Genomic DNA, 115,343 nt, shown 5'->3' with positions numbered 1-115,343 from the left:
ACCAATAAAGACCTTATCAACGATAGATTCGGGCGGCTTTATCATTTGCCCATGCAGTTAGCGCAACAGGGAAACAAGGTACTCGTAGACGCCTTTGATTACCGAAATCGGATAAGCACTTCGATTCAGGACAATGGCGTCTTATTTCGAACCATACCCGCAACGTCCACCAAAATACCCGGATTCCTCTGGCATGCATACCGCAATATATACAAGGCAAACCCCGACATTTTAATTGCCAGTGGTGATATCTACATCGGTTATGTCGGTTTAAATATTGCGCGCAGGCTCGGCATACGCTTTGTATTTGATGTATATGATTATTACCCGGTGTTTCGGATTAACCGCTTTCCGGGATTAACTTCACTCTTTAATCATACGGTTAAGAACGCGGATTTAGTGATGTGCGCGAGTAAACCGCTATTACAAGCTGTCTTAGCCGGACTCAATGAAAATGCTTTGTTAATTGAGAATGGCGTCGATCGAACTGCATTTACGACAGGTGATAGCGTGCAGGCTAGGCAAACCTTAAAATTGCCGGCAGATATACCTTTGGTCGGTTATTTTGGCTCAATCATTCCAACGAGAGGGCCGCTTCTGATCGAAGCCTGTAGAAAGATTAGAGAAAAGACACCGACATTGCGTCTTGTATTGGCGGGAAGGCTAACCGATATCTGTATCAACGAATCTTGGATCGACTATTTTGGTGAATTGCCGCAATCATCGATACCCACCTTGATACAGGCCTGTGATGTGGTGTGTCTACCCTATGCTGACGATACTTTTAACTGCATGTCAGGTGCATGCAAAATCGCCGAATACCTCGCTTGCGGCAAGCCGGTTGTCGCCACCAATGTTTCCAACCACGCACAAATATTTAAAGATGCGCCCTCGTCCTTGTGCGATCCAACCGTTGAGGACATGGCACGTGCAATCGAGTCGCAACTCAAACACCCAGAAATCGCGCCGTATCCTAACGATTTGGATTGGCAATCAATCGGACGAAAACTTCACAAAGAATTGACTAAGCTTGTACGATGAACAAGCTTTACATTGTCATCACCGATTTCAACGGCTACGCCCAAACCCGCCAATGCCTGGAAGCCTTACGTGCCAGTCAATACAACCAGTTTACTGTTCTAGTCGTGGATCATGGTACGACGGATGAAACACGGATTGGATTGACAGAAGAATACCCAGAAGTCACCCGCTTGGCGGGTTCTTCTGAACTTTGGTGGGCTGGCGCAAACAATTTGGGCATTCGCTTCTCGCTTGAGCGCGGTGCGGATGCGATCATGCTACTGAATAATGATTGCTATGTGACGTCTGATGCAATCGCTATCCTGGCCGATTTAATAGATAAATGCCCTGACGCCATTATTGCGCCAGTGCAGCGCGATTGTCGAACTGAGCGCCTCATCTCCATTAGTCCGCACAGCTGTTTTCTGCTTGGTTTTCCTAGCCTATCCGGTCCCAAGGAAATGACACCCGACATGGCTATGCGTGAATTACTTCCCGTTAAGCTTATCGTGGGTGGCCGGGGTGTTGTCATACCGGCCGGAGTATTTAATCAAATCGGATTGTTCGATGAAAAGCGATTACCTCATTATGGCGCCGATCACGATTTCTATTTACGTGCCCGTAAACAGGGCATCCTACTTTATGTAGCGTCTAGGGCCTTGGTCGAAATTGATAACATGCGCACAACGCTCGCGGATAATCCAGGTACACTCAATTTCGCTGAATTCTTGCAGTCATTGAGAAACATCCGCTCACATCGCAACTTACGCGATGTAACAACCTTATTTAAAGCGCATTATCCCATTCCCCATCTATATCTGTTAGGTGTCGCTTTGTATACCGTACGATATCTATTGGTTTACTGGGGTAGGCGCTGGATATTTTTATTACGTTCATGGTAACTAAAAAAGCATCCTGATTACCCACGACCCTCAGCAACTTACGAGCATCCTGCTAGTCCAATGAAAGCTATGAACTGACAGGAGATCGTGGCATGAAAAAGAATCCGATCCAATTTCAAAAAGGCTTTAGCCTGACGGATTTCATGAATCGCTACGGTACTGAAAGCCAGTGTGCCGCAGGGCTATTTCAGGCGCGATGGCCATCCGGGTTTCAATGCCCAGGCTGCGGTCGCCGCCGCTATAGCGTGATCAAGACTCGCAATTTGTATCAGTGCACGACGTGCCATCACCAAACCTCGTTGATCAGCGGTACGCTGTTCGAACAAACCAAGTTGCCGCTCACCGTGTGGTTTCTGGCGATTCATCTGCTGACTCAAGCCAAAACCAGTTTGTCGGCTTTAGCCTTGAAGCGGCAAATCGGCGTTTCCTACAACACCGCCTGGAGCCTCAAGCACAAGATCATGCAGGCAATGAAAGAGCGCGATGATCGCAAACCGCTGACCGGCATTATTCAACTCGATGACGTTTACTGGGGCGGCGAGCATCGGGGTGGCAAACGCGGGCGAGGTTCGGAAAACAAGACGCCTTTTGTCGCGGCGGTGGCGCTGAACAAGGAACACCATCCTATCGCGATGAACTTGAATGTCGTCAAAGGCTTCCGCAACAGCGAAATCAAGCGCTGGGCCGGCCATCATCTTCAGCCGGGTAGTCTGGTGTACTCGGACGGCTTAGCTTGCTTTTCCGCCGTGCTCGATCACGGTTGTCACCATTACTCCATTGTCACCGGCGGTGGTCCTGACAGCGTGACGAAAGAAGAATTCGCCTGGGTCAATACCATGATCGGTAACGTGAAGCGCGCCATCAATGGCACTTACCATGCCATTCAGTCCAAACATTTACCCCGCTATCTGGCCGAGTTTTGTTATCGTTTTAATCGCAGATTCGATCTGCAAACCATAATGCCGCGGTTTCTCATCGCTGCGGCTAATTCTCCACCCATGCCGGGCCGTTTGCTCAAATTAGCTGAGGCTTATGGGTAATCAGGAAAAGCATTAAGTAGCAATTTTGATAATGTAAGTCAATTTCCAATAACAAAATATCGTGAGCATATTGTCAAAGCTAAAGAATAGGTTAAGTCACTTGGCACAGCATCAAGGATTTAAACGTTATTTTAAAAATACGTTATGGATGATGATTGAGCAAGTGCTGCGCATCATCGCTGGGCTTTTGGTCGGTATCTGGGTGGCGCGTTATTTGGGGCCAGAACAATTCGGTTTATTTAGTTACATATTGGCGTTTACCTCTATCTTTAGCGGCATGGCTAGACTAGGGCTTGATGGTATTATGGTGCGTGAATTGGTCAATCAGCGTGATCAACGAGATATTTACTTGGGAACCGCATTTTGGTTAGAATTAATTGGGGCATTTATTGTTATCGCGATAATCATCATCATCGTCCCTTTTACATCAAATGATGCCACCACTAATTTTTTTATTTTTATAATTACGGCTGGCTTAGTTTTCCAAAGCTTTGAAGTGGTTGAATATTATTTTCAATCACAAGTTCTTGCGAAAGTTGTGTCAATTTGTAAAGTTATACAGCTTACACTGTCTTCATTAATCAAAGTCTATTTGGTGATGACCAATGCGGAGTTATTTTTGTTTGTACTAGTAACATTATTTGACTCACTCACTCTAGCTACGTGTTACTTTATTGCTTATTCTTTTCATGAGAAACCAAGCTTCTTTAAGTGTTTTGATATAACCATAGTAAAAAAGCTTATTAAAGATTCCTGGCCGCTTACCTTGTCGTCAATTGTGGTGATGATCTATATGCGAATCAACCAAATAATGATTAAAGACATGCTCGGTGAGTACGAGGTTGGTATTTATTCAGCCGCTGTTCGCCTAAGCGAAGCATGGTATTTTATACCTGTCATGATTACGAGTTCTATTTTTCCAGCGATACTTAATGCTAAAAAGTCTAATGAGGAACTGTATAATCAGTACTTGCAGAGACTATACACTTTTATGGTATGGCTAGCTATTGGCATTGCCATTCCTATGACATTTTTGAGTGATTGGTTAATTGCCTTTTTATACGGTGAAGCCTATAAAGACGCTGGACCTATATTTATGATTTTGATATGGGTGGGGGTTTTTGTAAATCTAGGGGTTGCTTCGTCTAAGTGGGTTATTACTGAAAATCTGGTTAAAAATGCATTATTCAGAACTTCTTCAGGGGCTATTGTAAGTATTTTGTTAAATTATTTTCTTATAGAAAATGCGGGTGTTTATGGAGCGGCTTATGCTACTTTTGTTTCATATTTTTATGTGAATTTTTTTAGCTTGTGTCTTTTTAGAAAAACAAGGGTGTGTTTTTTTCAGCAGTGCAAAGCGTTTAATATATTTTCAATCAGGATTTGATGTGTTTTTTAAGATTAAGATAAAATATAGGTTTATTTTACTAAAATATATTTTGTATTCTTTGTTAAAAAAATCATCAGGTGTTGAATGTAATGACAAAAAAATTATCGTAAGTTTAACGACATATCCAAAAAGATTAAACGTTGTTCATTTAGCAATAGAATCTTTGCTAAACCAAACCATTAAGCCCTGTAAAATCATTCTATGGCTATCTGGAGATGAAATTAGTGAGTTCAGTGTGCCATTGTCCATAAAAAAATTAGTGCGGAGAGGGCTGGAAATAAGATTTATGAATGGTAATTTGAAATCGTATAAAAAGCTTATATATTCAATAGAAGAGTTTCCTGATTATAATATTATTACTTGTGATGATGATGCTATATATCCTAGCTGGTTTATAGATGGATTGTATGCCAAGCACAATGAGTTTCCTCATTGCGTGGTGGCATACAGATGTGCGCTAATGAAAAAGAAAAATAAAAGTCTTTTAACTCCATATTTGAATTGGAAGGCTGCATCGGGCGGCGTTCCATCTTATAATCTATTTCCAACTGGTGTGGGTGGTATTTTTTATCCTTGTGGCTCTTTAAACTCTAGTGTTTTTCAAAGAGATTTATTTATTAAGTTGGCGCCGTCTGCTGACGATGTCTGGTTTAAGGCGATGGCGTTGATTAATAATACTAAAACTGTTATGGCAAAAGATTCGTGTATCGAATTCTTAACCATTGAAGGCACGCAAGACTGCGGGCTGTGGCATAAAAATGTTATAGAAAAACAAAATGACAAACAATTAAAGAATGTTTTCGATTATTTTGACTTGTATGGGCTTATTGAATAAATCTAAATTATATTTTTTCTTTTAAAAGAGTGTTAATATAATTTGCACTTGTTGATAAGTTTTTTTGTTGAGGAAGCATAGAGTGAATTTGTCTCCTGTGGTTTTGTTTGTATATAATCGTCCATGGCACACTAGGCAAACTATTGAGGCTTTACAAAAAAATGAACTGGCATTTGAAAGCGAGTTAATTATATACAGTGATGCACCAAAAAATGATGACTCTAGGCAAACCGTTATGGATGTCAGGTCGTACATTAAATCTATTCAAGGATTTAAAAAAATCACGATCATTGAAAGAGAAAAAAACTGGGGGTTATCTAAGTCTATTATTGATGGCGTAACTACTATTGTCAATCAATATGGAAAAATTATCGTTTTGGAAGATGATTTAGTGACTAGTCGTTTTTTTTTGAAATTCATGAACGAGGCTTTAAATTTTTATCAAAATGAAAAGAAGGTATTTCATATTTCAGGTTATGTTTATCCTATTAATACAAAAAATATCGATAGTACTTTTTTTTTGAAGCCAACAACGTGTTGGGGTTGGGGGACTTGGGATAGGGCATGGAAATATTTTGTTAAGGACTCGGATTTGTATTTGTGCTTATTCAATAAAAAAATGATCTATGACTACAATCTAAGTGGGGCTTATAGATATTTTGATCAAATAAGGTTAAATAAGAAAGGTCGTATTGATACTTGGGCTGTTTTCTGGTACGCGTCATCCTTTTTAAATAGCGCCTTATCTCTTCATCCAAAAGATTCTTTTGTGCGCAATATTGGGCATGATGGGTTTGGGGTTAATTGTACAAAATCAAGTGTATTTGATGTAGAGGTTGTTGATTATTATGACGTGATTTTCACAACAAACATTTGCGAAAATATAAAAGCAAGGAAGTCTTTTGAGTGTTTTTTTAATGGATTAAAAAAAACTTTATTTAAGAGGATCTATAATAAAGCAAGGAATATTCTTAGGTGAAAAAAATGTTGCTCAGGATAATCAATAAACCAAATTGGTTCAACCTTCGTATTACAAAGCCTATTTCAAAAGTATTTGGCCTAGATAGAGGGCTTCCTATTGATCGTTTTTTTATCGAGAAATTTTTAGATTCAAATAAAGGCGTTATAAATGGGACAATTATGGAAGTTTCTGATGATGTCTACAGTAAAAAATTTGGCGTCATCGGGAGTATTTTTGAAGTGCTCCACTATGCAAACGATAATCCAAAAGCTACTATCGTAGGCGATTTAGTCAATGTAGAAACTCTTCCATACGGCAAAATAGACTGTTTTATTTGCACTCAAACACTTAATTTTATATATGATGTTAAAGGCGCAATTAAGGGTATTCATTATGTTCTCAAGGAAAATGGTATTGCCCTTGTTACGGTTGCAGGAATTTGTCAAATTTCTCGTTACGATATGGATAGGTGGGGGGATTATTGGCGATTCACAGATCTTTCTATACGAAAATTATTTGAAGAAGTATTTGGCGTTGGAAATGTACAGGTTGATTTTTATGGGAACGTTCTTGCCGCAATTTCGTTTCTTCATGGCTTAGCCGCTGATGAATTAACACTAGAAGAATTGTTGTTTAAGGATCAAGACTATCAAATTCTAATTACTGTGATGGCAAAAAAATGCTCCGCTTAATTAATGACTCATTTCGACCGTTATATAGATGTTTTACACAGCCTAATTTATATACATTTTATAAATTATCTTATCTTTATGAAAAGAGCCACCGGTACTACCCATTTTATAATATAAATTTTAATGGCTTCAATGTTGACATAGTCGATGGCCCAAGTTTCGTTTGGCAATATAAGGATATTTTTGTTGATGAATCCTATAGCTTTCCGGCCATAACATCTTCGCCTGTTATTTATGACTGTGGAGCAAACATAGGTATGAGTATATTGTTTTTTAAAAAACAATATAAAAATTCTAAGATAGTCGCATTTGAGCCGGATAAAAAAATATTTAGTTTTTTGCAGAAAAATGTAGAAAGTAATCACCTAGAAGATGTTTGTCTCGTTAATAAGGCAGTATGGATTAATAATAATGGGGTGTGTTTTTTATCTGATGGGGCGGATGGCGGTACTATTTTAAAAGAAGGGGTTTTAAATGTAGAAAGTGTTAGGCTTAAAGAATATCTTCTTCTGGAAGAAAGAATCGATTTGCTTAAAATAGATATAGAAGGAGCAGAAGTTGAGGTTTTGGCAGATTGTGCAAGCCAGCTTGATCGAGTTCAAAATATTTTTATTGAGTATCATTCATTAGAAAATAAGCCTCAAACTCTTTCCAATATGTTAAGAATTTTAGAGCAGCAGGGATTTCGATACTTCTTAGAAACTGTGTCAAAAATAAATAAGCCGTTTCTACAAAACTTCGCTCCAATGTCCATGGATTTGCAGCTTAATATTTATGGATATCGGCTTTAATGTTAAGTCTATATAAGGGTATAGCAACTATTATTATGCTTCATCGTGTTTTTCCACTTGAGCCTAATAAATTGCCGCCTAATGAGAATCTGAAAGTTTCCCCAGAATTCTTGGAAACATTCATTGTTGGCGCTCTACATAGAGGGTATGCCTTCGTCAGTCTCGATGATTTGCACAATATCCTTTCTATGGATACAAAAGCATCAAAGTTGATTGTTATGACCCTAGATGACGGATACGCTGATAACTTTACCTACGCGTATCCTATTTTCAAAAAATTTAATATTCCGTTTGTTATTTACGTAACCACATCTTTTCCTGACAAGTCTGTAATTTTATGGTGGCATGTATTGGAAGACATGATTGCTCAATCTGATTCGATATCTTTGACTAACGGACTAAATTTCAAGTGTGAGACGAAAAAACAAAAAATTGACGCATTTATGACTCTTAGAAAAATAATCATTGATTTGCCTAATGAATGCTTTCTCCATTCACTTAATAAATTGTTTAAATCGGGTCCATTTGACTGGAGCGGGCAGTTCTTTGATTTAGTAATTTCATGGAAGCAACTTAAAGAAATTAGTGAAAGCCCCTTAGCCACCATAGGCGCGCACACTGTAAATCATCATGCGCTATCTGGGCTTTCAAATAAGAATTTAACTAAAGAAATAATTGATAGTAAAGTAATTATTGAGTCCCATATCGGCACACAAGTTGAGCATTTTTGTTATCCTTTTGGAGGGCGAATTGAAGCTGGAGAACGAGAGTTCAGGATAGTTAAAGAGTTAGGATTTAGAACCGCAGTAACTACAAGATTTGGAAATATATTCTCCGAACATTCTGATCATTTATTATCACTTCCAAGGGTGATGCTAACAAATCAATTTTTATGGTCGAATTTTAATTTTCGCTCAATGAAACAGTTTTTAAAATGTCGTGTGGTGACGGCTTGAAAGTTTTGATAGTTAATGCTTCTGATAATATTGGCGGTGCAGCAAAGGCAGCGCGTCGTTTGCATAATGCATTAATAGGATCTGGAATAAATAGTCAAATGTTAGTACTAACAAAAGTGACTGACGACTACACTGTTCTAAGTGATGAATCTAAAATTAAATACGCGTTTTCTAAACTTTTACCTACTTTTGATCTATTGCCGGTTAAGCTCTATAAAAAACGTAGCGGAACTTTGTTTTCAGCTGCTTGGTTCCCCTTTACCGGCGTATCTGAAAGAATTAATGCCTTGAAGCCTGATATTGTCCATTTACACTGGGTTTGTGGTGGGATGATACGCATTGAAGATATTGCCAATATCAAAGTTCCAATTGTTTGGAGTTTGCATGATAACTGGGCGTTTACAGGTGGTTGCCATGTTATGTGGGATTGCGATCGTTATAAGGAAAAGTGCGGGCGTTGTCCTCGATTAGGTTCTGATTTCGGAATGGATTTAAGTCGTATACTATTTTTTAAAAAAGATAAGACTTATTCAAAGATTTCGAACTTAACATTAGTTGGACTAAGTCGTTGGATTGCAAGTTGTGCAACAGAAAGTAAATTGCTTGCTAGCAAACGGATTGTTCATTTACCTAATTTGATTGATAGTACGACGTTTTCACCGATTGATAAAACGTCTGCTAGAGAATTATTGAATTTGCCATTAAATAAGAAGTTGGTTGTTTTTGGAGCCGTGAAAGCGGTCAGCGATATTAATAAAGGCTATAAGGAACTATGTAGTGCATTACACCTTTTAGAAAACAGAAATATTGAAGTTGTCGTTTTTGGCAGTGGTCTGCCGAAAGATGCGCCTAAGTTCGGATTTAATACTCATTACGTTGGATATTTGTCAGATGATTTAAGTCTACGGGTACTTTATAACGCTGCCGATGTAGTGGTTGTACCGAGCCTTCAGGAAAATTTATCCAATACCATCATGGAAAGCCTGGCATGCGGCACACCTGTTGTTGCGTTTGATATTGGCGGAAATGGCGACATGATAGAACACCAAATTAACGGTTATTTGGCTAGACCTTTTGAAAGTAAAGATTTAGCCCAAGGAATCGAATGGGTGTTGAACGCAACTAATTATTCCGAATTAGCATTAAATGCCCGAGCCAAGATTCTTCGTGAGTTTGATAGCAATGTTGTCGTAACTAAGTATATTGCTTTATACCAAAATATCTTAAATACGCATGGTCATGACAAGCAAATAGTCGCTATTTAGCCTTAATTCATAAGGCTTATCCCTACCTACTTTTATTCCGTTTACGCTTTCCGCCTGCTCCATCAAATCCGGTGTGTTTGGTTTTAAAAGTCTGATTTTTGCTTATCTTAGTCGTATGGAGACCATCAGTTTTCGGCTGAAAACTCGGCACCAAATGCTGCTTACCATTCCCAATCAAATCCGCGCGGCCCATGTCTTTCAGGGCTTCGCGCAATAACGGCCAGTTTTTGGGGTCGTGGTAGCGTAAAAATGCCTTGTGCAAGCGACGTTGTTTGATGCTTTTCGGGATGGCGATGTCCGGGCTGTTGCGGGCCACTTTGTGCAGCGTATCCTTGCCGGAATGATACATCGCGGTGGCGATCGACATCGGCGACGGCAAAAAGGCTTGGACCTGATCGGCGCGGAAGCCATTGCGTTTCAGCCATAGGGCCAGATTCAGCATGTCTTTGTCTTCGGTGCCGGGGTGGGCGGCGATGAAGTAGGGAATCAGGTACTGCTCCTTGCCGGCCTCTTTGGAATATTTGTCGAACATCTGCTTGAAGCGGTCGTAAGTGCCCATCCCCGGTTTCATCATCTTCGACAGCGGGCCTTGCTCGGTGTGTTCCGGGGCAATTTTCAGGTAACCGCCGACATGATGCGTGACCAGTTCCTTCACGTATTCCGGGGTTTCCACCGCAATGTCGTAGCGCAATCCCGAAGCGATGAAGATTTTCTTGATACCGGGCAGATTGCGGGCGCGCCGGTACAGCTTGATCAGCGGCGTCTGATCGGTGTTCAGATTATGACAGATGCCGGGGTAGACGCAGGAAGGTTTACGGCAGGATTCTTCGATTTTCGGGTCCTTGCAAGCCAACCGCCACATGTTGGCGGTCGGTCCGCCCAGATCGGAAATATGGCCGGTGAAGTTCGGCGAAGTATCCCGGATGGCTTCGATTTCGCGAATGATCGAATCTTCCGAACGGTTCTGGATGATGCGGCCTTCGTGTTCGGTAATCGAGCAAAAACTGCAACCGCCGAAGCAACCGCGCATGATCAGCACCGAATGCTGAATCATCTCAAAGGCTGGGATATTGGCTTTGCCGTAAGCGGTGTGCGGTAAGCGGGAATAGGGCAGGTCGAACACGCCGTCCATTTCCGGCGTGGTCAGCGGCAGTGGCGGCGGATTAATCCACACTTCTCGGTTGCCGTGGCGCTGAATCAGGGCGCGAGCGTTGCCGGGGTTGGTTTCGCCGTGCATTACCCGTGAAGCGTGGGCGTATAGAATCGGATCGTCTTTTACTGCCTCGTAATCCGGCAAACGGATCACGGTTTGCATGCGCTGCTTGTTAGCGATGGGTTTGAATTGGATGATGTGTTCGCCAGGCGATTGGCCGAATGAATTCGGCCCTACAGCGGGCTTATCTTCGGCAGCACGGGTTCCCGACCCGTCGCCGCACTCCGATCGTCCCTGCTCGTCGCACGCGGGTTGTTCCTGGTAGGGATTCACGTGAGAAATCACCGCGCCCGGCTTGTCGATGTCGGTAGAGTCCTTCTCCATCCAGCCCTGCGGAATCTGTTTAACAAAATGCACGGTGCCGCGGATGCCTTTCAAATCGGCAATGGTTTCGCCTTTTGCCAAGCGCTGGGCGATTTCCACCACTTGCCGCTCGGCATTGCCGTAAACCAGCAAATCGGCCTTGGAATCCAGCAAGATGGATTTACGCACCGTGTCCGACCAATAATCGTAATGGGCAATCCGACGCAGGCTGGCCTCGATGCCACCGATGACGATGGGCACGTTTTTATAGGCTTCCCGGCAGCGGTGGGCGTAGACGTTCACGGCTCTATCCGGACGCTTGCCGGCCGCGCCGTCAGCGGTATAGGCATCGTTGGAGCGGATTTTCTTGTCCGAGGTATAGCGGTTGACCATCGAGTCCATATTGCCGCCAGTCACACCGAAAAACAATTTAGGCTGACCAAGCTTTTTAAAGTCTTCGGCGCTTTGCCAATCAGGCTGGGAAATAATGCCGACCCGGAAACCTTGAGCTTCCAATACCCGGCCGATCACCGCCATGCCAAAGCTGGGATGGTCGACATAAGCGTCGCCGGTTACCAGAATAACGTCGCAGGCATCCCAACCCAGCTGTTGCATCTCTTCCAGGCTCATGGGAAGTTCCGGCGCGGGGCCGAAACGGTGAGCCCAATATTTTTTGTAGCCGAAGATGTTGGGGGCGTTGTGAATCACGATTTGATTATCCGGTTGAATACGTTGGCGTTGTGGCGCTTAAGGTCCAGCAAATAGGTGGGAAATTCCAGTTGATATTGCAGTTCCAGGCGTTTGGCATGGTCTATCAACTGCTTTAAAGTTGGCTTGGGTCTTGTTTCGCCAAACGCGAAGCCGATGATGTTGCCGCGTCCACGCACCGGTAGAAACAGCATGCGCCGATCAAACACCCGGCCCATATTCCAGACCACTTGTTGGAACAGATCCTTGTCGGTGCCCCACAAATTGATCACCAGCAGACCGTCCTTAGTCAACAAGGTTCGGCAATTGTCGAAAAAAGTTTCGCTGCTGACTTCCGGGGCCATGCCGGCATGATCGTAAGCGTCGATGACGATTAAATCGTGTTGCTCGCTTTGAGTTTGGCTAGCCTGGTGGACGTGTTGGGCGCCGCAACCAATCTTGATTTTCAGGCGCTGATCGAAGGGCAGGCCGAAATGGCTGCGGGCAACTTTTAAGACGCTGCTGCGAAACTCGACCACTTTCAGCCGGCAATCGGCAAACTGATGCAGCAAAAACTTGGCGATAGTGCCGCCGCCCAAGCCTATCATCAACACTTCACGGGGCGTGTCATGGAACAGCAGACCAGCCATCATTGCTCTTGCATACAAGGAGTGCAGGCGGTCGGGTTCGGCCAGCAGCATGCTGCTTTGCCGAGCATGGGAACCAAAATGCAAGGCTCTGACGCCTTCCTTATCAACGATTTCTATGATGCCTTCGTCATCGTGGCTTTGGTGCACCACCAGGCCTTCATATTTGTACATGCGGTGTAGCGAACGGAAAAGAGTCGACTATTCTCCTTGAAAATCCGGCGCTTGTCTTGTTAATCCTTAACTCGGCATAAATATTTTGGCGGCCGCTTGCTCTACTGGCGTCGACGAAGGCTGGCAGCGCAAATGAATTTCGTAAACACGCCCTTCAAGTTTTCCGGGTCAGGTAAATCAACTAATTCATAGTTCAATTGTGAATAAGTCGATAGGATCGGCGTGATCATCTGGCTATATTGAATCCCGCACGATGGTTTAGTCGATCAATGCTCTCTGTATCAGCATTTGTTTGGAATGGGCAGAGAGCATGATACTTCTAATAGGGGTTAATCAGATTTGGAGAGAAAAATGAATCAGCAACACTATATTGCAATAACTGGCGTTACCGTGGTAGGAAATACAGGTGCGGCACTAATGTCCGGCACCATCGGAGTGGAACTCTCGGCCGAGGAAATTGGGCAGGTGCATGGCGGGGCTATCGCTAATGTGTCGGAATATATTCCCTTGTCGAAAAGCCATCCCAAGGTAGAGCGGGATATGCCAAGAGTGCCGTATCGGTAAAGTAACGAGGTGTTAAATCTCCCCTCGGCAACGCCGGGGGGGGCTTGTCTAGGCTACCTCCGCTAAGTTATCGATAGGCAAGTCTTCGTGGATTTGTTATCAATGATGGTCCTTACTCCACGCGATAACCTTCTTCCATCAACACGCGTCTAACGACCGGGCGAGACAGCATCAAACGGTAGTGTTTTAAGCAATTATCCGGTAGCGGGATACCGATCTTGTCCGCCCAAAACTCGACATAGAACAAAGCCGCGTCAGCGATGCTGAACAAGCCAAGCGCATAGCCTTCTGTCGGTAATAGTTGGTCAAGGACAGCAAAACCTTGGGTGACGATGTCCCGACCATGCGCTTTGACCGCTTCATGATCGGCTGGGTTGGGTGTGAATTTATCGGTGGTGAAAATCCGGGCAAAACCCTGGCCATGCAGCGTGCCGACCGCATAATCCATCATTTCGATGGCACGGGCATCGCCGTCCGGGTCGCCGGGTAATAATTTAGCCTTGGGATAGCTGCGCGCCAGCCAATAGGCGATCGCTTGGAACTCGGTCAATGCGCTGCCGTCGTTACGTACCAGTGTCGGTATGGTGGCTTTGGGATTGACTGCCAGATAGGCGGGAGCGTTTTGATCGCCGGCCAGCAAATTGACCAGCTGAACTTCGAAAACCAGGTCCAGCTCTTCCAGCAGGATATGGATACCGGTCGTGCAGGAGCCGGGCGTCATATAAAATTTCATCATCTGTCCTTTAGGGTAAATATCGGATTAGCGCCTTTCCAAAAAATAAGCGTTAACGTCTAATGCAAAGTCTTGCCAGCGTGCCGCTATCTCGCGTCTAACTTCGTTGACGTAAGTGTTATCGGGCTTATGTTCGTCTGGAAAATTGGATAGCGCACAAGACGTGCGATGTTTATCGACGACAAACAATAAAAACTCGTCGACGTAACCGTCGAAAGCCGCTAACGCTTGCTTGGTCAATTCGGATAATCCGCGCTCGACCGACGTGGCGGCGCTATCGAACGGTAGTGCGGACAGCCGTGCCAGCGCTTCTTGATATGCCTGTTCCAACACTGCCACCACGTTGCGTTGAAAACAGCCGTCCCATTGTTGGCGGGATAAGTCCCCGGCCAGAAGCCGCTCGTAGTGTTTTTTCAATAGCGGTTTTTGCTCGGCGATATAACGATGAAATTGTCCGAGGCTGTCGATATTTTGTTGTTCGCGGGTCACGGGGAATCTCCTTCGATTACAGGGTTAAGGCGTTGAATACCCGGTCGGCGGCCACCAAGGCCCCTTCCAGATAGCCGCCGTCGCTGGCGGCCGTTTCGGTACCGCAAAAATACAGTTTGTCCTGCCAATGATCCAATTGCAGCCAGAGATGGCCGTAGCTGGGATGGGCGGGCGGCGCGATTCTATCGTCCGCGGTCGCGGTAAACGCTTCCTGGCTCCAATCTTGAATCAGCACTTGCTGGGGATTAGCGGCGGCCTCGCCAAATAAACGGGTCATTTGTTGCACTACCAAATCTTCCAGCGTGTCTCGGTAATAGTCCCGAATCGCCGCCGGCAAGCCAAAGAAGCCGAACAAGGCGGCCGACTCGCCCGCCGCTGGGCTGGCATCGTAAACCTCTGCCAATACCGCGCCCGGATAATGCAGCAAGGCATTGCCGGAATAGCCTTGCTGCCGCCAGAATGCCTGTTGATAAACCAACAGCGCTTTGGCATGGCCGGCCATCCAAGTCGGCGTATCCTGCATCATCCGCATCAATTTCGGCGCCAAGGCCGGCTCGAAAGCTATGTTTTCGGCCAGTAAACGCGGCGGGGCAGCCAGTACCAGCTGGCGTGCTTGATAATACTCGCGGCCGGCGGCGGTGGAAAACTCCAGTTCGACATGAGTGCCGCGGTTGGCGACTCGCAGCAAACGATGTTGCAGATGCAGCACGGTATCTGGCAGCGCTTGCAGCAAGCCGGTCACCAATTGCTGGCAGCCGCCTTCGATTCGCCGCGCCGAACGATGGGTTTCGCTATCGGTATATTGCGCCGGCTCGCTGCCTGCGTTGATTTGATAAAGGCTGTGACCGCTATCCCACTGCTTGAACAGTTGTAAGCCCAGTTTTTCCGCCAAGGCTCGGATAAGCGGTTGTTGGTCGGGCCATAGCCAGGTCGGCCCAAGATCGACGTTTAAATTAGGGGCGGAGGGAATTGCTTGCGATAAAATCCGGCCGCCACAGCGGTCGCGGGCTTCGAATATCGCCAAATTCGGCTTGCTGGCAAACAAGCGTTCGGCCAAGGCCAGTCCGGAAAGTCCAGCGCCGACTATCGCTACGTCCAGCATCGGCTTCACATGACCGCCAAGCTCAGGCAGCGCAGCGAATTGCTTTGCCAGAGCGGCAAGGCTGGTGCTTCGGTCGAAGGCATCGGCATGATCAATTTCTTGCGAAAAATATCCCATACGCCGTCGTAGCGCTGTTGCACCCGGATGCTCCAGCCCCAAACCACCGGCAAATGTACCGGCACCCAGATATAGCGGTCAGGCTGGTCCGGCGCGGCATTTTGCATGAAATAAACCGTATATTTTTCCAGCACGCTGACCGACGAGACGGCTTTGCCGGCTAATTCGGCCGGAATGAGCTGCGTCACCGCACTGCCGTATTCAATGCATTGTTGTTGGGCTTGCGCTTGAAACGCGCATATGGGGATCACCGCTTGCTGGTCGACTGCCTGGCTTAGATACAACACCGGACCAACGCCAGCGGCTTCAGTATCGAGTAATACCGTAGATTCGCCGTCCTCGAAGTGTACGACCCGTAACGATTCCACCAACCGCACCACACCCAATTGACTGGCGTAAGCCTCAGTATCCCATTCCAGTTCGAAGCGCGGCGTAACCGTCAACGTGGGCGTGTTATGCTCCATCTCAACCGATGGTACATCGAGACGGGCGTCGATCAATGTCAAACGATTGTTCGGCGCCGAACACGGCCGCTCTTGATCGGGCACTAGCAAACGACGCAGCGGCGGGGTGAGCAAGGCGGTATCCCAAACAAAGCCTTGAGACGGCTGCGCGTTTAAATCCAGCGCTTCGACTTCGGCCTTATCCTGGCTAATGCGATAGGCGCCCACCAGGCCGTTTTGAAACGCGTGCGCTAATTCCGGTGTGCCGTTTGCTATCGCTTCGGGGCGCAGCGGGTAACGGTGACCTGGAAAAATGGCTGTCTCGTTGCCGGATTGCTTGGGGCGAACGGGCTGCGGCAGCGGGAAAATATAATTCATGGTTAGTACTTTATCGATTGGCAGATAGGATTAAACCCAATCTGCCATTCAATAATGAGGCCAACCCTAAATTAGCGACACGGATAGCCGTTTTTTCGCGGGTATTCGCCTCGGATCGAGAGCATAACAGTCGGTTTCGATGTAGCAGAAGCTACAAATTGATTAATTTTGTCTGGATTAATCAACGTAACTCGATTCCCCATTACCAGTCGCAAGACATTGATGAGTGTGTCGTGGCGCTAATTCACTAAATGCTGGTCCAGCGCTTCGCGCAGTTGGTTAATCCGTTGCTCGGCTTCAGTTGGGACATATGGCACACTGGCAAATTTCCCCCATATGGGTGCCGGCCAAGCTTTATCGGTTTGGTAACGTGCCACATGATGCAGATGCAGTTGCGGTACCAGGTTGCCGATAGCCGCAATATTGAGTTTGTCTGGCCGATAAATTTCGGCAAGCGCTTCCGCCAACAGGCACGACTCGGCTTGCAGGGTTTGACGATCCGCCGGATTAAGCTGATAGATTTCTTTGATATGGTTGCGCCTGGGTACCAGGATGAACCACGGATACTGACTGTCGTTCATCATCAATATTTCCGATAGTGCAAATTGGCCAACCTTGAAACAATCTTCGATTAGCTGGGGATGGAGTTGGAAGTTGGACATCGGCACCTCGACTGGCGGGCTAAATGGAATGAAATGAATCGCGGCTTGGATAGGCTATGCGTCTATGTTCTGCGGGAAAGCCGCGATATGCCTGTTTTTCGGGGCTTGGCTGTCTATTCCAAAGCCAAAATAAACGCCCATTGTTCAGCGTTGACAGGCATGATGGACAAGCGGTTGCCGCGACGCAGCAAGGCTAAATCGGTCAGTTCGGTTTTCAGTTTTAATTCCCGGAGGCTGATGTTACGCGATAGTTTTCTGACGAATTGCACATCGACCATATACCAGGTGGGCTTTTCCGGATTGCTTTTCGGGTCGAAATGCTTGTCGTCGGGATCGAAAGCGGTAAAGTCCGGATAAGATTCGCGCGCCACTTGCATGATGCCGACGATGCCGGGCTCGTCGCAGTTGGAATGATAGAAAAACACCTGATCGCCGATTTTCATATCGTCCCGCATCATGTTGCGGGCCTGATAATTGCGCACGCCATCCCAATGTTCGGTTTGATTGGGTCGGTTAAACAGATCGTCGATGCCGAATGTTTCGGGTTCGGATTTCATTAGCCAGTAGTTCATATCAATTTCAATAATTAGTTTGGTTGCAATATGTTGTCATCAAGTTGAGATATTATCGTTCAGGCGCTGGGAATATTTAAAGGCAGCTGAATCGTAAAGCGCGTGCCTTGATCCTGAGACGATTCAACTTCGATGACGCCGTCCAATAAGCTGTAAATCAGATTATGGACAATGCTCATACCCAGACCGCTACCGCCTTGTCCCAGCCGGGTGGTGAAAAAAGGATCGAAAATGCGTTTTAGTGTTTCCGGCGGCATGCCTATCCCATCATCGCTGAAGGTCAGTTGCACGTGCCGATTGTCCAGCAGCGCCGCGGATAGGGTCATCAGACCGCAATCTCGACTTTCAAAGGCATGCAGCAACGCGTTGTTCACTAGATTGGTGACAATTTGCCCCAAAGCGCCGGGGTAGCTGTTCAACACAATGCCTGACGGGATATCCAGAATCAGCCGATAGGGCGTTTTTTTCAGCGTGGGCAACAGCGTGGCGACGATTTCCTCCAAAGTGGTGCGCAATTCGAAATCGCGGCGATTCTCGCTGGTCTGATCGACCGCGACGTGTTTAAAGCTGGTAATTAAATCCGCCGCTCGATGTAAGTTGCGGGCGATCAGTTCTCCGGCCGTTCTCGTTTCCGCCAGAAAGTCATCCAGGCTGGCGCGGCGCAAGCCGGTCTGGAATTCCTGAGTAATGGTCCGGGTATGATCCTGCAACGTCGTCGCGACGGTCAATGCATTGCCGATTGGGGTGTTTAGCTCATGCGCCACACCCGCCACCAACGCCCCCAGTCCGGCCAGTTTTTCCGAACGGATCAGGTTTTCTTGCGTCCATTTCAGGTCGTCGATCGTTTGTTTCAGGGTGGAATTCAGTGTTACAAGATCCTGAGTGCGGGCCGCCACGCGCGATTCCAGTTCTTGATTTAGCAGGGTGATCTCGTGTACGCGCTGCTGGATGGCATCGGCCATCTGGTTGAAATTGGTCGCCAGCAGGCCGATTTCATCGTGTGCCTGGTCCGGCGCGCGGTGCGAATAATCGCCGTGGGCAATCGCCAGGCTGGCCTTGGCCAGCACATTGATGCGCTGGACGATTTTCAGCATGATCAATAGCAAAACACCGGAGACAATCGCCAAGCCGGCGATGGCCAGCAAGGCCGCCTGCCGATTCAAACGTTCGTTGGCTTCCAACATCAGCTTGAAGGACAGGCCGTATTGCAGAAAACCGACCGAATTGTTTCCCAGTAGCAAAGGACGGCGGATATGCACGACACCTCGCTCGATCGCCACCGGATACATGTCCGGTTGATCGGGGGAGGGAAGTGGTCCATCGACGCCGCCGGACTGCATCAGGATAGAACCGTCCTCGCGTCCGACGGCCAGATAAATCAATCCGGATTGCACGCTTTCCTGCCGCAGCAATTCATCCAGAAAGGCCTTTAGCGTGGTGTAATCCCCTGAGACTGCGTAAGGTGCTGCCGCTAAATTGAGTATTTCCGAGGTCTGCTGTTCCGATACCCGGATATTTTCCAGCATTGCGCTTTTGATGACCCGGCCGCTATTAAACACCACGGCCCCGGTCATCAGGCCAAATACCAGGATGCTGGCCAACAGAATACGGGTATGCAGCGACACTCGCCAGCTTTTTGCCGGGCGAATAGCTTCCGGGTTAATCACTGCACTGCGTTTCATGCATCGACGCCGCGGAATCCAGGCCGCTCGATCAACCACTGCAATAGCGCTTCCAATACCATGGGCCGGCCGGTGTAATAGCCTTGAATTTCATCGCAACCCAGCTGCCGCAAGCGTTCGAGCTGTTCAACGTTTTCCACGCCTTCCGCCAGCACTTTCATGCCTAGTTGCTGTCCCAACGGCACCACCATTTCCGTGATGCGCACGCCCGGCTGATCGGTGCCGATCAAGGTGATAAAGGATCGATCGATTTTCAGGCGGTCAGCTTGGAAGCGATCCAGGTAGGACAGCGAGGAAAAACCGGTACCGAAATCGTCGATGGCAATGGATATCCGCCGCGTTTTAAGTTCCGACAGAATATTTTGCATGATCTCCATGCTGAGGATGCCCACCGATTCGGTAATTTCCAATTCCAGGTGCTCGCCGGCGATGCCGCTGTCGAACAGGCTGTCGTCGATGCTGGACAGAAAATCCGGATGGCGGAATTGCACCGCCGAAACGTTCACCGCCATGCAAATGCTCTTGAAACCCGCCGTCCTCATGCGTTGCAGATCGGCCAGCGCCGTTCGTAATATCCAATTACCTAACGGTACGATCAGGCCGGATTGTTCGGCGATGGGAATGAAACGGTCAGGAGGGACGATAGTGCCGTCTTGATTTTTCCAGCGTATCAGTGCTTCCAGGCCGACCACCCTATCGCTTGCTAGATCGATTTGCGGTTGATAAACCAGAAAAAATGGCGACTGGTCGCCTTGCATTGCTAATCGCAAATCATGCAATAGCCGCGAACTGTCGCGAATTTCATTGCGGGTTTCCAAGGTGTAATAAGCCGATTTGCCGATTTGCCCTTCCGCCTTGGCGCGCTTCTGAGCCACGCTGGCGCATTGGAATAACTCGGAGCCGTTAGATGGAAAATCTCTGGTTCGCACCATACCCATGGAAAACGATACCAAGGATTCGATACCGTCGATGACTAATGGCGTTCGGAACAGATTGTGAAGCACTTGCGGATTGACATATTCATCCGCGCCGAGCAGACCGAAGCCAGCGCCGCCAACCCGTGCCACCAATACCGAGGCGGGCAGTTGTTGCCGCAGGTTATTGGAAATTTCCCGAAGTAATAGGTCGCCATAGCGGGAATCGAGCACATCGTTGAATTCCGCAAAGCCATCGATATTCAGCAGGGCCACGACATGATCGTTGTTCGCGTCATCTTCCAGTTGCTGGTCGATGATGTCGATAAACGCCAGACGGTTAGGTAGTTTGACCAAGGAATCGACGGTTGCCGCGTCGCGCAAGCGGCTGATCAGCGAGATGTTGTCGCCGCATAATCCGATGTTGGCGCAAAACAGATCGATCAGATTGCGGTCTTTATTGCCTAAGGGATGATAGGAATCGATAAAGGCGGCAAAATCGTTGCCGCTGCGTCCTGGACAGAACAGTACAATCGCATGATCGTCTATGAGGGTATCGCGCTCATGCAGGCAACGCTTGATCAGATCTTGAATGCCGGCGTCTTCCAGCAAGGCCAGCGGTTGATTAATCAGATGCGCATAACGCCCTGCGGCGCCGATAATCTCGTAAGGACCGGGATCGTCCTTTTGTCCTAAAGCGCGGGCACACACTAAACCTTCCGGCTGAATGCCTATAAAACCGGCTATCTGCATGATGACGCCCGCCGCAAAATCGCACAGGCCTTCGGCTGTAATAAAGGCATGACTGGCATCGAGAATTTGCCGCAAACCGGCCCGACTGGCATTGAGCCGCTGCAACTGGTCGTAGGAGCGTATGGCCGTGGTTAGCGACGTGTATAGCTTGATGCGGGTCAGTTCGTTTTTGGTTTTGTAGTCATTGATTTCGTATTGGCCGATGGCTTCCATTTCCGGGGCGTAACCGGGTTGTCCGGTTCGTAAAATGATGCGCACTTCGGCCAGACCCAGTTCCTGGCGGATCGTTTTTACGATCCTTAAACCGGCATCCTCGGTTTCCATCACCACATCCAGCAAGATCACCGCTACATTGGTATTCTGGCGTAAAAGTTCTACGGATTCAGCCGCCGAATAGGCATGCAGAAACTCCAGCGGACGATTAAGAATATTCAGGCTGCGTAATGCGAATACCGTGGAATCGTGTACATCGTCGTCGTCGTCGGCGATCAGAATCCGCCAGTTGGAATGGTTTTGTGAGCTTGTCGAGGATATGGCGTCATCATCGGCAAATGAAAACAGCTCGTCCTGGGTATTCATAATTGACTCCGTCAATGTTTGGGTAGCATCCCTTTCGGCGTGCTGAAAACGATCTTCATATTTGGCGTGACCTGGTCTTCCGGCAGATAAATTAGCGCATCGGCTTCGTTAGTCAATTTAGCGTGGGCTTCGGAAGTCGAGATTTCCTGAGGCGGTCGGCCCTGTCCGGAGAACACAATCCGCGACCAATAAGCCTTGACACGCATGCCGCTCATCTCCGCGACTTCCTGATAAAAGCGGTCACGCAGGTCGTTATCCTTACTATCGAAAGGCATGAGCGGAATATCATTGCTGTGACGGATTTTGCCCAAAAACAAGGCGGCGACTTCGTTACGCGACAATTGCAACAATGGGCTGTCCTGCCGTACGACCACGACGATCGCAGGTTCGGCCGCGACCGGCGACAATGCCAGTATCAAGCCCAGGATCAACCAAGCTTGTTGAAAAAAACGTCTACCGATTAGAATGGATTCGGAATTCATATCGATACCCATCAGTAAACGAAATCCACCGACAACGAAATCAGGGTATCAATGCCTGGATCGTTGAACTGGTAATGCGAGTCGGTTTTTAAATAAGGCCCAAGACTATTGCCCATCGGTTCGATCAGATCCACCTGGCCGCGGATCATCACCGAATCGGTGGCGGCGTAGTTGAGTCCCAGCGCCAGCGTACGGTAATCGGTACGCTGCCCTTGGTGCGTGTGGGCCACTACCTGATCGATTAAAGGATGCGTGGCATGAATTCTGCGGTCGGTGGTGGCCTGATAGCCCACGGTGATTTGCGGCGTCCAGCGGTCCAGATGATAACCAACCGTCAGATAGCCGCCGTGAGAGTCATTTAAGATGATAGCCTGATCGGAGCGCGCCATGCCCCATTCGCTCATCACCAGCCAATCTTTGCCGTCATAACTAAAACCGACTGTATACAGGCCGATGCCTCGACGATCCAAACCGAGTGCATCAGCGGCCACCGGATCGAAAAGCCGAATAACGCCAAGATCTTCATCGAGATCGGGAAAATGTAAGCTGGCACGGGTATGCAACCATGACAGCTTAAAGCGCCAGGGGCCGTTGTCCAGCTTCAAATTGGCGTAAATGACATCATTCAGCTCCAACGCTGGTGTTCCCGCCGTGCCAAAGTTCGCCGGGAACGGATACGACACCCAGCCATAACCGGCATTCAGGCTGAATCGGCCTATATCCGAGTCGAGACGGTAGGTGAATTCCCCGCTGTCCAGATGAGTGATCGGGTAAATGTTGTACAGCACGCCGGGTGTTCGCGCCCAGGGATTGGAAAAATTAGCCAGCCGGTAGTCGGAAGCCAGGAACAGCGGACTTTGAATGCGTCCTATCCTGACGGCAAGGTCATCGGTGATTTCCTGGCGGAGATTGGCCTGGGTCAGGCGCGGCATGAATTGATTGTCCGCCAGGCGTTCCACGACAGTTTGCGCGGTAATCAAGGTGCTGGGCGTAACGGCAACATTGAGTTGTGCGCCCAGCCGCGAGTCCATACCCAGATCGATATCATGCGTGAGCCCCGGCCCGACCGGTTGGCTGCCCTGCTGGTAGTTCGCGTGTTCGTTGCTGAACCAGGCGCCGCCCAGTGTGCCAAAGGCGCTAAGGCTGACCGAATCGTAAACGGCTTGGGGTAACGCATAAGCCTCGGAAACGTATAAGGCAGATAGAACTATTAGATAGCGTCGAAAATGCTTCATGGAAAGATCCGGCAAAGCGAGCGCAGCCTTATAATCCGCCCGAACATAGAAAATTTAGACAAAGTATAACGGTGTTTTTAACATTCAACCAGGGTGGCCAGTTTGACCCGCTTGGCCCAATCGCCGGTATCCAATTGTGACGGTGTTTAAACAACGCGGCCAGCAGCAGCCGTTTTAGCACAAGTTGCGCTAACGCGTTTTCAGACTCTGCTAATCTTGTACCTCCAAATCACGATAGCTTTTAAATGGGCTGACACTATGAGCGCTAAAACCTCTTCATTCTGGCCTACGCTGTGCAGTGTGCTAGCGGCGATCATTTTCGGTTTTCCGATCATTTATACCATTTTGTATCATCCGGTCAGCCGAATGGCATCGGCCAATCCCTTATACAAAGAATTGTCCAAGGATGCTTTCATGGTGATGTCCAGCAAAGTCGATTTGGCGGCCGGTCGCTTGGTCCGCTTTAACGATGCGACGGGTAAGCTACAGATCAGCAGAATAGTCGGCATGCCGGGCGACGAAATCCGCTTCGAGGCGGGCGTCATGTCGGTTAACGGCAAACCGACCGGCGAATACAGCCATCTTGTCTTGCCCGATTCGTCGCTAAGCGTGCCGCAACAAGCGGTTTTTTATTTTCCGGACTTTATGTCCGGCGCTAACAACTCGACGAACCCTCGGACATTAGCCGGCCACTTACTGGCGGATAGTTCGATTAACGGGACGGTGCTTTACGTATTTAACAATGCCACGTCTATATCCACGCACCCGGAGTTGTCCGTCTACGGCACGGCATTGATCGTTGTGTATGGCTTGGTGTTTTTCGGATTGCGCAAACGCAAGGACGATATTGTTAAACCGGTTTATTACCTGGCGCGGATAAATGTGGGATTGAATTTTGTTATCTGGTTGTTGCTCGGAATACTAGGTTTATCGCTCGGCTATCAAGCCATCATGCCGGCTATCTATTATGTGTTTGTCTCCTGGCTGACGTTTTTTGGTTTAACTATCGGCGAGGCCGGCGGCACGCTGATGGCGATTGTATTGTTTGCGGTGTTAGCGATATTTTCGGATACCGAGTTTGCCGCCAGACGTTTCAAACCATCGCGTTGAGCGTCTGACAAGCGCTCAAGCTCTGCTAAGCTTCTGCAACCGTCTTCACTTACTCATTTCGCCAGAAGGTCAGTTTCAAATCATGGATAGCATGCTTCCTCTCATCGAAAACGTCGAAAAAGTCATCATTGGCAAACGGCCAATTATCGAACTGGCCGTGGTCGCCATGCTCTGCCGTGGCCACGTGCTACTGGAGGATGTGCCGGGCACCGGCAAAACCATGTTGGTCAGGGCGCTGGCCCGTTCGGTGGCGGTGGACATGAAGCGCCTGCAATGCACCTCGGACTTATTACCGTCGGACATCACCGGCGTAGCCGTCTACAATCAAAAAACCGCCGATTTCGAATTTCGGCCCGGTCCGGTATTTACCCATCTATTGCTGGCCGACGAAATCAACCGGGCCACGCCCCGCGCCCAGTCGGCATTGCTGGAGTGCATGGAAGAGTTTCATGTCAGCGTGGACGGCCATACGCATGAACTACCCAAACTGTTCATGGTGTTGGCTACCCAAAACCCGATCGACATGGCCGGCACCCACGCCTTGCCGGAAGCCCAGTTGGACCGATTCTTCATGCGCTTGCGCATGGACTATCCCAGCCTCGAACAGGAAATGCGGATACTGGCGGCCCAAGCGCAAGCTCATCCTATCGACAGCCTGCAAGCGGTCGCTTCGGAAGCCGATATTCTGGCGGCGCGGGCTCAGGTCAAAGCCGTGCATATCAATATGGACGTGGCTAAATATATGGCCGGTATCAGTGCCGCCAGCCGCCAACATAGCGATTTGCGGCTGGGTATCAGTCCGCGCGGCACACTGGCGCTGGCGCGCGGTGCGCAAGGTTTGGCCTATTTGCGCGGTCGGGAGTTCGTGTCGCCCGACCTGGTGAAAAGCATCGCCCCGGCGATTCTGGAACATCGTTTGATCGTCAAGCCGCAAGCGGCGGTGTTGGGACGCAATGCCGCGGACATCCTTGCGGAAATTCTCGATCGCTTGCCGCCTCCGGTGGTTTGAGCGTTAGATCGGCATGGCGCTACGACTTAAATTTTTAATTTTGTGCGGTTTTACGCTGGCCGCATACTCGGCGGCGATCAGCCGCGAACAGAGCTTGCCGTGGCTGATAGCGGCGCTGCTCAGCGCCGCATTGTTGACCGGCATGCTCTGGCCGCGTTGGTTGATTCAGCGCTTGTCAGTGCGCCGGGTCGGTCCGCAACGGGCGCTGGAAGGCGAAACAATCGTGTTTCGGGTCGATGTGCAAAATCGCGGCTGGCTGCCGCGCTTCATGGTGGAATTGGTCGACCGGCTGCCTTTCGTCGATGCCGCCGAACGGGGCGCTAACGATGGCGATAAATTACTGGGCAGTATCGCTTATCTGCCGGGCCGGGGCGCCCGCAGTTTCGATGTGCCATTGCTGTGCGAAAAGCGCGGCTTTTATAAGCTGGGCCCTATGGGTTTGGCGTCCAGTTTCCCGCTGGGCTTGGCGGAGGCGCGCAGCCGCGCAGACCATTCCCGGCAAACCCTGACCATTTACCCGAAAGTATTTCCTATCCTGTCGCTGCCGTTGTTCGGCGCGCCCAGTCAGATTCACCGGGGCGGCTATTGCTTGCCGGAAGGCGCCGGTGCGGCGGAGTTCTCCGGTTTGCGCGAATACCGGCGCGGCGACAACCCTCGTCATATCCATTGGCCGACCACGGCGCGCTTGAATGAGTTGATGGTCAAGGAATTTGAGCCTTTGGCGTCGGCTTGCATCTGTATCGCCCTGGATTTGGCCAAAGACGCCAATATCGGCCGCGGCAAGCACAGTACCCTGGAATACGCGATACGCATTGCCGCCTCGGTGGCGGGTTATGCCTGTAGTCAGAACATGCACAACCGGGTGTTGGCCGACGCCGCGCAACCGTTGCGGATTTTGCCAGGCAAGGGCGATTTTCATTATCAAGCCATCCTGGATGCGCTGGCGGTCGCGGATGCCGACGGCAACACGCCGTACGCGCGATTGTTGACCGAAATCGCCATGAACTGCGTGCGCGGGGAAACGGTGTTGCTATTATTGGCCGAACCGCCGCACCGTCATGCCGAAACCTTGCAGGCCCTGGCGCTGCTGCGCGCCAAGGGCGTGTATTTGTTCGCGGTATTGTTCGAGCGCGACAGTTTTTTCAACGCTGCCAGTTGGGCGCGTAACGACAACGGCGACCGGACCTTGAACGCCGGTTTGTTGGAATTAGGCGCGCATTGCGTGACGGTAAGACGGGGCGACGAATTGACGGAATTGTTTAACCGATGAGCGCATCGCCTTTGCATTTTTCGCTTTATCTGGGTTTATTGGCTGCGCAATGGCTGGCGATTGCCTGCAATGCCTTTCTGGATATCGAATACGGCAGCTTTGCGCGGGAGATGCTGTTTTGGGCGGTCGCGTTCGGCGGCACCTTAATCGTCGGCTGGCGGCAAAGCCGCCGGGCCACGGCGGCGGGCAAGGCGTGGCAGAAGGGGGTGTTGTTTTTCGGCTTGTTGTTGTTCGTGTTCGTATTTATACCGATGTGGGGCATGCCGCGCGCCGGACTGTATCTGCTGGCGATGTTACAGGCTTCCTACAATTGCGTCACGGTCGGCCGGCGCGAGCTTAATCTCAGTTTGTTGATATCGCTGGCCGCCGTACTGTTTGCCACGGCGCACTACCGGGCGGATTGGACCATGTTGTTTTATTTGGCGCCGTTTATCGTGGCGGTGGTGTTTTGCCTGGTCGCCGAACAAATTCAGCGGCGTGGCGACGACTTGCGCCGATTGAGTCTCGGCCGGCCCAGTAGTCAAGGGCAGGGGGCGGCGATATTGGCGGCCACCGTGGTGCTGGTACTGGCGGGCAGCAGTCTTTATCTGTTGACGCCGCAAATTAACTGGCCTTATCTGGAATGGCGTTTCGGCCAGGTCAGCTTGGGCCTTCCCGGCGGCGATATCGAACAAGCCGGCAGCGGCGGCCAAACCGATGCCGGCCGGCCGACCGAAAAAACCGGTGGCGAGCAACAAGCTGGGTCGGGCGGAAGCGGGGGCGAGCAATTGCTGCCCGGCAGCCGTTGGCCGAGTCCGGTCGAAATGCGCGCCGCCGGCAAGCGGGTCAATATGCCGGCTTGGCAAGCAGCGGCGATCAACGACATCGCCGACCTCAGTGAATCTATGCAACAAACCTTGACGCCGGTGGCGATGCGGGTAATCGATTGGTGGGAATGGTTGAAGCAGTGGCTGCGAGAGCATTGGCTGGCAGCCCTGCTGGGTTTATTGGCTTTGATCCTGTTGGCGATTTTGCTGGCTTTCGCGGCCTTATTGCGGGAAATTCCTTGGGTCATTTGGTTGCTGAGCCGGTGGGATTATCTGTGCTTGGGCGCGATCGGCCGTCATGCCGGCGGCGAACCCGCTGCTCGCCAGTATTATCGGGCCATGGCGCGGCTGTTTGCGCTACACGACATGCCGCGCGCCGATACCGTCAATACCCGCGAATACCTGTCGCAAATTGGCCGCCGGCATCGAGACGTTCGGCAAATCGCGGCGGAAATGACCGTTCTGTTCGAGCAAGCCCGTTACGGTGCAGAGCCGGTCTCCACCCCTCATATCCAGCGGATGCGGCAATTGTATCGCGGTATTTACCAGCGGCTTTAGCGGCCGTTTGCGCTTACTCAGTAGTTAGCGAGCGGGTTTGCCTATCCCCAGTTTCTGCATCCGGTAACGCAAGGTACTGGGCTTGAGATTGAGCAATTGCGCCGCGCCGCGCGGGCCTTCGACGATCCAGCCTTCGGAAATGGCGGCATGGCTAGGCACCGCCGTGGAACTGAGCTGTCCGCTATTGCTTGCCTTGGGTTTGTTCGGCTGCGGCGTGGCGGCGATCTTGTTCTTATTTAACCTGGTGGCGGTCAGTTCTTACCCAAGCTTGGGTGCTGCCGGTATCGAACAGCACCAGGTTTGGGGCATCATGTTGCTGGTCATCTTGTTGCATGGCCCCGGCAAGTGGTCGGCGGACGCCTGGTTGAAACCGCGCTTTTTTCCAGAACCGGCGGCGCGGCGCAAGCGATGAGCAATGGCGTCGTGCTGGATGACGAATTCAATATTCGCTGTTATCGGAAATTAATTGAACTTGAAAAACAAACGGACATCCTGCTTAAAAAACCGAATCAAGGAGACGATAAATGAAACCTTATAAAGTACCGCCAATTAAATCCTCGGAAATTACGCCCAAGGAATTGTTTGATGCCCGGCGCAAGTTTATGCAAATGGCCGGCGGCGCCGGCTTGGCGGCCTTATTGCCGGCGGCGGTGTGGGCGGGCGACAAACTGCCGGACATAAAAAGGTCGGCCTATAACGTCGCGGAAGCATTGACGCCGTTCAAGGATGTGACCCAATACAATAACTTTTACGAATTCGGTACCGGCAAGGACGATCCCGCCGCCAAGGCCGGTCGCCTGAAAACCCGGCCCTGGACTGTAACGGTGGACGGAGCGGTGAACAAGCCCAAGGTATTCGACATCGACGAATTGTTGAAACTGGCGCCGTTGGAAGAGCGAATTTATCGGCTACGTTGCGTGGAGGCCTGGTCGATGGTGGTGCCGTGGGTCGGCTTTTCGCTGGCCGAATTGATCAAACGCGTAGAGCCGACCGGCAACGCCAAATTCGTGGAATTAGTCAGCTTGCATGATCCCGCGCAAATGCCCGGTCAAAAATCGGCTGTGCTGGAATGGCCGTACCGGGAAGGGCTGCGAATAGACGAAGCCATGCATCCCTTAACCTTGTTGACGGTGGGTTTGTACGGCGAAGTACTGCCCAATCAAAACGGTGCACCGATCCGCATCGTGGTGCCCTGGAAGTATGGCTTTAAAAGCGCTAAATCCATCGTCGGCATTCGCTTTGTGGAAAAACAGCCGGTTTCCAGCTGGATGAAGGCGGGGCCCGCCGAATATGGCTTTTATGCCAACGTCAATCCGGATGTGGACCACCCGCGCTGGAGTCAGGCCAAGGAACGCCGTATCGGTGAGTTTTTAAAGCGCAAGACCTTGATGTTCAACGGCTACGCCGATCAGGTCGGGCAACTGTACGCAGGCATGGATCTACAGGCTAATTTTTAAAATGGCGACTTTGAAAAATCTGCCTAATAAAACGCTCGCTGGCGTCAAAGCGGCCTTGTTCGTGCTGGGCTTGATACCGGTATTTAAGCTCGCTTATGGGGCCTATGCGGATAGCCTGGGTGCCAACCCCATCGAAAAGATTACTCATGTGACGGGCTACTGGACCTTGACGTTTTTGCTGATCACGCTCAGCGCTACACCGCTTAGACGGCTGACCGATTGGTCGTGGTGGATACGCTTGCGGCGGATGCTGGGCTTGTTCGCTTTCTTCTACGGCTGTCTGCACTTTTTGGCCTATCTGGTGCTGGATCAATTTTTCGATTGGGACAGTATCGCCAAGGACATCCTGAAACGGCCTTATATCACGGTGGGTTTTCCGGCATTTTTGTTGATGATCCCGCTGGCGATCACCTCCAGCGATGCAATGATGCGTCGCTTGGGCGGCAAACGCTGGCGGTTGCTGCATAAACTGGTATACCCGTGCGCGATAGGCGGAGTCGTGCATTATTGGTGGCTAGTCAAAAAAGACCTGACCAATCCCATTGCCTTCGCGGTGTTGCTGGCGTTGTTGCTGAGCGTCCGCGCCGGGCATTGGCTGGTCAATGCACATTAACAATGCTTAACATTGAGCCACGGATTTTCTGAAGGCTGCTGATCAAGGTCATGTCGATGCGCAACTAAGGCCGAAGAGGAGTGCGAGTTAGCTGGAGGCTGCCAAACATAACCAAGTACAGCCGGTTTAATCGCCGGCTTCTTATGGCTGGACAAATCCCCTTGCACCAAGGCATTGCTCCAGTAAAAGTTACCATCACATCGCAAGTATTGGCCGCGCTCAAAACATTCAGAGCGGCGATGGCGGTTTTATGATTTTAACGACTCAGAATGGCCAACTTTTGGGCCTGATCGTGTTGGACTTTTTGAAGGGGATTTTTTAAGCGATTGGTACAAATTTGGTATATGTGACCATCCAACCCTTGAAAACACTGAGTTGAATGGTGCCGAGGAGAGGACTTGACGCTCCACATATTGCACTAATTTTTCTAAGCTATTGATTTCTCTTAAAATTCTTTAAGGTTAGTTAAAGGAAAGTTAGAGGCTGCAATACAAAATGCAGCACAAATCATAGCACAAAATATTCTTCGCACAGAGCTTGAAATTTGAAAATTTTTCACCAGAGAGAATTTCATCAAAATTCACTCTCGGCATTGAAGTTTCAACGTTAAACTAAAGGCATAATGCTGATTGTTGATCAGAAAAGTCTTCTTGGGATAACTCGATAAGAAGCTTCGCTTTTTCCTTTTTTGCATCAAAATAGCGCTCTGAGAAGTTGAACAAAGCCCTATCGGTTAACACCATGCAATCCAGGTACCTCATGTGTATTAGATAAAAATCATAATCCAGCTTTATAAACCAATCCATTAATTGCCCTATATAAACTGGTTCGAAGATTGTATATATTGTGTCTGTAATAGTACTGTGGGCTTTGGTTTTGCTAGGCTTGATAGTTCCAAACTTGTTTGCTTGACCAACTCTGATTAGTCCTACCGCCTGTAAAAAGGTATGGTAATTAGAGTCTGCTCAGTAAATCAGCTGTGGCAATGACGAGCAAATCGGATCGGCCAAGTTAGAATGGGTGCGCAGATTCCAAATCTTTTGTTTCCAGGCGCGCACGATCATTTGCAGTAACCCGACCAGGCGGCATTGACCGAGGGCAAAAAAGATCCCTTGCAGGACCAGCAGGTTCATCACCAAGAAGATGGTGTTGATCCAGGCGAACGAGGTGTTGGCGCGCTTGGCGCGGATGTCGGTGAGACGATAGCCGTTTTTACCTTGGCCGAATTTGCCTTCGATGGGGATGCGCTGCAGGTATTCCTGCCGGCGCTGTTCTTTGTCGTGTTTGAGTTGCTCCCGGTTGGCCTCGGTTTCGCGTTTGGGGCGGCCGAGCGGTTTGCCGGCAAAGCGGATACCGTGTTGCTTCAGGTAGTCGCGGTTGGCGCGCGTGCCGTAGATCGGATCGGCGAGCACCCGTTCCGGATAGTGGCCGTAGCGCGCCAAGTACGCTTCGACTTGCGAGACCAGATCCAGTCCTTCGTGAAAGGCATCCCATCGCAGGTGATCGACATGAGCTAGGCCTTCGCCGCTCAGGCTGACGCTGAGTTTGGCGCCGAATTCGACCGGCTTGTCCAACTTGCCGCGCACCATCGGCCGCACATAGGGTTGACTGATACTGACGATGCGGCGGTCGCAGCGGCGGGTCTGGTTTCGATACATGTCCCATTGTTGCTGGTACAGATGCTGAATCACCCAGTAGCGATGCAGCAGCCAACCCGGCAACGGCAGCGGCGAACCCTGAGGGATGGGCGCCAAGAGTTGTTCGATGTGGCTCAGGTTGCGGCGCAGATATTGCCACTGTTGCTTGATGCCTCGGCGTAGCACTTTCCGGCCGGGGCGCTTTTGTTTGGCGACGGCCAGATACGCACTGCGGGCTTTGTGGCGATAAGTCCTGGGTTTGTCCGTGACCTTCAGGCGCTTGCACAGGGTGTCGATGATCCGTTCCGTTAATTCCCGCGCTTCGTTCAACAGGCTCAAATCGGTGGGAAAGCGGATGGCTTGTTCGACCACGGTGGCATCCAGAATCAATTGGCCGCGCGGGGCGGCCGGTGCTTCCGGCTCCGGTGCCGATGGGACACCGTCTTTATCGGCAAAATCCAAGGCCGCTTCGGCCGCCTCGGGCTGAACCTCAGCTTCAGGCGCGGTCACGCTAGCCGCGGCCTTCGGCTCAGACGCAGCGGGCGTTGCCGCGGCCGGCGGCGTTTCCAGTTTGGTCGGGGTCGGCTTTTGCCCCTCGTGCGCCTCGATGATGGCGCGGTGAAAGCCTTCGAACACGGCTTCGCCCATGCGCTTGCGCACTTCGACCAATAACGACGGCGCAAACGGCGCCGCCGCTTGGTAGCCGGGCAAGCCGACGAAGTATTGCAGGTACGGGTTTTCCTGGATTTGCTGGACGGTTTCCACGTCTGACAAACACAGTTTGTGCTTGATGATCACCGCGCCGATTACGCGCCGCGCGTCTTTCAACGGCCGGCCCCGGTCCGCCCTCATCCCTTGGTAATAGCATTCCGCCAGTTCGTCCCACGGGATGCACTCACTCAGTTTTACCCAGCGATTGTGTTTATCCAGGGCTGTCTCGAACGGCCAGTCGAATTCAGCTATCGTCAGTTGTTTTGAGCTCGTGGTTCGAATCATGGCTGCACGGTTTTTGAGGCTAATGGCATGTTTTTCGTGCAGCAATTATACCAAAATTCCTCAATAACTACGCTTAATCAATGGGTTATATTTTCTGAGCAGACTCTAATTAAGTTTGCAGTAAACACGTTTTTTCATTGCTTCATTTGTTTGCATGGCGGCAATTCTTTAGTTTTCTGGAAATTGGATAACGAACAGGCGCGTATTTTTGCCTTTAATTTTGACTTGAGTCGTCAAAGAACCTTGCTCTGTTAAAAGCCATCCGGCGTTCTTTAATGCTTGAAGGCTACGCTTGAAATTCAACCCATTCAATGCTTCCTGCAACCCTGGGCGGTTGAACTGGTAGTGAGTGACACCGTCTTTTTGACGTATATAACCAGCGCGGTTTGCACAATAATCCCCAGGCGCCATAAATCGACTTTCTCGCCATTTGTCGACAAAATCAGATACGGATAGTAAGGCTCTGTCACTTTCGAAGCTTTCATGATGAAAACCTTCCCGCCAAAGCTCAAAACAAGCAATTGCGGCAGAAGTGGCATCACCAGTTGTCCAACCGGTTATGTCAAATTTTGTAGCTAATTCACCTGCATGCGCGATAACTGCGAATCGTTTTAATGCCTGTTATCTATCAAATGTCCGGCACATTGAACGATTGGCAGAAAGCAATGGCACGTTTTTGCACTAACAATGCATCAATGATGCTGTTTGTTAGTGCTGCATTTGCTGGACCGTTACTGGAAAAAGTTAATGCCGCCGGTGGCGGCATTCATCTCTACGGTGATTCAAGCAGTGGCAAAACCACGCTTTTGTCGGTGGCTAGAAGCGTCTGGGGTGGCGATAATTTCACACGCTCATGGAAAGCAACGGCCAATGGCATGGAAGGTGCAGCGATGATTTACAACGATACATTATTGCCACTCGACGAAATTTCAGAAGCTGACCCTAAAGAAATCAGCTGCATCACCTATTCATTGTTCAATGGTCAAGGCAAGCAGCGTGCTTTGATCTCTGGCAAAGCAAAAGAAGTTCAACGTTGGCGAACAATGGTCCTGTCAACGGGCGAAGAAAGCCTCGAAGACTATCTCTCGACCCACAATTTATCTATTAATGCTGGTCAGGAGTTGCGGTTAGTTGGTATTCCGGTTGCTGGCAGATATGGTGTCTTTAATGATCTACACGGCTTCCGAAATGGAAGAGAATTTTCTGATGCATTAGTTGCAGCCAGCAAAAAAAATTATGGTGTCGCAGGTCAAGAATTTCTCTCTAAATTAGTTGCTTGCAAACATGATTTCTTACAAGAACAGATCCAGATCGAACAACACTTTTCAATTAACTCGCTAAGTAGCCAAGTTGCTAGGGTGGCAACCCCTCAGCTTGATAATAGAGTTCGCTGTTGCCAAATGTTTTGTCTGTCAGCACAAACGCCCCCTCATGCCAGCCTGTTTTCATAATTGTTTCAACATGCATTTGAGGTGTATGAGTATGAACATACTGTAGCAATAAATTTTTATGCCTTGGATCAATCAGCAATCCTTTATCGAGTAATTGATCGAACAGCTTTTCGCAACTTTGCGACGCGAGAAAACTCATTGGCAGAATCAACGAGCACCATTGCTTTTTTGCATTGATAAAGCGAATAAGTCGACCGAAGCTATTGCCTTTATTATCTGATGAAATTGCATCGACATAAAATGGACTACAGATCCAAGTTTCGACAAGCTCTATTGCAGTTTTTTCTTTCCCAACCATTTTGGTATCGAAATAATACAGTCCTGGCTTTTTATTTTTATCATCGATGCAAAAAAATTCCTCAGAGACAAAAAAACAAGGCCTGTCCTTTAGTTCGGGAATTTTTGATTTATTTTTTTCTTGGGGTAGAGGTTCTTGAACGTGTTCTCGTATCACCAGATCAATGGCTTTCTTAACAGCCACCAAACCATAAAGATTATGATAATCATTAAAGTCGGAAGGGATTTGGATTTTGTGTTCTTCGAGAAACGTAGGCAAAGCAACATTGCAATTAAATTTTTTGGCGGCGATTTTTGCCTTGTTAAATCCAACATTAGTCTCTAAATGCTCATCATTATCAGCGCAAATTATAAAATTATGGCTTGGAAAAAGTTCTCTATATGCCTCAACAACAGGGTACAAGTTGCCGGCATCAAAGCAAACAATTGTGGTGTAGCCAGTTGCTTCAAAAATGCTTGCAGCCGTTGCATAACCCTCTGCAAATAACAGCGGCTCATTCGCGGATCTATCAGGGGGTGCTCCGATGATAAAGTGACCGCATTTTTTACTCATTCCAAAATCGAACTCCTTATTCCGATCTGTCCCTGGGATCACATCCTCATAAATTCTCTGCATGCCTTTATAGTGACCATCAATATCAAAAATAGGCACGGCAGTAAAATTACCTTTCCAATTTTCACCAAAACGCAATCCGTAATTATTGACATTCTTGTTAGTGAAATAAGCATGCTGCCGTTCTCTTTCAACTGAAAGTGTCTCCCATTTTTGAAACGATTTTTCAGCAGCCTCTTTGGCCGTTTTCTCTGCTACGGCTTCGGCAGCTACTTTTTGGGCATTGATTTGTTTCAAAAGCTGATCTTTATGTGCAGTTGGAATGTTGGTATCATTCTTCCAGCTTTTGTACGTTACCTTTTCACCTGTTATATAGTTGCTATATGTAACACAGACATAATCCTTGCCACCGATTTGTTTTTCAGAACCGATGTACCAACCATCTGTTTTATTCGGTTTTTGCGTTGTTGGTAAGCGATGTATGCCACAATCTAAGTTGAGTACACCATCTTTTACGATCAATCCGGCGTCGAGCATTTCACTAATGGCATCGTTGATTAAACTCATAATTCGTCCTATTATTGCGCTGCCATGTTGAAATGTTTATCAAGCTCTTCTTTATACCAAGCGCGGCAACGCTCGGTTAGTTTGATGAGCTGTGGAAATTTATCTTCAGCCATCAATCGATACGCAGTACTTCTGCTAATGCCATAAATTTCTTGTATTTCAGCGGGCCTAACAAAAATTTTTTTATCAATAGCTTTCATTGCAATTCACCTTGTAGTTTTAAAAAAAAGTCAGCTATGGCATTCCAAGAAATTCCACAACACAACCTTGTATTTCTATGATATAAGGCGAAATACAAAACGTTAATACCAAAAAATACATTTTTTCAACTTTTTTGAAAATTTTTTAAAAAAGTTTTGAAATTATTAAATTAAGACTACTTCCTCTAAAATATTAAATAAAGGAGAATACACTCATGACATTTCAAGAGGACACTGCAAGCTACGTTGAGCTTCAAGAAAAAATCAAACAGCTACAAAATCAAGCAGAACAGGCAAGACTAAAAGAAATAGAATCGGTAATCGAAGATATAAAGGCAAAAATTGCCCTATACAAGATAGAGGCAAAAGACCTCGGATTCTTTGAGTCCAAAGCATCCGAAAAGAAAAAAAATATGCCACACTTGGCTGAAGGCAAAAGCACTCAGATCAAGTATCGTGATGAAAATGGCAACGCATGGGGGGGGAAAGGCGCCAGACCCCTATGGCTTAAGGAACAACTTGCTAAAGGCAAAAAACTCGAAGACTTCGAAGTGTAACGTTAACACTACTCATTGAGTAGTGTATTGAAAAAATCAATTATTTGATTGGATGGCCATTGTAAACTTTTGGCCATCCGAATTTTATCAAAATTCAGCTGTTTCCAACTTTCTGTTTGGGATAGAGTAGAAGGATCTATTAATCGGCTTCGGTTAAGATCTCAGGCCAGCAATTTTAAATTGCTCTAACAATGCTTATGTTTTTCAGCCATTAACCATGAATTCCGCCACGTATTTAGCAGTTACTAGCATGGCTAAATGGTAGGCTTCGCCAGTCCTTATGTAAGCAAGAAAAGTAACAAATGCAACAATTCCATTAAGACATTTCTCGCTCTATAAGCCTTGCTAGACATAAGCGTAACAGCAGTAACTGAAGTAACAAGACTAAATAACGCGCTTTAGAAAAAATCAGTGACTGATGCTTTTAAAAAAATCGAATTCTTGCGAAATTTTAGTAGATAACATTAGTAAACCAATAATTCATTGATACTTTTGTTACTTGTGTTACCGCCAGAGAGTACGCATACCTAATGCATATGGATTTGGATTTTTTCCGCGTCATTAAAAGTTACCAATTTAAAGAGTTTTGGGACTACTCAATGGATAGGAAGTATGACTATTAGCATGGAAATAATCACCCATAGGGTTTATGTTTCTGAACCCGCATTCGTTTCACTTCAGATAAATCCAATCGATTTTTAGATAAATTCTACAGATCAAAAATTAACGACCACGCACAGGATCAGATTTTTCGTAAAAAACACTCGCAACTTTTGTAAGTACAATAAAAGTTGCGAATAAAATTCAAACAACGGTTTACAGTGCCACACAAAAAGCCTTATCAGGCTCTTCACTCATTTCATCCATGCAACCATCTTCCATCAGAATCCTTTTTTCGATCGGTGCCAGATAGCATTTCATCAAGCTAATTAATTCATCATCATCTTGCAGCCTTGCGATTTCTAATGGCTCAAGATTATTGCCGCCTAATTTTGGATCAGCACCGTAATGCAACAAAATCGCTGCGCTGTTAGCGCATCCAATACACAATGCCCAGTACAATGGAGAGCAATCGTCTTCGTCTAGACAATTAACATTGGCTCCTTTGGCAATAATATCTTCTAATTGCTCATAAGACTCAGATCGAACAGCCACGTGCAACAAAGCATCAATTTCCTTCATATAAAACCCTTAAAAAAATAATTAGTATGTAAGTTATGACTTGCATTCAAGTTTTTGATAAAAAATTTAAAACAACAATCAAGGCTCATTCACTATTGTAGGAGCTTGCTGTAAAAAGTATTAATTTTATTTTTACCCAAGCATTAATTTTTTTACCGAAAAAAATGATATGCCACCCAAGTAAGATTTTTGCTATATCAATTGGTGTAACTGATTAATCTGACAGCATCTTCTAAGGCCAGATTTTGCAAGGCGTTCCTGCGAACAATGAGTCTGGTTAGGTGTGATGCTTGGCTGCCATTCAAACTTATTTTTTTAGGCAGTTGTCTCCTGCTATTGAATTATGTTTATAATATTCTCTGAACTAACTATTCAGGACTATGACCAATCATAAAAACACCTCTACTAACAATCAAAAATCAAGAAAAAAAGCGGAAAATTTCATTCGCGCTCTAGCTGATCAGCAAACATCTGAAATTCGCGAACTATCTAACGACATCGATAGCTCCTCATCTGAATACCAAGACTTTTTGAAACGCGTTTTCGGTGAACATCTACAAAGCACAACCCACAATCAAGTAAATTGCAACGCAGCGAATGACGGATTGCAATATCTCAAAATTTTCGATGCTGACAGCTTAAAAGAATTGTCCAACCGAACAACTGTCGGCCGCGAGGAGCGTAAATTTTATGATTCATTACAATCAATCCCATCACAAAAACCTCTCAAAGAAGCCAATTTTTCGGTAATAAACAATATCGAATTGCTGTTTGAGCTGTATCCAAACGCGATTGAATTATTGCGATATATCCACGATTTTTTACATTTAAGACGTCTCGCTAAAACCGACAAAGCTATTTATATGCCGCCGATATGCATTTCTGGACCACCAGGCATTGGTAAGACCGCAGTGATCAAAGCTATCTGTAAAGCCCTAGAAGTCGATTATGAGTTTTATGACTTTAGTTCTACCAGTAGCTCCTGGGGGCTGATTGGACATGACTCTGGCTGGAGTAGCAGCCACCCTGGGCTGGTATTAAAAACATTAATATACGGTACTTGTGGCAATCCAATTTTGCATCTTGATGAAATTGATAAAGCCATGGTTAACCACAACATGGACCCTTACGGATGCTTACATACACTATTAGAGCGACCACAAATGTATCGGTTTGTAGACGCTTATGCACAAAATTTGCCCTTGGCTGGGCAATATGTGATGTTTTTGGCTACTGCAAATGATGTTAATGCTATCCCGCCAACCATTCGCTCGCGTCTTCGGATCATTGATATGCAAGCCCCATCATGTGAAGAGATGCGCAAAATTAGTCACAACGTGTATCGCACTCTGCTGACCAGAGAAGATGTTGAAGAATCGTTTGAAGAGAACCTGAGTGACGACGTTGTTGATTTTTTATCAACTAAAACCCCAAGAGAAGCAACATTGATTTTAGCCAGGAGTTTAGCGTCGGCCGCTGCTCGCCCACCGAAGATTGACCGCCATGCTATTAGCATTGGAGATTGCACAAATCTTTTCAGCGAACAAAATGATGAACAACGAAGGATAGGATTTGTATGGTGAACAGAAATAAAAACCAGGTGCCGCCAGCTCAACTTGAACGTATTGCCCAACAATTGCACGCTAAGCAAAAACGAATGGATGATTTGAGTCAGCAAATTCATAACCTTACTCAAACCTATATCAATCAAGCTAATTTTAAAAATCATCAAGTGAATGACACTTTAAAAAATTGTTATTTCGAGCTAATAGCGGCTGTTGATCACTATCAGAAAACTGTGATTTGGTACAAGAACATACTAGTCAACAACAAAATATTCGCTGAATGCACATCCGATAGCTTGGCAAATGAAGTAGCTAGCTACTGTAAATATGTCTTGATACTACAGTTGATTTATGATTATCGAAGAATAGACGAACAATTTAGATATCTGGATGCTGTTTTAAATATGGGGATTTATACCGATTATTTACTCCCTAGGTGGCATGCAGAGCTTAAACTTGTCCGAGAGTTCGTCTGTGAATCGTGATAAAGATTCACTCTGGCCATGTTTTTTAGATATCGAAGCAAGTAGTTGGCATACAAATAGTTTTCCGATTGAAATTGCCTGGTCTACGCCACAAGGATTGATCGAATGCTATTTGATTAATCCTGATTCAATTCTGGAATGGAAGAATTGGGATTTTAGCGCTCAGTCGATTCATGGTATTAGCCTTGATCATTGTCAGGAAAACGGTATCCATCCTGGCTTTGTGTGTAAACAACTCAGTCGATCGTTTCCGCCAGGTAGTGTGGTATATGCAGATGGCGGTCCTTTCGATCAATACTGGATTGATCAACTTTATGCTGTGTGTACCAAACATGGCTTTTCTCGTTTTCTCGTACGCCACTCAGACGACGTCATATTACCGTTGTTAACCAATGTAGACATATCAAAGCGGCAAGAATATTTTGACAATCTAAAAAATATTGCACGACAGAAAGCGCGTGGACGTCATCGGGCAAGAGTCGATGTTGAGTATTTAATTGAGCTTTATAAGCTCTGTAAAGCTCAAGCGCCAAGCCATTGATCAGCGATTATCAAACCATCATTCGTTAATTATTAGTCTGACTCACTGTAATCGTCATAGAACGTACCAGGCAACGGCAGTGCGCAGACTGCGTCATGCAATGTTTCAAAATAGTACACTGCCGGAGCCTGAAGCCATTTTTTTGGCTGATAAGCCAGGGCTTAAATAGCTCCCGTTCATTAATATTACGCATTAGAGTGACGCCGCCATATTCCGCGCATTCACGTTGAGCAGACACGTAAGTATGCTCTTCGTCAGCATCACCTGTTTTGAGGTAATGATCAAGCTTGTCCATTGCAGATTTCACTGATTTTGCAAATATATGCTTTTCGACACCATTAGCAATGGTCATATAGTTAAAATGCATATCAGATCGATCATAAAAGTCATTGTTAAACATAGCTCGTTGCAGAAGCTCAAATCTAGGAAAGTCAAGTTTTGCTTGCGGGTCTTTATATAGATGGCGGTTTAAATGCGGCAGTACTTCTAAATACATAAACAATGCCTCTTTCATATCAACATTAAAGCTATCCCCAATCTTTTTAAGTACTGAATATTTCGTGCTCCCATGTCTGTTTGCAGTGCTGTTTATTTCCACAGCTGATATTTTTCCCGAAAAAGGATTTATATAGTCTAAGTATTGGAAACGATGAATATCTATGCTAAAGGCAATTTCAGCAAGCGGCATATAATATACATCCTCAAAATCACTTGGCGTTATTTTTATATTTCTTACATAAAGCTCCATTTTGTTTCTCCATATTGTTTTAATTCAGTATAGCAAACAATCACAAATCAACAAATCAGTGAAACCCTGAATAGCACTTGACTAGCCAATGCATTGCAGATTCTTAATCCATGATTACACCTAAAAAATATTATTCAGCGCTTATGCCGCGCGGAATAATATACGTAATAGGCGCCTAGCGTTAGCTGCCTATTACATTCAAAATGGTGAATACAATGAACCAATAAACATGCGTAATGAAATTAGCATTCAAGTATAACTTAACAAGATGACCAATATCTAATGCAAGTTATTGTCCTTATAAAAATGTGCTAACATTTATATAAGGACAGGAAATGGAATTCAAAATGATTACTGATGATATGCACGCTTTAGATATACAAGAAAAATACAAAGTTATCGCAGAAGCCCGAAAAATTCACAAGCTTAATCAGGCGCGAAATATCCGTGATAAGACACGGCAAAACTACAATAAAGTTGCTAAAAGATTGTTGATCAAAGATAGGGTTTTACCAATAGATATAGCAAACTCAAAAGCCACTTATTATGTTTATAAAGCTGCCATCCGATCCCACTTAATGGATGCGATTAGTGATCTCGTTCCAGGAATGGATAATTTAAGGAAAGCAGACCAACAAAGATGGAGTACAGAGGTTGGTAATTTAAAGCTATATCTTGATTTTCTGAATGTAATTGGTGTAGACCAAAACAAAGAAAATATAGCGAAAGCTAGAAATGGCCAATACAAATCAGACTGGAAAGTTAAGTCAGAATCGAACGAAGTCAAATCCAAAAAATCAAAATCATCAAGATTAAAAACATTGCCGAAAGACTGGGCGCAAAAAATCTTTCAGGCTGCATTGAAAAGTCATACCAAGCACCGAACTGCCCTTGCAACCCTTATGATTTCTGGCTGCCGTCCAGAAGAGGTAGATGGGACTGTGTTATCGCTGAATGCTGATCGTTCTATCAAAGTTAAAATTAAAGGCGCCAAGAGACACGGCGGCTGTATGTATGGTCAGGAATTACGCCAGTTTGACGTGATATCTGATTCAATTGAATATGAGTATTTATGTGCTGAGCTAAGCAAGAATAATGGCGAATTGACAATAACTGCAAATACTGGAGCGTTGTGTGACAAAGTGAGTTATTTAAGCAAAAAGGCAATGCCTAATCTCAAAGAACCCGCTTCAGCATATTGTTTTCGCCACCGCTTCTCGGGACAATTACATCGAGCCGGATTAGATAAAGAGCTTATTTCCATGGCGCTAGGGCACGCGACATTGCGTTCACAGGGATACTATTCACGCTCGTATCGAAGCGGTGCAGATGGTTTCTGCATTACAAACATACAGGCAAGCCAAAAAGTTGGCAAAAAAGGTGTTGATCAGGCCAATACAAATTCTCCAGGCTTCGATAAATGGAATTAAATTTCATCAAATACCACTAAGTCTATTAACATCTTTCTATTACGTTGTTAGAATTTAATTTATTCAATTAAATTATTTGGTGACTTATGGAAGGTAGCGAAAAATTATATACTATTAATAGATTAAAAACTGATTTTGGCATGAAGCCAAAGATCGACGCCAATCCAGCCGCCTGGTGGCGAAATCGTTATAAAAAAGATAAATATCCAGTTTACAGATTGTCTGATTGCGAAAAATTGCCAGCGAAAAAAGCATTATCAGACAAGCAAACCAGAGCAATTAAAATGCTTCAAGTCAACAGGCACTTAGCTGGTTATGATAAAGAATATTCCAATGTTATAAGTATTTCTAAAACAGTCCAAAACCTTTTTGATGCGAGATATGTTGTCTTAGACACTGAAACAACTGGGCTTGACGATAAGAGTCAAATTATTGAACTAGCAATTATCGATCACAACGGAGTTGTGCTGCATAACGCCAGATATAAGCCTACCGTCAATATAAGTGATCGAGCTTATCAAGTCCATGGTATTAGTCTCGATATGCTAAAGAACGAAAAAACTATCGCTGTCGATGCAGATAAAATTAAAAACATATTAATCAACAACACAGTTGTTATTTTCAACTCCAGCTTTGATCTTCGATTGCTAGAGCAAACATTCCATGCCTTTAAAATTGAAACAGATTATATTAGTTCAATCAATTCGTTTTGCGCGATGAACGCTTCAGCTCGCTGCTACGGCTCTACCAATTGTTACGGTAGCATTTCATTGGCCGATTCATTTTATGAAGCGGGTGGCAAAAGAGAAGACTGGATATCACACAATGCACTCGGTGACTGTCAAGCGACATTATTTGTTCTCAATGACATAAAAGATAAACAAAATTTTATTAATTCAGAGAGAGAAAAATTAAAAATCAGATTGATGGAACAAAATGGTCTGTAATATTCGGACTATTCAAAAAATAGCCCTCAATACCAACCGGCAATCCGCTGTATTGAGGGTATTTTACATTGTGAACTTTTACGCCTTTGTTTAAGTCAGATGGACAAATAATATTTAGAGCCTCGCGCATTGACCCCGCCTTTTAACTCAATGCGCCAATCAACTTACTTACCGGCTATGCTTGTCTTGGATGATGAATTTACCATTCACAGCAAGTCTTGTTGAAGATCCAGTTTTTGAGCAGCGGCTAAATGTTTTTCCGTTGCAAGGCCTTATGAATTACACTAGAAGGTAAAATTTCAAGTTAACGATTTCCGATCCTTATCATCATGGCCGTTGCTAATCAAATCAAAGCATTGCTCAAGTCGCATGTAGACGGCGACGACGCTATGTTTTTGTCGATTGCTATGCAAATGGCCGCACAAGAAGCAAAAAAGGGACACGGCAATCTTGCCAAAGAAATACGCGACTTGATCGATAGTGCCAAGGGTAAACCTCGGGTAACTGAGTCGAAAGCTATCCCATTAGCCAAGCCCAAAGGCGAACTCAGCCAATTGCTGAATGTCAGCTATCCCCAACTAAGACTGGTAGATATGGTTCTATCCGGCAACATACAAGGTAAGCTGGAACGATTAATCAAAGAGCATAAGCATGTGCAAAAATTGCGTGCACATGGCTTGTCGCCACGCAAGAAACTGTTATTGGTTGGGCCACCAGGTACCGGCAAAACCATGACAGCATCAATTTTGGCCGGTGAATTGGGTCTGCCACTTTTTATCGTTAGACTGGAAAGCCTGATGACCAAATATATGGGCGAGACAGCGGGCAAATTACGTTTGATCTTCGATGCAATCGAACAAACTCGCGGCGTTTATTTGTTTGACGAATTCGACAGCATTGGCTCGCAACGCGGTAATACTAACGATGTTGGTGAAATACGCCGTGTGTTAAACAGTTTTCTACAAATGATCGAGCAGGATGGCTCGGACAGCCTGTTAATCGCGGCAACAAACCATCAAGAGTTGCTGGATCATGCCCTGTTCCGGCGTTTCGACGATCTGATCGAGTATGAGTTGCCAGCCAAAGATGAAATCATTGAGGCCATCAAATCCAAGCTGGCTAGCTATAAAACTTCTCGCATATACTGGTCGAAAGCGGCCGAAGCGGCTGAAACTCTTAGTTACGGCGACATTACCCGAGCTTGTGAGGATGCCATCAAGGATGCCATTATTCATAACAAAGAAGTGGTCAGCCACACAGACTTGATTCATTCGATAAAAGAACGGCGGCTGGTTAGACAAAAACAACAAATCACGCTCTAAATGGCCGAAAATAGCAAGGAACGCCTTCCACACCTACTGATTCAAAATTCAGCGACTGCTGAAAGTTATGCTCGTCCCCCAAGACCTGGCGGTGCCGGTATAAATACCCCAGCCAGAAATCGCCAAGCGCATGCCGAACAGCTTCTTGAGCAAATTCAGCAAATCCAAACTCAAGAAACTGGCATTATCGAACAGCAGAAAGCCTTCGGCCTGGATGTTAGCAACGGCATTTATCTGGCTTTTGAAAGTGAACCGGATTTTGAGCTCAAATTTGCCAGCTTGGAATTTCAGCCAAGCGGTATCGAGCTTTGTAACGTTAAGCTTGTTGATAACAAAACCATTGCGACCGTTTTTGTACCAGAAGGCAAGCTAACTCACTTTCTAAAGAAGATCTCCCAATATCAGCTCGAAAATACTCCCAAAAATCAACCCAAAAATAAAGACTTGGTCGAGAGTATAACGTCGATCAAACTCGCTGCCATGGATGCTCTTTGGACGGATGAGCCGGAATTAATGCCCAATGCCGGTGAGTCGATTTGGTGGGAAGTCTGGCTAAGACGCTCGGGCGAAATCGACTACGAAGCCTTTCTGCGTGACCACGCCCCTCAGCTTGATCTGAGAGTCGGCACCGAGTCCATTCATTTCCTCGATAGAATCATCGTCCTGGTATTTGGCGCTCGCGAGCAAATCAGTCAATCCATTCACTTGCTGGGTGCAATTGCCGAACTCAGAAAAGCCAAGGATACCGCCGACTTTTTCACCGGCATGGGTCGTCAAGACCAACGTGCCTGGATCGAACATACCTTACAACACCTAACGCCACCACCCGATGCTGCACCATCGGTTTGTATTCTGGATACTGGCGTCAATCAAGCGCATCCGCTGTTACAGCCGGTGGCGGAAACGACCGACATGCATTCTTATCTCCCCTCATGGGGAACAGATGATCGACATGGGCACGGCACCAATATGGCAGGCTTATCAGTCTATGGCGACTTAACCGAGGCACTGACGAATCCATTACCTATACGGCTCACCCATCGGCTTGAATCGGTAAAAATCACGCCGAACCCAGACTTCCATGCAGATAAATCCCTCTACGGCGCGATTACTCGAGAAAGTATCGCCAGGGTAGAAATCGAAGCCAACCGGCAGCGCGTGTTTTGCATGGCAGTTTCTACCACTGACGACAGAGATCGTGGACGCCCCTCGTCCTGGTCTGCCGCGATTGATGCAATCACATCCGGTTATGAGGACGAACAACAACGCTTGATCATCCTGTCAGCGGGCAACACTGATCCACAATATAGGCACCTGTATCCCGACAACAACCTGACCGACGAGGTACATGACCCTGGTCAATCCTGGAATGCGCTTACGGTCGGTGGATATACCGATAAAGCCTGGCTGGACACGATCACTAATCCTGGGTGGTCACCATTGGCTCCACCAGGCGGTTTGGCTCCGGCCAGTTGTACATCCATGGACTGGCAGAAAACTTGGCCAATCAAACCAGAGATTGTCATGGAAGCCGGTAACATGGCTACCAACCCAGCCCATGTCGAAGCCGATTACATCGATGATGCACTGCAATTGCTAACCACAGGCCACCAGTTTACTTTGGGCAAACAGTTGGTGTCGTTCGGCGATACCAGCGCAGCCGCAGCATTAGCCGCTAATTTGGCAGCGAAAGTACAAGCTTTATACCCAGACTATTGGCCGGAAACGATTAGAGCTCTATTGGTCCATTCCGCCCAATGGACACCCGCTATGCAGGCGGTGTTTGCACCGTTGACTACCCAGGAAAAATACCGCCAACTGCTAAGGTATTGCGGCTATGGCGTACCGGATGAAGAAACTTTGTTTTGGAGCGCACGTAACGAGCTAACCCTTGTTGCTCAAGACATCATTCATCCGTATACCAAGGAAGGCAGTGAAGTTAAAACCCGTGACGTCAACTTGCACACGCTGCCATGGCCTGCGGAAATCTTGCGCGACTTGCCGCCGGAAACCCAAGTCGAGATGAAGGTCACTTTGTCCTACTTCATCGAGCCGAATCCTGGTTCCAGAGGCTGGGTCAACAAATACCGCTTTGCATCCCATGGCTTACGCTTCGATGTACGCCGCCCCCTGGAAACGCTGACCGAATTCAAACAGCGCATCAATCAAAAGGCCCGTGACGAAGAAAACGCCTACAACGGAGCCAAGCCAGACAGTGGCCAATGGCTGTTGGGTGAGAAATTGCGTAGCCTGGGATCCGTGCATTCCGATAGCTGGACAGGACAAGCGGCGGAACTTGCCGAGCGAGGTTATATCGCCGTTTATCCGGTATTGGGTTGGTGGAAGGAGCGAGCGAATTTGGAACGCTGGGGGAAGTCGGCACGCTATGCCTTGGTTGTGAGTATTAAAACGCCGAGTGTGGAAACCGACATTTATACACCGGTTGAAAACCAAATTTTTGTACAGGTGGCAGTTTAATATCGGTCGCTCGGACTCGATAAAATGATTGCTATAGGGAAGCAACTGATCCCGAACTATATCCCGTAAACTAATCTGGAATCTTCATCACTTCGGCGCTGATTAATCATTGCCCAAAGTTGCTGTTTAAAATCATCACTTTGTTGTGCAATCCAATGATAGAGCTTAAATCGCCAGAATTTGAAACATTCTGAACGTATTACCTGATAACTAGGCGGAATAGCCTTTCGGCGCAACTGCTGAATAAAGTCATCGTAACTTTCTGGTTGGCAATCGCTTGCAATCCATACAATAAAATCGGCCTGTGTTCCTTCGACTCTTTGTTTTACCTGATAGACCTCAGTCCAAGACGTCATTTTTTCTGAAAGTTCTAAATCAGCCACATCCCATAGTACTGTTAGCTGTAAAGATAGCGCGTCGCCATTCAATTCAACCCTTACAAGATCCCGACAGTGTTCAGTATGAGGATAAAAACTTGATCTCCGCCTTTCAACTCCACCATGTGTTTTTTTGAATAGCAACTGCTTTGCACCTTTTGCCTTGCTATTACAGGTGTGGCATATCGGAATCAAATTGTCTGGATGAATCGTGAAAGTTGGGTATTTATCTTTACTCAATAAATGGTCATATGGCCCTCGCCATTGATCTTCATCGTCAGTATTTGAACGCAATTGTGCTAGTAGTTCAGTTCCACAGACAGGACATAAATATCCATTTTTTTCGCAAAAATTATTGAAATGTTGCTGAATTGTTTCTCCATCACAAGCGTCGCGAACTTCAGCTAAATCTTTTGTTCTGGTAAAAAGGTGTTTAGTGAGATCAGCCAATTTTTGATTCAGTGCATCTGGCTTTATGTCGGGAAAAGGGTGTGAAGAATCGCAAAAATATCGTTGAATAATCTGCCCATTATTGATTCTCTCGAACACCGATTGACGTTCTATTACAGAAAGTAGAGCAAACTGCTGCCAAAGAGTTTTAAATTTGTTCTTGGTATCAATATTGTTCCAGCAAGCATGACCAATACTTTGGCTAAATAAGTCTCTGTTAAAATCATTAGCGCTAACAGCCGCCCGCAAGAAGTACAAAAGTTCGTTATTTAACGCTGTAAAGATTTTTGATCGCGGAGTTTTGGGGTGTAGCCGTGTTGATCGAGTAGCAGGCGGATTTCCCGCAGTTGCTCGCGGGACAGGTCTTTGGGTTTATTGACTACGACGGCCAACGCTGCCGACTGGTTGATTTGGTGTTTGATAAAGTCGTTGAAGCTTTCCAGATAATCGGCGGGCTTGGCATGGTTGCCGTAGCTTTGTTCGCGTTCTTTCAGTTCATCTTCATGCTCGGAAATGACCGGATAGTATTCAGAGCCGAGCAGGTTTTTGACTTGATCGAGTTGGTTCAGCAGATTTTTATTGGTCTTAATAAATTCCGAGGCTTGCTCTGGGCCGAGCTGATGCAGATGTTGGTGGAGTTTATCGGGTGCCACACCCCACAGTGATTCCAATTCAGTCAGTTTCTTTTGTAATTCCGGTTTGTTGGCGGCTTTGGTTTGGGCTTTACGCAAGATACGCATCACCCGCTGGCTTAAGGCATCCAATACGTCATGGGCATGGCTGGTATCGGGCTTATTGCCTGGCGCATTGTGACTGGCGGGATCGGTGAGTTCCTGCACTAATTGTTCGATGGTCACGTTAGGATCTTTGATTAACGGTTTCATCGAACTGACTTCTTGCAACGTGGCGTAGATGTCGACGGGGTCGTAAATCTTGAACACAGTTTTACCGATGTCATCACAGCGACGGGTGGCACGGCCCAGCATCTGTTCGTACAAAATCCGTGAACGGACTCGGCGGAAAAATACCAAGTGGCTAATTTTAGGCACGTCTATACCGGTGGTCAGCAAGTCCACGGTAATGGCGATATTCGGATAACGCTCGTTTTTGTACTGGCGAATCAGCTGACCAACTTTATCGCTTTGGCCGGTAATTTTCTTGACCGCTGCCTCGTTGTATTCGTCGCCGTACATTTTTTTATACAGGCGGTCGAGAATGCGTTTGACCATATCGGCATGGCGATCCGAAGCGCAGAAGATCAAGGTTTTCTCGTCGCCGAAGGGATCGAGTTCTTTGACCAATTCTTTGCAGATGACCTTGTTAAACGATGGACTGATGACACGGCGGTTACCGTCTACCGATAAACAAACTTTGGTTTTGCAGGAACGCAACAAGGCGATTTGGCTGGAATTCAACGGCAAAAACCATGCCGAATTGACAGTAAAGTATCGGCTGAGTCTTCAACAAATCTATGGTATCACCCGCCAGATGCGGGCCGATCCATCAGGACGCTGCAATAAATCCGGCCGGCCGTGTGCCGAAGCCAAAAACAAACCACTGGCATTGCAAGTGCTGGAAGAGTATTTTCCGCCTGAACTGGCGAAGTGCGGCCTATCTATCGAACAGGCCAAAGCGTTGGCGGATGGCGTCGCCGGTTTTCTGTGTCAAAGCTTTCCGGGAGTGTCGATTCGAATCACCGACACCCTCAAGGCCTCCCGGCAAGCGGCCGTAATGCCGGCTGCATCTTAAAATTCGATTTATCCCGACAAATCCCACAATATCCCGTTGAATTCGGTCAAGACTTGACCGGAAAGCCGCAAACTGGGGCTAGACAGCGCCAGGCGTTTACGATGGTTAGGGATAGCCGAGCGCGGCGGACAAAATAAGCCGCCATTCGTGCCGCCCAACACCACGCCATGGCAAGCCATGCAACACGATTTCAAGCCGTCAAGCAGTTCGCCATCCTCGGCGTAAAGCAAATACTCGCCGCATGGTTCTTTGATGATCCAGTACTGAACATCAATTTTTGGGTTTATAGCATCTGGAATCACCATATCGTCAAAGCGTTCGAATCCAGGGTAATTTCTGCTTGGATAGGCGCTTTTTAGACTATCGGGAAGCTGCTCATACCCTATCAATGCACAAAACTCAGCCTTAACATGCAAAGGATTGGTAGCCGGAATATGGCCCGCCAATGGCCCGCAGTAAATAAATCCATTCTCCTTAGCTTCATCCGCCCAGGCTGCTACGATTTCTGCGTTCTCTCCGCATAGCTCACCTGTTTTATCGTCCCACCAAAAGGTTAGCCTCAACGACGGATCCGGCAAGGGCAAACAAAAATCAAATTCGTATCTCATAGCTGTAACCTTTCTCAAACTCCCTTACTGGTATGGGTCGAATAAATCGGCTTGCGGGCTGGTGTCCGGCAATAGCGGCATCAATTCGTCTTTGTGTTGGCGCAAGACGGCAATCAGGTCCGAATTGCCACGCCAGTGGCGGCTACCGTCCCAGCATAAAAACGGGCCTTCCCGGCGCAAGTGGATGTTGGCGCATTGGCAAACTTCAATGAACTCGGTAGGGTCAAAACGCATGATAGCCCCCTTGGTGCTTGAAAAACAAAAAGGCAATCCGTCTGGTTCGATCGGATTGCCGGCCGTTAAATTGGATTGTCGATCGCTAAAGCTTATTGCCGGCGTCCGCCGTCGGTTTTTGACGGTTCGGCGATCGATTTTTGGCCGGTTGTTTGGTCGAATCATTACAAAAAAGTGCGGAGAAACCTAAAAACTCGGCAGGCCGCGCCGCGTCTAGGTTTGGGGCGTTTTTATCGGTGCGGAGAAACTGCGGAGAAACCTCCGCGTTTTCGTCATTGGTTGAGTTTCTCCGCAGTTTCTCCGCAGGGGGTAAACCACCCTCAGGCCCAGGCGCGGCGGGGTTTTGGAGGTTTTTTAGTTTCTCCGCACTATTTTTCAATGTGTATGTGGTTTTTGGGCGTCCGCCTTTGCTCCCCGGATGGGTGATTTCCACCGCGATTCTGGGCGGATTTTCGGCTAGTAAAAACCGCAATGCCGAATCAATTTTTTCTCCGCTGCATCGCTTTTGAAAACAATCGTCGTTCAAATCCCACTTACTCGCGCCGTTCGGCCGCAAGCGCAAAAACGCCACAATCTTGGCCGCATGTTGCCGGGTTTCCAACTGGCGCGGGTTGCTGGCCTGATCGGCGAAAACGTACTTCACCGTTTGCAGGGTGTAGGCAATCCAGGCCAGCGCCGCTTCCAGGTGGCAAACCTCAATCACTCGGGATTGATCGGCTAGGGCAAACAACATGGCCAGCCGAATCGCATACGGCGCCCGGCGTTCGAGTATCTCGTTCAGAAAATCGCTATCCAAAGGTCTGTCGAGGTTAAGGTAAGCCTCGCTCCAGTATTGCCGCGCCGCTTGGCTCAAGTGTATTTCAAGGCCGTTTTTGCTGTTGGGATAGCCGCCCTTGGCAAAGCGGATAATTTCCCTGGTCTGATTGGCCAGGTCTTCAATGACCGCTTCCGGCGTCGGCTTGGGATAGGCTATCGATTTGGTTTTTTCGGCCCAGATCATCAAAAACCGATTGGCGAAGCCGTTGGACATTTCCCGCGCGTTCAGCAAGCCGTTCAACTCGCCCGGCGTTATGTTGGCGTGGATCCCGATGAGCGGATGACTCACGCCGACGGGTTTGCTCTTGGTAGCCGGCTTGATGCCACCGCCGTCCCACACCTCCCGAATCGCCGAAGACAAGGTATTGCCCTCGCGTTTGGATTGGTGCAACACGTTGGCAAACTCGCTTTCGATTATCCACAAACGCTTGTCGGCAATCGCCGGTGATTCACCAAAACCATCGTGAATTAGCGTGGCCAAACCTTCGCGGGAAGATAGCCCGGTATCGTGAAAATTGCCCAATATCGAGCTGTCGCGCTCGTTGATGTGGTGGCGTATGCGATGGATGAGCTGTTGCGAATCGCCCTTTCTGCCGCGTCCTGATCGGCCAATGTGCAGGGTGAACAACAAGGGGTGATGTACCTTGTTGCCGATGCGGTAAAAGCTATCGCCGCCGACGTTCGCCCCCAGGAACGACAAAAACACCATCGCCGCGGCGACCGGGTTAATCTCGGTGCCGTCGGCCGCCACCCGCGCCACTTCGCCGACAAAGCCGTAAAACATGGCCGGTGTCGGTTGCGGTGGGGCGATGATGGCATCCTCGACAAACTCTTCTTCCTGGAAGCCTTCCAACATCTCGCCCAGAAAATCCTCGTTCTCGGGTACCGCTTTGGTGCTGCCGTATTTACGCGCGCGTTTCACGGCCTTTTCGGTGATAGGCTTGGTCAAGGCCTCCAGTTCGGCCAGTTTGTCGAGGTTGCTCATGGCTTAGGCCTCCTCGGTTGCCGCCGCATCGGCCAGGCGCACCGACAAGCGGCCGGCGGCCATAGCTACCGCGTCGGCGTAGCTAACCCGCTGATTGCGCCAAATCTCCACCGCCTCTCGGTGAACGTCGGCATGGTGGGCGGCCTGTTTCGGATCCTCGATTTGGTTGGCGCGGTCAACCAAATCACTGTTGACGCTTTCCATGTGGCCTATGGCATCTTCCGCCAGTTGCGCCAGGTTTTGAATCAGGCCGCCGACGCTGGCCAAATCGTCCTTGCACAGTTCGGCAGGATTGGCGGCGACCATAAGGCCGCCGATGCCTTGCAATCCCCATAAGCATTGATTTTGTACGTATTCCAACTGCTGTTTGCAATGCTGCAAGCCGCTTGCATCGGTTGCAAATTGCGTTTCCAGCCGGCCCTTACTGCGTAGGATCAAGCCCAAGCCGAATACATCGGAAAACGCCCGATGATTTAATTCCAGGGCGATAGGCGCTTCGGCGTCGTGACGGGTCAATGTGGTGTTGATGGTGGTTTTCATGCTTTGCCCTCCATAGCGATTTCGGCAAATTGTTCGAACAGCTCGCCGCCGTGGTCGAAATACTGGTGAACCTCCTTAACGGTGGCGCGGGCGTCCAGCGTCAACACGGCCATGCAGTCGTTGAACAACTCAAGATCGAGGCCGCGTAACGCGGTCAGGTTGAACGGGAAGCGGTAGCCGTTATACAGCCCCAGCAGAAACAAGCGCACGGTGGCGGCTTGGCCGGTGTCGCGCTGGGCGATTTTGGCCAAACGTTGCAAGGCCGGAATTCCGGCCGCCAAAACGGTTTCGCGTTCGATTTCATGGGCGCGAATTTGCGCCAGGAAGTCGTTGACGGCATCGCCTTTAGTCTTGGGTTGGAAATGGACGGTTGCGGCGAGTGGCGCGTCTACGGCGGGATTTTGGGAAACTCGACGCGATACAGCGGCTTGTTGCCCAATTCCCGGAATAGTTCGGCGGCCTTCCGCAACATCTCGGCCAATGTTGGTTAATTCCGCAACACACCAAAAGGCGTTCTCATCGATAACCAAAGCGTTGGCGGTGTTATCCAACCAAAATAATTCGATGCGTAAATGGTCTTCGGTAATGACATGGCCTTGCTCGCGTAAAGCGAACAGCAATACATCGTAGTTTGCTCTGAAACCAGATTGATTTTTGAGGGTATTCAATACCACTCGTCTGATGTCTGCTTGCTTGAAAGCGGGTAATGAGGCCGGATTTTGGGCGCAATTGCCCAGGGATGGGGTATTCATAGCGATTTATCCTGTGTTGCGAGTGATAAACCGCCGCCGATACTTTCCACGGTACGGGCGACGGGATGCAATGGGGTGGAAATACCGGACACAGGCGACCGGCCAGGCTTGCGCCTGCCCACAGCACCCCGCCATAACGAACGCGGCCAGGCATAACGCCAGCCAAAACGAGGAGCATAAAAAAACGCCATTATCGGCGCTTTCGCGCTTGTGTAATTCGGGTTTCCACGCCCGGCCGCTGCTGTGGCAACGACGGTGCGAATCATGGACGGGTTACGGCGTGGTGTCAAGATCGGGTGACGAAAAGACATTGAAAATAGCCCTTGCGGCGCGCATAATGCGCCGCGCTGGTGGTTGTGGGTATTGGGGTTCACGCTTCGGCAAAGGCCTCGCTGAGTTGGCGCTCAGCGGGGCTTTTTACGTTGGGTTTTTCCGGTTTGTGGGGATGCGGGCGCTTAGAGTCGATATCGTTTCGGACGTAAGCCCGGAGGGGCGTTTTTCGCAGCACTCGGGCGACGATTGTTCCGCATCCCCGCCCAGCCAGTCTTCCGGCAAGCGATAGCGGGCTAAACCATTGCCTTTATCCTGCTCGGTAACAATCGGCAAGCCAGTTTCGCGCAAGCGCTTGATGATGGCAGCCAGGCGGGTGATGCCCAGACCGAACGCCATCACCGAATCGACTCGGCTACCGGCCAGCAAAGCGGACTTGATAGCAGTTGCTTGGGTTGGTTTGGGGGCGCTCATCGTTCGCCCTCCCCAGTCCCTAGAGTTCCGAAAATCGACTTTTGCAAGGATTCGATGCGGCGGGTGAGCAGCTCCCGCTGCACCAGATACGCCCCCAGTCTTTCCAGCTTGCCGGCATTGGCCGCCAGCGCCTTGCTAGACAATCCCAGTTCCAGCAAACCGCCATGCACCGAACGCAGGGCTTGCGCAAAGCGGCCGATGGTCGATTTCGAATAGCGGGTGCCGGTGGTGCGCTTTAGCCAGTCGGCAATGCTTTCGTAGCTCTCGGTCGAGCCGAGAATCCTGCTCATCAGCTCGGTTTTGACCGCCCCCGGCAGGCGGTCGAGTTTGGTTGATCGAGTCATCGTTTAGCCTCCTGGATTGACCGCTGTTTGTTTGGCCAGGGATAGGGAATCCGTGCCAGAAGACGGGGGCTTATCGTCGATGGTTTCGGCTGTGGGATACGGCGGCGCTTTCTGGTGATGGCTTGGCTCATGGTTATACCTCAATGCCTTGGGCTTTCAAGCGGTTTAACAGGGCCTCCCGGCTGGCTTCGTCGGTAATTCCGGTCATGGTGCGTAGGAAAAGGCCGGCGGGGTTTTTGGGCAGGTCGCCGATCCCCGGCAAAACGATTTGTTGCGCTGACTGAGCCTCAGGCAGCACGCCGGAACGATGACGAATGCCCAGGGTTGCTATCACACTATCGATTGCGGCCATGGTGTGCAGACTGTCAGCCACTTGTTTGGCGGCTGCTTGATACTTACCCAGCGCTTCCAGGGCCCATTGATCCAGTAGGCTATCTTGCAACAGCACCTGATTGTGGCGTTTAACCACGATGGACCGGTTCAGGCTGGCCAGCATGTCTTCCAGCGCCGCTTTGGTTTCGGTGGCTTTGCCGGCTAGATCGATCCTGACTTGATTGGCGGCGATGTCGGCTTGCTCGGCCTTGGTAATCTCGGTTTCGAGGGCGGCCAGTTTTTTACCGTGGTCGATGCCGGTGGCGGCTTCGGCCTGCAATTGGCCGCGCTGTTTTTTAAGCGGTGCGGCGGTATCCTCGAGCCCTTGCGCGGCGTCGATAATGGTTTGCTGCTCGGCTATCAAACGCTTCCAGTCATTGGCTTTTTGCTCATCAGTCAAGATGTCATTTTGCTGGTCGACGATTTCCGCCGCGGTGACTTCGACGCAAAACGCGGCCAAGGCGGCTTTGTCAGAATCGATGTTTCGCTGTAAGTCGTCGATTTGCGTTTGTACGTGTTCGAGGTCTGCGTTCAAGCGTTCGAAGCGTTGCTGCTCGGCGTCGGCTTCGCCTTGTTTCGAAGGGTAGGTTTCGGCACTGCGCGCCAAGCCTTCAGCGCGGTTTTTCGCTTCCAGGCATTCGCGTCGCAATTGCTCGCGGCGGGTGACCAGTGTTTCCAGTTGCCGACTGTCGGCGGCCATTTTAGCTTTCAGTTGTTCGCGGTAGGTTAGTTTTTGTTGGTTGGTCATAAGCAAGTTCCTGATGGATTTAGTGAGTTTCGGCGGGGTTGGCAGGGCAGCGGCCAGCGCTTTGATGGGCGTCATTTAGGCGGCCTGCTGTTTGCTGTTGAGCCAGGCTAAAACATCGTCAGCTTTCCAGACGGTGACCTTCTCGGATAGCTTGAGAGGCTTGGGGAAGTCGCTTTTTTTATCGCGCACCCAGCGCCAGATGGTGTTTTTTGAAACACCCAGGCGCGGGGCCAGATCGGAAACCCGCAGGTTATGGCCGGGTTGGAGTGGGTTAGTTTGGGGTTGGGAGTTTTGAGGTTTTTGCATGGTTCACCTGATGTTCTCGATTTCGGAATGAAATCAGGTGATAGCGTAAGGAGGTGTTTTTTGGATTAATACCGAAATGGTTTTGCTATTTGGGTGTCACAATTTAGACAAAGCCCGATATTACAAGGCTTTGCCGGTGTCATTGTTCTTTAGGCCTACGCCCTGTTGCAGCCCAGTCTGGGCGAATGATAGTAGTACCGGCTTTGGCGGTACGTTCAGAAAACTTATGCCCCATAAGCCACGCTGCAACGGTTTTGTTGTCAGGCCATGTCCCCTTATCGTTCCGGTCGGCATTTTGCCAAAATCGGGCGCTTGCCTGATTGAGTATTGCTAATTGGTCTGATTTATTTGGGTTGCTTGTGTTATTCGATTGAATATCAGGGGCGGATTGTCTTTCTTGGTGATTGGCTTCCGCTATGTTTTCTGCAACTGTCTCGACGGTATTTTGTGTTAATTGGCCTGTTGCTTCGTTTAGCAAATCGGCGAAAAGGTGTTCTGGGTATCCCTTTGCAATCGCAAATTCAGCCACTTCTTTTAAACTCAATTTCCAAGACAAATCTGGTGTTTCTTTAATAAAAAATACTTCACCATTAACGACTTTTGGGGATTCGTGCAGCTTGCTTAATGGAATAAAGGTGTGTGGTTCTCTCGGGTCGATTTGCTTGCTGATGATGGCATCTAAAAACAATTCAGGGCTTGAGAAAACCAGCAATCTAGGATCGTTATCAACTCGATAGCCAATTAGCAACGCTGCTTCAAATAACGAAATAAAATCGTAGTCTGTAATTTCTTTGATTGCCACAGAGTCCCAAGGGGCAAGAACAGCTAAAGCAGGGTCTTTTATAACGCGCTCTAATGCTTCTTTTCTTAACTCCTCGTTAGTTTTATTTGGGTCTACTTCATCCGAAATATCAGGATTTAGACTCGGAAAATAAGCTGTTTCTGTGAGTTCTTCAAAAAGCGAGTTATTGAAAAATACAATATTAAAGCTCTTCGATAACCTAAAAACTTCATCAAAATTTCCGGCTTCCGATTCTTCGGCTATTCGATTTAAAAACTCGTTCATATTTCCGCCTTTCTCGGTTGTCCTTTCAAAAGGAAAACCGCGCCACTGGGTGAAAGGTTGCCCAGGTTCGCCCCGTCGGGCTAGGCGCGGTTTATTCGGTTTAATCGTCTGATTGGAAAGGGACCATGAGCGGCGCCGGATTCGAACCGGATCATACAATCACTTTCGCGCCTGTAACCGCTCCCATTGGAAACAACCGCTCATGGCGTTTCGATTATAGAGCTTGGGCGCTTTTGCGTTGAAACGGCACGACGGCCGCGCCTTCCTTCAAACTGTCCAAATAATCCGCCCACCACTGCAGCATCTTCACCCGTTCCGGCAAATATTGCGCCCGGTTGTAGGCGGCTCGAACGCTGTTTTGCTCGCCGTGGGCAAGCTGGCGCTCGATGGCGTCGGGGTGGAATAGGTGGGCTTCGTTGAGCCTGGTCGACGCCATACCCCGGAATCCGTGAGCTGTCATTTCCGCCCCGGTGTAACCCAGTCGCCGCAAAGCGCCGGTGATGGTGTTTTCGGACATAGGCCTAACATTACTGCGTACCGACGGAAACACGAAGCGGCTACCGCCGGTCAGCGGCTTGATTTCCTCGAAGATAGTCAGCGCTTGCCGGGATAGCGGGATGATGTGTTCCTCGCGCATCTTCATTTTGGCGGCCGGGATGCGCCACTCGGCGCGTTCCAGGTCGATTTCGGCCCATTCCGCCTTGCGCACTTCGCCAGGCCGCAACATGACCAAGAACGACAGGCGCAACGCGCATCGGGTAGCAAAGTGGCCGGTGTAGTCTTCACAGGCTCGCAACAGTGCGCCGATTTGAACCGGATCGGTAATGGCGGCGTGGTGTTTGACGGTGGTCGGCACGAATGCGCCTTGCAGATCGGGAACCGGGTTTCTAACGGCGCGTCCGGTGGCAATGGCGTAGCGGAAGACTTGGCCTATCGACCGCTTGGCCTTTTTGGCAATCTCATTGGCGCCGCGTTGCTCAATGCGCTTGACCACGGCTAGCACGTCGGGTGCTTCGATGTTGGTTATCGGTATGCGACCAAGCCAAGGGAAAACGTCTTTCTCGAAATTGGTTAGGGTTTTTTGGGCGTGGTCTTCGGTTTTGTTCGCCATGTGGGTTTCGTGCCATTCGCGGGCGATGACCTCGAAGCTGTTGGCGGCCGCTTCTTGGCTAGCCGCTTTGGCGGCCTTTTTAGCGCTCGATGGGTCGATACCGTTGACCAACTGCTTTTTGGCCTCCTCGCGCTTGGTTCTGGCGTCGGCCAGGCCGACACTCGGATACTCGCCTATCGACAGCGTTTTTTGCTTGCCGGCGAAACGGTAAGCCAATCGCCATAGTTTGCTGCCTTGCGGCGTGACCAGTAAAAACAGGCCACCGCCGTCGCTGATCTTTTGCGGCTTTTCGGTTGGTTTGAGTTTGCGGATTTCGGTATCGGTCAGCATGGCAAACGCTCCATGAATGACGCCAGTTGCTGGCGGTTTTGTTGGTATTGGGTGTGGGCATGATGGCAGATACCAACAAAAAAACCAACACCGTGTTGGTTCTTTGGTGGGGTTAGGTGTTACTACGTGAGGCATAAAAAAACCCGCTAAGCCTTTCAGCTTGCGGGTTTCGTTGTCAGATGTTACCACCTGAAACTTTAATATGGTGCCGAGGAGAGGACTTGAACCTCCACAGGGTTACCCCTACTAGCACCTGAAGCTAGCGCGTCTACCAATTTCACCACCTCGGCACTACCTGTTGAAGCAGGTAGAGTAGGCATTTTATAAACATTAAACTTAGTTGTCAACTTTTAGTTTGAAGGCAACAAACTTTGGCGCAGTTACACGACAGGCATAAGCAAGTTGCGAGACTGCATAACACAGGTCACAAAGTCATGAAGATCGTTGAGATGACACGCTTGACCTACCCAACGGGTCGCAATCTCGATCGATGGCTTATTGCAGGGCGGTTGGTCTGCGATTCGACCGGCGCCTAGAGGACGAGGGATGTGCAGAAACAGATCATCGGCTGAATCAACATTTGGATTTAAGTCAGCCTGCGCCGAAATGTTAGAATCCCATTGAACAGCCGGTGTAATTGAGCGCCGATATTGAATAGTAGTAGAAGATGAGGGGACTATGTCGGGTTTTTTTTCTAAACAACACAGCTTTGCGCAACCGGGTTATAGCCGCTGGCTGGTGCCGCCGGCGGCCTTGTCGGTGCATTTGTGCATCGGTCAGGCCTACGCTTTTAGCGTGTTTAACGATCCGCTGACGCGGGTGATAGGCATTGCTAGTTCCGCGCCGGAGGATTGGAAGCTGACCACGCTGGGTTGGATTTTTAGTCTGGCTATCGTGTTCTTGGGCTTATCGGCGGCATTCGGCGGTAAATGGCTGGAAAAAGTCGGGCCGAGATTGACGATGTTTGTGGCGGCGTGCTGTTTTGGCGGCGGCTTTTTGATTTCGGCGCTGGGCGTTGAGTTGCATCAAATCGGGTTGATTTATCTTGGCTACGGCGTGATCGGCGGCATCGGTCTGGGCTTAGGTTACGTGTCGCCAGTATCGACGCTGATCAAATGGTTTCCGGATCGGCGCGGTATGGCTACAGGCATGGCTATCATGGGCTTCGGTGGTGGCGCGATGATAGGTGCGCCCCTGTCGGTACTATTGATGGATCATTTCAAATCGGCCGAATCGGTGGGCGTGACGCAGACCTTTTTGGTGATGGGCGGACTGTATTTTTGTTCGATGCTGATCGGCGCGTTGACCATTCGTATTCCTCCGGTGGACTGGCAACCGGCCGGCTGGACGCCGCCGGCAGTGCAAAACAAAATGATCACCGACAAACATGTGCATATCGACCAGGCTTTGAAAACCCCGCAGTTTTATCTGCTATGGCTGGTGCTATGTCTCAATGTTACGGCCGGCATCGGCGTGTTGGGACAGGCTTCAGTGATGATACAGGAGATGTTCAAAGGTTCGGTGACGCCAGCTTCCGCGGCGGGATTCGTCGGTTTGCTGAGTCTGTTTAATATGGGCGGCCGGTTTTTCTGGTCTTCCGCTTCGGATTTCCTGGGTCGGAAAAATACTTATTTTATCTTCTTCATGGTCGGCGCAGCGCTTTACGCCACGATTCCCAGCATGGGCATGGCCGGCAACATGGCCTTGTTCGTGTTGTTGTACGCCTTAATCATGAGTATGTACGGCGGTGGCTTCTCGACGATTCCGGCTTATTTGGCGGATATTTTCGGCACTCGTTTCGTCGGCGGCATTCACGGCCGCTTATTGACGGCTTGGTCCACGGCCGGGGTGTTGGGGCCGGTGTTGGTCAATTACATTCGCGAATACCAGATCGGCCAGGGCGTGGCCAAGGCCGAAGCCTACAATGTGACGATGTACATCATGGCCGGCCTGCTGGTGGTGGGGTTTATCGCGAATCTGGCGATTCGGCCGGTGCACGAGAAACATCATATGAAACACGACGAATTCGACGAACTGGATGGCATCTATCCGGAAACAGACGACGCCGAACATTAATATCGAGGAGCAAGCCATGAATCATCCCGAACCGATCAAATCCTCCAGTCCGTTATTATTGGTCTTGTTTTGGCTATATGTACTGATACCGTTGAGTTGGGGCGTTTGGTCCACCATCAAAAAAGCCTTGGCTCTATTTGGCTGAGTGCTCGAGATTTTAGCATGCAACTCGACAGCCGTTGGCTAGCGCTAAACGATAAATACAAAGGAGATGAACGATGAGCGACAAGCGGCGCATGGAACTGAGCCAATCGGCGATTACCGGCATTCTGGCCGTGGAAGACCCCCATTCGGCCAAGAGCGGCGCGGGAGGGCATAAACCCTTCAAGATACAAAGCCGCTATCAGCCAGCCGGCGACCAGCCCACTGCGATCGCGCAACTGGTCGAAGGCATCAACGACGGCGAGTTGCACCAAACCCTGCTCGGCGTGACCGGCTCCGGCAAAACTTTTACCGTCGCCAATGTGATCCAGCAAACCCAACGGCCGGCAATGATCATGGCGCCCAACAAGACGTTAGCGGCGCAGCTATACGGCGAGATGAAGGAGTTTTTTCCGGAAAACAGTGTCGAGTATTTCGTTTCTTATTACGACTACTACCAGCCCGAGGCCTATATTCCGGCTTCTGACACCTTCATCGACAAGGACGCTTCGCTGAACGAGCATATCGAGCAGATGCGGCTGTCGGCCACCAAGGCCTTGCTGGAGCGGCGCGATACTATCGTCGTCGCCACGGTTTCGGCGATTTACGGCTTGGGCGAGCCGGAGTCGTATTTCCAGATGGTGCTGCATCTGGTGCGCGGCGACATGATTAAGCAGCGCGACATCTTGCGCCGCTTGGCGGAAATGCAATATACCCGTAACGACACCGAGCTGCGCCGCGCAACCTATCGGGTGCGTGGCGAGGTGATCGACGTGTTTCCGGCCGAATCCGAAGAGCAGGCGCTACGCATCGAATTGTTCGACGATGAAATCGAACGCTTGTCGATGTTCGACCCTTTGACTGGCGAAGTCACCCAGCGGATCGCTCGCTTCACCTTGTATCCGAAAAGCCATTACGTGACGCCGCGCGAGCAACTATTGATTGCGGTGGAGAAAATCAAGATCGAACTGGCCGAACGGCTGGAACAATTGCGCGACAACCACAAATTGGTGGAGGCCCAGCGCCTGGAGCAACGCACCTTGTTCGACATCGAAATGATCATGGAAGTGGGCTATTGCTCCGGCATCGAGAACTATTCCCGACATTTGTCTAACCGCGCCGACGGCGAATCACCGCCGACCATGTTCGATTATCTGCCTAACGATGCCTTGGTGATCATCGACGAAAGCCATGTCACCGTGCCGCAGATCGGCGCGATGTACAAGGGCGACCGGTCGCGTAAGGAAACCCTGGTCGAATACGGTTTTAGATTGCCGTCGGCCTTGGATAACCGGCCGCTGCGCTTCGAAGAGTTTGAGCAAATCTGCGGCCAGCGCATTTATGTGTCGGCTACGCCAAGCACTTACGAGAAAGAACATTCTGGCGCGGTGGTCGAGCAGGTAGTGCGCCCAACCGGGTTGGTCGATCCGCTGGTCGAAGTGCGGCCGGCGACTAGCCAAGTGGACGATTTGCTGTCCGAGATTAATAAACGCATCGCCGTGCAGGAGCGGGTATTGGTCACCACGCTGACCAAACGCATGTCGGAAGATTTGACCGACTACTTGATGGAGCACGGCGTCAAGGTGCGCTATCTGCATTCGGACATCGAAACGGTGGAGCGGGTGGAGATTATTCGCGACTTGCGGCTAGGTTTATTCGATGTATTGGTGGGTATCAACTTGCTGCGGGAAGGTCTGGACATACCGGAAGTGTCGCTGGTGGCGATCCTGGATGCCGACAAGGAAGGTTTTTTACGCTCGCTGGTGTCCTTGGTGCAAACCATAGGCCGCGCCGCCCGTAATGTTAACGGCAAGGCAATACTCTACGGCGATAAAATTACCCGTTCCATGCAACTGGCGATCGACGAAACCGAACGTCGTCGCGCCAAACAGATGGCTTTTAACAAAGAGCACCACATTCAGCCCAAAACCATCTTCAAATCGGTGACCGATATTCTGGAATTGTCCATCCCCGGTTCCGGCGGTTCCATTTCCAATGCTAGGGCTAAAGTCGCCGAACCGGCCGGCAATTACAAAGCGATGACGCCGAAACAGGCCGCTAAAGCCCTGAAACAGCTGGAAGAAAAAATGTATCAACACGCGAAAAACTTGGAATTCGAGGATGCGGCTCGGGTCAGGGATCAGATCAAATTATTGCAAGCCGAGATGGTGGTTTGAGCGAATTGGACTAATATTGGCGCTGAGATGCGGTAACGTTCAATCTGGCCGGCATCGAACTGACCGTTAAGCACCGACGCCGTCGGAGACGGCGCGGCAGAATCCATTAAACCGAAGTGCCGTCCGGAACACAGATGATTACCGCTAAAAACGTATTGACCGAAAACGTTAGGGTATTAAAAAGCGAGGTATCCAAGACCACCTACCAAGGTGTGGCGGTAGCCTTGGTCGCCATAGCTAGCGCGTTATTGGCGCTGAGTTATTACTATGTCGGCGAAATATCGCTTAACGGCGTCATTCGCGCGCAAACCGAAAACTACGGCTTATGGGTGTTGGAAATTCTGCCGTTCGTATTCGGGTTTTGGGGGCAATATTCCAGCGCGGTGATGGCCTATCAAGCCAGTGCGATGATTCTCGATCAGACCCAGGAATTGCGTTCCCGCGCCGAGTCGCTGGAGAGGCTGGTTAGTTATTCCTCTACCCACGATTCGATCACCGATCTGCCGAACCGGGTATTGTTTTACGACCGGGTGGAGCAAGCTATTTTATCCGCTACCAATCAAAACAAAATGCTGTCCATCTTGTTGGTGGAAGTGGCTAACTTCAAGGAAGTGTATGACACCTTGGGCCGTAACAGCAGCGATCTGATTCACAAACAAATCGCCACGCGTCTGCAAAGCGTGGTGTTGGGCACCGACAGTGTGGCCAGGATCGACGGCAATATTTTTAGTGTGTTATTGGCGGCCGTCGATAACGAAAATGCGGGGGTGTTGTTGGCGAAAAACATCCAAACCGCCCTCGATCCGGCTTTTAAAATCGAGCGATTGAGCGTGGCGATACATTCCAACATCGGCATCGTTAATTTTCCAGAGCATGGCGAAGATGTCGATACTTTAGTGCAAAAGGCCGGCGTGGCCTTGTTCGTGGCGGCAAAATCGCACGAAGGTTATACCGTCTACGCGCCGTCTCACGACGATCACAGTCCGCGCCGCTTGACGCTGATGAGCGAGTTGCGCCAAGCCATCGAAAAAGAGCAATTGTTTCTTTATTATCAGCCCAAGGTTTCCGTGCACACCGGACGAGTGTACGGCGCCGAAGGCTTGGTGCGCTGGCGGCATCCCAAACACGGTTTTATCTCGCCGGAGGAATTTATTCCGATGGCGGAAAGAACTCGAGTGATTAAGCACTTGACCACATGGGTGTTGAAACAGTCCTTCAGAGATTGCGCCAAACTACGCAAGCAAGGTAAGGAGTTGACAATATCGGTCAATTTGTCCGCGAAGGATTTGCACGATCCGGAATTACCTGACGTGATGGCCGGCGTCGCGGCGTCGGCGAATATCAGACCCGATTGGATGATGCTGGAAATTACCGAGAGCTCGATCATGACCGATCCGGATAGGGCGATGGAAGTGATTCAACGTCTGCATGAGATGGGTTACAAATTATCGATCGACGATTTCGGCACCGGTTATTCTTCGCTGGCCTATTTGAAACGGATGCCGTTGACCGAATTAAAAATCGATAAATCCTTTGTCGGCGACCTGTTGCACAGCGAAAACGACGCGCTAATCGTCAAGGCTACCATTAACCTTGCCCATAACCTGGGTCTGCAAGTGGTCGCGGAAGGTGTGGAAAATCAGGCTATCATGGACAAGCTGGCCAGTTATAATTGCGACATCGCCCAGGGCTACTTGTTGAGTAAGCCGGTACCGTTCGATGACTTTAATCGTTGGTTGCAAACTGCGACAATCGGACAGTTATCGCCGGCGCGGACCGGTTCACCGGAGGAAGCATAAGCAATGTCTACGGCATGGGCGGGCGGCACCGACGCGATTATCGAGAGAATGGATCAGATGACCGAGCTTTTCGTTGCGGAAACCCGTAAAGCGATCTATACCGGCGAGTCAGCCAGTCACTGCGAGGAATGCGGTGAACCGATCCCCGAGGCGCGCCGCAAAGCGATTGCCTGCAAGTATTGTTTGCCGTGCCAAACCCAGCTCGAACAGCAAGGTAAATAAGCGCTTATTTTGTGGGCCGGATCAGCTTAGTTGGTTTGTTTAAACGGCAGATAAGTTGCCGCCTCCTGTTTATAGTGCTTTAGCGCGGTCTGTTCCCTAGCGACGAATTGGGCAACGGCCTTGGCAAATCCGGCATCCTTGAGCCAATGCGCGGAATAGGTGGTGACCGGCTCGAAGCCTCGGGCGATTTTATGCTCGCCTTGCGCGCCGGAATCGAAACGCCGTAAACCGCGCTCGATGCAATATTCCAATCCCTGGTAATAACAGGCTTCGAAATGCAGCGCGTTATACTCTTCGTAACAGCCCCAATAACGGCCGTACAGCGTATCCGCGCCGACGAAGCTTAAGGCCGCGCCCACATAATCGTCGTCTTTAAGCGCCAATATCAAAAGTAACTGCTCGGCCATGTTGGCGGCGAGCTGCCGGAAGAAATCAAGATTCAGATACGGCTGCGATTGTCTTTTTAAATACGTCATCGCGTAAAATCGATAAAACGACTGCCATTGCGCATCACTGACATCCGGGCCGGCGATGCGAATCATTTGGATGCCTTGTTCGCCGACCCGCCGCCGCTCGCGTTTGATCATTTTGCGTTTGCCGGCGTTTAACGTTTGTAAAAAATCGCCGAAGTCCCGATAGCCGCGATTCAACCATTGAAATTGCACGCCTTCGCGAATGCTCAAGCCTTGCGACCGCAACAGTTCTGCTTGCTGTTCGGCCGGGAACAAGCAATGCCATGACGAGACGCCGCGTTGCTCGGAAAGCCGTTCGATAAAACTCAGCAGTAATCGGCTGATGGCCAGTGGGTCGGTGCCAGGCTTAATCACCAAGCGCAGCCCCTGGCAGGGCGTAAACGGGATGGCGCTCAGCCACTTGGGATAATAATCCAAGCCTTTTTGCTGATAGGCTTGCGCCCATTGTTGATCGAATACGTATTCGCCCCAGGAGTGCTGTTTCAAATACAGCGGCAGCAAGGCCAAGAGTTCGCCTTGATCGGTTACCAATAAATGCGCCGGCAGCCAACCGGTTTGCTGGCAAACCACGGCGCTTTGTTCCAAGGCCGACAGGAACTCATGGCGTAAAAAAGGATAGTCGCAGCCGGTCAGTTGGTTCCAGTCGGCGGCGGCGACTTGCGTCAAACTATCGATTTGTTTTACTTCCATTTTCAAAATCAGTAGAGTTAAAACAACAAGATAACATCAATTTATTTTATATGACGACACAGAAGCCTTTCTCGCAGTCTTGCGAAAACAATAAAGCCGCTATTTTAGAGATTATCCGCTCCGTGTTTAGCCAGCCGGCCACGGTCTGGGAAATCGGTAGTGGCACCGGCCAGCACGCTTGTCATTTTGCCGAGCAGTTGCCGCATTTGCACTGGCAGCCTACCGATAGGCCGGAAAACATCGCGGGTATCGAATTGTGGCGCGAAGACGCCCAGTTAAGCAACGTCAAGCCGCCGCTTAGTCTGGATGTCGCCGATCCGGTATGGCCTTGCGAACGGATCGATGCATTATTCACCGCCAATACGCTGCACATCATGAGCCGCCACGAGGTGCGAATATTGTTCGAACGGCTAGCGAGTTATCTGAATGTCGATGCGTCGATCTGTATTTACGGCCCGTTCAATTACAACGGTGCCTACACCAGCGACAGCAATGCCCGTTTCGACGAGTGGCTGAAGAATCGCGACGTGTCGAGCGGTATCAAAGACTTTGAAGAGATCATGGCCTTGGCAACAGCCATCGGTCTTGAATTGCAGGCCGATCATGCCATGCCAGCCAATAATCGCTTGCTGGTTTTGCAAAGAACATCATAGGCCCGAGTTTTAACGGGCTGCCCGGATATTCAGCTTTATTTTCGGTCGCCAGCGGCGTGTTATGCTGCCGACATTATTTTGATGCCATATGTTATAGGAGCAGATTATGCGCAACATGCTAAGGATTTTTCTGTTAACTGCGATGCTGATGCTATCAGGTTGCGGCTACAACACCTTTCAGACTCAAGACGAGCAAATCAATGCCGGCTGGGCGGAAGTGCTGAATCAATACCAACGCCGCGCCGACCTGGTGCCGAACCTGGTCAATACCGTCAAAGGCTATGCCGGGCATGAAAAAGAAGTGCTGGAAGCGGTGACGGCATCGCGAGCGAAGGTGGGCAGTATTCAGGCGACGCCGGAATTGGTCAACGACGAGCAGGCCTTTGCCAAGTTTCAAGCAGCGCAGGGCGAGTTAAGCTCGGCTTTATCACGCTTGCTGGTGGTGTCGGAGAATTATCCGCAACTGAAGGCCGATGCCAATTTTCGCGATTTGCAGGCGCAACTGGAAGGCACCGAGAACCGCATTACCGTGGCTCGCAATCGCTATATCGCTGCGATCAAGGAATATAACGTCACCGTGCGCTCATTCCCGAGTAACCTGACCGCGATGCTGTTTGGTTATAAAACCAAGCCGTCGTTTACCGTCGAAAACGAAAAGGCTATTTCCACCGCGCCGGTGGTCGATTTTGGCAAATAAAATGCGGGCGTCCGCCGTGCTTGGCCGATTTGCGGCCTTCTTGTTACTGATGGCTTGCCTATTGGCGACGGCGGCGAGCGCCGAGCAAGCGGTGCCGAATCTTGAGCATCGCGTGACCGATCTGACTGGCGTATTAACAGCCGCGCAACAATCAGCCCTGGAACAACGCTTGCAAGCCTTTGAGCAGCAAAAAGGCAGCCAGATAGCGGTGTTGATCGTCGCCAGCACTCAACCCGAAGACATTGCTCAATATTCCATTCGCGTTGTCGAACACTGGCTTCTGGGTCGCAAGGGTATCGATGACGGCATTCTGATACTGTTGGCCAAGGACGACCGCGCCACCCGCATCGAAGTCGGTTATGGCTTGGAGGGCGTAGTGCCGGATGTGTTGGCTAAGCGTATCGTCGACGACATTATGATTCCGCATTTTCGGCGCGGCGATTTTGCCGCCGGCATAAATGCCGGCGTCGATAGTTTGATCGGCCTGATCCAGGGCGAACCCTTGCCTACGCCTAAGCCAAGCGCGATTGATGGCCAGCTGAATCAATATTTCCCGTATCTGTTTTTGTTGGCGATGGTCGGCGGCGGAATCTTGCGAGCAATATTAGGCCGATTTCTCGGCGGACTGGTAAACGGTGGCGTGGTTGGGCTATTGGTTTGGTTTTTGGGCGGCGGTTTGCTGTTCGCATTGGGCCTGGCGTTGGTGGCTTTCATTATGACCCAAAGCAATGGCAGAGGTTTTGGCGGACGCGGCGGCGGTTTCGGCGGGGGAGGTGGTTATAGTAGCGGCGGCTTTTCCGGCGGTGGTGGCGGGTTTGGCGGCGGCGGCGCGTCGGGGCGGTGGTAAGCATGCAGTTTATGAGGTTCATTAGGCACATCTTTAGCGGCCCGTGGCGCGTGTGGCGGGCATTCCCCAAACGCACCCTCAGAACCATTGAGGCGGCGATTGGCGATAGCGAGCGACTGCATCTGGGTGAAGTGCGTTTCGCAGTGGAGAGCGCGTTGGAGATAGGCGACTTGCTCCGTGGCGTCACGCCGAAACAACGCGCAGTCGAAGTATTTTCGCAATGCCGGGTGTGGGATACCGAGCATAACTCCGGCGTACTGATCTATCTGTTACTGGCTGACCGTGATGTCGAGATCGTCGCCGATCGCGGTATACATGTCAAAGTCGGCGAGGTGGTTTGGGAAGGCATTTGCCGGGATATGGAACGACAGTTTAGAGCGGGCGAATTTGAGCGTGGTGTGATTGACGGACTTACTGCGGTGACCGCTCAGCTGCAACTGCATTTCCCGGCATCTGTTAAAAGTAAGCCAAACGAAATATCCAATGCGCCCATCATCTTGTGAATCAATCAGGACAGGGCTAATCTGTGCGAATAAACCCGGTGTTGTATTGTTGGCCCTCTTGAAAATATCGGGTTCTGCTCCATATTAATAAATCAATCAGGTTTTATCAGCAACACATAATAGGAGAATCGACATGAATAACTTAAGTCCATTTGTTAGTCGCGGTCTGTTTGACGAATTGTTTCGCGATGTAAATCCAGGTTATTTCATCAAACCTTTGCACGGCGATGCATTGCCGTCGCAGATCAAGGTCGATGTGAAAGAAAATCCTGCCGAATTTGTCGTGCAAGCCGAAATACCGGGGGCCGGTAAGGAGAATATCCATGTGGATATCGACGGCACTATGGTCAGCATTCGCGCGCAAATCAGTCAGGTCGATACGGAAAACAAAGACGACAAACTGCTGCGGAGCGAACGTTATTACGGCGAAGTGTCGCGCAGTTTTCAGCTGTCGGCGGATATCGACGAAGAAGCCAGCAAGGCGCGTTACGAGAACGGCGTATTGACGTTGAATCTGGCGAAAAAGTTGAAAAAAAGCGGTCAGCGCATGACGATCGATTAAGTGTCCGGCTGACGCAAGCAAGCCCCGCCGAGCGGGGCTTTTTTGTGTCTTGAACTTTACCGTGTTATTTGGACCGGCAAACGCCGACCCAAGCACCTTGATTTGGGATTATCCGGCTTCGTTGCTGATTACCGCCGCCGGCCGTTGTTCGCCCTTGCCGATTTCCAACAAATCCCAGAACAACAAACCGCCGCCCACCGCAGTCATCAAACCGAATACCATCCGCCAGATCATCGCTTGCATGAACCAGGGATGATTCTGTGCGGCGAAATAGCCGGCCCAGGTTGAGCCTTCGACGGCGCGTTCGATGAAGGATTGCTCGTAACCGGCGATTAACAAAGCCACCGTCATGCCCATTACGCCCAGGTTCAATAAAACTGCGGCAGTTTTCCAGCGCCAGCCGTTGGCCAGTTCGCCGCCCATCCAGACGTTACCGCGCGCTTGCTGTGCGGCCAGATAGAAGAAGGCGATGTTGATCGTCGCATAGGCACCGAAGAAGGCTAGATGGCCGTGCGAAGCCGACCATTGGGTGCCGTGGGTGTATAGATTGATTTGCGGCAAGGTGTGCATGAATCCCCAGACGCCAGCGCCGAGAAAGTTACCGAAGGCGTGGGCGATGATCCAGGCCAGCGCAGGATGATTGCTGTTTTTGAAGCGATGCGCGCCGGCATCGTAAATAGAATGCACCACCATCGCGACCAAGGGAATCGGCTCCAGTGCCGAGAAGAAACCGCCGATGGTAAACCAGTATTCCGGCGTGCCTATCCAGAAATAGTGATGTCCCAAGCCTAAAATACCGGAACCGAACATCAACGCCACTTCGATATACAGCCAGGTTTGTACGACTTTGCGGCGCACGCCCAGCAACTTCATTAAACTCCAGGCCATGATACAGCCCACCAGTACTTCCCAGGTGGCTTCCACCCATAAATGAATCACCCACCACCACCAGTATTGATCGACGGAAATGTTCGTTACATAAAACATGCCGGCCAGATACAAGCCGGCCAAGGCCACTAAATCCAGCGTCAACACACCGGCGATGCCGGACCATTTACCTGCGGTAAAGGTGGCGGCAACGTTGTAGAAGAAAGTCAGCACCACCACGACAATGCCGATGTCGGCCCAACGCGGTGCTTCTATGTATTCGCGACCTTCGTTGATCAGCCATAGCGAGGTGTCGGTGCCGCTGCCAATTTGAATCAGCAAGTACACTAATACCACGACCGTTACGGCGCCGGTGAGCACCCAAAACGCCAGTTGGCCCCATTTCAAGCCAACGATGGGCACACCGCTTTCTTCTTCCAGAAACCAGTACACGGAACCGAGGAAGCCGTAGAGCATCCACACCACCATCGCATTAATATGCACCATGCGATTGACGTTGAAATCCAGGATTTCGTACAAAAAGCTGGGGAAGATAAACTGCAAGCCGGCCAGCAGACCGAACAACAGCTGTGCCATGAATAACACCATCGCTACGGTGAAATAATGCACTGCCAGTTTTTGGCCTCCGCTCAAATGCGGGTTGGCCATCAATACGCCGTAGCGTTGTTTGCAGTCGGCCCAGCAGACTGTGGCTTTTTCTTGATAAGCTTGGAGTGTCATCTGTTATTCCTCTTCGCCGATGGCTTTGAAATTATGCGGAAAACCGTTGGTGTCGATAGACGACATCCATTTCAGGAAGGCGACAATCGCTTCGGCCTCTTGTTGAGTGATGTCCAGATTTGGCATCTTCCGATTCGAGCCGTAAGTACGGGCATTTTTCTCAGGATCGAGCAGGAAATCGACCATCAATTGCTCGCGCGATTCTTTCGCTCCCCAGCCCTGATCCAGCCAGGCCTTGGTCAAGTCCGGCGCGTAATAGGCGCCATTACCCAGCAGAGTGTGGCAATTCATGCAGTTTTTGGCTTGCACGGTTTTTTTGCCGTGATCGACCAGTTTTTCTGCTTCCTCTTCAGTCAACAGCTTGCCGAATAAAGGCGCTTCGTCGCCTATGGTTGGTTGATAACGTTGCTTGGTCTTGTCAAAGCGATAGCTAACATCTTGGTTAATGACACTGTAAGCCGGTACGCGCGGGCCGCCGGCGCTGATTTGTTTTAAGGAATCGAAGGTTAAAATAACCAGCAAGACAAAGGAGCCGCCGGTTACCCAGATCGCGGTTTTTTTCCAGAACGTTTCTGACGCCCAACGAGGGACTTGCTCAGTCATGATGACCTCCTGATTGATGAGAGTGATGAGTCTTTTCGCCATGAGTGGCGGCCGATAATCGCCAGATCAGACGCGGCATCCAGCCGTAGCCAAGCGCCATTAACAGCGACAGCACCAGCCAATAATCGTTAAAATGGTTGACGTAGCTGAATACGCCGACGCAAACCAATAATGCAGCATAAGCCAGCCAGGCGGCAATGCTTAAAGAACGGCGGCCGCTGATTTTTGACCAGGCATACAATGCTGCGTAAACCGTAGCCAGTAGGATGATTAACGCCGCACTGAAAAAGCTCAGGAAAAAATCGGACAAAGCAACGGGTTCGATCAACATCATAAATTTCCAACGGTAAGCTTTAAAAACATGTTTTTAAAATGCAACTATTTGGGAAGTGTAGGCTCCATTAACATTTATTTCAAATACAGCTTTAAATAGACTAACGATACATGCAACTGACTGCTCATACCGATTACGCGTTACGCGTGCTGATTTATCTGACTATACACACTGACAAACTAGTGACGATCACCGAATTGGCCGATTTTTTTGGCGTTTCCAGAAACCACCTGGTCAAGGTGGTGCACAAATTGGGAGTAAAGGGATTTATTCTGACCGTGCGCGGCAAAGGCGGCGGCATTCGTTTATCGCGGCCGGCGCGGGAAATTAGTGTCGGTAGCGTGGTGAGGGAAGTGGAAGGGCATTTCCAAATGGCTGAATGTTTTAACCCCAACAAACAAGGGCAATGTGCGATACAAACGCGTTGCGGTCTGATGGGTTTATTGGGAAATGCGGTGGAGCAATTTTTACAAGTGCTGGATAAGGCGGTTTTGAGCGATTTGGTGACTGTGCCGTTTGCCGGGCAAAGATTACGTAGTCTGGATGCCTCGCAGCGGCATCCAGGTTAAACTCACCCATTTTCCAACAAACGTACAGTGCTTGGTGATTACGGCGTAGGTAGAGAACTGGTCAGTACGATTAGCTTTGCGTAAGCGTACAAAGCTATCTATCAATATCTCCGCTGGCGCTATCACTAAGTGGCGCGTGGACGAAACGTTGTTAGCGATAGGCCCCGACATAAGGATTACTGCGCATTTCCGCACCAAAGGTAGACATGGGACCGTGGCCTGGGATGAATTTGACGTCTTCGCCCAAGGGCCAGAGTTTTAACTGGATCGAGTCGATCAAGGTTTGATAGTCGCCTTTCGGAAAATCGGTACGGCCTATCGAGCCTTTAAACAATACATCACCGACCAGCGCTAGCCGTTGTTCCGCGCTGAAAAATACCACATGGCCAGGCGTATGGCCTGGACAATGGATTACCTGTAACTCCTCGTTGCCAACCTTTACCATATCGCCGTCGTTCAGCCATCTCTGCGGGGTAAAGCCGGCCGATTCCGGAAAACCGAACATTCGGCATTGTTCCGCCAAGGCCTTGATCCAGAAGTCATCTTCAATATGCGGGCCGATGATTGGCAACGAGAGATTTGCGGCCAACTCGGCCACGCCGCCGACATGATCGAGATGGCCGTGGGTGACCAGAATCGACTCCAACTCCACGCCTTGTTTTTTGACTTCCTTAAGCAATACATCGAGATCACCGCCAGGATCTACCAGTGCGGCTTTGTTGGTTTGTTCGCATACTAGCAAAGTGCAGTTTTGCTGGTAGGCGGTGACGGGGATAATTTGATAACGCATTAACGGTATTTTTTCGGTTCAGTGCCAAGGGCCATAACACAATTGATTTGAGTGGGTAAAACGCCCGCTTTTTAAAAAGACATCGAGTTGTGCTGTTCTAGTAGGATGGTTTGGGTTATCGCTTTCGGTGTTTTCTAAAACATCTAAACGGAAAACTTTTTCGCCGTTGTCGCGTATAGTTGCTGCATTAGGATTTAGTTTCTGAACGATACGGCAACCGGTTCCGCCTATAGGAATAAAATCAATTAATGGGTAACTATCTGGTTTGCCATCTTCTCCTTTCACCAAATCAAACGCTGCCAAATATTGGGTCCAGCTATTTCCTCCGAGATAACTCTCTACAATAAATAATATTAGGTAGGTCGATTGGTTTGGTTTCAAATCGATACGCTCGATGGTCGCTGGTTCAATAGTTACAGACGCATGTGCGTCCATTAGTAGTTCGCTTAATTTTTTAACGTTGTTCACTAATGGCAGCGGGATCTCAGCCTTATTGGTTTCGGCAAATACAGTAGTTGATAACAATAAAAATATCAGCACGAAACCATATCTGTACATATTTTCAATTAGCGTTTAAATGTTCAACAACAAATGCGCCGGTGCTTCCAGGCATTCCTTGATGATGCCCAAAAATTGCACCGCCTCCTTGCCGTCGACTAATCGGTGGTCGTAGGATAAAGCCAAGTACATGATTGGCCGGATCACGATTTCACCGTGTTCCACTATCGGCCGGTCCTTGATGGCATGCATGCCCAGGATCGCGCATTGCGGCGGGTTTAGGATGGGGGTGGAAAGCATCGAACCGAAGATACCGCCGTTGGTGATGGTAAACGTACCGCCACTGAGGTCTTCGACGCTAATCGAGCCGTTGCGGGCTTTGTTGCCGAAATCGTGGATGCCTTTTTCGATACCGGCGAAATCCAGCTGATCCGCATCGCGCAGAATAGGTACGATCAAGCCGCGCTGAGTGGTCACGGCAATGCCGATGTCGTAATAGCCGTGATAGATGATGTCGTTGCCGTCGATCGAGGCGTTGATGGCCGGAAAACGTTTCAACGCTTCGATGGAGGCCTTCACAAAGAAGGACATGAAACCCAGCTTAACGTTGTGTTTGGTTTCGAAGCGATCTTTGTATTGATTACGCAAGTCGATCACGGCTTTTAGATTGACTTCGTTAAAGGTAGTCAACATGGCCGCGTTCTGTTGGGCTTGCAGCAAGCGCTCGGCGACTTTAGCGCGCAAGCGAGTCATCGGTACCCGCTGTTCCGGGCGCAAACTGGCAATGGCAGTGGCCGAGAGTGGCGAGGGCGCGTTTTCCGTTGCCGCCGGTTTTACAGCGTCGACCTGTGCTTGAGTACCCAGCGCATCCAGCACATCGCTTTTCAGAATACGGCCATGTTTGCCGGAGCCGCTAATGGTTTGTGGATCAATGTCCTGTTCGGTGACCAGTCGGCGTACCGAAGGGCTAAGAATGACTTCTTCCGCTTTCTCGGATACTGGCGCCGGTTTGGCGGGTTGTGCGTCCAGCCTGGCCAACAGTTGTCCGCCTACCACGGTTTCGCCATCCTGAACCACAAGCTCAACCAGCGTACCCGATTTGGGCGCCGGCACTTCCAGGATGACTTTGTCGGTTTCGAGATCAGCCAGATTGTCGCCTTCGTTAACCCAGTCGCCGGATTGCTTGTGCCAGGTGACCAAAGTGGCGTCGGACACGGATTCGGGAAGGCTGGGGACCAGAATTTCAAAGCTCATGTGTATTTCCTTCGTTGCTGCCATAGAGCGCGACGTGAACCACCGCGCGTTGTTCGTTGAGATGGGTTTTGTAATTGCCTACCGCTGGTGCCGCTGCCGCGACCCGGCCAGCATAGCTGATAGGAATGTTCTTATCGACTAAGTCGAAAAAGTGATGCTTACTTTGGTACCAGGCACCCTGATTTTTAGGTTCTTCCTGGCACCAGACGATATGTTCGATATTGGGATATTTATCGATTTCCCGTTTGAATTGGTCATTGGGGAATGGATACAACTGTTCGATGCGAATGATGGCGACATGGCGAAGTTGCTCCTGTTCTAAGCGGCGTGTTTCAAGCAGATCGTAATACACCTTGCCGGCGCACAATACCACGCGAGTGACATGATAAGGATCGATGTCGTCCTGTTCGCCGATCACGTTAAAAAATTCGCCATGGGTTAAGTCGGTCAGGGTTGATGTCGCCAATTTGTGGCGCAACAAACTCTTCGGGCTCATCACGATCAGCGGTTTGCGATACTGACGTAACATCTGCCGACGCAGCAAATGGAAAATTTGCGCGGGCGTCGTGGGTACGCAGACCTGGATATTCTGATCGGCACACAACTGTAAGTAACGTTCCAGGCGGGCCGAAGAGTGCTCGGGCCCTTGGCCTTCGAAGCCGTGCGGTAACAGCATCACCAGACCGCTAAGTTTGCCCCATTTGGTTTCGCCGGAGCTGATGAACTGATCGATCACCACTTGCGCACCGTTGGCGAAGTCGCCGAATTGGGCTTCCCAGATCACCAGTTTATTGGGTTCCGTTGAGCTGTAGCCATATTCGAAGCCCAGCACGCCGGCTTCCGACAGCAGCGAGTTGAAGATCTGCGCCCGGCCTTGTTGTTCGCTCAAATACTTCAGCGGGATATAGTTTTCGCCGTTGGCCTGATTCAGCAAAATGGCGTGGCGGTGCGAGAAGGTGCCGCGGCCGATGTCCTGGCCGGTCAGACGCATATGATAGTTTTCCAGCAATAACGTGGCGTAAGCCAGGTTTTCCGCAAAGCCCCAGTCCATCGGCAGCTCGCCGGCCGCCATTTTGTTGCGGTCTTCCATCACTTTAGCGACGCGAGGATGCAGTTCGAAACCTTCCGGCAGGCTTTGCAAGCGTTGGTTGCAAAACTGGATATGTTCCAGAGGGATCGCAGTATCGACCGGTGTGTCCCAGTGTTTGTTCTGGTAAGGCACCCAACGCGCGGAATAGGAATAGACGTTGTTTTCGATGATAGGGCGCGATACCGGCAGGCCTTCATTTAGCAGTTGCTGATAATCGTGCTCCATTTTCTGGACGATGTCTTCGGTGACCACGCCTTCGGCGATCAGTTTTTGCGCGTAGATTTGCGGCGGCGTCAGGTGGTCGCGGATTGATTTATACATCATCGGCTGGGTGGCGGCCGGTTCGTCAGCCTCATTATGGCCGTGGCGGCGGTAGCAGATTAGATCGATCACCACATCTTTATGAAAAGTGTTTCGGTAATCCAACGCGAGTTGGGTAATAAAAATCACCGCTTCCGGGTCGTCGCCGTTAACGTGAAACACCGGCGCCTGGATCATATTGGCGACGTCGGTACAATACAGCGTGGAGCGGGCGTCGAACGGATTGCTGGTGGTGAAACCGATCTGGTTGTTGATGACGATATGCACGGTGCCGCCGGTCGAGAAGGCGCGGGTTTCCGACATATTCAAGGTTTCCATCACGATGCCCTGACCGGCGAACGCGGCGTCGCCGTGGATCAATATCGGCACGATGGCTTCGAAACCGTCGACCCCATGCCTATCCTGGCGGGCCTTCACCGAGCCTTCTACCACCGGATTGATGATTTCCAGATGTGAAGGGTTGAAGGCCAGCGTTAAATGAATCGGTCCGCCCGGCGTGGCGATATTGGAGGAAAAGCCCTGGTGGTATTTGACGTCGCCGGTCAGCGCGCCCGGCAATGAGGTGTGGGTGCCTTCGAATTCGCCGAACAACACCGCCGGACTCTTGCCGAGAATATTGACCAGTACGTTAAGGCGGCCGCGATGGGCCATGCCGATCACAATTTCCTGTCCCTTATTTTCGCCGGCGCGTTGAATCAATTCGTCGAGAACCGGTATCAGCGACTCGCCGCCTTCCAGCGAAAAACGCTTCTGGCCGACATATTTGCGATGCAGGAATTTTTCCAGTCCTTCGGCGGCAACCAGTAATTTCAATAACCATTGGCGTTTCTCCGGATGGCTGGAAAAATCCGGTTTCGCGCCTTCCAGCTTATCCTTGATCCAGCGCTTCTTCTCGTCGTCGACGATGTGCATGTATTCGCTGCCGATGCTGCCGCAATAGACTTCGTTCAGCGTCTGGATGATCGCTTTCAAAGGCAGACGGTCCACACCGCATAGGCCGCCGGTGTCGAACAGCGTGCTCATGTCGGCTTCGGTCAGGCCGTAATAGATCGGCTCCAAGTCGGCCGGGACGCTTTGCGACTTGCCCAGCGGATTGTTGGCGGCGATTTGATGGCCCTTGACCCGATAATGGTTGATCAGCCGAGCCACGGCCGATTGCTTCTTGACGCTTTGTTCGGTAAAGCCTTGCATTCTGGCCAGTCGGCCGGGCTCGGCGATCGCTAATTTCTCGAAGCGCTCGACAATGATGCTATGCGGCGTGTCTTCGGTTGCGCCGCTGTGGATGCGGTCGAAGCGTTGCCGCCAGCTCTGGCTAATGGTATCGGGATCGTTCAGATACTGTTCGTATAAATACTCGACGTACTGGGCATTGCCACCGTACAACGAGGAGGACTCTTCGAATTGTTTAAGCAGGCTACTCATGCGAACATCCAGGTTTTCGGCAAGTGGAACTGATTATGGTAGAGCTAAAATGTTATATTACCAAGGAGAAAAAGTTGTAAAAGGCTAGCGTATAAAGTGGGTTGGTCTGTATTTGTTTATTAAGCGTCGGGAAAAAACATGTCGGATAATAAAGTCGTTATCAAAATAAATTATGATAAAAATAGACCAGCAAAGCCAAAAACACAGCCGCAGATGGTCACGGTCTGGCATACACGCCGAATACTTGTAGCCGCTATCACGTTAGTCTTAATAATAGCCGTTCTGTATTCCTGGCTTAGCGACAATGATCAAACAAGTGATACTCAGATCGAGCCCGCGCTAAAAGTTCCAGCAATCGAAAAAAGTGATGCGGATTCTGTTGAATCGCAAGCCCCTGCAGTTTTAAATAAAACGGCGCCGGCTACTTTACCTGTGCTCGAAAACCATCAGGAAAGTATTAAAAAGGCCGAGATGACTAAAAAGCCGGCAGCTATTATATTCAACCGTAGCGTTATTAGGGCTTCGTTAAATGGTAAACCTAAAGACAACGAACCAGGCGAGCCGATTAAGTTGCCGCTTAGGCTCGCCGCCACTCAATCTGCCGAATTGTTTTATTTTAGCGAAATAAAAAACATGAAAGGTCAGCTGCTTTTTCATCAATGGCGTCGTAATGGTCAAATCGTTTATCAAAAACAATTAGATATAAAAGAGCCAATATCTAAGGTTTGGTCTAGTAAAACCCTGTCCGCTAAAGATAAAGGCGAATGGCAAGTACAGTTGGCGGATAAAAAAGCCAAGGTATACTCCGAAGTCAATTTCATGGTAAATCCCGAATAGCAGTTTTATTTATTAGAATTCGGTGATAGAATTGCTTGGGTTTTTTGATCAACGAGGAAAATATGACTGATTTAACTAAACTCTCAGATTCTGAATTAGAAGCTTTAAAAGAAAAAGCTGAAAAAGCTTTGAAAGAAAGGCAGTCCAGTAAACGCAAAGAAGTTATTGCTCAAATTAAAGAATTAGCAGCTTCTATTGGCGTGACTGTCGATATTCAAGAAGGCGAAAAAAAAGCCGAAAGAAAAACCGGTAAAGTGGCGGCCAGATACTGCAGCCCCAACGATGCATCGCTCACTTGGTCCGGTCGCGGATTGGCGCCGAAATGGATGCAGGAATTGTTGGCAGCCGGCCGTAATAAAGCCGAGTTTGAAATCAAATAAGCGTTTGATTTAAACCGTTAGCTGGGTGGTCCAGTCTTTTAAACGGTTTACCAGCCAGGCTCCATCGTCCAAGCTCAGATCGTGTCCAGCCCATGGGTGGCTGACGGTCTCTATTTGCCATTTTTCATGAATGGCATCGGAACAAGCCGGTGCGACTAAACGGTCGCACCGGCTATTCAGCAACAAGACTGGTGTTTTGGGTTTGTGATTGCCGGGCCGGTAACGGCTGGCGGCGACGATTTGCCGCACGGCATTCGTAAAGCCGATCGGTCTTGCTTGCTGTATTTCCGCCCATGCCGCCGCGGTTTCCAAATCATGTGTGCGACGATTGCTGATTAGGCGAATGATCGCCAGTTCTCGCTCGTATAATTCCCGCTCCAGCAATAGTCCAAGAAATTGCCGATAACTCTGCCAACGTAAGCGCCGATAAAAAGGACTCAAGCCGGCAAAGCTGGTATTCACCAGGGCCGCCGCCGCGATGTCTTGCGGATAGCGTCGCATCCATTCCCAAGCCACCATGCCGCCAAGCGATAGCGCTAGGACGGTAACCGGCTGTGCCAATAAGCCATCTTGTAAAGCCTGGAGGCGGGCGTGTTCCGTTATCGCTTCGATGCTGTTCGGGCTTATTTGTCGGTAAAACCGGCCGGTGCCGGGTAAGTCGAGAGTGCTGACAGTGGATTCCGGAAAAGCCGTTTGTAACCATGCTGGGAAATCGCCCCAATGCGCCGTTTCGCGGCATAAACCACGCAGCAATAGCCAATGTCGGCCGGCCATATTAGTCATACCACAGATCCAAGGCCTGTTGCCGGTTATCGTCTTGTTGTTGGCCGCCTAACCCCACCCATTTTTTTGGGTAGAGCAGGCTGCGATACAGGAAATCGAATAAGGTCAAATGCCGGCGCATGATGCGTTGTTGGCGATGCGGCAGCAAGGGATGAAATAAACCGTGGCGCTGAAACAAATGCGTCGGGCTCTTGCGTAGCCACAGCCAGGAACCCATTTCCAATGTCAGTGGCAGGAAAACCCTTTGTGTGCCATGTCGGTCGACGAAATCGTCGTACAAGTAATCCCAAAGATCGCCGCTGATGACATATTCCTGACTCATCGGTTCTATTTTATAGAAATGGTGGGGATAGCAACGATCAAATAGCTGTTTCAGGCCGTACGCTTCGGCGATACCCGGGAATGGCGTTTGCTTGGATGCATAGGGAAACCAAAGTCTGTCGTGGATGCCGAAACCGGAATGCAGGTCTATGGCTATCGATAGCGGTGCGTTGAACAAATGCTGATGCACGACGCGACATAAAGCCTGGGCTTCTTGTTCCATTTTCGATTCGTGGCCGCGATACCAGGGCAGCCTGGCGCTGAAACGTTGGCCGCTGTAAAGCCGGGTATTGCCGACACTCTCGATCGGCGAATTGCGCATTAAATCCACGCCGTGGCCATTGCAGCGCGTGCCGCGAAACACGCCGACCGGATTGACGATGGGGACGAACACCAAGCGCGAATGCTGCAAGCGGGTGTTGAATTCCTCGTCCCAATCCAGCAATTGCAAAATGGTTTGCAGATAAGCCAGTATCACTTCCGAGCCGATTTTCTCCAGGCCATGCACGCCGCCGAAAAATGCCAATACCGGTACGTCCGGGCTGGTTGAGCCCAAGCTGAGGCAATGTATCGGAAATAGGCTGTCTTTATAAGCGATCTGTTCGACAATCTCGCAACGGGCACGGTCGCCGAATTGCGCGATCAGCGCTTCCAGCTGCTCCAACTCCGGGAAAGCTTGCTTGTCCATGCGTTTATATTTAGCAGGCCAGCGATTTTTCGATATAGCGCTGTCTTTTCTTGGGTGAGATTTTATCGATTTCTACCATGATCAGGCTGTCGATACAGTTGTTAAAGTCCGGATCGATATTAAAGTCGATGAAATGGCAGCCCTTATCGACGCATAATTCCACGTATTGTTTATATAGCGTGGGCACCTTGACGCCCAGTTTTTTCAGTTCGCTATTCAATATTTTAAAGCTGGTGGAATAGTCCGCACTAAACTCGCTGGCGGCGAAGGCTTGACCAGCTTGGGAGATCACGAACGGTGTTCTGGCTTTGGTATGTTGTAAATCGGAGCCGCATTGCTGTTGATAGAAGCCAATGATCAGTTCCTTGGCGGCCTGAGGGTAGGCATTGCTGATGCTGACCGGGCCGAATAGATATTTAATGTCCGGACGTTCGCGCAAATAGGCGCCTATGCCGTACCAGAGGTAATCCAGGCTATGTTGTCCCCAGTAGCGCGGTTGCACGAAGCTGCGGCCCAATTCGATACTGTAGGGTAGATAGGCTTCGAATTCGCTGCGCAAATCGAACAAGGTTTGCGTGTAAAAACCCTCCACGCCGTGACTAGCCATGATGGCCGGGCCTTCGCCGACCCGATAAGCGCCGACGATTTCCAGATCGTTGTCGTCCCACAGCACGATGTGGCTGTAATAGATATCGAATTTGTCCAGATCCAGGGCCAGGCCGGTGCCTTCCTCGACAGTTCTGAAGGTCAGTTCGCGCAAACGGGCAATCTCCCGCATCACCGGGCAATCGTCCTGAAACTGGTATAAAAAGATTTTCTTGCCGTCGCGGGTCTCGCCGAGTAAACGCGATTGGTACAGAGCCTTCTTCACGGCCTTGGTATCGGAAGGATGCACCACAGTCGCGACGGTCTCGAACAACGACAGCTTGTTTTTCTTACCCAGGTTTTGCACGTGCTTACGAAAACGTTGGCTGAGCTGCTTATTGCTTTCCTCGCTTTCAGCGATGGCTTGATAGGGTACCGGCGCGCCGACCAGAAATTTGATTTCCTGGCCTTTCTTGTTGAACATTTCCTTGACCAGCAGCATGGTGCCCAGTGGCTTGTACAGCGTCGAGGCGCTATAGAACAAAGCCGAATTTTTGGCCTTGATATGAATAGGCAGAATAGGGCACTGCGCCCGGCGGGCCAGCTTAATAAAGCCGGATTGCCAGGCGCCGTCGCGGATACCTTTGGGGGTGATGCGCGAGACTTCGCCGGCTGGGAAGAAAATGATGGCTTCCTCGTTTTCCAGCGCATCCAGCATCACTTTATAAACATCTTTAAGCTTTTTTTTGTCCGACAACACATCGACCGGCAGGAATATCGATTGCAGCGGTTCCATGTGCGACAGCACCCGATTGGCGACGATGCGGACATCCGGCCGTACCGAGCGGATTAGCTTCACCAAGGCCAGGCCGTCCAAGGTGCCGATTGGATGATTGGCGACGATCAGCAGCCGGCCTTCCGAGGGAATGTTGTTATAGCAATCGTTGCTGACCTGATAATTGAATTTGAAGTAATGCAGCAGTTTGTCCAGGAAGGCAAAGCCGCGCAAATGTTGGTTTTTGCGAATCACTTCGTTGAAATCGTCTTCGTGGATCAGCTTTTTCAAGGCTTTTACGACCAGTTTATTGTCCTTGCCTAATTTAAAGTCCGGATAGGTTTCTTGAAGTATGCGTTCGGCATCGATCATTGCTAAGTGTCCTGCAGAAAGGAATGTGCTGCGAATTCTAGTCAGCGAATATGTCAGAAATATGTCAAAAAATAGCGGACGCAAAACGCTTGCGGAACCGATGCTGATTTAACCTGCTAGTTAATTGGAGCCGGCCAAAGGTGCTGCTATTTGTGTGTTGCAGTTCGCTTTATCGGTTCACTGCTTGGTGCTTGTCACAAAGCTGTCATAAACGGCCAATACATTAACGGCCCTGGCACTTCTTTTGGCGCTCTCGCCAATATTCATTCCTAAAGGGCTTATGAAAATCAATCAGATATTGAGATTAGTGACCGTGGCGTTGACGGCAATTTTGGTGGGTTTTGTCTTCGCGGTCAGCTGGTCGCTGCGTCATCTTAACGATGCCTATCAAACAGTCGAATTTTTCGGCCAGCAAAAGGACACAATTTACATTCAAGTCAATCAGCCGATATTCGCTTATTTAGCCAGCGGCGAAGCGACCTTGTTGCCGACCATTTCCCGTAATTTGCAAACGCTTAAAAGCGAGATCGAACAAAACCCTCATCTGTCGCCGGCGGTGCGCTCGCCGTTCTTGAAGATGTTGGTCACGCTGCAAGACTCGACATTACCGGAACTGGCTGCAGCCGGTAAGTTGGCGGATCCCCAAGTGTTGTTGATCAATAACGAACAACAAATGGCGGGGCATTTGCAGAAGTTACTCGATTACGTCGATCAGGCGCGGCAGGCCCCGCAAAGTGACAGAATGGCTTATCTGCAAAATATCAGCCAGTTACAATCTGCTTTGCAGAATCTGTCCAAGCTCAGGCAAAGTTATTTCAGTCATCAAGCGGCGGGCGGCGATGCTTTCGACCATTATTTGCAAGCACTCAGCGCGGGCTCCGCCACTCTGGCTAAATTGCCATTGTTAGGTGTGTTGACCAGTGAAACCGGTGAGGAAGAGTTGTTTAGCTTAGGTTCGGCGACCGGTAAAAACCACCAGGAAGATATGGCCGTGGCACCGATAGCGGAATTCGGCTCGCTATTGGGGCGTTATGATAAGGAGCTGGATAATGCCCGTCGGCTAGCCCAGCAAAAAAGGGACAGCCGGGATAAGATCAATCGGCAAATGCAGGACTTCCAAGCTGATTTGCAGGCATTGGCGACTGAAGTGACCGCCGGTTATCAGTATTATGAACGTGCGCTTTATCTGACGATCGCCGTCTGTTTGTTGTTTATCGTCGCGATCAGCGTGCTGATGATGCTGTTGAAGCGGCATTTATCCAGGATTATCAGCCAAATCAGCGGCCATATCGATAGCTTGGCCGATGGTGATTTACGCACCAGATTTGCGTTGCGTAGCCGGATTACCGAAGTTAAACATTCCCAATCGGCACTAGACAAACTGCACGACTATTTCAATTTGTTGATTCGTAACATCAATCAGGAGAGCTCGGCGTTAAGGCAATACGGCGGCAATATCGTCGGCGTGGCTCACAATCTGGAAAGTATTATCGCCGAACAACAAGAAGCCACCGAATTTGCGGCTCGGCAGATGGCCGAGTTATCGAAATCGTTTCGCGGCGTTGCCGAAAATGCCGCCGAATCGCAAAATGCCACCACCTTGTCACAAGGTTTGATAGAGCAGGGCGTACAGCACATGAGTCAAACCAACGATAAAGTCGTTGGTTTGGCCAAGGTGATCGACGATTCTGCCGCCGCTTTGCAATTATTACAACAGGATGCGTCGGCTATCGCCGGCGTATTGGATATGATTCAGGGCTTTGCCGAACAAACCAATTTGCTGGCCTTGAATGCGGCGATCGAGGCGGCTCGGGCCGGCGAACACGGCCGAGGTTTTGCAGTGGTGGCGGACGAAGTCAGACGTCTGGCGGCCAATACCGCCCATTCCGCGAACCAGATACAGGCTTTGGTGGACAAGTTGAATAAGGCGACCCATAACACCGTGTCATTGATGAATAACCAGCAACTTGCGGCGGCCGAGGCCTCGCAAGCCGTGCGGCAGGTTCACGATGCGTTCGAGGGCATTAAAAGCTCGATAGACAGCATTTACCAGAAAAGCGTGGAGATCGCCTCGGCCGCCAAACAACAATCTCAAGCCACCGAACAAATCGCCGGTAATTTTGTGCAAACCGCCAGCCTAGCCAAACAATCAACCGAGGCGGCGCAAAAAAATAAACGTAGCGCCTCTTCGTTAACCGTCGTCAGCGATAACCTGCACCATTTGGTGGAGCAATTTAAAGTGGCTTGATTTTGGTCGGTATTGCCGAACTTTTATTTCAGTTCGGCGAGTAATTGACCGATCATGGCGTTGGCTTGGCTCAAATAGCCGTGGCCGAACAGATTGAGATGATTGAGAATATGATAAAGGTTGTAGAGGGTTTTGCGGGTTTTGTAACCGGCGTCCAGCGGATATTCGCCACGATAGCCGTCGTAAAAGTCGCGGCCGAAACCGCCGAATAATTCGGTCATCGCGATATCGGCTTCGCGATCGCCGTAATAACAGGCTGGGTCGAACATTACTGGTTGCCCTTGATGGTCCGAGGCTGCGTTGCCGCCCCATAAATCGCCGTGCAGTAAGGAGGGGTGAGGGTGGTAATCGCTAAAAAAATCGCCAATTCTTTCCAGCAGTTTTTCCCCTTGAGTTTGCAGTGAGCCGCCATAACCGTTGGCGGCGGCAAACTGCAATTGTTTGCCCAGGCGTTGTCGTCGCCAAAAACTCACCCAATCGTCGTATCTGGCGTTGTGTTGTGGGGTGGAGCCGATGGTGTTGTCGATGGGCCAGCCGAAATAGGCTTGCGGCTGTCGGTGAAGCCGGGCGAGCTGTTGACCAAATAAGCTGGCGCTCCAGCTGTTTAGTGAGCCCAGTTCGATAAATTCCAGCACCAGATAGGCATGCTGTTGAAATTCGCCGAAGCAAATTACTTCCGGAACCCTTAGCGTGCCGATAGAAGCCAACTCCCGCAAACCGGCCGCTTCGGCGGAGAACATAGCCGCCAAGTCGGCGCGGTTCAATTTGATAAACCAGTCGCTATTGGCGGTTTGCAGTCGGTAAGCGCTATTGATGTCGCCGCCACCGACACAGCTAAAGCGCGGGCTTTGCAAGGATTGCCCGGTTTGTGTTTCAAGGTGGCGGATTAAGGCTTGCATGTTGAAGGGCTTATTTGCCCCAACTGTCGCGTAATGTCACGGTGCGGTTAAACACCAGTTTTTCCGGTTTGCTGTCGGCATAGTCCAGACAAAAATAGCCGGTGCGCTCGAATTGATAGCGAGTATCCGGGGAAGCATGGGCCAGGCTGGCTTCCACCCGACAATCGCTCAATACTTCCAGTGAGTTGGGATTGATGCCATCCAGGAAGTTATCCAGCGTGTCCGGGTTAGGATGGCTGAACAATCGATCATATAAACGCAATTCGGCTGGCAGGGCATGTTGCTCGGATACCCAATGAATCACGCCTTTGACTTTGCGGCCTTCCGGATTCTTGCCCAATGTGGCCGGATCGTAACTGCAACGCAGTTCGACGATATTGCCGGCAGCGTCTTTAATCGCTTCCTCGCATTTGATGACATAAGAACCGCGTAGCCTGACTTCGCCACCTGACACCAAGCGCTTGAAGTCTTTAGGCGGATTTTCCATGAAGTCGTCTTGTTCGATCAGTATGGTTTTGGAAAAGCTGACTTCGCGGCTGCCCATTTCCGGTTTTTGCGGATGGTTGGCAATTTGGTAGGTTTCGGTTTTGCCGTCTTCCCAGTTGCTGATGACCACTTTTAATGGTCTTAATACGGCCATTGCCCGCGGCGCGCGTTCGTTCAAGTCCTCGCGAATGCAGTTTTCCAGTACGCCCATTTCGATCCAGGAATCGTTTTTGGTAACGCCAATGCGCTCGCAGAAATCGCGAATCGCTTCCGGGGTAAAACCGGCCCTGCGCAGGCCGGAAATAGTCGGCATGCGCGGATCGTCCCAGCCATTGACGTGTTTTTCGGTAACCAATTGCAACAGTTTACGTTTGCTGACGATGGTGTATTCCAATTGCAGGCGGGCGAATTCGATTTGCTGCGGATGGCAAGGCGTTTGCAATTTGTCCAACACCCAGTCGTAAAGCGGGCGGTGATCTTCAAATTCCAAGGTGCAAATAGAGTGGGTGATGCCTTCTAATGCGTCGGAAATGCAATGGGTGTAGTCATACATCGGGTACAGACACCAGGCGTCGCCGGTACGTTGATGATGGACGCGGCGAATACGGTAAATAGTTGGATCGCGCATATTAATATTAGGCGAGGCCATGTCGATTTTGGCGCGCAATACATATTGGCCGTCTGCGAACTCACCGGCCCGCATCCGCGTAAACAAATGCAGGTTTTCCTCTATGCTACGGCTGCGGTCGGCACTTTCTTTACCGGGTTCGGTCAAGGTGCCGCGGTCGGCGCGCATTTGTTCAGCGGTGGAGCTGTCGACATAAGCATCGCCTTGTTTAATCAACTGCACCGCGTAGGCATACAGTTGCTCGAAATAGTCGGAGGCGTGGTATTTGCCGGCCCATTTGAAACCCAGCCATTGCACATCGCGCTCGATGGCCTCCATATATTCGACGCTTTCTTTTTCCGGATTGGTGTCGTCGAAGCGCAAGTTGCAGGTGCCGTTGTTCTCGGCAGCCAGCGTGAAATTCAAACAAATCGATTTGGCATGGCCGATATGTAGATAGCCGTTAGGTTCTGGAGGAAAGCGGGTGGCGACTTTACCGCTGTTTTTATTGACGGCCAGATCGGCGGCGATGATGTGTCTAATAAAGTTGGATGAAACTGGGCTATCGGTAGCGGACATGTGTGAGTAAATGGTTATGGGGTTAGATGGTTTTGCGATGGCACGCGGCAAATATTGGTTTGGCTATCATTTTAACGAGTTTGGCCGGAATTCGTAAAGGCGGCGGATAGCCGGTATTCAGTCTAACTCGTGCCTGAATTCGTTGTAACTATAGGGAAGTTAACGGATTTATTAAATTATTAGCACTCATGCTAATCGAGTGCTAGAATTCGGACATCGTTAATTTATTCCACCGAAATCGAGGGTGTTATGAACAACAGCTTGGCTTTACCGATCAATTTGTCGGTTGGGACGTTTGATTCTTATTTAAGCCTGATAGCCCGGATGCCCAAACTCAGCGTTGAGCAGGAGCAAGAACTGGCTTTGCGTTACCGGGATGAAGGCGATCTGAATGCCGCGCGTGAGTTGGTAATGTCCAATCTACGGTTTGTCGCCCATGTGGCCAGAGGCTATGCGGGTTACGGCTTACCGTTGGCCGATATCGTGCAAGAAGGCAATATCGGCTTGATGAAAGCGGTAAAGCGCTTCGATCCGGACATGGGCGTACGCCTGGTATCGTTTGCCGTGCATTGGATCAAAGCCGAAATTCACGAATATGTGATCAAAAATTGGCGCATCGTTAAAGTCGCTACCACTAAAGCTCAACGCAAATTGTTCTTTAATCTACGTAAATTCAAAAAAGACTTAAGCTATCTGTCGCAAGACGACGCGGAAGCGATTGCCGAAAATCTGGATGTGGATGTCAAAACCGTTTACGAGATGGAGCGGCGATTGGATGGTCGCGATGTGTGTTTAGAACCGACCAACGACGACAGCGACGATCATGTCCAAGCGCCTATCGCGTATCTGGAGCAACACGGTGCCGATCCGGCCCTGTTACTGGAAAACAGCGACTGGGAGGGGCGTAAGGAAGAGTTATTAATGGATGCGATGGCGGGCTTGGACGACAGAAGCCGTGACATCCTTGCGAGTCGCTGGTTAGTAGAAGAAAAAGCAACGTTACATGAATTAGCTGATCGCTATCAAGTGTCTGCCGAGCGTATTCGGCAATTGGAGCAAAACGCAATGAAAAAACTCAGAGCGGCCGTGACCTTGGAAGCCTAAACAAAAAAATATTTGGCTTTTCTAAAAAAGCCAGTATAATGACGCTTTCTTTGCCGGGGTGGTGAAACTGGTAGACGCGCCGGATTCAAAATCCGGTTCCTTCGGGAGTGTCGGTTCGATTCCGACCCTCGGTACCACCTACTCTTCCAGAGTAGTCCAAAGAAATTTAAAAACCCGCAAGCTGTATGGCTTAGCGGGTTTTTTATTGTCCAGAGAAATCCAGTAACAACCAGTGTTATCTTGCATTTTTTGCAGTAAGTTTTACAGTAACTCAAAATCAGTAACAAAAAGTTACTGCAAATTTCATCGGAGTTACTGCAAATGGCTAAAGAGCTGCTGAAAGATGTTGCCATCCGAAACGCCAAGCCTACCGAAAAGGATCAACGCCTCAATGACGGCGAAGGCTTGTATCTTCTAATCAAACCCAACGGCGCGAAGTGGTGGAGATTTGATTACAGCATTGGCGGCAAACGCAAAACGTTATCGCTTGGCACTTACCCGGCAATTACATTGGCCAACGCCAGAGCCAAGGCATCAGAAGCACGAAACAGCGTCGCCAATGGCACCGACCCTAGCAACACGCGAAAAGAAAACAAGGCCGCACAAAAGCGGGTAACAGAAAACAAGAAACGTCTTGACGCTGGCTTGCCTGTAATTAACAGCTTTGAGCATGTATGCCGCGAATGGTTAGCCTCAAACGCTCACACCGTCCGCGACATCACCCATCAAAAGAAACTCCGCCGCTTTGAGCTGTATGTATTTCCCGCCGTCGGTCAATTGCCGATTAGCCCGGATATTTCACCATAGGTCGCCAGAACGGCATACTTGATCCGATCAGCCATTTCATGCGGGAAGTTTGTTCAGATCATTGCGAAAATGGGTGATTTGCAGAACGCAAGGTGCAGTGCCCCTTACCCCGTTGTTTAATCGTGCCGGGAACAGCACGCCATGAGGTCAAGGCGCTAAAGCGCGCGAGGCGGTGAGAAAGGTTTCCCGCTCAGGATGGTGAGAGGCCAACAGAATACGGATACGGCGGCTGTTGCGGATCACGGAGGCGCCTATCTTGAGCAATTTGACGCGGATGGTCGCGGCTTGGGCGTTTGCCAGTTCAGTGCCGACCAGAGCGATGCTGCGTAGACGTTGCATCAGGGTATAGGCCAAGGCGGCGAGCAACAGACGCAACCAGTTGGCCAGGAACGCATGACAACTGGCACGGGTGCCGAACAAGTCCAGTTGCGTTTCCTTGATACGGTTTTCGGCTTCGCCGCGCAGGCAATAGAGTTCATCGTAAAGTGACTCAGGCGGCAAATCGAGGTTGGTGACCACGAAACGTGGATTACGGCCTTGGCTGCCGAATTCGAGTCGGGTCACCAGACGCCGTTCGCGGTTCCACGACTTGGCGGCATACCGAAATTCACGGATCATGCGCTGTTTGCTGTGTGTCTTGGCAAAATCCGCTTCCAGCTCGGCTTCCCAGTCAGCGACGGCTTTCTGCAAGCGGGCATTGCGTGCCACGCCGATCACATAACCCACGTCATGGCGTTCGCACCAGCGAATGAGTAGTTGCCGGCAAAACCCGGAATCGCCGCGAACGATGAACTTTGTCTCCGGCCAAGCCTGACGCAACCGGCTCAGCAAAAGTTTGATGACGGCGGCGGCTTGTTTGGCGCCATCGATGCGACTTGGTCGTAACACACAACTCAGCATGGCCTGGCCGCAAAACACGTACAGCGGCAAATAACAATAGTGATCGTAGTAGCCGTGAAACTCCGCCAACTCCTGGTCACCGTGCAACGGAACGTCGGAAGCATCGATGTCGAGAATCAGTTCCGCCGGTGCCTTGTGATGCGAGGCGATGAACTGCTCGACCAGCACCTGATTCAACGCCAGGATGTCGGCACGCGATGCTCGGTTTTCCAGACGTGAAAAGGTTGGGCTGCTGGCCAGCGGTTCCACCTTGCCGACCGCCGTTTGCAGGAGAGGATCATGCCGTAGCCGATCATGATCGTTCAGGTCCTCGTAGCCGCAGCACAAACCGTATAGCCGCTGGGCGATCAGATCGCGTAACGAATGGATAATTCGATCCGGATCGCGTGGATCATGCAGAACCTGTGCAATTGCTTTTGACAAACCGATGCGTCGGTCGATTTGCCGTAACAGCACCAATCCGCCATCCGAACTGATGGCTCCACCTTGAAAATTTGCTTCAATCACCCGGCGGCCCAAGCGCCCAAAATTCATCGAATCAGCGGTACAATTTGGCATCGGCACAGTCTCCACATAAATCCACTTCGCAAACAGATTTTATGCGGGTTTAAAGGCTGTGCCGAACTCTTTTTGGTGAAATATCCGGGCTAGTTTTTGTTGGATTGCGTCGGACAATAAAAAACCCGCGAAGCCAGTAAACTTGCGGGTTTTTGGATTGGGTTGCATCCGTTTGGATGCATAAATGGTGCTCATACCTCAATCGAATCAAGCCTACAAGTCAATAAAATCAACATGAGATAAAAATTTTTAATAAAGTTACTGGAATTGTTACTGCATTTTTAATTTGCTGCCTACTGTGAGTACGAAAAACGGAATCACAGAGCGAGGCCACTTGATCGAAATGCTCCATTTTTTAGCTAGCCGAGCCTTGAGGCTCTTTGAATAAAAATGGGACTTTTTAAAGAGAACCAGAGAACTAAGGGAACTAAGGGAACTAAGGGAACTATCAATAATAACGAGGGCTGCAGAAGTTCTCTACGATTTTGGGCGAGGGAACCGAGAGAAAAAATCGTTTTTTAACTTGCCTCATCGACAACTATCTAGGTTGTCGCCGCTCATTTTTAGTGGTTATTTATTAGCTTTCAAATCACCGGTACTCGGCAGAATTCGCAGTAGCCTTACTCACCGCTCTCGTCAGATATTCCAATAACCGATATGTCGAACTCGTCCTGCACGATTTTAATGATCTCCGAACCAATATCTGCTTCACTTAGCAAAGGAAACTCTTTGCAAAGTTTGTTTGAAATTTTGCCATGGGAATTACGAATCGAACGAATGATGCGATCAATATCCGTGTCTGGGCCATCCAGGACTTCTTTAATGCGGGCGCGGGTGACACGGATGCTACGCAAATAGCCGGCTTCTTTGCGCATTTCCTGGTTGATCGTCCGATCGATGATTTGAACAAGGTATTCGCAGTGTGCGGTCAAGTCGGGATAGCGCCAAACCGAACAAGCATCGGAGTAGCTATTAAAGTAAAAATTGTAATCAACGCCATCGGCACCTTTGCTCTGCGATCCAAAATGGTATTGATCTTGATAATGCCGCATCAATGGTTTTGAAAGCACTTCCAATATTTGATCGTACCCATATCGGTTTTGGGAAGAACTAATAATGGTTGCTGAGACCGGTAAAATAAAAGGAGCGGATACTGCCTGATCACGGCGCAAGCTATCGTTGATTAGAAACCGGGAAATACGGCCATTACCATCCGCCATAGGATGGATATACACAAACCCAAATGACAATACTGCCGCTCTGACCAGGGGGGATTTATCGAGTGTTCGACCCGCGAACTCCGAAAGACCCGATAACATCGATTCGGTGTCTTCCCAGTGCGGCGCTATGTAATGAACAATGGTTAAGGCCTGAAAATCATTTTCACCGACAAATACCGGTGATTGCCTAAGACCATAGCGTGTCGCCCTTGAGCCCAGGATTTCGGCCTGTAATTCCGATAAGGACGATAAATTCAGTGGATTTTCAATCTGTCCACAGTACTTTTCCATGACAGCGGCAAAGCGCTTTATCCGATCAGTCTGTTGGTCTTCGCGCTCTATGCTAAAGCTTGCCTGACTCTCCTTGACCGTGAGCCACACAGCGCTGCGCATGAGTAAATCTTGACCATACTCAGCTTCGAGCTTGCTCAGGCTTTGTTGGCAATCATAGGATTCGGCGGCTTTTACCTTGTTCGTTAGATAAATCACCGGGCAATAGTTGCGGTTACCTGGCAAATTATTACGAACCCGCCAGCGCTGATTGTTGTCAGGGTTGCTTGCCGTAAAATAATGCTTGGCATCAATGGCGTCGACATAATTGCCAACGCTCACACCCTTGAAGTTTAATTGCCGACCGGTCAGCCATTCATAAAAAAAACCCGTTCGCCGCGCATATTGGCCACTGGGTTCAGCATTAACCCATTCTTCAATTTCGGTAACCGGAACAACTTCAAACAGTCGCGCTAAAAATTCGAGATGAATGCCTTCACGCTTGAGCGCAAAAGTCATATGATCCAAGAAAGTATCTTCTGGCTTGAAGGCTGGCGGATAGAATTCATGAATAAGCCCATCGACTCGCTCGGTTGAGCGCGATTTTACGATTTGGCTATCTATTCGAAACGGTTGAACAGTCTTGATGTTGTACCTTTCAGCCAGCCATCGATAGCCCGCCCACTGACCTAAAGACATATAAAACAGCTCCAATTAATCATTTTTTGCCTATCATATTAATTTCTTATATAGAATTAAACAAAATTAAAAGAAATCATATAAAGACAGATATTCGTTGTTGGGCTGGATGGTTAGATTAGAACTTTTGATGATCACGTCTATCAACGCCAGTTGACACCTCACAACAGCCGGTATTGCCACTCTGAGCAAACCCGAGCGCTTTAACTGCTCTTGGTTCCCGCTCAATTTTCACGGCCGAATTTCCCGAAAATCATGCTTATCCTTGAAGCTGAATTGTCCAGTAAAATCCAACGCCGTCCAGCCTGTGTTTTCCTTTTAACCAATTGAAATAAAATGAAAAAATCATTTGACACTGGCTCGGTATCAACCCCAAAATAGCCCCGCACGTAGAATTTTTCAGGGCGAAATTTTCATAGATCTGTTGGCTCAGCAGTTGAAGTAGGGAGCAAAACCAACTCATTGTCCCTGTATCGGGATGGCATGAAGCCGTTGGCAGCATGTGTCCGTGCGCTTTAGGTGACGCGTCCACTATATAAATATATTTTTTGGTGCAGATGGAGTGTTGAAAACGCTCTTTCTGGGTCGGCAGGGAAAATGCGCCTTGATGAAAGGTACGGTCGCTGTCGATAGTGAAGCATTTTATAAATTCATCAACGATCGTCTGCCGATCGCTGAGTAATCCAAAGCGCCTTGATGGCGCAAACCGATAGACCGCGCGAGTAGAGTTTCGAAAGGTGGTGTTGCCGTTGCGCGTGTGCAGACGCGCAGAAATTTTGTCTGGAACACCGGTTCCGCAAAATGGATACTGAAAGGTCGTTTGACCAATTCAGTGGTGGCAATCGTTCGCTATGGTTTTATATCAATCGTCCCCATCTGGATCGGCGTCAGGCGACTGCCTGCCCGCCAGAGTAAGGCGGTTGAACCTCTCTAAAGAATCCCGACCTCCCGTTTTCTGATCGACCTGTGCCACCGGCGGACGCTTTTGCCGGCGAAGCAGTTGGCTCAGTCACGTGGATTCGATCTGGATTCCCTTCCATGCCATACCCGGACGTTCAAAAAACGCTCACAGGTAAAAACTGAATCCCGCTGTTTCGCCGTTTCTAAAAAACAGAAACAGAACGGGATTTAAGCATTTCCATTAAGTAAATCAACCGGATACCTGCGTAACAGTCACGGGTTTTGCCGGGTCAGTCTGTCTCGAACGTGTAAGGGGCCGAGTTTAGCGTCGCAATTGGACGCTGAATCCGTCTGGCCAGCACCCCGAGTTCGTCACCGACCGACACCAATTACTCGCCCGCGCAGCGAGTCATAAGCCGCGCACCTTACACTAGGTATACACCTTAGCCGGGTAGGCAACCCGTGCGTCAACACTCATCGTCATGAGTTTGGCCTTGTATACCCAAGTGGGGTTGGAGCCGGGGTCCCCCGCTCATGACGAAAGAACAACCGTTTTACCAAGGCCACCCCGGCTCCCTTGTTCAAAGCCGACTGCTGATGCGTATGGCATTGCCCATGACATCAGTACCAGTCCGCTTTGGACAAGGGAGTCTGTTGACCACTTTTTTGGAGGTTAACCATGTCAATCGATTTACCCGACGAATACCAGGCAAACCAGACTGGGACCGGTATATGTTCAAGTCCTCCCGATGACCAAGCGTCACGACCATTGACGGCGGGTCGAAAGCGAGGCCGCAATCTAGGCCTGGGTAGTCGCAACCTGACCCGAGCCGGCAAAACCTGCGCCCATCAATCCGGCAAGGCCTTCGCTACGCGCGGCACACTCGCCGAGCGCTGGTCGGTATTTGCCAAATGGCTGGAACAGACCCAGGGCGGTAAACGCATGGAAGACATTAACCGCGATCACGTGATGGCATATGGCCAGGCATTGAAAGCACGAGTGGAACGTGATGAATTGAAAGCCTCGACCGCGCAACTGTATGTCTCGGCGGTCAATAGCATCATGACCTCCGCAACACAAGGCGAATGGCAAACGGTCAGTCCTACGCGAGATTGCGGCATACCCAAAAGGCGCTACATTCCTGAAACCAGCAAAGCCATGCCTCAGGCGCAGCACGACCAGTTGCAAGCCTGCATCGATGACGAACGCATTGTCGCCTTGCTCAATCTGCAACGGACATTGGGGCTGCGATTCAAGGAATCGGCCTTGCTGGATGCGCAAAAAGCGCTTGGCCAAGCACATCGGGAAAACCGCATCACGGTCTTTAGCGGCACCAAAGGTGGTAAAAGGCGTCACGTGCTGGTGTCAACGGAAGCCATGGCGGCACTGGAAACAGCTGCCAGCCTGCAGGATGGACGCTTGATGATTCCCGCCAATCTGCGCTATGTCGATTTTCGCGACCACTGCTACCGCCAAGCGCAACAGCTGCAATTCCAGTTTCACGGCCAGCGCCACAACTACGCCCAGCAGCGTTACCAAGCCTTAACCGGCGTCCCGGCACCGATCAACACCGATATTGCAAAATCGGCCTGGCCTGCCTACATGGCAATGCAGTTGCACATTGACGAATCCACCGCCGAAAAACTGGATCAACGCGCCCGAAGAATTTTGTCGCAAGAACTGGGTCATGAGCGTCTGGAGGTGGTGTGTGTCTATATTGGTTAAACAGATCCAGGCGCTGGCCCACCACTATGTCCGCCAAGGCGCCAAAGCCCATCGCCGCTTGCAGGTCGGCCGGATGATCAAGTTCGTCGAATTCATCGATCAGACCGAGCGACCGCACAACCTGCACGAAATCGGCAAACGTCATGTCATTGCCTTCTGGAAAGCCCATCGCGACCTGGCCCCGAAAACCGCCCATGCCTATTGGCTGGCGTTGTGCGTGATCTGGGAATGGACGGACAAACCGGGCCAGCCGCCTAAACCGTTGTGTATTGCCAAATCCGAACTCAAGGAGGATCAGCCATGAGCGAATTACTACTGGATGGCGAAACCTACGACTATCTGTGGCTGAACGATCGCAACCATTCCAAAGCCCAACAAATCTTGCGCCGGTATCATGGCGGCAACGACCGACCCCGCTGTCAGTGTCTGAAGGACACTCGGAATCGGGAATTGGTCATCAAAGCCCGTGGCCCACGTTATTATCTGGCCCGGAAAGCCGACACCAGCCATCACCATGCCGAATGGTGTCTTTTGTGCGAACCACCGGAAACCGGAAGTCCATCCGCCAAACAAAAACCGGCTGTCCAGTACGAAGGCGATACGGTCAACGTCAAACTGTGTACCAAACTGACACGCATTAATGGCACGATCGAGCAAATAACCGATAAACCGCTTGCCGAAGACAAACCCCATCCCCAGCGCAGCAAGGCCCCCAGCCTTAAAGCGAGCCGTGCATCCACCGGGCTAGTAGGATTTTTCCATGCCCTGCTCCAGAAAGCCCAGCTGAACCTCTGGCAGCCGAAGCAATCGGAACGCCCGTTTGCAGCATCTACCCGAGCACTGGCTAAAGCGGCGCAAACCGTCACCCTGGAAAAACAGCAACCCGTTGCGGAGCGCCTGGTCATTACCCTCTGGGAACGGAACCTGGAGCACAGCCAAACCATCAACCTGGCTGCGCTGCAAACCAGGACAGCCAATCCACAACAAGCGGCCATCGTGGTCGGTGAACTCATGGAGTGCCGGGACGCCAGGAAGGTCGAAGGCTCCCTTGGGCTCAAATTGAAACTGTTGAACGTCCCGCTGTGGCTGCTGCGGCCCGTGGCCAGAAAGGCGACCCACAGCTTTGGCCAGTTATTCGGCGAAATTGGCAAGCCCGATCGTCGGATTCTGGCGATTGCGGTGGTATTTCGAAATAAAGCAAGTTTTGTCGTTAGCGACATCGGACTGATCCGCACCAACCGGCAATTCATTCCGGTCGACTCATCTTACGAACTGCAGGTAGCCGACAAACTGATCGCCGAACGGCACGCATTCAGCAAGCCGTTGAAACTAGATGAAGAACTGCGATACCTGCCGGATTTTCTGTTACACGATTGCCAGGTACCCTGGGCATTGGAGGTGTTTGGCATGACCAATGATGACCAATACCAGGCTCATAAGCTGGAAAAGCTTCAGTATTATCGGGACCATGGCATTCCATGTTGGCATTGGGAACCTGCAGTCGATAAAGTGATGCTGGGTTTTCCGGTTAAGACATGAACTGTGCCATCGGCAGGTCTCGGCCGATTCTGTTGAAAAAGTCGGTTTTTAGCGCATTTTGGCTATTTTCGATGATTCTCTTTTTTTTAAATTATTGTTTTAATTGAAAATAGATTTTGTAGACTGAGCCAATTTTTCAAAAAGGGATTTTTTCAACACAATTGGCCAAAAGCCGACCACCACGTTTTTTAAATCAATAGCAAGTGACGTTCTAAATCGTTGAGAAAGTCCACGGCACATCTTACAGCCAATTACTTGGGAAGATATTGGGGGGCATCAGGCAGCTGGTGTAACGAAATCGTCCCGCATCCTGAACGCGGCGGAAGAACCGCTCTCGACAAGAACATCGAGCACATAGAGGATCGCGTCGCGCAGGGTCGGATCGCGCTTGAGTTCCAGCGGCCGTGTGTAGACATGCCGTTGGAGAAGAACTTCGAGCATGAAGACGGTGTTGGACTCGCGCAGCATGTCGGTGGGGTTTCCGCGCCTGAGCGCGTTCGCGATGCGCATAAAGGCAGCGGGCATGGAACGCTCGCCGATGTGATAGAGGAAACGGACGTAGCTGTCCAGCACGATCCAGACCGGCGGCAGCGCGTCGAAGAGCGCGTCGACGTTGTGGGCATAGCTTTCCAGACTCCGCCAGTGCCGCACGTTGTCCTTCCACCACGCAGTCAGGAAGATCGTCGACAGCACTTCGCTGCCGTGCGGATGTTCCCTGTCCAGATGCGCGAGCCACTTGGCGCGCTTGACCTGCTCGGCAAACAGATTCCACAGGAACCAGTAGTGCGGTGTGTTGGGATTGCTGTCCTCGCTTGTTGTGAACCCTTGTATGACGCTGTGGACCTCGCGCGGATGCCGGTCGACGGTGTCGAGGATCGGCTGGAGGACTTTCTTGGCATCGGCGTCTGGCGCCCGCATCGCAAATTGCTGAATGCGGTTGGATATCTCCTGCTCCCTGTGAAAATTCCTATTGCGCCGGTCGGGAGAACGATCATGCTTACGGTTCCAGCACTCCACCAAGTCTTCGCTGGCGCGTCGGTGTGCGGCCACCGCAAGAGCCTCGTTCGGCACCTGGCCGAGGATCGTGAGGACCTTCGCGTTCGCCTCGGCTCCGAATATCTCCGTGATGTCGAGCCTGACGTGCGCATCTGCGGCGATTTCCCCCTCGGTCCAGAACCGCTGGCGGACTTCTTCAGCCGCGGCTGCGGAGATCGAGGCTGACGTGCGCCGTTTGTCGTAGTGCATCTCCTCAGCCCTCCAGATGCGATCGGCAAACGCGGCCTCTGTCGCGATGGCATTGACGGCGCGCAGGGCAAGGGAGCGGTTCGCGGCCCAGAACTTGTCGTCGATGCCCCAAGTGGCGTACCAGCGGACCTCGTCAATCGGATGGCTTAGCGCGACAACAAAGGCTTGGCGCACGCGCGGCGTCTGGGTCTCCGTCAGGGACTTGGAGAGCACCAACGGAACAACAAAGGCACATGGGCGATCCGCCAGCATCGAGAAACGCTGCATGCGGTCGATTGTTCCCCATTGGTCTGCGTGCCGTGAGACTTCGGAGCAGATGACGTCGACGCACCAGTCCTTCTCTTCTGGCGACATCGCGTCCCAGCGATCGCGGACGCAGACGGCAGCGACAAATCCCGGAGCGTTGCGGCTGTTGTCCGGATGTTCCGCAGTGCGGTCCATGCCTTTGGCACTTGCCAGCATATCCCGCCACCGCGCAGGGTCGGCAGAGTCCGCCTCGCGCCGGAAGGTCTTGAGGCCCCACATGTGCACACCCAGCCGGGCATTCATTTCGCCCAGTGTCTTTGTGCTCTCGTCAACGAGTTGCTGCACTTCGGGAGCCGGAGGCTTGGGTTCGAGCCGAATGTAGTTATTCTGAGGCTCCTCGCCGTCAGTTGCCGGTGTCTCGTCCCCTGCGGGCTGGATTTCGGCCACGTCGTACTGACGGAAGTCCATCCGGTGCAGTGCAAGCTGCCAAGTGAGGTCTTCCTTGTCGCGTTTCTTCGGCGCGGGCAGTGCCGCGATGTAGCGGTCGATGATGGTGTGAACCCGCGGGGCCAGAGGACCGAGTTGCAGGTTTGCGATAGCCGCTTCAAGGTCATGCATGCGGTGCGGCAGCGCGTTCGACTTCTTCCGCTCCTCTTCGAAGAACTTCTTTTCGGCGCTGAGGGTCGGAAACAATCCCGTGAGGCTCGAAGTCTGGTGCTCGCCGGCCATGCGGCTGCGATCAATCTCGACGTAGTCCTGCACCGACAGCAGCACCAGAAGGGCCTCGCCCGACCGGTGAGGATGAGCAGTCGCCACGCTTGCGACGACAGCTGCGAGCGCGGCGGAATCGCTACGTTGGAGGATTTCGAGCAGCACCGCGTCGAGCCCCTCGGGATGGGATTTGGCGTAGTCGAGCAACCACTTCTCGAAGGCCATCAGCAGCGACTGGAGCACATAAGGACCGACAGTCATGCCGCGGTAAAGGCCCCAGAGGCGCGAGTTGACCCATTGCTTCCGCCTGGTGCCGTCCGCAAACATGAGCTCGACTTCCCAGGCGGGTTCGAGGGGGGCATGGAAACGCGGATGCGCATACCACTCGGCACTGTGGTTGAAGACCTGGATCAGGAAGTCGAGACCCTTTCTCGGGTGGTGCGAGAGCAGGTTGATCCACGGCCCTCGGAAGGCACTGGCAGGGAAAAAATTGTGGTGCAGGTGCTCCTTGATACCGAAGTAAAGGTCAACGTCGATGGTCGATCGGCCGTACGGTTCCTCGCGCAGATACTCCTCCGTTGCGAGGAATCTATCCAGTGCGACGGAGATCAAAAGGTCCGGTAGGTAGCGCGCCGTGGGCGCGCCGTCGAGGCCCGTAAGAAGAATGTCCTGGAAGTCTTCGGCGACGGGATCGTGGTGCCATCCCTCCCTAATCTGTCCGCGCAAAACGGCTTCGAAGCGCGCGGGGGCGGCCTTCGGGATCTTCGCAATCACCTTCAGAATGCGTTTCCGGGCATCGTCTCCCCTGTAGTGATCAAAGTGTGGGAGGAGCCAATGGGCAATGCCGGTAACATGTTCGGCCCCGTCGATGTCCGGTGCCCACCAACTGACGCCGCGCACGGCATCCTCGATCAATGCGAGAAGCAGCGGTGCTTCTTCCGTTCCGAAGCTACCTATGTTGCGGTGAACCAGTCCCACGACGGTTGCCCAGACCGCGCCGTCCGGCACGCTCAGGATGGAGCTGTGGCCGCGCACGTCGGCAAGCCACACCGGGCGACGTCACACAGGCGACGCGCAGGAGGTGGATGACCCGCTTGAGGATGGCGCGGTCATTGGCGAGCAGCTCGGCCTCGTGCCGCGTCAGGAATTCTGACGCCGACGGTGCTTTCAGCAGTGAGACCAACGTATCGTCGCGGAACTGGGCGGGCACGTCGGGCTGGGCGATGGCCGCGCTGAACAGCCGGTCCGCTGCGGGTGCGTCGCGGTCGACCAGTTCGGCAACCCACTTCCGGTACGAGCGGCGCACCGCAGGATGCGGCCCTATCGCTGACGACAGCGCATTGAACGCCGTCTCATCCGTGAGGTGCCGTTCCTCGATCCATTGCAGGATGGCCCAGTCCTCGAGGACATCGTGCGTCGTGGCCACGAGCAAAGGATTGGTGTCGGGAGAAACAACGAGGGAGTCCTGTTTGAGGAGGGCGATGGCTGCGGCATTAAGTCCCGTCGCTGGCACGTAATCCGACAGGGCACGCGCCCTGCGTACCGCCAGCTCCTGCAAAGCCACTTCGCGCAGGCGCGGCATGCCGCCGGCCGGATTCTGGTCTGCGCGCACGATCTGCCGCCAGAAGACGGCGCGGAAATCGCGCTCGTTCTCCGGAAGCGGACGTCCTGCATCCCACGGAATCTGCAATGCCTTGTCGATGAAGTACGGGTTCCGCAGGATCTCGCGCAGGGCGGGGTTAGCGAGTGGCACTGCCAGCGACGGAAAGGCGGCCTGGACGTCCTGCAATTCGGTGTCGTCAAGCGGCGGAACTTCGATGACCGCGTGATCAATCCCTGCCGCCTGGAGAAAGCTGGCCTGCACCTGCCCCACGGAATAATCGCGGCAGGTCATGAGAATACCGAGGCCGTCGTCGCCCTGGGCGAGAGTCATGAGGTCGCTGAACGCGTCGCGCGTCGGCTTTTCGAGCAGGCGTTCGACGCTCTCGATCACGAGGACCTTGCGGCCCTGCGCGCCGAGGATGGCCTGAAGCTCGGTGGCTCGCGCAGGAATCTGGCTGTTGTGGAGTGTTTCGTCGATGTGAGCGACGGCGAATTCCTCCACTCGGAACCCGAAGGCGAAAAATTCGCGGGAGAGAAAGGCCACCGCCTCCTTCCCAATGACGGATTTGCCGCTGCCGGCTGGCCCCGTTATCAGGACGACTTGCTTCGCCTCGACGGCCGCAATCACCTTTTGGACGATACCGGAGCGCCGTAGATGGAAGGCCGGTCCAATCGTGGTCAGGGTCTTGCGGAGCACGAATTCAGTGTGGTTCCTCAGTGCCGCCAGTACACGCTGCTCGTTCGCGCCCACCTCGCCGTACGCCTGGACGAGAGCAGCTGGAAGGTCGGCGCGTTTCAGGCTCCGCGCGCCCGGTCCGGCCTCGCTCGCGAAGGTCAGAAGGGCGTTCCACGCGGCTGTCGCGCTCGCGACAGGATCCGGATCGGTTGACTTGAGGGCAAGCAGCGTCTTGATAAGCGCCTCGGTCTGGCGCGTGGAGGTATGCAGGTCGAGGCTCAGAACGTGCAGTACGCGCAGGAAGGGCCACAGGTCATTGGCGGTGACGGGCGTCCCTTCCAGTTTGCTGACGATCTCGCGAAGTTCATTGCACTGATGGACGGACTTCTTTGAGATAAAACCGTCGAGGGACAGCTGTCTTTCGAACTCCTCACCGTCAGCTGCGCCTCTGGCGCAGTCGAGCAGCCCGACAAAATTCTCGATGAGCACGTTCGTGCCGCGCAGCGTCACTAGAACAAAGCGGTCGTACTGGGGATTGAAAGGGACGGCCTTCTTAAAATCCTTCCAGAAATCGCCAATGGCCTTCTTGCATTCGTCATCGGCAGCACTGATGGTGAAGCTGCGCTTCACCTGCCCGACGAGGCGCGCAGTCGCCGCCCCTGTGCGCGCGCAGACGACTCGGACATCGTCCGTATTGAAGCCGAGATGCTCAGTCTGGAAATGGACTTCGGTGACGCCGGTATCGGTCAAGATCGGCGGGATGCTGCGGACGAGCAACTGGACGAGCCAGTACGCCGCGACGTGTTGCTCGAAGAACACGCCCTCACCACCGGTGGAAATCGGACTTGAAACTCGTTTCTGGCTTGGGCCATTCATGCAATCTACCAAGTGTTCTAATGTTTCTTTTGTCGGGGAAGTCATTCAAAGACTAGTGTAGAACTGGTCTTTGAGATCTAACCAGACGCGCGTTGCTGCTGCGGGGTTAAAGGCTTGTCTACCGCCCGAAATTCGTAATATTGATATTCGCTCATGCCATTGCCTAATCGATCAAGCGTCTGACTTTAGCGCCGCAATGCTGACACTTGCCCTCCAGCAACAAGTCGTTTTGTACCGTCGTAAAGCTCGGTGCCAACATGGTGGTGTTACCCCGACATTGCGCGCACCAAACTGTGCTTAAGAACAGTTGCCGGTCATGTTCCGGCAATGCGTTCCAACGTTGTTCGGCCTGCTTGGTAAACTGGTTAGCCATGCGTTTATAAATGAAGTAAAGTCAGAAACCTTCAGCGGAAATTAGGCTCAACGCTGATTGCTCATCAATTTATTCACCTGAGCAATCAACTGGCGTTGCTTCTCCCGCATTTCAAAACAATGCGCCAGACCCCGTTCAAGCTGAAGTTCTCTGGGATCGTCAACGGAACCGAACGTCAAATTCCCACACATCCGGAAAAATGCACGATTAGCGGTAGCGGTCTGACACAACGCAATTCGTTCATCCACTTCATGCTCCACCCATTGCCGAATCTCCTCATCGGATTTAGCAGCCCAGGACAAATCGGCACCGGCAAACTGGCGGATGACTTCCCAAACCACAACCGGTATGGCAACCGTGACTTTATCCGGTGAGGCTTCGAAAAATGCCTGCTCCAGTTCCAGATAAACGGCACCTTGTTCAAACGCTTCGTGGTAAAAGTGGAAATTCGGCCCGCAGGCGATGCTGGATTTGGTGGACATGGGACTAATTATCGATGGAAAACTAAAGGTTAAAGACGGTAAATCATCCTAGCATACCAAACCCTGTGGTCGGTGATGGCCGAAACCAACACCAACACCAACACCAACACGAATTGCGAAGGCCCAAGGTTTCTTCCCTCAAACCACCCTGACTTTGCTCAAACCACTGCCAACACGTTTGACTTCGATTCGGGTGCCGATCCGCTCTGCCATCTCCTGTACATGGGAAATCACCCCCACCTTGCGGCCCATGGCTTGCAAACTGTCCAGCGCGTCCATTGCCACGCGTAGCGTATCGGCATCCAGACTACCAAAGCCTTCATCGATGAACAGCGATTCGACGCGCACCCGATTCGAGGATAGCGAGGCCAACCCCAAAGCCAGTGCCAACGACAGCAAAAAGGATTCGCCGCCTGACAAGGAATGCACCGAACGGATTTCGTCGCCCATGTCCTGATCGACCACTTGCAGTGCCAGATTATCGTTAACCCGTTCCAGACGATAACGCCGACTCAAGTCTTTCAAATGCTGATTGGCATAACCCAGCAAAATATCCAGCGTCAGTTGCTGCGCGATATTGCGAAAGCGTTTGCCATCGGCGGAACCGATCAAGCTGCTGAGTTTGGCCCAGGTGTCATTGACGGCGGTTTGCGCGGAAATTTGGATTTGTAAATCTGCGCTGGTTTGGCGGCGCTCATCGTCCAGGCGGCGTAGCAGATGCAAATCGCTCTGTTGCTTCGTCAACGCCTTGAGTTGTTCGGCAAGCTCGGCCAGCTGAATTTCCAAGGTTTCGAAACTTTCCAACGAGCGGCGCAACTCCAAATGTTGTTCGGATTGTGCGCGACGTTCGGCCAATACCGTTTGAGCCTGCATCAATGTCTGATCCAATTGTTGCAACACCTCGCGCTCGCGCTGCAACCAGGCCGCATCCTTTAGCAAGTGTTCCCGCAAATCGTCGAGCACCAGGGCCGCCCGGTTGGGGTGCGCGGCATTAAAGGTTTGCAGCCAACTCGACACCGCCGCGTCGGCGGCATGCAACGCGGTCTGCCGCGCGGTCAGCGACTGAGTGATTTGGCTAACAGCCTCTCGGGCCGTGGCTAGTTTGGTTGCCGCATCCTGCACGGCAGTCACGGCGCTCTGCAGTTTGGCTTTGGCGTCGTTCACAGTCTTGACCAACCCTTGCTCGACTTCTGTGACCGAACGTCCGTCCAGCACGCCTTGCCGCAGCTGCTGTTTGGCGACCAGCTCGGCATCTATGGCCGCAAATGCAGAATCGGCTTCGGCTTGTCGTTGTTCCGCTTGGGCTACCTGGCTCTGCAAGGCCTGCAATTCCGTTTGAAGAATAGACAGTTTTTGGCTCAACTGAGCTTGCTGTTGATGATGACTGTGCCAGGCTTGTGCGTTTTGCAAACAGGTTTGATAAAACCCCTCCGCATCGAATTGCCAGGCTTGACGCCAGCCCGAATCGTCAAAGGCACCATCCAGTTCGTCCAATACGTGTTCCAGCTTTAAGGCCAGTGCTTGACGTTTTTCACGGGCGTTGACTAACGCTTGATCAGCGCTGAGCCGGTCAACCTTGGCTTGCTCCCATTGCTGCTGCAAGGATTGCTGTTGCGATTTGAGTTGCTCCAACTTTGCGTAGGCCTGATCACGAACCTTCATCACCGCGCTCATGGCTTTCAAACGCTCACCAACCCCTTGCAACGCTTGTTCGGTCGCCTGGGTTTCCTGCGCCAACCACGCGGCGATGCCTTCGTCGGGCATGTCTGCAATGGATAATGCCGCTGCAGCTGTTAACCAACTTTGCTGTTGAGATTCGACCTGGCGACTCAGCGTTGCCAGCAAATCATGGGTAGCTTGTATCGTTTGATCGCAGTGCGCGATGTCCAGTTGCCACCGCTGACGATCACTTTCCGCTTGTTGCCAACGCTGGCGACACGCCTCGACTTCTCCTTCCAGCGCCTGTAATTCGTGCCGCAGGGGATGATCGTGTTCGGCAAACGGGTGTTGCGTGGCCCCGCACACCGGGCATTCCGCGTCGGGTTTGAGTTGAGCGCGCAAGGCTTCCACGCGCTCACTGCAGGCCAGTTTGGCCAAGTCGAACATCTTGGCCGCTTGTTCATGACTGGCAATCAAACGCGGTAACGCAGTTTCGACGTCCTGTAACGCGGCGGTGGCTTGATGTTGCTGGGCCGATACGCTTTGCAACGTGGTTGTCTGATGATCGAATTCTGATTGCAGCCGCGACAGTTCCCGCCACACGGTATCAGCCTGACGCAATTGGGATAAGCGGAGTTGTTGCCGTTCCGACTCCTGGGTTAGTGCATCCGCATCAAACCCTTTAGCCTCGGCGTTTGCCGTTTGCCATTGCAGTTCGGCGGCTGAGAGTTGCGGCAACAACGCGTGGAGTGCGTGCTGGGCCGTTTGCGCGACCGCTTCGGCCTGAGCCAAAGTGCTTTCAAATTGCGTCAACACCGAGCGCGCAGTATGCATTTCGCCGCTCAGCGTTTTGCCTTGTCGGAATAGCGTGTCCCAACGCGGCCATTGCTCGCTCAAGATCAGCCAATATCGATGTTGGTTCAGCCACGTCTCACACTGCACCAATTCGCCGGTCACATGCTGTTCGTTCTGCTGCGTGTCGTGGTATTTCCGGCGCAAATCAGCCAACTGCTTAACGGCCGCCAATTTGTCCTGTTGTTGTTTCAGATGTTGCGGCTGCAAGGTCTGGATTTGCGCATCCAGACTCCGCGCCTGAACGATTTCCAGTTCCGCTGCGCTTTTTTGCTGTTCGGCCTGCTGTACGTGGGTTTCGGCGTTCGCCTGATTGACTAGCGCCTGTTCATGCAACGCCGTGACAGACGTGACCATCTGTTCAGCCTTTCCCAACTGCGTTTGCATTTCGACACATTCACTCTGCAAGCGATCAAAATCAACCAGTAACGGCCGTGCGGCTTGCAAGGACTCGATCAGCGCTAGATGCTGACGTTGCGGCTGTGCATGTTCATGGCTCTGCTGAGCTTGTTGCCATTGGCTTTGGGCTTGTTGTTCCGCCGTTTGCAAGGCCCGGTAGCGCCGATGCCAGTCCAGATGACCGTCCAATTCGGATTTTTGGTTCTGCGCGGTATCTATCGCAGTCTGCGCCAGTTGAATTTGCCCCAGCAACGCCTCCCGATCTTCCTCGGCCAGCGGCTGTTGACCCGCCAATTGCTGTTGCAAACCCTCCAGCTTGACGCGCTCCTGTTTGGCGCGGTCAAAGGCGCGAATGGAGATGCGGCTGTACTCATCGGTGCCGGTCAAGGTTTCCAGCAAGCTGGCTCGCTCATCGTCCGGCGCTTTCAAAAACACGCTGAATTCATTCTGCGCCAATAACACCGCGCGGGTGAACTGCTCGAAACTCAAGCCAAGCCGTTCGACGATTGCTTCCTGCACTTCGGTCTTCTTGCCTCCAATCGGCTGTTGATCCGGCAAACGACATAATTCCATATCGGTCGCCTGTAGCTTGCCGTCCGTCCGCAAACGTGCCCGTCGCACGCTCCAGCGGCTACGGTAGTGTTGGCGATCGTTACCGATAAATTCCACCTCGGCATAACCTTCGGCACAGCCCCGGCGCAACAGATTGCGAGAATCATTGGGCGGCAGGGTTTCATCGCCGACATCGCGTAATTGCACACCTCGGCTGCCGGCCTGGTGCAAGCGCGGGGTTTTATCGAACAATGCCAGACACAGGGCATCCAGCAAGGTGGATTTGCCGGCACCGGTCGGGCCGCTGATCGCGAACAATCCGGCCGATGCCAGTGGTGCTTGCAGAAAATCGATGGCAAACTCGCCTGCCAGTGACGCCAGATTTTTACCGCGAATCGCCAAAATTTTCATGCTTCGTCCTCCGTTTCCAGCAATAAGGTCTGAAAAGCCTGTAACAATTCGTCAGGCAAGGCGGAACCGTATTGATTTTGATAGTGGCGTTGCAGCACATCATCCGGCTGCAACCGACTCAGATCACCCAGCAACGATCCGGCATCCTCATCCGCCGCACGCTGACCACGTGCGTAACTGACATCAATCGCCGCCAGGCGCACGGCTTTGCCGGCCAATGCGGCTTCAATCGCCGCCCGTGCACCGGGTTCCGGTGCATCGAACAACACCCGGACTTCCAGATATGGCCAGCGCTCATCCGGAAAATCCGGCTCGGCCGCTGTCCATTGCTCTAATTGCGCCAGTACTTCCGGTAACGGCGCTGGCCGACTGGGGAGCCGCAACAAATCCACCGCGCGCGGTACCCGTACACTGTCTATGGATTTGACTGCTTCGCCCTCAATCTCCAGCACCACCACTTGATGCGGATACTCGATTTCGGAAAACGACAGTGGCAACGGGCTGCCGCTGTAGCGCACCCACTCCCGCCCACCCACGCTTTGCGGCAAATGTAAATGACCGAGTGCGGCATAGGCGATATGCTTGTCGAACATCGCCACCGACAAGGCTTCCAAGCCACCGACGACAATACGCCGCTCCGAGTCGGCCGACACCGCGCTGCCATCGAGGTGACAATGGCCCATGGCCAAAATCGCTTCGCCAGCTTGCCGTTTCAGCAAAACCTGCTGCAAGGCATCGCGGTACAAGGCATCCACGCCGGCCAGATAAGTGTCGCCGTCAGTTTCGACGCGCGGCACATCGCCGGGGCGTAAAAACGGCACCGCCAAACACCAAGCACGACGCACGCCCTTGCGATCATGCAAAGGCACAATCAACGCCTCCAGATCAATTTCGCCTGCGCCATTCCGCCCCGTTTGACCCACCACCGTGGTATCGAATAAATCCAATAACGGCGAAGGCGCTTCCAAACGACCCGGCGAATCATGATTGCCGGCAATCATCACCACCCGCAAATTCGGCGCGGCTTCGCGTGCCGCCTGCAGAAACCGGTATAACTGCTTCTGTGCCGCCGCAGAGGGATTGGCGTTGTCGAATATGTCGCCGGTGACCAACAACGCATCGACGTCTTGCTCGCGCAGTTGCGCGAGTAGCCAATCGAGGAAACATTGGTGTTCAAAATGCCGGTCAAAGCCTTTTAGCGAATGGCCTAAATGCCAGTCAGAGGTATGGAGAATTTTCATCTTACTAAAGGCGTGTTGGTTTTAAGGGTCACGGCTAGCTGATCTTGGGTTTTTTGATCGAGGTTGACCCAAATCACGGCTCCATTGGGGTGCTGATAGTGAATCGGTGTTTTCAATGGCTGAGCATTTTCCAACACCCATGCAGTATCCCATTTATCGGTTTCGCCGGATTCCAGACGCTCTATCGAAATCTGATGTTTATCGATGGCTTTCAGTTTTTCCTGCTTGCTTAGCGGCCCCTTGACATCCACCAAATTCGCAACGCCAACCACTTGGCCGCTGCCTTGTTTAATCAAGGCAATTGGCCCTCGCAGGCTGATTGCGCTGGAGCGCATTTCCCAAGTTTTAGTGCCCGCGAGAATCCGGTCAATGTAAGGGCTTTTGATTAGCAAGCCTTTGGTCGGCACCGTATCGATTTGGTTTCTTGGTTCGACAGCGGCAGTCGTTTTTTCTGGAACAACTGGCTTTTCGTCCAAAGTAAAATCTGTTGCCGTAGGTGAGCTAGCGGATGCGGTTGGCTCCGAAGTTGGATTAAGCTTTTTGTTTCCAGCGGCCATTTGCTGAAACAACTTGCCTAGTGCGTCATAGCCAGTCACTTTGAAGCACATGCCGCAAGGCTCGTCGTTTTCAGGGTAAACCGGAAACTTTTGATAATTGCTGCTGGAATGCAGATTCTTTTTCTTCTGCCGGTTAATCAACTCTTCAATGCCTTCGGGCACTGACACCCAAGCTTTGTTGAAAAAATTAGGGTGCACCGCAACGTGGAAATAAGCGGGAATGCCGCAGTCACCCACGGCTCGGTCTTTACGGATATAAACCGTCTGATTGAGCGACTTGCAGTAGAACATCAGATTTTTCACATACTGATCCTGTGCACCATCTTTTAACTGAGCCACAAAGCCATAATGGACTGCGATGTCGATGATACGTTGGCGTACTTGTTCAGAAATAAGTTTAGACATGAAGCGTTTCCTTCTGTTTGAAATAGTCACTTAGCGACAAGCATAAATCGAGCCAAATAACTCAAGCAATTGATTATTAAAAGGTATGTAAAATTAAATATGATTTTGAAACCGGAGGCTTATAAAAAATATTGTTTATAAATAAATAATCTTCCTGATCACCCATAACCTTCAACAACTTAGAATCCTGCCACAAGTCCAATGAAAGTCTTGACTTGACTGGAGACTGCCGCTGACAGTGTGGTTTCTGGCGATTCACCTGCTGACACAGGCCAAAACCGCTTTGTCGGCGTTGGCGTTGATGCCGCAAATCGGCGTAACCTATAACATCGCTTGGAGCCTCAAACACAAGATCATGCAGGCCATGGATGATCGAAAACCGCTGACCGGCCTCATTCAACTGGATGAGGTCTACTGGGGCGGTGAACATAGTGGCGGAAAACACGGGCGAGGCTTGGAAAACAAGACGCCGTTTGTTGCAGTCGTGGCGCTGAATGAAGATCATCATCCCATTGCCATGACATTGGATGTTTCCGTAGCAGCGAAATCAAACGCTGGGCCGGCAAGCATCTTGATGCCGGCCAGCCTGGTGTATTCGCTGCTTTTCTGCCGTCTTTGATCAGGTTGCCACCACTATTCCATCGTCACCGGTGGCGGCCCGGATAGCGTGACCAAAGAAGAATTCGCCAGGGTCAATACCATGATCAGCAACGTGACGCGCTCAATCAATGGTACTTAGCCTACTTAGCTTTTCGAGTTTTTCACCAGCATGTTATGGGTAATTTAGAATTCTTATTCTGCTGCCTATAAAGTTCTTTCTTTAACAAAAATCTGTGTGGGAAATTCTTTATGGTTTTTTACGGTGATTCGATTGACTAAATTCATCATGTCCTCCGTTTGACTTTCAATGGGCGATAGGTTATCAAAGTATGGTGGTTTGTTAGCACATCCCCAGTAACCTATGCCTTGATCAAAACGGATTATAGTTTTAGTACCTTTTTGCCAAATAATCTCCATATATCTTCCGTGTTGAAGTTTTGACGCTACTAAAGCTTCGCACTTCTCATCCATTGCGGCAAAATATGATTCCATTACATTTGAGCGCATAGAGTCATCTAACCAATCTGAGAATAATCCACGTTTTTGATAGCCGTCGGCTTCCGATTTCGGAGCAGAATAGATTTTAATACCTGGTTTAGACCATGAGGTACCTATTAACTGCCTCAGACCATCTATGACTTCAGCAACCAAAATAACCGTCCATGGAGAATATAAATAACGATCTGAATAAGAAATAGAGGCTATTTCATCGCCATGCGTAATATGCTCTTGAAGATCTTTATGTTGCTCGAATAATTGCTGCCATAAGCGCTTCCCAAATTGATTTAACGGGCCATTGCAATCATCTAGGATTTCTATTTCACTATCACCCTGTATTTTTTCTAGTTTTAGTTTGTCTTCATCGAAATAATGTTTGACAGGTATTTCTGGATAGCTTTTCGAGTAAATCAATAAATTTTCTGGATCACTCAACCAATTTTTGTTGATGACTCCAAATTCAGCATTAGAGATAGCGAATGTAAGTTGCTTGTCATTCCAAAGGACTTGACATACTAAATGCTTAGCTATTCGGCTTGCATCAACAATTACTGATTTAATTCCTATTCGAGATAGAATCCACAAATCTTCCTTGTTGACATCACTTAATCTATTTTCATAATAGTCACTTACAACCAAATTTATCTCTGAGAACAGATGTTTCCATTGATAAATTTTCTCTCTTAAAGTACTTAAAATATCCCAGTCCGATTGATCGCCTTGTAGAAACAATCGAAGTTTAAATGCTCCTTTTGCAGCGGCATTGTAAATTTCTGATGATAAGGTTTCTGGTGTATATTTTGAGTCAGGACCCAATAATTTCATGGATTCTGGTAACGCCAATAGCTTAACGAATTCATCCGACAGAAAATTTAGTGCTAGATTCCTGTCAAGGTATTCGGCATGGAAACGGGTGTCATACCCTAGCAAGCAATTCTGACAAACCCCTTGGCAGCTACAATGCAGATATTCTCTTGCTTTGGAAAACAGCTCATCAAAATACCGATAAGCCGACGATGAAAACCCAGCACCGCCACTACTTTTGTCATAAAGGACAATAGTTGCTACTTGGTATTTACAGTGCGGAAGCTTGGTTGGTTTAACGGCATACCCAATCTCTTCACTGTTAATTCCGAGAATTTCTGCCAGTGCCTGTCGCAAGACGACTGCTAATGTCCAGGCAATTTTTTTGCTGTCATCATCCGAATAGCTGAGCAACATTTGCTCATTCGAATGCTTCAAATAAAGTTCAAAAACATCGGTATGATCGATATAACCAAGATGTAATTTGTCTTTAATGGCGTATGGATTGTCATTGCCACTACACCAAGCATCAATTTCGCCTTCTGGTTTCCCTCTTAATTTTCTGTGTTTTTTATTAAAAACTTCGGGTAGTGTCCCGTCAGCTGACATAGAGTCAGCACGACCGCAGTGCCAACACATCGCATAGCCATTTCCATGTTCCCCTGAGCTGTGATAGAAAATTTCTCCCCGGCTACCTGCGCGAAAGTAGCCCAGTTTATTGTTGGGCAAAGGACGAAGAATGTCCTTGGCTGTAACCCAAGGCTCTTTGACTGGAATGTAATGCTGAGCCGAAATATCAGTATGAGGAGATGAGTAAAAATCAACTGCAAAGCCAGCCGGCTCGATAAACTCGCGTCTATGTTCGGCATTTATGGGTTCACCGCATTGATTACAATTGCTATCAGCTGATGTACTTAATGCATGATCGATCGCACCGCAGTGGTCACAGCGCCAAGCAGTCATCACCTTTTGAAGTTCTGTTGAGCCACTTTCCGGACTGTGCCAACTTAAAGCTAAACCAGCTGACCGGTAAGCCAAACCATTTAAAACAATATCGCAACCCGGCGCGTATTCTCGAATTGCAACAGACAAGCTTCTAGTTGGTTTATCACGAATGCGAGTTTGATTATCGTCTCTTGACGTTTCTTTTTTCTGATTTTTTTGTAAATAATCGTGAATACTATAGGGATCAAAATACCCAAGACCGGTTGGAAAACCATAGCACGGTAAAAACCCTCGTGTCGCTAATTCAGCTAATAAATATTCTCCCTTTAATCGTTCAAGATCACGCTCGACCCTCTTTTTATATGCGGCATCGTTTGCAATTGATTGTTCGCTACTAATAAATTCAGCGCGCAACGGCAAATATTCAGATTGCCATTTTTCGTTAACTTCTACTAAGACATCAACTGATTTTGTAGTGATATTGACAAGTGGCGTGCCGCCAAAAACGGTGTTTTTCATAAGCGCATCCAAGCCAGTTGCCAGCTCTGCTGGCATAGACAAAGTGTCAAACTCTAAAACCCAGCTGCAAAATCGCTCAAACTGCGATAAGTTGTCATCCTCATTACAAAAAAACCATCCGCAATCTAACGAGGTATTTTGTTTTTGCGAGACACCCACTATTTGCTTCAAGAAATATCCAAAAATTAAAGAATTAGCATGTCGCTGAACGATCTTCTCACTATTCAGTGTGATATAGGGGGCCTTAACATGAGTGGTAAAAGGCCATAATGGATTGTTAAATACAGTACGTTCATGGGGATTATCCTTACAGATCGTAAAAGATAGCGCACGAGTCTCTTGACGACGGCCGGCTCGTCCAGCTCTTTGCAAATAATTAGCTGGATGTGGCGGTACATTATTCATGGCAACTGCCGAAATCCCCCCGATATCAACGCCCATTTCCATGGTAGTAGAACAACTTAATACGTTCAGTTTCTCGGCTTTAAATAACTTTTCAAATTCTTGCAACCGACTAGCGGGTTGTTGAGCGGAATGTTCCGCTGATCTAAAAAAGACGCCACCTTCGAGAATTCTGTCACTTAAATCGGTCCAAAGATTTTGTTGCCTTAGTTCAGTAATCTGCTGATTAGACGCGACCCATTGCCTAATAAAGCTAATTCTTTCCTGGTCAGAATTAAAATCATGCTTATATGGCAGGACAGGAATTGCCACTGATTTACAAACTGCAGTTTTTTCATTTGCCTCATAAGGTAAATAGGGTGTTATCCCTTTAAATGTGGTATCTAATAAGCGATGAGTCACGGGACAAATCCACGCATTTTCAATACTCGAAAACGCAATTTGATCCAAATTCATCTGATAAGTTAATGGCCCCGACACTGGAGTTAGTATTTTGCTTTCTTGGGTTAACGCTTTCCATGCCGATCGCATAATCTGATTTAGAATATCCTCATTCAGGTTATTATCTAGCCGCAGATTAAATGCCTGTGCCAAAATACGAATGAGACGATGATTTCTGCCTTTTCTAACTAAAGGCCACTTGGTTATGCGTTTTCCAGTGGCTTCTTTGGAATCGGGAGCCAATAACACTTTCGGAAAAATACTAACACCTATCCAATTTAGCCATTCGTTCTTGACTGAAACAAAATTTGACCTAACAAAGAAGTCAAGACTGATTTTTAAGAAGTTCTTCCAGTCATCGATGTTTAACCCGAATTTATTGAATTCTGGTGGCAAAGTCTTAATCGACTCTAAGGCTGGATATTGAACAGCAACCAAACCCAAAGTTTCTAACGTATTTTGGCGTTTGGGACGATGATAAAACTCTCTGATTAGTAACATTTCAGCTATCGTTTTTTCTCCACCATGTTCACCAAATAAAACAGAATTCAAGCTACGGTAATATTCCAACATTGCTTTGGAAATATCATTGCTTACTTGTAATGTATCGATGGCTTCTTGCCAAGTAAATGGCTTAATCTCACCTAATTGGTCAATACGTTGCTGCCTTTCCTCGGCGAAATTTAAAAAATCAGTGGCTTCTGACAAACCCATCTTTTTGAATTTTTCAGCTTTTGCTAGAAAATCATCTCGCTCCTTCTCAAGCGATTGACGTTGATCGCTTGTGTCGTCAGCACCTTGCCGGGCGACCATCTCATATACCAATCCCCTCAACCGATTCCTTTCAGAATCTTGCTGAATCTTTACCGCAATTCTGGCCGTTCCTTGACGGCTGTCGGTAAATGTAATCAACCTCCTTCCACGGCCAGGGCTTTCCAACGGATTCTTACCATCTTGGCAAAACTCTAATAACGTTGGCACCGTGTTACTCACGTAAAATGGCGTACCAAGCAAACACCTACGAAACACATGGTGTTCGCCTCTATCGGGCACGTAGCCACATTGACCGCAACGCTCCCCATTTTCCTGCCCAACGACATGAATTCTTGTACCTTCGACTGAATCGTCGCCTAGTAATTTATTCTCAAAGGAAAGCGCCAAATCATAGGTAAATTCTTGATGTGGACTAGCGGATAAATTGACCATTTGGCTTTGCGTTACCGTATTATTTTCAGACGGTTTCTCCTCGTCATTTTCATCATCACCGTCGGTCTCAACATGAAGGCTAAATTCATCAATGGTTTGCCTCGGAATTTGAATTAATTGCCCCTGATCGGTCTGAA

102 protein-coding genes, 2 tRNA genes and 1 pseudogene (2 of these 105 running past the window's edge) are annotated in these 115,343 nt (G+C 50.0%); 49 read left to right on the top strand and 56 right to left on the bottom strand.

Translation table 11 applies throughout. The features are described 5' to 3' along the window. The 10 genes from QZJ86_RS11435 to QZJ86_RS11390 form a co-directional block, all read left to right on the top strand. Positions 1-1,041: the 3' portion of a glycosyltransferase family 4 protein gene (locus tag QZJ86_RS11435; RefSeq protein ID WP_301670536.1), read on the top strand. Its footprint begins 33 nt before the window's first position; only the last 1,041 of its 1,074 coding nucleotides appear in the window; its start codon lies off the left edge, out of view; it ends in the stop codon at positions 1,039-1,041. After that, a complete protein-coding gene (locus tag QZJ86_RS11430) occupies positions 1,038-1,922 on the top strand; it encodes a glycosyltransferase family 2 protein (protein WP_301670535.1) in 885 nt (294 codons plus the stop codon). The genes QZJ86_RS11435 and QZJ86_RS11430 overlap by 4 nt, the downstream gene beginning before the upstream one ends. A gap of 92 nt (positions 1,923-2,014) precedes the next feature. After that, on the top strand, positions 2,015-2,962 hold the full coding sequence (locus tag QZJ86_RS11425; protein ID WP_301670534.1) for an IS1595 family transposase: 948 nt from the start codon (positions 2,015-2,017) through the stop codon (positions 2,960-2,962). A 100-nt stretch (positions 2,963-3,062) separates the two neighbouring features. Beyond that, a complete protein-coding gene (locus QZJ86_RS11420) occupies positions 3,063-4,349 on the top strand; it encodes a flippase (protein WP_301670533.1) in 1,287 nt (428 codons plus the stop codon). Position 4,350: 1 nt separating this feature from the next. Next, positions 4,351-5,187: a hypothetical protein gene (locus tag QZJ86_RS11415; RefSeq protein ID WP_301670532.1), complete on the top strand. Its 837-nt coding sequence runs from the start codon at positions 4,351-4,353 to the stop codon at positions 5,185-5,187. 82 nt (positions 5,188-5,269) lie between these two features. Then, the gene (locus QZJ86_RS11410) at positions 5,270-6,166 is read left to right on the top strand and encodes a glycosyltransferase (protein ID WP_301670531.1); all 897 of its coding nucleotides are present in this window, start codon (positions 5,270-5,272) and stop codon (positions 6,164-6,166) included. Between the two features lie 5 nt (positions 6,167-6,171). Beyond that, entirely contained in the window at positions 6,172-6,840 is a 669-nt protein-coding gene (locus QZJ86_RS11405) for a methyltransferase domain-containing protein (RefSeq protein WP_407081662.1), read from the top strand. Further along, positions 6,828-7,631 (top strand): FkbM family methyltransferase, encoded by an 804-nt coding sequence (locus QZJ86_RS11400; RefSeq protein ID WP_301670529.1) that lies wholly within the window; start codon positions 6,828-6,830, stop codon positions 7,629-7,631. The genes QZJ86_RS11405 and QZJ86_RS11400 overlap by 13 nt, the downstream gene beginning before the upstream one ends. After that, complete coding sequence (locus QZJ86_RS11395; RefSeq protein WP_301670528.1) at positions 7,631-8,587, top strand: polysaccharide deacetylase family protein; 957 nt, start codon at positions 7,631-7,633, stop codon at positions 8,585-8,587. The genes QZJ86_RS11400 and QZJ86_RS11395 overlap by 1 nt, the downstream gene beginning before the upstream one ends. Further along, positions 8,584-9,852 (top strand): glycosyltransferase family 4 protein, encoded by a 1,269-nt coding sequence (locus QZJ86_RS11390; protein ID WP_301670527.1) that lies wholly within the window; start codon positions 8,584-8,586, stop codon positions 9,850-9,852. Before QZJ86_RS11395 ends, QZJ86_RS11390 begins: the two co-directional genes overlap by 4 nt. Positions 9,853-9,874: 22 nt before the next feature. Here QZJ86_RS11390 and QZJ86_RS11385 read toward each other — a convergent pair whose 3' ends face one another. Then, positions 9,875-12,076: a YgiQ family radical SAM protein gene (locus QZJ86_RS11385; RefSeq protein WP_301670526.1), complete on the bottom strand. Its 2,202-nt coding sequence runs from the start codon at positions 12,074-12,076 to the stop codon at positions 9,875-9,877. Continuing rightward, positions 12,073-12,876 carry a spermine/spermidine synthase domain-containing protein gene (locus QZJ86_RS11380; protein ID WP_301670525.1) on the bottom strand — a complete coding sequence of 268 codons (804 nt, stop codon included), beginning with the start codon at positions 12,874-12,876 and terminating at the stop codon, positions 12,073-12,075. The genes QZJ86_RS11385 and QZJ86_RS11380 overlap by 4 nt, the downstream gene beginning before the upstream one ends. Positions 12,877-13,227: 351 nt before the next feature. Here QZJ86_RS11380 and QZJ86_RS11375 point away from each other — a divergent pair, with 351 nt between their 5' ends. Next, positions 13,228-13,440 (top strand): hypothetical protein, encoded by a 213-nt coding sequence (locus QZJ86_RS11375; protein WP_301670524.1) that lies wholly within the window; start codon positions 13,228-13,230, stop codon positions 13,438-13,440. 112 nt (positions 13,441-13,552) lie between these two features. Here QZJ86_RS11375 and QZJ86_RS11370 read toward each other — a convergent pair whose 3' ends face one another. From QZJ86_RS11370 to QZJ86_RS11325, 10 genes are all read right to left on the bottom strand, one after another. After that, entirely contained in the window at positions 13,553-14,173 is a 621-nt protein-coding gene (locus tag QZJ86_RS11370; RefSeq protein WP_301938963.1) for a glutathione S-transferase family protein, read from the bottom strand. A 27-nt stretch (positions 14,174-14,200) separates the two neighbouring features. Further along, entirely contained in the window at positions 14,201-14,662 is a 462-nt protein-coding gene (locus tag QZJ86_RS11365; protein WP_301670523.1) for an amine oxidase, read from the bottom strand. Positions 14,663-14,678: 16 nt separating this feature from the next. Beyond that, positions 14,679-15,881, bottom strand: a complete 1,203-nt coding sequence (locus QZJ86_RS11360) for a flavin monoamine oxidase family protein (RefSeq protein WP_301670522.1) — start codon at positions 15,879-15,881, stop codon at positions 14,679-14,681. Then, on the bottom strand, positions 15,770-16,702 hold the full coding sequence (locus tag QZJ86_RS11355) for a hypothetical protein (protein WP_301670521.1): 933 nt from the start codon (positions 16,700-16,702) through the stop codon (positions 15,770-15,772). The genes QZJ86_RS11360 and QZJ86_RS11355 overlap by 112 nt, the downstream gene beginning before the upstream one ends. A 239-nt stretch (positions 16,703-16,941) precedes the next feature. Continuing rightward, positions 16,942-17,364, bottom strand: a complete 423-nt coding sequence (locus tag QZJ86_RS11350) for an HIT domain-containing protein (protein ID WP_301670520.1) — start codon at positions 17,362-17,364, stop codon at positions 16,942-16,944. A 113-nt stretch (positions 17,365-17,477) separates the two neighbouring features. Beyond that, positions 17,478-17,936, bottom strand: a complete 459-nt coding sequence (locus QZJ86_RS11345) for an EVE domain-containing protein (RefSeq protein WP_301670519.1) — start codon at positions 17,934-17,936, stop codon at positions 17,478-17,480. A 59-nt stretch (positions 17,937-17,995) separates the two neighbouring features. After that, on the bottom strand, positions 17,996-19,618 hold the full coding sequence (locus tag QZJ86_RS11340; protein WP_301670518.1) for a sensor histidine kinase: 1,623 nt from the start codon (positions 19,616-19,618) through the stop codon (positions 17,996-17,998). Next, complete coding sequence (locus QZJ86_RS11335; RefSeq protein WP_301670517.1) at positions 19,615-21,864, bottom strand: GGDEF/EAL domain-containing response regulator; 2,250 nt, start codon at positions 21,862-21,864, stop codon at positions 19,615-19,617. The genes QZJ86_RS11340 and QZJ86_RS11335 overlap by 4 nt, the downstream gene beginning before the upstream one ends. Before the next feature lie 11 nt (positions 21,865-21,875). Beyond that, entirely contained in the window at positions 21,876-22,346 is a 471-nt protein-coding gene (locus tag QZJ86_RS11330; protein WP_301670516.1) for a hypothetical protein, read from the bottom strand. Between the two features lie 11 nt (positions 22,347-22,357). Further along, positions 22,358-23,581 (bottom strand): hypothetical protein, encoded by a 1,224-nt coding sequence (locus QZJ86_RS11325; protein WP_301670515.1) that lies wholly within the window; start codon positions 23,579-23,581, stop codon positions 22,358-22,360. 258 nt (positions 23,582-23,839) lie between these two features. Between QZJ86_RS11325 and QZJ86_RS11320 the strand changes: the two genes are divergently transcribed. The 4 genes from QZJ86_RS11320 to QZJ86_RS11305 all read left to right on the top strand — a co-directional run bounded on the left by QZJ86_RS11320 (position 23,840) and on the right by QZJ86_RS11305 (position 28,334). Next, a complete protein-coding gene (locus QZJ86_RS11320; protein ID WP_301670514.1) occupies positions 23,840-24,691 on the top strand; it encodes a S26 family signal peptidase in 852 nt (283 codons plus the stop codon). A gap of 91 nt (positions 24,692-24,782) precedes the next feature. Further along, positions 24,783-25,700: an AAA family ATPase gene (locus tag QZJ86_RS11315; RefSeq protein ID WP_301670513.1), complete on the top strand. Its 918-nt coding sequence runs from the start codon at positions 24,783-24,785 to the stop codon at positions 25,698-25,700. A 13-nt stretch (positions 25,701-25,713) separates the two neighbouring features. Further along, the gene (locus QZJ86_RS11310; RefSeq protein ID WP_301670511.1) at positions 25,714-26,970 is read left to right on the top strand and encodes a DUF58 domain-containing protein; all 1,257 of its coding nucleotides are present in this window, start codon (positions 25,714-25,716) and stop codon (positions 26,968-26,970) included. Further along, entirely contained in the window at positions 26,967-28,334 is a 1,368-nt protein-coding gene (locus QZJ86_RS11305; protein ID WP_301670510.1) for a DUF4129 domain-containing protein, read from the top strand. Before QZJ86_RS11310 ends, QZJ86_RS11305 begins: the two co-directional genes overlap by 4 nt. A 24-nt stretch (positions 28,335-28,358) precedes the next feature. On the opposite strand, the gene QZJ86_RS11300 is transcribed toward QZJ86_RS11305, so the two are convergent. Next, the gene (locus QZJ86_RS11300; RefSeq protein WP_301939082.1) at positions 28,359-28,493 is read right to left on the bottom strand and encodes a helix-turn-helix domain-containing protein; all 135 of its coding nucleotides are present in this window, start codon (positions 28,491-28,493) and stop codon (positions 28,359-28,361) included. Between QZJ86_RS11300 and QZJ86_RS11295 the strand changes: the two genes are divergently transcribed. From QZJ86_RS11295 to QZJ86_RS11285, 3 genes are all read left to right on the top strand, one after another. Continuing rightward, a complete protein-coding gene (locus QZJ86_RS11295; protein ID WP_407081616.1) occupies positions 28,474-28,746 on the top strand; it encodes a DoxX family protein in 273 nt (90 codons plus the stop codon). The genes QZJ86_RS11300 and QZJ86_RS11295 overlap by 20 nt on opposite strands. A gap of 112 nt (positions 28,747-28,858) precedes the next feature. Beyond that, positions 28,859-29,791, top strand: coding sequence for a protein-methionine-sulfoxide reductase catalytic subunit MsrP (gene msrP, locus QZJ86_RS11290; protein WP_301670509.1), 933 nt, complete (start codon positions 28,859-28,861; stop codon positions 29,789-29,791). Position 29,792: 1 nt separating this feature from the next. Beyond that, positions 29,793-30,404 carry a protein-methionine-sulfoxide reductase heme-binding subunit MsrQ gene (locus tag QZJ86_RS11285; RefSeq protein ID WP_301670508.1) on the top strand — a complete coding sequence of 204 codons (612 nt, stop codon included), beginning with the start codon at positions 29,793-29,795 and terminating at the stop codon, positions 30,402-30,404. 965 nt (positions 30,405-31,369) lie between these two features. On the opposite strand, the gene QZJ86_RS11280 is transcribed toward QZJ86_RS11285, so the two are convergent. After that, entirely contained in the window at positions 31,370-33,037 is a 1,668-nt protein-coding gene (locus QZJ86_RS11280; protein ID WP_301670507.1) for an IS5 family transposase, read from the bottom strand. A 168-nt stretch (positions 33,038-33,205) separates the two neighbouring features. Then, the gene (locus QZJ86_RS21625) at positions 33,206-33,448 is read right to left on the bottom strand and encodes a hypothetical protein (RefSeq protein ID WP_407081615.1); all 243 of its coding nucleotides are present in this window, start codon (positions 33,446-33,448) and stop codon (positions 33,206-33,208) included. A 203-nt stretch (positions 33,449-33,651) separates the two neighbouring features. Between QZJ86_RS21625 and QZJ86_RS11270 the strand changes: the two genes are divergently transcribed. Beyond that, the gene (locus QZJ86_RS11270; RefSeq protein WP_301670505.1) at positions 33,652-34,488 is read left to right on the top strand and encodes a DUF927 domain-containing protein; all 837 of its coding nucleotides are present in this window, start codon (positions 33,652-33,654) and stop codon (positions 34,486-34,488) included. Here QZJ86_RS11270 and QZJ86_RS11265 read toward each other — a convergent pair. After that, complete coding sequence (locus QZJ86_RS11265; RefSeq protein ID WP_301670504.1) at positions 34,391-35,905, bottom strand: DUF927 domain-containing protein; 1,515 nt, start codon at positions 35,903-35,905, stop codon at positions 34,391-34,393. The genes QZJ86_RS11270 and QZJ86_RS11265 overlap by 98 nt on opposite strands. An 11-nt stretch (positions 35,906-35,916) precedes the next feature. Further along, entirely contained in the window at positions 35,917-36,105 is a 189-nt protein-coding gene (locus QZJ86_RS11260) for a helix-turn-helix transcriptional regulator (protein ID WP_301670503.1), read from the bottom strand. Between the two features lie 215 nt (positions 36,106-36,320). Here QZJ86_RS11260 and QZJ86_RS11255 point away from each other — a divergent pair, with 215 nt between their 5' ends. Next, complete coding sequence (locus tag QZJ86_RS11255; protein ID WP_301670502.1) at positions 36,321-36,662, top strand: H-NS histone family protein; 342 nt, start codon at positions 36,321-36,323, stop codon at positions 36,660-36,662. An 816-nt stretch (positions 36,663-37,478) separates the two neighbouring features. Here QZJ86_RS11255 and QZJ86_RS11250 read toward each other — a convergent pair. After that, positions 37,479-37,844 (bottom strand): ankyrin repeat domain-containing protein, encoded by a 366-nt coding sequence (locus QZJ86_RS11250; RefSeq protein ID WP_301670501.1) that lies wholly within the window; start codon positions 37,842-37,844, stop codon positions 37,479-37,481. Positions 37,845-38,224: 380 nt separating this feature from the next. On the opposite strand from QZJ86_RS11250, the gene QZJ86_RS11245 reads away from it, so the two are divergent. From QZJ86_RS11245 to QZJ86_RS11235, 3 genes are read left to right on the top strand one after another with little or no spacing between them, the layout of a single operon-like run. Further along, on the top strand, positions 38,225-39,427 hold the full coding sequence (locus QZJ86_RS11245) for an AAA family ATPase (RefSeq protein ID WP_301670500.1): 1,203 nt from the start codon (positions 38,225-38,227) through the stop codon (positions 39,425-39,427). Beyond that, positions 39,421-39,894 (top strand): hypothetical protein, encoded by a 474-nt coding sequence (locus QZJ86_RS11240; RefSeq protein ID WP_301670499.1) that lies wholly within the window; start codon positions 39,421-39,423, stop codon positions 39,892-39,894. Before QZJ86_RS11245 ends, QZJ86_RS11240 begins: the two co-directional genes overlap by 7 nt. Then, on the top strand, positions 39,884-40,435 hold the full coding sequence (locus tag QZJ86_RS11235) for a 3'-5' exonuclease family protein (RefSeq protein ID WP_301670498.1): 552 nt from the start codon (positions 39,884-39,886) through the stop codon (positions 40,433-40,435). The genes QZJ86_RS11240 and QZJ86_RS11235 overlap by 11 nt, the downstream gene beginning before the upstream one ends. A 25-nt stretch (positions 40,436-40,460) precedes the next feature. Here the strand turns inward: QZJ86_RS11235 and QZJ86_RS11230 are convergent, their stop codons facing one another. After that, positions 40,461-41,183, bottom strand: coding sequence for a hypothetical protein (locus QZJ86_RS11230; protein WP_301670496.1), 723 nt, complete (start codon positions 41,181-41,183; stop codon positions 40,461-40,463). A gap of 335 nt (positions 41,184-41,518) precedes the next feature. On the opposite strand from QZJ86_RS11230, the gene QZJ86_RS11225 reads away from it, so the two are divergent. The 4 genes from QZJ86_RS11225 to QZJ86_RS11210 all read left to right on the top strand — a co-directional run bounded on the left by QZJ86_RS11225 (position 41,519) and on the right by QZJ86_RS11210 (position 47,360). Continuing rightward, positions 41,519-42,613, top strand: a complete 1,095-nt coding sequence (locus QZJ86_RS11225; RefSeq protein WP_301670495.1) for a site-specific integrase — start codon at positions 41,519-41,521, stop codon at positions 42,611-42,613. A gap of 86 nt (positions 42,614-42,699) precedes the next feature. Next, positions 42,700-43,560 carry a 3'-5' exonuclease gene (locus QZJ86_RS11220; protein WP_301670494.1) on the top strand — a complete coding sequence of 287 codons (861 nt, stop codon included), beginning with the start codon at positions 42,700-42,702 and terminating at the stop codon, positions 43,558-43,560. A gap of 329 nt (positions 43,561-43,889) precedes the next feature. Beyond that, the gene (locus QZJ86_RS11215) at positions 43,890-44,882 is read left to right on the top strand and encodes an AAA family ATPase (protein ID WP_301670493.1); all 993 of its coding nucleotides are present in this window, start codon (positions 43,890-43,892) and stop codon (positions 44,880-44,882) included. Continuing rightward, on the top strand, positions 44,883-47,360 hold the full coding sequence (locus tag QZJ86_RS11210; RefSeq protein WP_301670492.1) for a S8 family peptidase: 2,478 nt from the start codon (positions 44,883-44,885) through the stop codon (positions 47,358-47,360). A 56-nt stretch (positions 47,361-47,416) separates the two neighbouring features. Here QZJ86_RS11210 and QZJ86_RS11205 read toward each other — a convergent pair whose 3' ends face one another. Both QZJ86_RS11205 and QZJ86_RS11200 read right to left on the bottom strand, forming a co-directional pair. Then, entirely contained in the window at positions 47,417-48,436 is a 1,020-nt protein-coding gene (locus tag QZJ86_RS11205) for a hypothetical protein (protein ID WP_301670491.1), read from the bottom strand. A gap of 20 nt (positions 48,437-48,456) precedes the next feature. After that, a complete protein-coding gene (locus tag QZJ86_RS11200; protein WP_301670490.1) occupies positions 48,457-49,488 on the bottom strand; it encodes a helicase-related protein in 1,032 nt (343 codons plus the stop codon). 34 nt (positions 49,489-49,522) lie between these two features. Here QZJ86_RS11200 and QZJ86_RS11195 point away from each other — a divergent pair, with 34 nt between their 5' ends. Beyond that, the gene (locus QZJ86_RS11195; protein WP_301670489.1) at positions 49,523-49,936 is read left to right on the top strand and encodes a Mor transcription activator family protein; all 414 of its coding nucleotides are present in this window, start codon (positions 49,523-49,525) and stop codon (positions 49,934-49,936) included. 8 nt (positions 49,937-49,944) lie between these two features. Here the strand turns inward: QZJ86_RS11195 and QZJ86_RS11190 are convergent, their stop codons facing one another. The 12 genes from QZJ86_RS11190 to QZJ86_RS11135 form a co-directional block, all read right to left on the bottom strand. Then, on the bottom strand, positions 49,945-50,544 hold the full coding sequence (locus tag QZJ86_RS11190; RefSeq protein ID WP_301670488.1) for a hypothetical protein: 600 nt from the start codon (positions 50,542-50,544) through the stop codon (positions 49,945-49,947). Between the two features lie 24 nt (positions 50,545-50,568). Further along, positions 50,569-50,778 carry a hypothetical protein gene (locus tag QZJ86_RS11185; protein ID WP_301670487.1) on the bottom strand — a complete coding sequence of 70 codons (210 nt, stop codon included), beginning with the start codon at positions 50,776-50,778 and terminating at the stop codon, positions 50,569-50,571. Between the two features lie 85 nt (positions 50,779-50,863). Beyond that, on the bottom strand, positions 50,864-52,579 hold the full coding sequence (locus QZJ86_RS11180) for a DUF3987 domain-containing protein (RefSeq protein ID WP_301670486.1): 1,716 nt from the start codon (positions 52,577-52,579) through the stop codon (positions 50,864-50,866). Positions 52,580-52,582: 3 nt separating this feature from the next. Next, positions 52,583-53,119 (bottom strand): hypothetical protein, encoded by a 537-nt coding sequence (locus QZJ86_RS11175; protein WP_301670485.1) that lies wholly within the window; start codon positions 53,117-53,119, stop codon positions 52,583-52,585. Further along, positions 53,116-53,871, bottom strand: coding sequence for a DUF7673 family protein (locus QZJ86_RS11170; RefSeq protein WP_301670484.1), 756 nt, complete (start codon positions 53,869-53,871; stop codon positions 53,116-53,118). The genes QZJ86_RS11175 and QZJ86_RS11170 overlap by 4 nt, the downstream gene beginning before the upstream one ends. Before the next feature lie 417 nt (positions 53,872-54,288). Next, positions 54,289-54,615: a helix-turn-helix domain-containing protein gene (locus QZJ86_RS11165; RefSeq protein ID WP_301670483.1), complete on the bottom strand. Its 327-nt coding sequence runs from the start codon at positions 54,613-54,615 to the stop codon at positions 54,289-54,291. Next, positions 54,612-54,959, bottom strand: a complete 348-nt coding sequence (locus QZJ86_RS11160) for a phage protein Gp27 family protein (RefSeq protein WP_301670482.1) — start codon at positions 54,957-54,959, stop codon at positions 54,612-54,614. Before QZJ86_RS11160 ends, QZJ86_RS11165 begins: the two co-directional genes overlap by 4 nt. A 133-nt stretch (positions 54,960-55,092) precedes the next feature. Beyond that, the gene (locus QZJ86_RS11155) at positions 55,093-56,079 is read right to left on the bottom strand and encodes a coiled-coil domain-containing protein (protein WP_301670481.1); all 987 of its coding nucleotides are present in this window, start codon (positions 56,077-56,079) and stop codon (positions 55,093-55,095) included. Between the two features lie 75 nt (positions 56,080-56,154). Further along, the gene (locus tag QZJ86_RS11150; protein ID WP_301670480.1) at positions 56,155-56,385 is read right to left on the bottom strand and encodes a helix-turn-helix transcriptional regulator; all 231 of its coding nucleotides are present in this window, start codon (positions 56,383-56,385) and stop codon (positions 56,155-56,157) included. A gap of 139 nt (positions 56,386-56,524) precedes the next feature. Further along, complete coding sequence (locus tag QZJ86_RS11145) at positions 56,525-57,451, bottom strand: hypothetical protein (protein WP_301670479.1); 927 nt, start codon at positions 57,449-57,451, stop codon at positions 56,525-56,527. 214 nt (positions 57,452-57,665) lie between these two features. Continuing rightward, positions 57,666-58,892, bottom strand: a complete 1,227-nt coding sequence (locus tag QZJ86_RS11140) for a tyrosine-type recombinase/integrase (RefSeq protein WP_301670478.1) — start codon at positions 58,890-58,892, stop codon at positions 57,666-57,668. 203 nt (positions 58,893-59,095) lie between these two features. After that, positions 59,096-59,182: transfer RNA gene (locus QZJ86_RS11135), tRNA-Leu, on the bottom strand. Between the two features lie 388 nt (positions 59,183-59,570). Here QZJ86_RS11135 and QZJ86_RS11125 point away from each other — a divergent pair. The 5 genes from QZJ86_RS11125 to QZJ86_RS11105 all read left to right on the top strand — a co-directional run bounded on the left by QZJ86_RS11125 (position 59,571) and on the right by QZJ86_RS11105 (position 65,307). Beyond that, on the top strand, positions 59,571-60,968 hold the full coding sequence (locus tag QZJ86_RS11125; RefSeq protein WP_301670477.1) for an L-lactate MFS transporter: 1,398 nt from the start codon (positions 59,571-59,573) through the stop codon (positions 60,966-60,968). Between the two features lie 16 nt (positions 60,969-60,984). Next, on the top strand, positions 60,985-61,113 hold the full coding sequence (locus QZJ86_RS11120; protein WP_301670476.1) for an MFS transporter small subunit: 129 nt from the start codon (positions 60,985-60,987) through the stop codon (positions 61,111-61,113). A 73-nt stretch (positions 61,114-61,186) separates the two neighbouring features. Further along, a complete protein-coding gene (uvrB, locus tag QZJ86_RS11115) occupies positions 61,187-63,286 on the top strand; it encodes an excinuclease ABC subunit UvrB (protein WP_301670475.1) in 2,100 nt (699 codons plus the stop codon). A 134-nt stretch (positions 63,287-63,420) separates the two neighbouring features. Further along, complete coding sequence (locus tag QZJ86_RS11110) at positions 63,421-65,085, top strand: putative bifunctional diguanylate cyclase/phosphodiesterase (RefSeq protein WP_301670474.1); 1,665 nt, start codon at positions 63,421-63,423, stop codon at positions 65,083-65,085. A gap of 3 nt (positions 65,086-65,088) precedes the next feature. Then, positions 65,089-65,307 (top strand): TraR/DksA C4-type zinc finger protein, encoded by a 219-nt coding sequence (locus tag QZJ86_RS11105; RefSeq protein ID WP_301670473.1) that lies wholly within the window; start codon positions 65,089-65,091, stop codon positions 65,305-65,307. A 26-nt stretch (positions 65,308-65,333) separates the two neighbouring features. On the opposite strand, the gene QZJ86_RS11100 is transcribed toward QZJ86_RS11105, so the two are convergent. After that, positions 65,334-66,470, bottom strand: coding sequence for a GNAT family N-acetyltransferase (locus QZJ86_RS11100; RefSeq protein ID WP_301670472.1), 1,137 nt, complete (start codon positions 66,468-66,470; stop codon positions 65,334-65,336). Between the two features lie 50 nt (positions 66,471-66,520). Between QZJ86_RS11100 and QZJ86_RS11095 the strand changes: the two genes are divergently transcribed. From QZJ86_RS11095 to QZJ86_RS11075, 5 genes are all read left to right on the top strand, one after another. Continuing rightward, positions 66,521-67,123, top strand: a complete 603-nt coding sequence (locus tag QZJ86_RS11095) for a DUF938 domain-containing protein (protein ID WP_301670471.1) — start codon at positions 66,521-66,523, stop codon at positions 67,121-67,123. Positions 67,124-67,229: 106 nt separating this feature from the next. Continuing rightward, positions 67,230-67,820: a LemA family protein gene (locus tag QZJ86_RS11090; protein WP_301670470.1), complete on the top strand. Its 591-nt coding sequence runs from the start codon at positions 67,230-67,232 to the stop codon at positions 67,818-67,820. A 1-nt stretch (position 67,821) separates the two neighbouring features. Then, positions 67,822-68,667, top strand: coding sequence for a TPM domain-containing protein (locus tag QZJ86_RS11085; protein ID WP_301670469.1), 846 nt, complete (start codon positions 67,822-67,824; stop codon positions 68,665-68,667). An 11-nt stretch (positions 68,668-68,678) separates the two neighbouring features. Beyond that, complete coding sequence (locus QZJ86_RS11080; protein ID WP_301670468.1) at positions 68,679-69,170, top strand: TPM domain-containing protein; 492 nt, start codon at positions 68,679-68,681, stop codon at positions 69,168-69,170. Positions 69,171-69,303: 133 nt separating this feature from the next. Continuing rightward, positions 69,304-69,732 carry an Hsp20/alpha crystallin family protein gene (locus QZJ86_RS11075; RefSeq protein WP_301670467.1) on the top strand — a complete coding sequence of 143 codons (429 nt, stop codon included), beginning with the start codon at positions 69,304-69,306 and terminating at the stop codon, positions 69,730-69,732. Positions 69,733-69,840: 108 nt separating this feature from the next. Here the strand turns inward: QZJ86_RS11075 and QZJ86_RS11070 are convergent, their stop codons facing one another. From QZJ86_RS11070 to QZJ86_RS11060, 3 genes are read right to left on the bottom strand one after another with little or no spacing between them, the layout of a single operon-like run. Continuing rightward, on the bottom strand, positions 69,841-71,340 hold the full coding sequence (locus QZJ86_RS11070) for a cbb3-type cytochrome c oxidase subunit I (RefSeq protein WP_301670466.1): 1,500 nt from the start codon (positions 71,338-71,340) through the stop codon (positions 69,841-69,843). A 3-nt stretch (positions 71,341-71,343) separates the two neighbouring features. Continuing rightward, positions 71,344-71,943 carry a c-type cytochrome gene (locus tag QZJ86_RS11065; RefSeq protein ID WP_301670465.1) on the bottom strand — a complete coding sequence of 200 codons (600 nt, stop codon included), beginning with the start codon at positions 71,941-71,943 and terminating at the stop codon, positions 71,344-71,346. After that, positions 71,936-72,277 carry a hypothetical protein gene (locus QZJ86_RS11060; RefSeq protein WP_301670464.1) on the bottom strand — a complete coding sequence of 114 codons (342 nt, stop codon included), beginning with the start codon at positions 72,275-72,277 and terminating at the stop codon, positions 71,936-71,938. Before QZJ86_RS11060 ends, QZJ86_RS11065 begins: the two co-directional genes overlap by 8 nt. Before the next feature lie 110 nt (positions 72,278-72,387). Between QZJ86_RS11060 and QZJ86_RS11055 the strand changes: the two genes are divergently transcribed. Continuing rightward, positions 72,388-72,846, top strand: coding sequence for an Rrf2 family transcriptional regulator (locus tag QZJ86_RS11055; protein WP_301670463.1), 459 nt, complete (start codon positions 72,388-72,390; stop codon positions 72,844-72,846). A gap of 151 nt (positions 72,847-72,997) precedes the next feature. Here QZJ86_RS11055 and QZJ86_RS11050 read toward each other — a convergent pair whose 3' ends face one another. Genes QZJ86_RS11050 through QZJ86_RS11035 form a run of 4 tightly spaced genes read right to left on the bottom strand, consistent with a single transcriptional unit; the run spans position 72,998 to position 78,221 of the window. Further along, the gene (locus QZJ86_RS11050) at positions 72,998-73,636 is read right to left on the bottom strand and encodes an MBL fold metallo-hydrolase (RefSeq protein ID WP_301670462.1); all 639 of its coding nucleotides are present in this window, start codon (positions 73,634-73,636) and stop codon (positions 72,998-73,000) included. Between the two features lie 18 nt (positions 73,637-73,654). Next, positions 73,655-74,176 (bottom strand): hypothetical protein, encoded by a 522-nt coding sequence (locus QZJ86_RS11045; protein WP_301670461.1) that lies wholly within the window; start codon positions 74,174-74,176, stop codon positions 73,655-73,657. A gap of 33 nt (positions 74,177-74,209) precedes the next feature. Next, positions 74,210-75,388, bottom strand: a complete 1,179-nt coding sequence (gene odhB / locus QZJ86_RS11040; RefSeq protein WP_301670460.1) for a 2-oxoglutarate dehydrogenase complex dihydrolipoyllysine-residue succinyltransferase — start codon at positions 75,386-75,388, stop codon at positions 74,210-74,212. Further along, complete coding sequence (locus QZJ86_RS11035; protein ID WP_301670459.1) at positions 75,378-78,221, bottom strand: 2-oxoglutarate dehydrogenase E1 component; 2,844 nt, start codon at positions 78,219-78,221, stop codon at positions 75,378-75,380. Before QZJ86_RS11035 ends, odhB begins: the two co-directional genes overlap by 11 nt. 138 nt (positions 78,222-78,359) lie before the next feature. Between QZJ86_RS11035 and QZJ86_RS11030 the strand changes: the two genes are divergently transcribed. Together QZJ86_RS11030 and QZJ86_RS11025 are read left to right on the top strand one after the other, a co-directional pair. Next, positions 78,360-79,058 (top strand): DUF2914 domain-containing protein, encoded by a 699-nt coding sequence (locus QZJ86_RS11030; RefSeq protein ID WP_301670458.1) that lies wholly within the window; start codon positions 78,360-78,362, stop codon positions 79,056-79,058. Positions 79,059-79,120: 62 nt separating this feature from the next. Beyond that, complete coding sequence (locus QZJ86_RS11025; RefSeq protein ID WP_301670457.1) at positions 79,121-79,438, top strand: H-NS histone family protein; 318 nt, start codon at positions 79,121-79,123, stop codon at positions 79,436-79,438. A gap of 9 nt (positions 79,439-79,447) precedes the next feature. Here the strand turns inward: QZJ86_RS11025 and QZJ86_RS11020 are convergent, their stop codons facing one another. Genes QZJ86_RS11020 through QZJ86_RS11010 form a run of 3 tightly spaced genes read right to left on the bottom strand, consistent with a single transcriptional unit; the run spans position 79,448 to position 82,962 of the window. Continuing rightward, a complete protein-coding gene (locus tag QZJ86_RS11020; protein WP_301670456.1) occupies positions 79,448-80,221 on the bottom strand; it encodes an alpha/beta fold hydrolase in 774 nt (257 codons plus the stop codon). Beyond that, entirely contained in the window at positions 80,214-81,230 is a 1,017-nt protein-coding gene (locus tag QZJ86_RS11015) for a M14 family zinc carboxypeptidase (RefSeq protein WP_301670455.1), read from the bottom strand. Before QZJ86_RS11015 ends, QZJ86_RS11020 begins: the two co-directional genes overlap by 8 nt. Positions 81,231-81,240: 10 nt before the next feature. Continuing rightward, positions 81,241-82,962 carry a lysophospholipid acyltransferase family protein gene (locus QZJ86_RS11010; RefSeq protein ID WP_301670454.1) on the bottom strand — a complete coding sequence of 574 codons (1,722 nt, stop codon included), beginning with the start codon at positions 82,960-82,962 and terminating at the stop codon, positions 81,241-81,243. Between the two features lie 280 nt (positions 82,963-83,242). On the opposite strand from QZJ86_RS11010, the gene QZJ86_RS11005 reads away from it, so the two are divergent. Further along, positions 83,243-85,210: a methyl-accepting chemotaxis protein gene (locus QZJ86_RS11005; RefSeq protein WP_301670453.1), complete on the top strand. Its 1,968-nt coding sequence runs from the start codon at positions 83,243-83,245 to the stop codon at positions 85,208-85,210. 23 nt (positions 85,211-85,233) lie between these two features. Here the strand turns inward: QZJ86_RS11005 and QZJ86_RS11000 are convergent, their stop codons facing one another. Further along, entirely contained in the window at positions 85,234-86,109 is an 876-nt protein-coding gene (locus tag QZJ86_RS11000) for a fructosamine kinase family protein (RefSeq protein WP_301670452.1), read from the bottom strand. 10 nt (positions 86,110-86,119) lie between these two features. After that, positions 86,120-87,781, bottom strand: a complete 1,662-nt coding sequence (locus QZJ86_RS10995; protein WP_301670451.1) for a glutamine--tRNA ligase/YqeY domain fusion protein — start codon at positions 87,779-87,781, stop codon at positions 86,120-86,122. A 249-nt stretch (positions 87,782-88,030) separates the two neighbouring features. Here QZJ86_RS10995 and rpoH point away from each other — a divergent pair, with 249 nt between their 5' ends. From rpoH to QZJ86_RS10980, 3 genes are all read left to right on the top strand, one after another. Next, on the top strand, positions 88,031-88,885 hold the full coding sequence (rpoH, locus tag QZJ86_RS10990; RefSeq protein ID WP_301670450.1) for an RNA polymerase sigma factor RpoH: 855 nt from the start codon (positions 88,031-88,033) through the stop codon (positions 88,883-88,885). 52 nt (positions 88,886-88,937) lie between these two features. Continuing rightward, positions 88,938-89,022 (top strand) — tRNA-Leu (locus QZJ86_RS10985). Between the two features lie 184 nt (positions 89,023-89,206). Beyond that, a complete protein-coding gene (locus QZJ86_RS10980; RefSeq protein WP_301670449.1) occupies positions 89,207-89,692 on the top strand; it encodes an Arm DNA-binding domain-containing protein in 486 nt (161 codons plus the stop codon). A 147-nt stretch (positions 89,693-89,839) separates the two neighbouring features. Here QZJ86_RS10980 and QZJ86_RS10975 read toward each other — a convergent pair whose 3' ends face one another. After that, positions 89,840-91,150, bottom strand: a complete 1,311-nt coding sequence (locus QZJ86_RS10975) for an IS1380 family transposase (RefSeq protein WP_301670448.1) — start codon at positions 91,148-91,150, stop codon at positions 89,840-89,842. Positions 91,151-91,770: 620 nt separating this feature from the next. Further along, positions 91,771-93,339, bottom strand: a complete 1,569-nt coding sequence (locus QZJ86_RS10970; protein ID WP_301670447.1) for a Fic family protein — start codon at positions 93,337-93,339, stop codon at positions 91,771-91,773. Positions 93,340-94,918: 1,579 nt separating this feature from the next. Here QZJ86_RS10970 and QZJ86_RS10965 point away from each other — a divergent pair. Genes QZJ86_RS10965 through QZJ86_RS10955 form a run of 3 tightly spaced genes read left to right on the top strand, consistent with a single transcriptional unit; the run spans position 94,919 to position 97,504 of the window. Continuing rightward, positions 94,919-95,965 carry an integrase domain-containing protein gene (locus QZJ86_RS10965; protein WP_301670446.1) on the top strand — a complete coding sequence of 349 codons (1,047 nt, stop codon included), beginning with the start codon at positions 94,919-94,921 and terminating at the stop codon, positions 95,963-95,965. Beyond that, the gene (locus QZJ86_RS10960; RefSeq protein WP_301670445.1) at positions 95,949-96,269 is read left to right on the top strand and encodes a hypothetical protein; all 321 of its coding nucleotides are present in this window, start codon (positions 95,949-95,951) and stop codon (positions 96,267-96,269) included. Before QZJ86_RS10965 ends, QZJ86_RS10960 begins: the two co-directional genes overlap by 17 nt. Continuing rightward, complete coding sequence (locus QZJ86_RS10955) at positions 96,266-97,504, top strand: DUF1173 family protein (protein WP_301670444.1); 1,239 nt, start codon at positions 96,266-96,268, stop codon at positions 97,502-97,504. Before QZJ86_RS10960 ends, QZJ86_RS10955 begins: the two co-directional genes overlap by 4 nt. A gap of 276 nt (positions 97,505-97,780) precedes the next feature. On the opposite strand, the gene QZJ86_RS10950 is transcribed toward QZJ86_RS10955, so the two are convergent. The 7 genes from QZJ86_RS10950 to QZJ86_RS10920 form a co-directional block, all read right to left on the bottom strand. Then, the gene (locus tag QZJ86_RS10950) at positions 97,781-100,756 is read right to left on the bottom strand and encodes a hypothetical protein (protein ID WP_301670443.1); all 2,976 of its coding nucleotides are present in this window, start codon (positions 100,754-100,756) and stop codon (positions 97,781-97,783) included. Then, positions 100,656-102,860 (bottom strand): NACHT domain-containing protein, encoded by a 2,205-nt coding sequence (locus tag QZJ86_RS10945; RefSeq protein ID WP_301670442.1) that lies wholly within the window; start codon positions 102,858-102,860, stop codon positions 100,656-100,658. Before QZJ86_RS10945 ends, QZJ86_RS10950 begins: the two co-directional genes overlap by 101 nt. A gap of 163 nt (positions 102,861-103,023) precedes the next feature. Continuing rightward, a complete protein-coding gene (locus QZJ86_RS10940) occupies positions 103,024-103,233 on the bottom strand; it encodes a hypothetical protein (RefSeq protein WP_301670441.1) in 210 nt (69 codons plus the stop codon). A 47-nt stretch (positions 103,234-103,280) separates the two neighbouring features. Continuing rightward, positions 103,281-103,715 (bottom strand): hypothetical protein, encoded by a 435-nt coding sequence (locus QZJ86_RS10935; RefSeq protein ID WP_301670440.1) that lies wholly within the window; start codon positions 103,713-103,715, stop codon positions 103,281-103,283. Positions 103,716-103,853: 138 nt separating this feature from the next. Beyond that, on the bottom strand, positions 103,854-107,588 hold the full coding sequence (locus QZJ86_RS10930; RefSeq protein WP_301670439.1) for an AAA family ATPase: 3,735 nt from the start codon (positions 107,586-107,588) through the stop codon (positions 103,854-103,856). Beyond that, positions 107,585-108,829, bottom strand: a complete 1,245-nt coding sequence (locus QZJ86_RS10925; protein ID WP_301670438.1) for an exonuclease SbcCD subunit D — start codon at positions 108,827-108,829, stop codon at positions 107,585-107,587. The genes QZJ86_RS10930 and QZJ86_RS10925 overlap by 4 nt, the downstream gene beginning before the upstream one ends. Then, positions 108,826-109,821, bottom strand: a complete 996-nt coding sequence (locus tag QZJ86_RS10920; protein ID WP_301670437.1) for an ASCH domain-containing protein — start codon at positions 109,819-109,821, stop codon at positions 108,826-108,828. The genes QZJ86_RS10925 and QZJ86_RS10920 overlap by 4 nt, the downstream gene beginning before the upstream one ends. A 193-nt stretch (positions 109,822-110,014) precedes the next feature. Between QZJ86_RS10920 and QZJ86_RS10915 the strand changes: the two are divergent. After that, a pseudogene (locus QZJ86_RS10915) lies at positions 110,015-110,373 on the top strand (IS1595 family transposase); the annotation flags it as partial. A gap of 222 nt (positions 110,374-110,595) precedes the next feature. On the opposite strand, the gene QZJ86_RS10910 reads toward QZJ86_RS10915, so the two are convergent. Next, positions 110,596-115,343: the 3' portion of a DEAD/DEAH box helicase gene (locus QZJ86_RS10910; RefSeq protein WP_301670436.1), read on the bottom strand. 1,510 nt of this gene lie beyond the right edge of the window; 4,748 of the gene's 6,258 nt are visible here — the last part of the coding sequence; the start codon falls outside the window, past its right edge — the gene reads right to left on this strand; its stop codon occupies positions 110,596-110,598.

Source organism: Methylomonas montana, from assembly GCF_030490285.1.
In the GTDB taxonomy this organism is placed as follows: Bacteria; Pseudomonadota; Gammaproteobacteria; order Methylococcales; family Methylomonadaceae; genus Methylomonas; species Methylomonas montana.
The sequence above is the reverse complement of the archived record's forward strand: the minus strand, read 5'-3'. Positions and strand labels throughout refer to the sequence as shown.

What these genes read in the sequence shown, in the direction of transcription:
- QZJ86_RS11430 (WP_301670535.1), top strand. Translation starts at nt 1,038, where the DNA reads ATGAACAAGCTTTACATTGTCATCACCGATTTCAACGGCTACGCCCAA.
- QZJ86_RS11425 (WP_301670534.1), top strand. Translation starts at nt 2,015, where the DNA reads ATGAAAAAGAATCCGATCCAATTTCAAAAAGGCTTTAGCCTGACGGAT.
- QZJ86_RS11405 (WP_407081662.1), top strand. Translation starts at nt 6,172, where the DNA reads ATGTTGCTCAGGATAATCAATAAACCAAATTGGTTCAACCTTCGTATT.
- QZJ86_RS11400 (WP_301670529.1), top strand. Translation starts at nt 6,828, where the DNA reads ATGCTCCGCTTAATTAATGACTCATTTCGACCGTTATATAGATGTTTT.
- QZJ86_RS11395 (WP_301670528.1), top strand. Translation starts at nt 7,631, where the DNA reads ATGTTAAGTCTATATAAGGGTATAGCAACTATTATTATGCTTCATCGT.
- QZJ86_RS11380 (WP_301670525.1), bottom strand. Translation starts at nt 12,876, where the DNA reads ATGTACAAATATGAAGGCCTGGTGGTGCACCAAAGCCACGATGACGAA.
- QZJ86_RS11375 (WP_301670524.1), top strand. Translation starts at nt 13,228, where the DNA reads ATGAATCAGCAACACTATATTGCAATAACTGGCGTTACCGTGGTAGGA.
- QZJ86_RS11370 (WP_301938963.1), bottom strand. Translation starts at nt 14,173, where the DNA reads ATGAAATTTTATATGACGCCCGGCTCCTGCACGACCGGTATCCATATC.
- QZJ86_RS11360 (WP_301670522.1), bottom strand. Translation starts at nt 15,881, where the DNA reads ATGGGATATTTTTCGCAAGAAATTGATCATGCCGATGCCTTCGACCGA.
- QZJ86_RS11355 (WP_301670521.1), bottom strand. Translation starts at nt 16,702, where the DNA reads ATGAATTATATTTTCCCGCTGCCGCAGCCCGTTCGCCCCAAGCAATCC.
- QZJ86_RS11350 (WP_301670520.1), bottom strand. Translation starts at nt 17,364, where the DNA reads ATGTCCAACTTCCAACTCCATCCCCAGCTAATCGAAGATTGTTTCAAG.
- QZJ86_RS11345 (WP_301670519.1), bottom strand. Translation starts at nt 17,936, where the DNA reads ATGAACTACTGGCTAATGAAATCCGAACCCGAAACATTCGGCATCGAC.
- QZJ86_RS11340 (WP_301670518.1), bottom strand. Translation starts at nt 19,618, where the DNA reads ATGAAACGCAGTGCAGTGATTAACCCGGAAGCTATTCGCCCGGCAAAA.
- QZJ86_RS11335 (WP_301670517.1), bottom strand. Translation starts at nt 21,864, where the DNA reads ATGAATACCCAGGACGAGCTGTTTTCATTTGCCGATGATGACGCCATA.
- QZJ86_RS11330 (WP_301670516.1), bottom strand. Translation starts at nt 22,346, where the DNA reads ATGAATTCCGAATCCATTCTAATCGGTAGACGTTTTTTTCAACAAGCT.
- QZJ86_RS11325 (WP_301670515.1), bottom strand. Translation starts at nt 23,581, where the DNA reads ATGAAGCATTTTCGACGCTATCTAATAGTTCTATCTGCCTTATACGTT.
- QZJ86_RS11320 (WP_301670514.1), top strand. Translation starts at nt 23,840, where the DNA reads ATGAGCGCTAAAACCTCTTCATTCTGGCCTACGCTGTGCAGTGTGCTA.
- QZJ86_RS11315 (WP_301670513.1), top strand. Translation starts at nt 24,783, where the DNA reads ATGCTTCCTCTCATCGAAAACGTCGAAAAAGTCATCATTGGCAAACGG.
- QZJ86_RS11310 (WP_301670511.1), top strand. Translation starts at nt 25,714, where the DNA reads ATGGCGCTACGACTTAAATTTTTAATTTTGTGCGGTTTTACGCTGGCC.
- QZJ86_RS11305 (WP_301670510.1), top strand. Translation starts at nt 26,967, where the DNA reads ATGAGCGCATCGCCTTTGCATTTTTCGCTTTATCTGGGTTTATTGGCT.
- QZJ86_RS11295 (WP_407081616.1), top strand. Translation starts at nt 28,474, where the DNA reads ATGGCGGCATGGCTAGGCACCGCCGTGGAACTGAGCTGTCCGCTATTG.
- msrP (WP_301670509.1), top strand. Translation starts at nt 28,859, where the DNA reads ATGAAACCTTATAAAGTACCGCCAATTAAATCCTCGGAAATTACGCCC.
- QZJ86_RS11285 (WP_301670508.1), top strand. Translation starts at nt 29,793, where the DNA reads ATGGCGACTTTGAAAAATCTGCCTAATAAAACGCTCGCTGGCGTCAAA.
- QZJ86_RS11280 (WP_301670507.1), bottom strand. Translation starts at nt 33,037, where the DNA reads ATGATTCGAACCACGAGCTCAAAACAACTGACGATAGCTGAATTCGAC.
- QZJ86_RS21625 (WP_407081615.1), bottom strand. Translation starts at nt 33,448, where the DNA reads ATGGCGCCTGGGGATTATTGTGCAAACCGCGCTGGTTATATACGTCAA.
- QZJ86_RS11270 (WP_301670505.1), top strand. Translation starts at nt 33,652, where the DNA reads ATGCCTGTTATCTATCAAATGTCCGGCACATTGAACGATTGGCAGAAA.
- QZJ86_RS11265 (WP_301670504.1), bottom strand. Translation starts at nt 35,905, where the DNA reads ATGAGTTTAATCAACGATGCCATTAGTGAAATGCTCGACGCCGGATTG.
- QZJ86_RS11260 (WP_301670503.1), bottom strand. Translation starts at nt 36,105, where the DNA reads ATGAAAGCTATTGATAAAAAAATTTTTGTTAGGCCCGCTGAAATACAA.
- QZJ86_RS11255 (WP_301670502.1), top strand. Translation starts at nt 36,321, where the DNA reads ATGACATTTCAAGAGGACACTGCAAGCTACGTTGAGCTTCAAGAAAAA.
- QZJ86_RS11250 (WP_301670501.1), bottom strand. Translation starts at nt 37,844, where the DNA reads ATGAAGGAAATTGATGCTTTGTTGCACGTGGCTGTTCGATCTGAGTCT.
- QZJ86_RS11245 (WP_301670500.1), top strand. Translation starts at nt 38,225, where the DNA reads ATGACCAATCATAAAAACACCTCTACTAACAATCAAAAATCAAGAAAA.
- QZJ86_RS11240 (WP_301670499.1), top strand. Translation starts at nt 39,421, where the DNA reads ATGGTGAACAGAAATAAAAACCAGGTGCCGCCAGCTCAACTTGAACGT.
- QZJ86_RS11230 (WP_301670496.1), bottom strand. Translation starts at nt 41,183, where the DNA reads ATGGAGCTTTATGTAAGAAATATAAAAATAACGCCAAGTGATTTTGAG.
- QZJ86_RS11225 (WP_301670495.1), top strand. Translation starts at nt 41,519, where the DNA reads ATGGAATTCAAAATGATTACTGATGATATGCACGCTTTAGATATACAA.
- QZJ86_RS11220 (WP_301670494.1), top strand. Translation starts at nt 42,700, where the DNA reads ATGGAAGGTAGCGAAAAATTATATACTATTAATAGATTAAAAACTGAT.
- QZJ86_RS11215 (WP_301670493.1), top strand. Translation starts at nt 43,890, where the DNA reads ATGGCCGTTGCTAATCAAATCAAAGCATTGCTCAAGTCGCATGTAGAC.
- QZJ86_RS11210 (WP_301670492.1), top strand. Translation starts at nt 44,883, where the DNA reads ATGGCCGAAAATAGCAAGGAACGCCTTCCACACCTACTGATTCAAAAT.
- QZJ86_RS11195 (WP_301670489.1), top strand. Translation starts at nt 49,523, where the DNA reads ATGACACGGCGGTTACCGTCTACCGATAAACAAACTTTGGTTTTGCAG.
- QZJ86_RS11190 (WP_301670488.1), bottom strand. Translation starts at nt 50,544, where the DNA reads ATGAGATACGAATTTGATTTTTGTTTGCCCTTGCCGGATCCGTCGTTG.
- QZJ86_RS11185 (WP_301670487.1), bottom strand. Translation starts at nt 50,778, where the DNA reads ATGCGTTTTGACCCTACCGAGTTCATTGAAGTTTGCCAATGCGCCAAC.
- QZJ86_RS11180 (WP_301670486.1), bottom strand. Translation starts at nt 52,579, where the DNA reads ATGAGCAACCTCGACAAACTGGCCGAACTGGAGGCCTTGACCAAGCCT.
- QZJ86_RS11175 (WP_301670485.1), bottom strand. Translation starts at nt 53,119, where the DNA reads ATGAAAACCACCATCAACACCACATTGACCCGTCACGACGCCGAAGCG.
- QZJ86_RS11170 (WP_301670484.1), bottom strand. Translation starts at nt 53,871, where the DNA reads ATGAATACCCCATCCCTGGGCAATTGCGCCCAAAATCCGGCCTCATTA.
- QZJ86_RS11165 (WP_301670483.1), bottom strand. Translation starts at nt 54,615, where the DNA reads ATGAGCGCCCCCAAACCAACCCAAGCAACTGCTATCAAGTCCGCTTTG.
- QZJ86_RS11160 (WP_301670482.1), bottom strand. Translation starts at nt 54,959, where the DNA reads ATGACTCGATCAACCAAACTCGACCGCCTGCCGGGGGCGGTCAAAACC.
- QZJ86_RS11155 (WP_301670481.1), bottom strand. Translation starts at nt 56,079, where the DNA reads ATGACCAACCAACAAAAACTAACCTACCGCGAACAACTGAAAGCTAAA.
- QZJ86_RS11150 (WP_301670480.1), bottom strand. Translation starts at nt 56,385, where the DNA reads ATGCAAAAACCTCAAAACTCCCAACCCCAAACTAACCCACTCCAACCC.
- QZJ86_RS11145 (WP_301670479.1), bottom strand. Translation starts at nt 57,451, where the DNA reads ATGAACGAGTTTTTAAATCGAATAGCCGAAGAATCGGAAGCCGGAAAT.
- QZJ86_RS11140 (WP_301670478.1), bottom strand. Translation starts at nt 58,892, where the DNA reads ATGCTGACCGATACCGAAATCCGCAAACTCAAACCAACCGAAAAGCCG.
- QZJ86_RS11125 (WP_301670477.1), top strand. Translation starts at nt 59,571, where the DNA reads ATGTCGGGTTTTTTTTCTAAACAACACAGCTTTGCGCAACCGGGTTAT.
- QZJ86_RS11120 (WP_301670476.1), top strand. Translation starts at nt 60,985, where the DNA reads ATGAATCATCCCGAACCGATCAAATCCTCCAGTCCGTTATTATTGGTC.
- uvrB (WP_301670475.1), top strand. Translation starts at nt 61,187, where the DNA reads ATGAGCGACAAGCGGCGCATGGAACTGAGCCAATCGGCGATTACCGGC.
- QZJ86_RS11110 (WP_301670474.1), top strand. Translation starts at nt 63,421, where the DNA reads ATGATTACCGCTAAAAACGTATTGACCGAAAACGTTAGGGTATTAAAA.
- QZJ86_RS11105 (WP_301670473.1), top strand. Translation starts at nt 65,089, where the DNA reads ATGTCTACGGCATGGGCGGGCGGCACCGACGCGATTATCGAGAGAATG.
- QZJ86_RS11100 (WP_301670472.1), bottom strand. Translation starts at nt 66,470, where the DNA reads ATGGAAGTAAAACAAATCGATAGTTTGACGCAAGTCGCCGCCGCCGAC.
- QZJ86_RS11095 (WP_301670471.1), top strand. Translation starts at nt 66,521, where the DNA reads ATGACGACACAGAAGCCTTTCTCGCAGTCTTGCGAAAACAATAAAGCC.
- QZJ86_RS11090 (WP_301670470.1), top strand. Translation starts at nt 67,230, where the DNA reads ATGCGCAACATGCTAAGGATTTTTCTGTTAACTGCGATGCTGATGCTA.
- QZJ86_RS11085 (WP_301670469.1), top strand. Translation starts at nt 67,822, where the DNA reads ATGCGGGCGTCCGCCGTGCTTGGCCGATTTGCGGCCTTCTTGTTACTG.
- QZJ86_RS11080 (WP_301670468.1), top strand. Translation starts at nt 68,679, where the DNA reads ATGAGGTTCATTAGGCACATCTTTAGCGGCCCGTGGCGCGTGTGGCGG.
- QZJ86_RS11075 (WP_301670467.1), top strand. Translation starts at nt 69,304, where the DNA reads ATGAATAACTTAAGTCCATTTGTTAGTCGCGGTCTGTTTGACGAATTG.
- QZJ86_RS11070 (WP_301670466.1), bottom strand. Translation starts at nt 71,340, where the DNA reads ATGACACTCCAAGCTTATCAAGAAAAAGCCACAGTCTGCTGGGCCGAC.
- QZJ86_RS11065 (WP_301670465.1), bottom strand. Translation starts at nt 71,943, where the DNA reads ATGACTGAGCAAGTCCCTCGTTGGGCGTCAGAAACGTTCTGGAAAAAA.
- QZJ86_RS11060 (WP_301670464.1), bottom strand. Translation starts at nt 72,277, where the DNA reads ATGATGTTGATCGAACCCGTTGCTTTGTCCGATTTTTTCCTGAGCTTT.
- QZJ86_RS11055 (WP_301670463.1), top strand. Translation starts at nt 72,388, where the DNA reads ATGCAACTGACTGCTCATACCGATTACGCGTTACGCGTGCTGATTTAT.
- QZJ86_RS11050 (WP_301670462.1), bottom strand. Translation starts at nt 73,636, where the DNA reads ATGCGTTATCAAATTATCCCCGTCACCGCCTACCAGCAAAACTGCACT.
- odhB (WP_301670460.1), bottom strand. Translation starts at nt 75,388, where the DNA reads ATGAGCTTTGAAATTCTGGTCCCCAGCCTTCCCGAATCCGTGTCCGAC.
- QZJ86_RS11035 (WP_301670459.1), bottom strand. Translation starts at nt 78,221, where the DNA reads ATGAGTAGCCTGCTTAAACAATTCGAAGAGTCCTCCTCGTTGTACGGT.
- QZJ86_RS11030 (WP_301670458.1), top strand. Translation starts at nt 78,360, where the DNA reads ATGTCGGATAATAAAGTCGTTATCAAAATAAATTATGATAAAAATAGA.
- QZJ86_RS11025 (WP_301670457.1), top strand. Translation starts at nt 79,121, where the DNA reads ATGACTGATTTAACTAAACTCTCAGATTCTGAATTAGAAGCTTTAAAA.
- QZJ86_RS11020 (WP_301670456.1), bottom strand. Translation starts at nt 80,221, where the DNA reads ATGACTAATATGGCCGGCCGACATTGGCTATTGCTGCGTGGTTTATGC.
- QZJ86_RS11015 (WP_301670455.1), bottom strand. Translation starts at nt 81,230, where the DNA reads ATGGACAAGCAAGCTTTCCCGGAGTTGGAGCAGCTGGAAGCGCTGATC.
- QZJ86_RS11010 (WP_301670454.1), bottom strand. Translation starts at nt 82,962, where the DNA reads ATGATCGATGCCGAACGCATACTTCAAGAAACCTATCCGGACTTTAAA.
- QZJ86_RS11005 (WP_301670453.1), top strand. Translation starts at nt 83,243, where the DNA reads ATGAAAATCAATCAGATATTGAGATTAGTGACCGTGGCGTTGACGGCA.
- QZJ86_RS11000 (WP_301670452.1), bottom strand. Translation starts at nt 86,109, where the DNA reads ATGCAAGCCTTAATCCGCCACCTTGAAACACAAACCGGGCAATCCTTG.
- QZJ86_RS10995 (WP_301670451.1), bottom strand. Translation starts at nt 87,781, where the DNA reads ATGTCCGCTACCGATAGCCCAGTTTCATCCAACTTTATTAGACACATC.
- rpoH (WP_301670450.1), top strand. Translation starts at nt 88,031, where the DNA reads ATGAACAACAGCTTGGCTTTACCGATCAATTTGTCGGTTGGGACGTTT.
- QZJ86_RS10980 (WP_301670449.1), top strand. Translation starts at nt 89,207, where the DNA reads ATGGCTAAAGAGCTGCTGAAAGATGTTGCCATCCGAAACGCCAAGCCT.
- QZJ86_RS10975 (WP_301670448.1), bottom strand. Translation starts at nt 91,150, where the DNA reads ATGCCAAATTGTACCGCTGATTCGATGAATTTTGGGCGCTTGGGCCGC.
- QZJ86_RS10970 (WP_301670447.1), bottom strand. Translation starts at nt 93,339, where the DNA reads ATGTCTTTAGGTCAGTGGGCGGGCTATCGATGGCTGGCTGAAAGGTAC.
- QZJ86_RS10965 (WP_301670446.1), top strand. Translation starts at nt 94,919, where the DNA reads ATGTCAATCGATTTACCCGACGAATACCAGGCAAACCAGACTGGGACC.
- QZJ86_RS10955 (WP_301670444.1), top strand. Translation starts at nt 96,266, where the DNA reads ATGAGCGAATTACTACTGGATGGCGAAACCTACGACTATCTGTGGCTG.
- QZJ86_RS10945 (WP_301670442.1), bottom strand. Translation starts at nt 102,860, where the DNA reads ATGAATGGCCCAAGCCAGAAACGAGTTTCAAGTCCGATTTCCACCGGT.
- QZJ86_RS10940 (WP_301670441.1), bottom strand. Translation starts at nt 103,233, where the DNA reads ATGGCTAACCAGTTTACCAAGCAGGCCGAACAACGTTGGAACGCATTG.
- QZJ86_RS10935 (WP_301670440.1), bottom strand. Translation starts at nt 103,715, where the DNA reads ATGTCCACCAAATCCAGCATCGCCTGCGGGCCGAATTTCCACTTTTAC.
- QZJ86_RS10930 (WP_301670439.1), bottom strand. Translation starts at nt 107,588, where the DNA reads ATGAAAATTTTGGCGATTCGCGGTAAAAATCTGGCGTCACTGGCAGGC.
- QZJ86_RS10925 (WP_301670438.1), bottom strand. Translation starts at nt 108,829, where the DNA reads ATGAAAATTCTCCATACCTCTGACTGGCATTTAGGCCATTCGCTAAAA.